This is a genomic window from Pseudomonas synxantha (genome assembly GCF_900105675.1).
In the GTDB taxonomy this organism is placed as follows: domain Bacteria; phylum Pseudomonadota; class Gammaproteobacteria; order Pseudomonadales; family Pseudomonadaceae; genus Aquipseudomonas; species Aquipseudomonas synxantha.
Window position 1 is genome coordinate 6,450,957 of sequence record NZ_LT629786.1, and the last position, 109,980, is coordinate 6,560,936.

Here is a 109,980-nt window from a genome sequence, read left to right on the forward strand (position 1 = left end):
TGTCGCCACGGCCTTTGGCGCGTCGCTTCAAGAATACGTCGAATACCGGCGGCTGAAAGTAACGATAAGCGTCGTAGTCGCTTAGGTCGACCCCGAAATCCTGTTCCAGCGCCTCCATGAATTGCTTGGCCTCAACGCCATCGCAAGCAAGGTCGAAGTTGAGCGAGGTTTGCAGGCTGATGGTCTTGTGTTTCGGCAGACTGAATTCTTCATGCAGCAATTGCAGGAGTTGCTGCATGACAGGATCTTCGGGGAAGTTGGGGGCCAGGTTCATGGTGGGTACGTAGGAGTGGGTGAGGGGGCTGTCGCGTTCAGGTGGTCAGTGGCTTAGAAGTGAGTTTGTTATCGGGCAATAAACAGATAGTTTAATCGTTCGCGCTTCGATCAGACACTGAGAGGCTTACTGATACACCGCCCAAAAATCGCCTCCAGTCCCCGATAGTCACACGCCACCGCATCAATATTCGCCGGTATCCATGCCGCGTGTTTCACCAGCCACCAGTTCACCGAAAACCCCGCATTCACGATGATCTGCTCAAACAGGATCCGCTGTGCCCGTCCATTGCCTTCGCGGAAGGGATGGATGACATTCAGATCGCCATAAGCTTCAGCGATTTGGTGGACGAGATCGGCCTGGGATGCGCCGACATACCAATTGGCTTCCAGCATGCGTTGAATGATTTTTGCAGCTTCCGGTGGGATACGCTCCGGAGTGCAGAACAGCGTGTCACCTTTCTGGATGTTGACGCTGCGCAGTTCGCCAGCCCAGTCATAAATGTCGCCGAACAGGATGCGGTGAATGTGTTGCAGACGTTCGAGGTCGTAGGGCGGCGGAAAGAGCGGAAGGTTGCCTACTGCAATTTCGGATAACTCTCGCTCGGCCTGATGCAGGCGTGCTTCATCGAGCAAATCGAGGCGGTTGCGCAGGACGCTGCTACCGGGGTAGCAGTACGGGTCCTGGCCCACCCCGTATTTGTCGAGCATCAGCGGGAGGTGTTGCGGTACTTGGCCAGGACGGCTTCGCGGGTCGGCAGGGGCTTGTCGACATCGGCCGGTTGGGTATCGAACCCTTCCAGGCGCAGGCTGGCCAGGTAATTGGAACGGCGGATCTTATGATAGTGATCCTGTTTTTGCTCAAACGTCAGTTCGCTCATTGCAGCGTACTCCTGGTTAGCAAGGCTTTGATTGTAGCGCAATGCATCAACGTACAGGCAGGTTAAAAAACCACCAACAACCTGACATGGGAACGCGGGCAAGGCCGCACCCTACATTCGATTCTGGCGCTTCCTGCTATTTCCTAGGAAAAGTCCCACTTCGGCCCTGGGCCATCCTTCGCCCTGTGTATCATTCTGTCTCTTTTTTCCTTGCGACCTTTCTCGATTCGCTGAGTTTCCCAGGCTATGTTTTTGAGCCAACCCAGCGGTCAATGGAGTGACAGCCTTATGCACGACACCCTCCGGCAGGTCTTCGGTTATCCACAGTTTCGCTTGGGCCAGGAAGAAACGGTCAGCGCCGTCCTGGCTGGGCGCTCCGCCGCGGCCATTTTCCCTACGGGGTCGGGCAAGTCCCTGTGTTATCAGCTGTCGGCGGTGTTGCTGCCGCACCTGACGCTAGTGGTGTCGCCCTTGCTGGCACTGATGCAGGACCAGTTAGGTTTCCTGCAGCGCCACGGTATTTCGGCGGGCAGTATCGATTCGGCCCAGAGCCGCGATGACGCCAATGATGTCATGGCTCGTGCGCGTTCGGGCGAGCTGAAAATCCTGATGATTTCCGTGGAGCGCTTGAAGAACGAGCGCTTCCGTAACTTTTTGCACAGCGTGCAGATCTCGCTGCTGGTGGTGGACGAGGCGCACTGCATCTCCGAGTGGGGCCACAACTTCCGCCCGGACTATTTGAAGCTGCCGGACTACCAGCGCCAGTTCAATATCCCGCAAGCGTTGCTGCTGACGGCCACGGCGACGCCTAAGGTAATCGCCGACATGCAGGCCAAGTTCGCGATTGCCCCCGGGGATGTGGTGACCACCGGCTTCTATCGGCCCAACCTCAACCTGCTGGTGGAACCGGTCAGCGGCCAGCACAAGCGCCGCAGGTTGGTTGAGTGGATGACGGAACGGGCCAACCAACCGAGCATCGTCTATGTCACTTTGCAAAAAACCGCCGAGCAGATTGCCGAGCATCTGAACCGCCACGGCATTCAGGCCGAGGCTTACCACGCGGGGCTGCCCCACGATAAACGCGAGGGCATCCAGCAGCGTTTCATGGGTGGGCGTTCCAATTGCATCGTCGCAACCATCGCGTTCGGCATGGGCATCGATAAAAGCGATATCCGCAATGTGGTGCACTTCGACCTGCCAAAGTCCATCGAGAACTACAGCCAGGAAATCGGCCGTGCAGGGCGCGACGGGCAGCCGTCGGATTGCCTGGTGTTGGCCAATCGCGACAGCCTCAATGTGCTGGAAAATTTCGTCTACGGCGACACGCCGGAGCAAGAGGGCATTGGCCGTGTCCTCGAGGAGTTGCAGGCCGCACGCAGCGAAGGGCAGTGGGAGTTCCTGCTCAGGTCGCTGTCCGATCACAGCAATATTCGCGAGCTGCCGCTCAAGACGCTGCTGGTGCAATTGGAGCTCAAGGGCGTGATCGCACCGCGCTATGCGTTTTATGCCGAATACCGTTTCAAGTACCTGATCGAGCCCGACGCCTTGCTCGCACGGTTTTCCGGTGAGCGTCAGCAGTTTGTCGCTGCGATCATCCAGGTGTGCAAGCGTGCGAAAACCTGGGCAACGGTGGATTTCGAGGCGCTTTATCAACAGCACAATGCCGAGCGCAGCAGGGTGGTAAAGGCGCTGGATTACTTCCAGGAGCAGGGCTTGATCGAGCTGGAAAGCAAACAGATGACCGAGGTCTACAGCCTGCTCGACACCGATTTCGATCCACGGGTATTGAGCGCCGAGTTATACACAGGCTTCAAGCAGCATGAAGTGACGGAGGTAGCGCGGATTCACGCCATGCTCGACCTGTTCGCCACCGAACACTGCCTGGGGCAACGCCTGGCGCAGTACTTCGGTGATGAAAACGCTCCCCAGCGTTGTGGGCATTGTTCGGTGTGCCACGGCCATGTCGCGTATCTGCCGTCTCCGCCAAGCCTGCCGCCACTTGTGGATAAAAGCTTCATGGGGCTGTGCGGCGATTTTATCCACAGGCATCATGAGCACACTGGCGAGCTACCCGGTGCCGAGCGGCTGACGCGGTTTCTCGGCGGTATCAGCGTGCCGTTGTTTACCAAGTTGAAGGCGCGGGGCATTCCCGGTTTTGCCGCGCTGGAGGACTACCCCTACGCCGAAGTGCGCGACTGGGCCCACGCTCAATTAGACCTACTCTGACGAGACTTGCCGATGCCTGACTCAACGCTCCTGCGCGCCGATTACCGCTACTTCCAGCCAATCACCACGCGCTGGCATGACAACGATGCCTATGGGCATGTGAACAACGTCACCTACTACAGCTTTTTCGATACGGCGGTGAATACCTACCTGATCGAACAGGGCGGGCTGGATATTCACGACGGTGAGGTGGTGGGGTTCGTGGTGAGTTCGGCGTGCGATTATTTTGCGTCGATTGCATTTCCCGAGCGCATTGAAATCGGCATGCGAGTGGGCAAGCTGGGTAATAGTTCGGTGCAGTATGAGCTGGCGGTGTTCAAGGCCGGCGAAGAAGAGGCCTGCGCTGCGGGGCGCTTTGTGCATGTGTTTGTGGATCGGGCGTCGAACCAGCCGGTGCCGATTCCGGCCGTGTTGCGTGAGGTGTTGCAGCGACTGGTGGTTTGACGCTATTTGGCAAACGCCGCTGAAGCAAATGTGGGAGGGGCGTACCGCCACTCCCACACAGGTGCTGTGTTCGTCAGGTCACGTATTTATCAGTCGCGATAACGGTGCTTGTTCTTGCGATGCCCATAGGCATGGCCGCGGCCTGGGTGGCCATCGCGGTAGTAACGACGGTCGTCACGGTCGCGATCGCGATAACGGCGGTCGTCACGATCACTGTCGTTACCCATGTAGTTGCCCAATGCGCCACCTGCACCACCGCCGGCCGCAGAGCCGATCAGTGCGCCGGTGCTGCCGCCGACACTGCGGCCCACGACGTTGCCACCGGCTGCGCCCAATGCGCCGCCAATGGCGGCTTCGCCTCGGCTACGCTTGTCGGCACCGACCGCACTGCCGCCCGCGCCGCCCAGGGCTGCGCCAATGGTCGAGCCGGTGTTGCCGCCCAACTGTTGGCCGACAACAGAACCTAGAACCCCGCCCAATGCGCCGCCTACACCGGCTTCGGTGGTGCCACCGGCCATGGCTGCGCCACTGACCAGGCCAAGGGACAACAAGAGAATCGAGGAAAACTTCATTCAGGGAAACCTCAAGGGGATGACGGCGCGATCCTGAGGTTGTATCGAGACGCTGACAATCGAAATCCGACCGGCGGCAGAGGTTGTATACAATTTGCTAAGTTACTGTTTTTTATCGGGAACTTAAGTTGTTTTTACAGGTCTTTAGTTACTTCGGAACGGCCGCTTTTATGCAAAAGCGGCCTTTTTTGTGCCCGCAGAATCTGTCGTGACTGTGCTGGCCTCAAGTCCCCCTCCCATATTTGAAATGCATTCCAAGTGTGGGAGGGGGCTTGCCCGCGACAGCGGTGGTTCAAGCAACGAATAGTTCGGATCAAGTCAGGCCGAGCGTGCCATGATCAGCCCGCTGTCACTTGCGGCTTCTAGACGGATCGCGACGAACTTCGACGTCGGCGTGTGGCTACCCTCGCCAGTGCTTTCCAGCGGCACCAGTGGATTCACCTCCGGGTAGTACGCCGCTGCCTGCCCCGCCGGAATATCAAACGCCAGCAAGGTAAAGCCCTTCACACGGCGCTCACGGCCATCCTCCCACAACGACACGATGTCAGCCTTCTGCCCTGGCTTGAAGCCCAGGCGGATGATGTCGGCTTCATTGACGAACAGCACGTCACGCTGGCCCTTGACCCCGCGGTAACGGTCGTCCAGGCCATAGATGGTGGTGTTGTACTGATCGTGGGAGCGCATCGACTGCATGATCAGGTCCGGCACCCGGCCCGTGGCATGGGTTCGTTCGTGGATCAGGTCCTTGGGCAGGATGTTCGGGCGGAAGTTGGCGCGGCCCGATGGTGTGTTCCAGCGGCGTGCACCGGCCGAGTTGCCAAGGTAGAACCCCCCTGGGTGCTTGATGCGCTCGTTGAAGTCCTTGAAGCCCGGGATGGTGTCGGCAATCAGGTCGCGAATGCGCCCGTAATCGGCCACCAGCCAATTCCAGTCCACCGGTTTGCTGCCCAAGGTGGCGGCGGCAATCCCGGCCAGGATCGCAGGTTCAGACTTCATCTGCGCCGACAGCGGTTGCAGTTGGCCGTTGGAGCCATGGACCATGCTGAACGAGTCCTCCACCGTCACCGCTTGCGGGCCGTCGGCCTGGATGTCGATATCGGTACGTCCCAGGCACGGCAGGATCAGCGCGTCTTTACCGTGCATCAGGTGGCTGCGGTTGAGCTTGGTGCTGATCTGTACGGTCAGGTCGCAATTGCGCAACGCTTCGAAGGTGCGCAGGCTGTCTGGTGTGGCTTGGGCAAAGTTGCCGCCCAGGCCGATAAACACTTTGGAGCGGCCTTCGAGCATGGCGTGAATCGCCTCCACCACGTTGTGGCCGCTGTCGCGTGGCACCTGGAACTGGAAGCGACGCTCCAGCGCGTCAAGGAAGGCTACCGGTGGGCGTTCATTGATGCCCATGGTGCGATCGCCCTGCACGTTACTGTGGCCCCGCACAGGGCACAGGCCGGCGCCGGGGCGGCCGATATTGCCGCGCAGCAGCATCAGGTTGGCGATTTCCTGGATGGTCGGTACCGAGTGGCGGTGCTGGGTAATCCCCATCGCCCAGCACATGATCACGTTCTTGCCTGTGGCGTACATGCGCGCCGCTTGCTCGATTTCAACCAAGGTCAGGCCGGATTGCTCGACGATTTCTTCCCATGACGTGTCGTCAATCTGGCCCAGGTACTCCAGTACGTTGGTGGTGTGCTCGTTGAGGAAATCATGGTCGAACACCGCTTCCGTGCCTTCGGCCAGGGCCTGGCGTTCCCACAGCAGCAGAAACTTGGCCATGCCACGCAGGATGGCCATGTCGCCGCCCAACGCGGGGCGGAAGTAGGCTGTATTGGTTGGCTTGTCACCGTTGGTGAGCATTTCCAGCGGATGTTGCGGATGCTGGAAGCGTTCCAGACCGCGCTCTTTCAGTGGGTTGATACACACCACCTGGGCGCCGCGTTTCACCGCCTCGCGTAGCGGTTCAAGCATGCGCGGGTGGTTGGTGCCGGGGTTCTGGCCCCAGACGAAAATAGCGTCGGCATGTTCGAAGTCGTCAAAGGTCACGGTGCCTTTGCCCACGCCCACACTCTGGGCCAGGGCTACGCCGCTGGCCTCGTGGCACATGTTCGAGCAGTCCGGGAAGTTGTTGGTGCCGTAGGCGCGTACAAACAACTGGTACAGGTAGGCGGCTTCGTTGCTGGCGCGGCCCGAGGTGTAGAACTCGGCCATGTTCGGGCTGGGCAGTGCGTTGAGGTGCTTGCCGATCAGGTCGAAGGCCGCTTCCCAACTGATGGGCATGTAGCGGTCGGTCGCGGTGTCATAGCGCATCGGCTCGGTCAGGCGGCCCTGGTATTCCAGCCAGTAGTCGCTTTGCTCCAGCAAGGCTGTGACGCTGTGCTTGGCGAAAAACGCCGCATCGACGCGGCGCTTGGTGGCTTCCCAGTTGACCGCTTTTGCGCCGTTTTCGCAGAACTTGACCATGCCGCTTTCCGGCGAGTCGCCCCAGGCGCAGCCCGGGCAATCGAAACCGCCGTTCTGGTTGGTCTTGAGCATCATGCGGATGTTTTTCAGCGCATTGTCACTGGTCAACCAGGCTTGCGCTACGCTGATCAGCGCGCCCCAGCCGCCAGCCGGGCCTTTATAAGGCTTGTAGCGCGGGGTTGGGGTTTGGTCGGCTTGGTGGTGAAGGCTCATGGCTGGTACTCCATCGCTGGGCTGTAAACCCGCGGCGCGCTTTTCTGCGGCAGGTGGATGAGATTGAGGTTGTGCCGACGTGCCCATTGAAGGGCCAAGCCGGTGGGCGAGGACAGGCTGACCAGCGTCTGGATGCCGGCGCGCAGGACTTTCTGGATCAATTCGAGGCTGCAGCGACTGGTGACAATCGCCAGGCCGCCGTTGGTCGGGATGTTTGCGCGGACCAAGGCGCCGATCAATTTATCCAGGGCGTTGTGCCGGCCGATGTCTTCGCGACCCACCAGCAATTCGCCCTGATTGTTCATAAACACCGCCGCATGCACCGCGCCGCTGTACTGGCCCAGAGGCTGGAATGCACTGATGCGCTGGCGCAGGCCATCGAGCCATTCGGCGGGCGGCAAGGGCGCGCCGGGCAGCACTTGCAGGTCGGGCAGTGCCTGTTCAACCGCTTCTACTCCGCACAGGCCGCAACCGCTGGTGCCCGCCAATTGGCGGCGCTGCTGCTTGAGGTTCCAGAATGCACGGCTGGAAATCTGCACCTGAGCATATTGGGCAGAGCCGCAGCCGCTGATCTTCAGGTCATAGATGTCGCTGACGTCGGTGATAATGCCGCTGCCGAGGCTGAAGCCGACAATGAAGTCTTCCAGGTCCGTGGGCGTCACCAGCATCACCGCCTGGCTGATATCGTTATAGGCAATCGCCAACGCCACCTCTTCGGCCAGTGCAGTACTGGCGATTTCTGTGTGTCCAAGATTGCAATATTGATAGCTCTGGCTGGCGACGGGCGCGGTCGTTTCGAGTGCGGGCGCCGCGCAGGTTGGGCGCTTGGCGTTCATGGGGCAGTACCACCGGCGGATGGGTCAGTGTTTAGACTAGGCGCGACAAAGGGTCGCGTCTAATTGCCAGTATTGATCTGTTGATAGATGGCGTCGATCACGGTGGAATCGCCGCTTCACTGCGGGCTTATTCCAAGGGTGAGTGAATTCAATACTTTTGAGTCTTTGGTGGCTCTGGAACCCAAGTCTGTAGGACTGGTCTAGTCTTGGGCATCTGGAAATTAAATCCCAAGGAGAGCGCACCATGAGTATTTTCAGTTTTATCAAAGAAGCCGGCGAAAAGATTGTCGACCTGTTGACGCCGGGTAATGCGAATGCGAGTGAGCAGTTGAAGGAGCATGTGAGCAAGGTGGGCCTGGGTAATCCAAACGTGCAGACCACGGTGGATGGCGACAAGGTCACGGTGACTGGTGAAGTTGCTACGCAGGAAGAGAAAGAGAAGATTCTGTTGGCGTTGGGCAACATTGCTGGTGTGGCGAGCGTGGATGATCAGATCACTGTATCGGGCCCTGCGGTTGCCGCTGCTCGTTTCGTCGTGGTGAAAAAGGGCGACACCCTCAGCGCGATTTCCCTGGCGGTGTACGGTAACGCCAACCAGTACAACAAGATCTTCGAGGCCAACAAACCACTGTTGTCGCACCCGGACAAGATCTACCCAGGCCAGACACTGCGTATTCCTGAGTAATAGGCAGAACAAAATGTGGGAGGGGGCTTGCTCCCGATGGCGGTGGTTCAGTCACCTGATACTTGGCTGATACACCGCCATCGGGAGCAAGCCCCCTCCCACATGGGTTTAGAGCCCGGCAATGAGATCGCGGTAATCCTCCACTGCCGCGAACTCTGCGGTGTCCTTTTGTCCTTTTTTGCTATCGGGCTCTTTCACCGCCAGCAGGTGCCCCACGCCGAAATCCCGGGCGCTGCGCAGGATCGGCAAGGTGTCATCGATAAACAGGCTACGGGCCGGATCGAAACGGATGTCGGCTTGCAAGGCTTCCCAGAATTGCGGGTTTTCCTTGGGGAAACCGTAGTCATGGGAGCTGATCAAGCGCTCGAAATAGGGCGCCAGTTCAATGCGTTCCAACTTCAATGACAGCGAATCACGATGAGCATTGGTGATCAGGATCACGCGCTTGCCGGCCTGTTTGATCGCCGCCAGGAACGTATCGGCATCCGGGCGCAGGGCGATCAGGTGGGCGGTCTCCAGCTTGAGTTCGCGCACCGGGATCGCCAGCTCAGTGCTCCAGAAATCCAGGCAGTACCATTGCAACTGTCCGGCGTTACGCTCGAACAGTGGTTGCAACTCCATCTCGGCCATGGCGCGGCTCACGCCGTGCAGTTCGGCGTAACGCTGGGGCAAGTGCTCCATCCAGAAATGGTTGTCGTAATGCAGGTCGAGCAAGGTGCCGTCCATGTCCAGCAGGACGGTGTCGATGGCGTGCCAGGGCAAAGAGGGCATGGTGCGTTCTCATGTAAGTAAAGATATCCGACACAGACAATCGGAAAAGCCACGGTATAGTAACCCGATCACGCCAAGGAGCCGCTTATGCGCCAGAAACCCACTGTCCTCGCCCGCGAAATAGTCGCCAGTAGCCGTTTGTTCCGCGTGGAGGAAGTGCAATTGCGCTTTTCCAATGGCGTTGAACGGACCTACGAGCGTCTGGTGGGGCGAGGCACGGGCTACGGCGCGGTGATGATCGTGGCGATGATCGACGAGGATCATGCGCTGCTGGTGGAAGAGTACTGCGGTGGCACCGACGAGTATGAATTGTCCTTGCCCAAAGGTTTGATCGAGCCGGGCGAGGATGTGTTGGCGGCGGCGGATCGCGAACTCAAGGAAGAAGCCGGCTACGGCGCAAGGCAGCTGGAGCACATCACCGAACTGTCGTTGTCGCCTGGTTATATGAGCCAGAAAATCCAGGTGGTGCTGGCCACCGATCTGTACGAAGAACGCCTTGAAGGCGATGAGCCTGAACCGATGCGCGTGGAGCGGGTCAACCTGCGTGAGTTGTCGGCGCTTGCGCAAAACGAGCAATTCAGCGAAGGCCGCGCCCTGGCCGCGCTGTACTTGGTAAGAGACCTGTTGACCCAGCGTGGAGCGTTCAACGCATGAGCGAACTGTTTTTAGGCCACCCATTTATCGCCCCTGTCATTGAACTGGCGCGCCAGGCCGGTGAAGCCATCCTGCCGTACTGGCGTGCCGATGTCGCCGTGACTTCAAAAGCGGATGATTCGCCGGTAACGGCTGCCGATCTGGCCGCCCATCATCTGATTCTCGCTGGCCTTACTGCTTTGGATCCGAGCATTCCGGTACTGTCCGAAGAGGATGCCGATATCGATCAAAGCGTGCGAGCCGGCTGGCAGCGTTGGTGGTTGGTGGATCCGCTGGATGGCACCAAGGAATTCATTTCTGGCAGCGAAGAATTCACCGTCAATATTGCCCTGATCGAACAGGGTCGCGTGGTATTCGGCGTGGTATCAATGCCTACCACTGGCCGTTGCTATTTCGGCGGCGCGGGCCTTGGGGCTTGGCGTTCGGATGTAAATGCCGCGCCCAAGCAGATTCAAGTACGCCAGACCCCGGCTGCGGGCGAAGCGTTTACCGTGGTGGCCAGCCGTCGCCATACCAGCGCCGAGCAAGAGCGCCTGCTGGATGGTTTGAGCGAAGGTTTGGGCGAGCTGAAACTGGCGAATATCGGCAGCTCGTTGAAGTTCTGCCTGTTGGCCGAAGGCAGCGCCGATTGCTATCCACGCCTGGCGCCGACGTCACAGTGGGATACTGCCGCGGCCCAGGGGGTGCTGGAAGGGGCAGGGGGCGAGGTGTTGGAGTTGAATGGTCAGCCGTTCAGCTACCCGGCGCGGGAATCATTGTTGAACCCATTCTTTTTGGCGCTGCCCGCGAAGGCTGCATGGCGCGAACGCCTATTGACCCTGGCCAGATCTTAAGATCACAACAGGGCAAAGTGTGGGAGGGGGCAAGCCCCCTCCCACATTTTTTAGCGGTGCAGGACGTATTGGCCGGTAAAGGTTACTGCCCTCTCTGCGCTGCCTGCATTCACAATCCATGTCTCCAGTGCCAACCGCGCCCGCCCATAACGCTTGTACGTCGCCAAAAAACGCTTCCACACCTTCTCTTCCGGCGCTGCGCAAATGGCTGTCGCATCCCGCGTCACTGGCAGTGGATAACTGATCTGCCCTTCCTGAATCACGATATGCCCGTCTTCAATCCCTTCTTCGCGCAATTTCAGGTGCAGCCAACCCCAACCCGCGAGCACGGCGCCGCAATAAAGGCTGCCGCCAAACATGGTGCTCTTATGGTTGATGTTGGCTTGCAAAGGTAAATGCAGATGCAGTTGGTCGTGCTGCCAGTCGAGCACCTTCAGACCCATCTCCCGGGTAAGGGGGATATCGTGGTGCAAAATGGATTCCAGATAACGGCTGTCGCGGCTCATGTAGGCCTCTTGGCAGGTTGCGGTTGTCACTCGTCGTCAGCGCTGTGGTTGGCGCTGTCAGCGAAGTTCAGGCCGTGCTTGCGCAGTTTGTCGTGCAACGTTTTGCGCGGCACGCCCAGGGCTTCGGCGAGGCTGCGCAGGGAACTGTGGGGGCGGGTCAGTTCGGCGGCGATCAGGCTCTTCTCGAACTGCTCGACCTGCTCGCTCAGGCCGCCAGGGGTGGAGGTCAGCACGCCAGCTGCCGGGTTGTCCTGAGTGTTATCCAGCGCCAACTCCAGGCCCAGGGCGAAACGCTCCGCAGCGTTTTGCAGTTCGCGCACATTGCCCGGCCAGCTGTGGCGCAGCAATAGCGCGCGCTGGCCCGGTTGCAGCTCATGCAGGGGCAGGCCATGGCGGCTGCTGGCCTCGTCGGCGAAATGCTGGAACAGCATCAATGCATCTTCGCCCCGCTCGCGCAGGGGTGGAATGCGCAGCGGCGCGACATTGAGGCGGTAATACAAGTCAGCCCGGAAACGGCCCTGGTCGGCGGCCTGGCGCAGGTCTTCCTTGGTGGCGGCGATAATGCGGATATCCAGCGGGATCAACTGATTGCCCCCCAGGCGCTCCACCACGCGCTCCTGCAACAGGCGGAGCAACTTGACCTGTACATCCAGGCTCATGCTTTCGATTTCATCGAGGAACAGCGTGCCGCCATTGGCGAACTCGAACTTGCCGATGCGGCGTTTCTGCGCACCGGTAAACGCGCCCGGCTCATGGCCGAACAGTTCGCTTTCCACCACCGATTCGGCCAGCGCCCCGGCATTGATCGCCACAAACGGGCCGCTGCGGCGGCTCGACAGATCATGCAATGCACGGGCGACGACCTCCTTGCCCGCCCCGGTTTCGCCCAGGATCAGCACATCGGCCTTGGTCGCGGCCAGCGCCCCAATTTGCTCGCGCAGGCGCAACATTTGCGGCGAGTGCCCCACCAGGCGTGTGCTCAGTTGCTGGCGATCACTGAGGGCCAGACGCAGGCTGCGGTTATCCAGCACCAGGCGACGCAGGGCCAAGGCGCGGCGTACGCTGTCGAGCAGGGCGTCGCTGGCGAAGGGTTTTTCCAGGAAGTCATAGGCGCCGGCCCGCATGGCTTGCACTGCCAGCGGCACGTCGCCATGGCCGGTGATCAGCAGCACCGGCAGATCCGGGTCCTGGCCGTGCAGTTCGGCCAATAGTTCCAGGCCGTCCATACCGGGCATGCGGATATCGCTGACCACCACTCCCGGCCAATCGCGGGACAGGCGTGCGGTGAGGCCGCTGGCTTCGCCCAGGGGCAGGACTTTCAACCCGGCCAGGTCCAGGGTCTGGCACAAGGCCTGACGCAGGTGGGGATCGTCGTCGATCAACACCACCTGAATCTGGTTATCGATACTCATACACTGCGGTCCTCGGACGGTTGCAGACTGACGCCCGGCGAGCCGGCACGCAATTTCAAGGTTAACAGCGCGCCGCCTTCCTTGTGGTTGGCGAACAGCAGTTCACCGCCAAAGGCACGCATCAGGGTGTCGCAGATCGCCAGGCCCAAGCCCAGGCCCTGGGTGCGCGTCTTGGTGGTATAGAACGGCTCGCTGGCGCGGCCCAGGGCTTCCAAGCAAAAGCCCGGGCCATTGTCGCGAATGTACAGGTTGACGCCCTGTGCAGTGGTTTCGGCACTCAGCCAGAGTTTGCGCGGCGGACCTTTTTCGGTGAGGGCGTCGAGGGCATTGGCCAACAGGTTGCCCAGCACTTGGCGCAGGCGGGTTTCACCGGCCTGTACCCACAGGGTTGCCTCCGGCAGGTCGCGGATCAGCTCCACTTCCATCGAGCGCCGCCGCTTGGCCAGCAACGCCAGGGCGTCGTCCAGCGCCGGTTGCAGGGCCACGCTCTCCGGTGCGTGGCGGTCGCGACGGGCGAAGGCGCGCAGGTGGGCGATGATCGAAGCCATGCGCCCGGTCAATTCGCTGATCAGCTTGAGGTTGCCGCGGGCATCGTTGGTGCGTTCGTGGTCGAGCAGGATTTCGGCGTTTTCCGCATAACTGCGAATCGCCGCCAGCGGTTGGTTCAGTTCATGGCTGATGCTTGCTGACATGGTCCCCAGTGCCGAAAGTTTGCCGGCCTGCACCAGGTCATCCTGGGCGCGCACCAGTTCCTGCTGGGCGTGCTCACGTTCCAGCACTTCCTGTTTCAGGCGCCGGTTGAGGCCCTCCAGGTCGCTGGTACGCTCGGCCACGCGCATTTCCAACTCGCGGCGGGCCTTGGCTTCGAAGGCGATACGTTCCAGGTAATGCCGGCGGCGCTGCATGATCAAGCCCAGCAACAGCATCAGCACCAACAGCGCGGCACCACCGACGGCCATCACTGTGCGCACCGGGCGATTGATCAGCGAGCGCGGTGCGAGGATTTCCACGTTCCAACCGGTCTCGGCGATGGCCGTGGATTGGCGCAGCCAGGCGCTGCTGCTCAGGCTCAGCGGTTGCGGGTCGCGGGTCGGGTAGGGCTGGATGGCAATGATGGCCTGGCGTTCTTCGGTGGTCAGTGGCCGCGTGGCGCGGAATCGCCATTGTGGGCGTGAGGTGAGGATCACCACGCCGTTGTGGTCGGTGACCAGCAGTTGTTCCGGGGTATTACCCCAGAGGCTCTCGGTGTGGTCCAGGTCGACCTTCACCACCAGCACACCGATGATCGTGTCGCCATCACGTACCGCGGCGGCAAAAAAGTAGCCGCGCTTGGCCGAGGTGGTGCCCAGGCCGAAAAAGCGCCCCAGGCGCCCGGCCATGGCCTCGCTGAAATACGGACGAAAGGAAAAATTACGTCCGACAAAACTGTCTTGTTTGTCCCAGTTGGACGCGGCCAGGGTCTTGCCGGTGGTGTCCATCAAATACATCACTTCCACCCCGGCCTGGGCGGCGACGTCCTTGAGCAGCAGGTTGGCGTTGGCCAGGTTGGTGCTGACCTGGGGCGCGTCCAGCGCGGTGCGCAGCGCCGGCAGGTCACCGAGGATCTGCGGCAGCACTTCGTAGCGGTGCAGGGTGCCCAGCAGGTTGGCGACATAGAGATCGAGGGTCTGGCGATTCTGCCCGGCCAGTTCGCTGCGGTAATAGCGCTCGGCCAGGTGCTCCAGTGGCCACAACAGCGGTGCCAGGCATAATGCCAGCAGGGCAAGGCTGCGCCAGCGGGGTCTTCGCGCAAGGGGTGGAGTCATGGGGATCGCGCCTGTGGGTACAGGCGCATTATGCCTAGTGCTGCTGTGCAAGACACTCTTGCAATGCGTCCTGCCACTGCGGCTGGCTGACCTGCCATTGCTGCTGCAGCCGCTTGCAGTCCAGGCGCGAGTTCAGCGGGCGCTTGGCGGGGGTCGGGTAGGCGCTGGAAGGGATCGGCTCCAGTTCGGCGCAGGCTTTCCCGTCGGCCCGCAGCTGCGCGCCAATGGCCTCGGCGAAGCCGAACCACGAGGTTTCGCCTTGGGCGGTCAGGTGATAGACGCCCCATTCCCCGGCCTTGCCGGCTTGCCACTGCTCAATCAGCAAACGGGTGCTGTTGGCGATGGTCCCCGCCCAGGTCGGCGCACCGATCTGGTCGGCCACGATGCGCATCTGCGGTTTTTCCTGCAGCAGGCGTTGCATGGTCAGCAGGAAGTTCTTGCCGTGGCTGGAATACACCCAGCTGGTGCGCAGAATCAGGTATTGGCCACCCACGGCAGCAATCGCCCGCTCGCCTGCCAGCTTGCTCTGGCCGTAGACACCCAATGGGTTTGGCGTGTCGTTTTCGGTGTACGGGGCAGGTTTGCTGCCGTCGAACACGTAGTCGGTCGAGTAGTGGATCAGCGGGATGCCCAATGCCTTGGCTTCCTCGGCTAGGATGCCGGGGGCGACAGCGTTGATGGCAAAGGCTGCGTCCGGTTCGCTCTCGGCCAGATCAACGGCGGTGTGCGCGGCCGCGTTGATGATCAGGCCGGGGCGATGGGCGCGTACCTGTTGGCGGATCAGGTCGGCGTTGGCAAGGTCCAGCTGATCGCGGCCCAGGACGATGAGCTCGCCCAGGCCCTGGAGCCGCTGTTGCAGCTCTTGGGAGACTTGGCCGTGTTGGCCGGTGATGAGGATTTTCAGGGAAGCCGTCACAGGAATAAGTCCGCGTCTTTCAGGTTTGCACCGTTTTGATCCTTGGCGGACAGCGTCGGTGTGCCGTTGAGCTGCCAATCGATGTTGAGATCCGCGTCGTTCCAACGAATGCAACGCTCCGCAGAGGGCGTGTAGTAATCCGTGGTCTTGTAGAGGAATTCGGCGTAATCGCTCAGCACCACGAAACCGTGGGCAAAACCCGGTGGGATCCACAACTGGCGATTATTTTCGGCAGACAGTCGCACGCTGGTCCATTTGCCGAAGTGCGGGGAGCTGCGGCGGATATCCACCGCCACGTCCAGGACTTCGCCAGCCGTCACACGCACCAGTTTTCCCTGGGCGTGTTCTACCTGATAGTGCAAGCCCCTGAGCACGCCCTTTTGCGAGCGTGAGTGGTTGTCCTGCACAAATTGCAGTTGCAGCCCGCTGGCTTTTTCAAACTCACGAGCATTGAAACTCTCATAGAAAAAGCCGCGCTCATCGCCAAAAACCTTGGGTTGGATGATCAATACATCGGGCAACTCAGTGGCGGTTACATTCATTTAGTGTTCCCGGCGAGCATGTACAAGTACTGGCCATAGCCGGTTTTGCCGAAGTATTTGGCGCGCTCCAGCAGATAGTCTCGGTCGATCCAGCCGTTCTCGTAGGCGATCTCTTCCAGGCAGGCTACTTTCAAGCCTTGGCGGTGTTCGATGGTCTGTACGTAGGTAGAGGCTTCCAACAGACTGTCGTGGGTGCCGGTATCCAGCCAGGCGAACCCGCGGCCGAATCGCTCTACGTGCAGATCACCGCGCTGGAGGTAGGCATTGTTGATGTCAGTGATTTCCAGCTCGCCGCGTGGCGATGGCTTGACCGCCTTGGCGATCTTGATCACGTCGTTGTCGTAGAAATACAGGCCAGTCACGGCGTAGTGGGACTTTGGCTTCAACGGTTTTTCTTCGATGGACAGGGCACGGCCTTCTTGGTCGAAGTCGATTACACCGAAACGCTCTGGGTCTTTGACCCAGTAACCGAAGACGGTAGCGCCCGAAGGGCGTTCGGCTGCGCCGCGCAATTGATCGCTGAAATGCTGGCCGTGGAAGATGTTATCCCCCAGGATCAAGCACACAGGATCATCGCCAATGAACTCTTCACCAATGATGAATGCCTGCGCCAGGCCATCCGGCGAAGGCTGCTCCGCATAGCTGAAGCGCACACCGAACTGGCTGCCGTCGCCCAGCAGGTTACGGTACTGCGGCAGATCCACTGGGGTAGAGATCACCAGGATGTCCTTGATCCCCGCCAGCATCAGCACCGAGATCGGGTAGTAGATCATTGGCTTGTCATACACCGGCAACAGCTGCTTGGACACGCCCAGGGTAATGGGGTGCAAGCGGGTGCCGGAACCGCCGGCCAATACAATGCCCTTCATCATGCGATCAAATCCTTTGCGTCAGTGTTGCCCAATCGTTCACCTTGATAACTGCCATCCTGGACCCTGCGGCACCATTCCAGATTATCGAGGTACCACTGCACGGTCTTGCGCAGTCCGGTCTCGAAGGTTTCTTCCGGGACCCAGCCCAGCTCGCGCTCGATCTTGCTGGCATCGATGGCGTAGCGTTGGTCGTGGCCCGGGCGATCCTTGACGAAGGTGATCAGGTCGGTGAATTTTTCTACGCCGGCTGGGCGTTGTGGCGCCAGCTCTTCCAACAGGGCGCAAATGCCACGTACCACGTCGATGTTCTTCTGCTCGTTATGGCCGCCGATGTTGTAGGTTTCGCCCACAACCCCAGTGGTTACCACTTTAAGCAGCGCGCGGGCATGGTCCTCGACGAACAGCCAGTCACGCACCTGCAAGCCATCGCCGTACACCGGCAGCGGCTTGCCCGCGAGGGCGTTGAGGATGACCAGTGGGATCAACTTTTCGGGGAAGTGGAACGGCCCGTAGTTGTTCGAGCAGTTGGTCAGCAGCACCGGCAGGCCATAGGTGCGCTGCCAGGCGCGTACCAGGTGGTCTGAGGCCGCCTTGCTCGCGGAATACGGCGAGCTGGGGGCGTAAGGCGTGGTCTCGGTGAAGAGATCGTCCACGCCGTGCAGGTCGCCGTAGACCTCGTCAGTGGAGATGTGGTGGAAACGAAACGCGCTCTTCGCCGGTTCTGCCAGCTTCTGCCAGTAGGCCCGGGTGGCCTCCAACAGGCTATAGGTGCCAACGATATTGGTCTGGATAAAATCCGACGGGCCGTCAATGGAACGGTCGACGTGGGATTCAGCCGCCAAATGCATGATGGCGTCAGGCTGGAAGCGAGCAAGTATGGCGCTCACGGTGGCCTGGTCGATGATATCGGCCTGGACGAACTCATAGCGGCTGTTGGACGCGATACTGGCTAGCGACTCGAGGTTGCCGGCGTAGGTCAGCTTATCCAGGTTGAGCACTTCATGCTCGGTGTGTTGAATCAAGTGCCGGATCAGGGCCGAGCCAATAAATCCGGCGCCGCCGGTGATGAGAATGCGCATGTCGAGGGCCTTTTCCTTAGACGGACATTAAGCGAAAGAAGCATAGCTTGAGTTGTGAATCGGGCCGGCGCAAGCGCCGCGAGCATAAGGGGTTGATTAAAACCCCTGAACAATGGCGATATAGACGTCTGAAAAAACAAACGCCGTCACAATGTTGTTGTCCCTGTTGACCCATCGTGCCTGTTCGAACGGCACTATGGACAGCACGCGCGGCGGCTTTGTTCTGTAAATCTGTCGTGATGACCACGCCACAATCGCTTGTCGATAGTTATCGACTACTTCACGTTTTTATCGATGTTAACCCTGATTAACCGCTTTTAAAGCCGATTTTTATCCGTTATAAAGTCGACCTTCACCCCATTCGGAGCCCTGATCGCCATGACCACCCTGCACAGCACCCCTCGCGCCGATGGCTTCCACATGCCTGCCGAATGGGCGCCACAGACCCAAACCTGGATGATCTGGCCTGAGCGCCCTGACAACTGGCGCTTGGGCGGCAAGCCGGCGCAGGCAGCCCATGTGGCCGTGGCCAAGGCCATTGCCCGCTTTGAACCGGTGACCGTTGCAGTTTCCGCCGGCCAGTACGAGAACGCCCGTGCGCGCCTGGATGTGCCCAATATCCGCTTGGTGGAGATGTCCAGCGACGATGCCTGGGTGCGGGACACCGGCCCGACGTTCGTGATCAACGACAGCGGCGAAGTGCGTGGCGTGAACTGGGATTTCAACGCCTGGGGTGGTTTCGACGGCGGCCTTTATTCGCCGTGGAACCGTGATTCCCAAGTGGGTGGCAAGATCCTCGAGATCGAACGGGCGCCGCGCTACCGTACTGAAGGCTTTGTGCTTGAAGGCGGTTCGATCCATGTGGACGGCGAGGGCACCCTGATCACCACCGAAGAATGCCTGTTAAACCGCAATCGCAACCCGCACCTTGATCGAGCAGCGATCGAAGCAGTGCTCAGCGATCACCTGGCGGTGGATAAGATCATCTGGCTGCCGGACGGCCTGTTCAACGATGAAACCGACGGCCATGTGGATAACTTCTGCTGCTACGTGCGTCCGGGTGAAGTGTTGCTGGCCTGGACCGATGACCCACAAGATCCGAACTATGCACGCTGCCATGCGGCCATGGATGTGCTGCAAAACAGCACCGATGCCCAAGGCCGCTCGTTCATCGTGCATAAAATGCCGATCCCGGGGCCGCTGTACGCCACTGAGGAGGAGTGCGCCGGTGTCGACCCGGTGGACGGCAGCCAAGAGCGTAATCCGACCGTGCGGTTGGCCGGTTCCTACGTCAACTTCCTGATCGTCAACGGCGGCATCATCGCGCCGAGTTTCGACGACCCGCTGGACAGCCAAGCCAAGCAGATCCTGCAGAACCTGTTCCCCCAGCACGAGGTGGTGATGGTGCCGGGGCGTGAACTGTTACTGGGAGGCGGCAATATCCATTGCCTGACTCAACAACAGCCAGCCCCGCAGAGAAATTGAGTGCAGTTGTAACAACGCCTTGATGGCAACCGGGGCACGGTGTGATTGCAGTGTTCCCGGCAAGCCCGCGGCCCAGCCAGGTTGCGGGCTTTTTTATACCTGAACGCCAATGAACACTGGGAATTGGCATAGCTCTTGTATCGCTGTCGTAACAATGGCCCAGGGTGATGACTGCACAGATCTGTCACAAACCTTGAGTAAGTTAGCCGCTCACGCAGCAGGAGAGAGCGCTGAAATGAATGCCGATATCAACCCTATCTACATGCGCCCATTCCACCCGACGCGAGTTAACGGCGACGCGATCCATGCGCTGGCGCTCTGGTTGAAGGCAAACGGCTCGAGACAGATCAGGCAAGCGCCTGACTGGCGCAGCGTGATGCGTGAACGCTACCCGGTGGGGTTGTTCACGGAGGATGAAGTGCGCGAGCTGTGTGACCTGATGTGTAACTCTAAGGCGCGCTGAGACCTTATGTGGGAGGGAGCAAGCCCCACCCACAGGTTTCATTTATTCGGCCTTAGAAACTGTAGGTACCGGTGACGACCAGGCTACGCGGCTCTCCCGGTTGAATCTGCGCCGCGCTGGTCGCCGAGGCATAGTAGTTTTTGTCGGCGATATTGTTGAGCGCCGCCCTTATGTCCCATTCCTTCTGACGGAACCCGGCCAGTGCGTCCCAGCGCCCATAGCCCGGCAGCACCACGGTATTGAGGTTGTCGGCGTAACGATCACCTACCAGGGTCAAGCCGGTTTCCGCGTACCAACCCATTTCGGGCTTCCAGGTGATGAACAGGCTGGCATTACGCTTGGCTACGTCGCTGATGCGTTTGCCTTCAAAGCCATTGTTGTCCTTCTCCACCTTGGCGTCCTGCAGCCCCACGCCGCCGCGTACGTACCAATTGTCGACGATCTTGCCGGTGGCGGTCAGCTCCACGCCGCGTGAGCGTTGCAAGCCTGTGAGCAGGGTAATGGTGCGGTCCAGCGGGTCGCTGGTGCGGCGGTTGTAGAGTTCCAGCTCGTACACGGCCAGGGTGGTGCTCAGGCGGTCGTCGAGCCAGTCGCTTTTCACGCCGATTTCTTTTTGCTTGGTCAGCTCGGGGCTCAGGTCATTGGCGCCGCCGGCCGCATTCGGCGTGATACCGATCAGGCCGCCGCCTGCGGGTGTGAAGGTCTTGCTCCACGAGGCATAGAACGAATGATGCTCCAGCGGCGTCCACACCAGGCCGACGCGTGGGCTGGTGCTATGGCTCTTCACGTTTTGCTGGGTATTGAGCAGCTTGCTGGTGGTGTCCACTTCAAAGCGGTCGTAACGCAGCCCGCCCAGGAGCTGCCACTGGTCATTCAGGCGCAGTTGGTCCTGCACGTACAGGGCGCGGCTTTCGACTTCGGTGTGGTTGTTGCTCGAAACGCTCATGCTCCCGGTGTGGCTCAGGTGGCGATTGGGTTGGTTGAGGTCCAGGCCCGGCACGGCCTGGCCGCCTCGATTGACGGCGGTGGCGGAGTACAGCTTCGGATCGCGGCGCTGGCTGCCCAGCTCAATACCGGTGAGCAGGCGGTGCTCCAGGCCGAAGGTGTCGAAACCACCTTCCAGCTCAAGGTTGTTGAACACATTGCGGGTGGTCAGGTCCTGCTGCCAGTGCTGGCGGGTGACGGTGTTGGTTTTCGGGTCGTAGCCGGTCTGGTAGGTGTTGTCGAAATCGCTGTCGAGCTTGAACACTCCGAGGGTGTGGCGCAGTTGCCAGTTGGCGTTGAGCTCATAGGCGAGCTTGGAACGCAGGGACTGGGATGTATCGTCGATGTAATCGCCGCTATCGAAATAAGTGGTGCTGCGGCTTACATCGGCCGGGCGCCCGTTGACCCCGGGTATGCCGCGGTCCGGCGTGCGGTTGTAGCGGCTGTATTCGTATTGCACCAGCCAGTTCAGCTCAGGGGTGAGCTGCCAGCTCATCGACGGTGCGAACAACTGGCGGTTGCCACTGACCCCATCGCGAAAGCTGTTGTTGTCCTGGTTGCCCATGTTCAGGCGCAGGCTGATGGTGTCAGTCGGATCGGTGCTCAGGTCGGCATACAGGCTGCGCAAATCATTGCTGCCGCCTTGGGCTTCGATGCTGGATTTCAGCCCCTGGGTAGGCAGTTTGCTGACGCGGTTGACGATCCCACCCTGGCCGCCGCGCCCGTACAGCACCGCAGCCGGGCCCTTGAGCACTTCGATGCGCTCGATGTTATGCAGGTCGCGCACGTACTGGCTGTCGTCGCGGATGCCGTCCAGATAGAAATCGTTGCTCGCGTCAAAACCGCGTATGCGCAAGCTGTCGAAGCGCGTGTCGGCGCCGCTGCTGACGTTAGGGATGCCGCTCAACGCCTGGCCCAGGTCGTTGGTGCCGTAGGAGCGCAGGCTTTCGGTCTTCACGGAATCGATGGCCTGGGGCACGTAGCGCACAGAAGTGGCGGTGCGAGTGGCGGTGCTGGTTTCCTTGACGCGTGGGTCGTCTTCGTCAGCCTCGGCGTTGATCGAGGTTGCAGGCAATACCGTGGTCGCATTGGCAAAACCGACAGACAGCAAAACAGAGAGCCCTAGGGAAATGGGCGTCAGGCGCGGGACAAGCATGGGGGTGAGTATCCAAATGGTCTGGCAGAGAAATAGTGCGCGAATGGTAATGCTTTGCATTTGCGCGTGTTATCTATTCCCTAAGGTGCTGACTGTTAGAATTGTTACTTGATGTGTTTTCAAGGGATATGGAAGAGAATTGCGGGCGTTTCCAGCGGCGCTTTGGCCCAGTGCTTAGACGAATATCGCCTAAATACAGACGATTCACGAAATTGACACATAGTTCAACGCGCGCATAGGATTGCCCCCAACGCCTGTGGCTAACCACCATGACTCATCCAATAAAAAAAGGCCCGCGGCAGTTCAGTCGTCCGCGGGCCTTCTTTTTGCGGAAGAAAGTCGACACCAGAAAAAAGCAACACGGGGCCTGGTGTCACAGCGCGTACTCAACTCGTACTAAGGAATATAAGAAAATGTTGAAGCAACGGATGAGTCTGATCGCTCTGGGGATTTTGAGCGCATCGACAGCAATGGCAAACGACCAGGAGCAATCCAAGGGTTTCGTTGAAGATAGCCACCTGAACATCGCCGCACGTAACGCCTACATCAGCCGTGACTACAAAAACGGCAAGCAGGACAAAGCCGAATGGGGCCAAGGTTTCATCGGCAAGTTCGAGTCCGGCTTCACCCAAGGCACCGTGGGTGTGGGTGTGGATGTGATCGGTCAATACGCTATTCGTCTGGACGGTGGTAAAGGTCGCAGCGGTGCTGGCGGCATCGACTTCTTCAAGCAAGGTGACAGCGGTGAAGCCGCCAGCGACCTGGCCAAAGGCGGCGCAGCCGTCAAGGCGCGTATCTCCAACACCGTGATCAAGTACGGTCAGCAGATGCCAGCCGTGCCGGTCCTGCAATACGACAACTCGCGCCTGCTGTCGGAAACCTACGAGGGTACCTCGATCGTTTCCAAAGAGATCGCCGGCCTGCAACTGGACGCCGGTCACTTCACCAAGGAAGCTCGCAAGAGCGCCGAGGGCAGCGACAGCGGCCGCTTGAAGAGCATCAACTACATTGGTGGTAGCTACAAATTCACCGAAAGCCTGTCGGCTGCGCTGTACGCCTCCGACATGCAGGACGTGCTGAAGAAGCAATACGTCAACGTCAACTACGTGCTGGCGCTGCCAGAGAAACAATCGCTGACGTTTGACTTCAACGGCTACAAAACCAAGCTCGACCGCAGCTTCGCCCTGGAAAACCAAGGTGATGCCGACGCCCGCGACAACAAGATCTGGAGCCTGGGCGCCACCTGGGCTGTTGGCCCGCACAGCTTCACCATCGCTCACCAGCGCAGCACCGGCGACACCGGCTACCTGTACGGCGGGTACCGTAATGCGGGCGGCATCGGCGATGGCGGCAATACCATCTTGCTGGCCAACTCCTACTGGTCCGACTTCAATGGCAAGGATGAGCGCTCCTGGCAAGCAGGTTACGGCATCGACTTCGCCACCTTCGGCGTACCGGGCCTGACCTACAACATTGCCTACGTGCGCGGCACCAACATCGACGACGGCACCGGCCGTGGCGATGGCACCGAGCGTGAGATCTGGAACCAGTTCAAATACGTCGTACAGAGCGGCCCAGCCAAAGACCTGAGCCTGCGTGCTCGTGCCTCGTGGTTGCGCGTTTCCAACAACGCCAGCAACTACAACGTTGGCGGTAACGAACTGCGCCTGTTCGCCGACTACCCGATCAACGTTTTCTAATTGATCGAGCGTCGCGCCTGATTCCAGGCAATAAGAAACCCCGACTGGTTCGGGGTTTTTTATTGCCTGGCGGCGAGTGTTTTCGCCTGGGTGGAGTGTCCTGAATGTCAGGCCTTGATCGGCGCAAGCTTCTTGCAGTTTTCCTTGCGTGCGGGGTATTGCTCGCACTTGCGCAGCACGGTTTGTACCTGCTGCGTATTCTGCAGTTGCTGGTTGGCCAACAGCTTTTCAGTGATGAACAGTTCTTCCGAGCCCAGATTGCGTTCGGCCTTGTCGATCATAGCCAGCGCCGCTTGCCCATCACCCCGCTTGAGGTGGTAGCTGATCATCAAGTCATAGGTAGAAGGGCCAGCCAGGGACCAGTCCTTGATCGCCTGCAACTCTTTCAGCGCTTCGCTGTTTTTACCCTGGGCCAGGCGCACGGTATAGGCGGTGCGCCGAATACTCGGCTGGTCCCTGACCGGCGAAGCCAGTGCCTGGCGGATAAACCTTTCGGCATCCGGCACTTTGTTTTTCTCCAAGGCATCGATGGCGAAGTACGCATCTTTATAACCCTGCAAGGCCTTCGCCACTTGGGGCGTGTTCTTCATCTTCGACCAGCTTTGCGGGTTGACCCGGGCGCGGCGTTCCTGGCGATATTCGCGTTGCAAGTACTGGCGCAGCTCGGTGTCGCGGTCCATGGCCGACATATGCGAGCGGTTGAAGTACTGGGTGGTTGCGGTGATGCCGGTGGTCAGGCCGTCCTTGACCAGCACGTCCAGCTCTTTGGTGAACTGGTTGAGATTGAACTGCTGCAGCGAATCCTGCATGGCATTCTTGCGCGCCGTGAGAAAGCCCGTGAGCAATGGCTTCTGCTTGCCCTGGAAGTCGTTGAGACGCTCCAGGCTATGGGTGGCGGCGCGCGGGGCGTAACCGGCGCGGATCATCAAGTCGGTGCCGAGCAGGTCGGCCTGGTCTTCCTGGCTGCGGCCCCAGGCGGTGCTCCACACCTGGTCGGAAAAGGTATTGGCCAGGGCGGTGTACAGCACTGTGTTACCGATGGTCTTCTGGGTGCCGGCCGGGTCTTTGCTGAACAGCTTCATCGTTCCGGAGCTGCGGTCGACGCCCGTATCGGCAGCCATGGTGGCCAAGGCGACCGTGGAGGCGACGGTGGTGAACATGTCTTTCTGCTGCTGGAAGGCGGCCATGCGGTCATGGTGATGCAGCAGCACATGGCTCATTTCATGACCAAGCATTGCCGCGATTTCGTCTTCGCTGGCAACGTTGTCGAGCATCCCCAGCGGCACGAACAGGTTGCCGTAAGGGTCCGCCGATGGCCCGAAACCATAACTGTCGGTGATCTTCACCTGTAGCGGCGGCAACTCCCCCGGCCAGCCCTTGGACAAGCGCGTGACAATGCCCTGCAAGTAGCCTTGCAGCATCGGGATATCCACCAGGTTCTGCTGGCGCGCCTCGGCGGCCGGCACCGCCCGCCCGTCATAGCTCAGGCGCTGCTGGCTCTGGCGCTGTGGGTCGAGCTTGTAATACTGGCGCACGTCGGTGTTGTCCACATAGTGGCCCTGGACCCGGGACTGGGTCGAAGGCCCCACCAGGTTCAGAAACGCCTGGTCTGCGCCCTTCAAGGTCGCGCAACCACTGAGCACGGAACAGGCCAACAGGCTGGCTGCCACTCGATATCCCTTCACCGCAACGCTCCTTTTATTGATTGCAACCGGCACCAAAGCCAATGGTGGAATTATTGCGGCTGTCCTTGGCCTGGCTTTTGGTCAGGCCCTGGCAAGGCAGGTCGACGACGTTCAGCGGCGGTTCGATGCGCAGGTCCATGGTGTCCAGCCAGACCTTCTGGCCGGCCAGCTCTACCTGCACCAGGTCCAGCGCCTGGTTGTACTGCAACACCGGCACGGGCTGGGTGGGCGCATCCTTTTTCGCCAGCTCACGCTGTTGCTTGCCCTGTTCGTCGAGCACCGTCACCGGGTCGGCCAGGAACGCTTTGATACTGTGAGTTTCCGCCCAGGCACCTGGGGTGAAGAGGGCGGCGAGCAAGACGATGAGGCTTCTGTTCATCCTTGGGTTCCTTGAGTCAAATAGCAAAGCGGCACACTCAGCGATCGCGGTCGAAGAAGGCTTCGATCCGCTCGCTGAACAACACCAACGACAGCAATACAATGCCCAGCACGTTGACCGGGGTGATGTCATTGAGGCTCAGCAGCACACTGACCGCCGCCAACATCGACATCACCAACAGCCACGACGGGCACGGCGAGGTAAAAAACCAGATTTCCTGGCGCCGCCAACGGCTCCAGGCGCGATGGCCCGCCAGGCGCCGTGCGTGCAGCGCCTTGAGCACAGCAATCAACGCCAGCAGCCCGAGCTCCAGCAGGTCCAGCCAATTGAAGGGCAGGGCGGGGAAATTGGCCGGTTCATGGTCGTAGTTCATGCCTGAATTGATCAGGTTATCCAGGGCCATGGCGTGCAGGTAAACGCCGGGGAGCTGGCCATGTACCGGTGACTCCACCCAGTCCCCGGTGGAGGCGATATTGGCGCCGACCAGCACCAGGCGGTCGTGGAGTAACTCGGCGATCAGGGCTTGGTCGTCCGGCTCGGTGACCTCCAGGTCACTGGCCGACAACGTCAGCGTATAAGGGCACCGCGCCTGGGCCGAGTCATCCAGCTTCCAGAACACGGCCTGGAACAACTGCGCCACCCCGTCCAGCAAGAAATGCCGCGCCGCTGCGCAGTGGCGGATATCAGCAATACGCGCTTGTTCCGGCGCCAGCTTCAGGCCCCATTGCACCGCGATGGGCTGGCGCTGCGCAGCGGTTTGCGCATCCACCGGCGGTGGCTTGCACTCGTGCGTGGCACAGAACTCCCGGTACAGCGCCAAAGCGGGGGTTTCCATCAGCCCGGCCTGGGTGTGCTTGGCCAGTGGATACTTGTCATCCACCCCTTCCCACACCACCAGGGCTGGGCGGCTGACCTGCATAAAAGGCGCCAGCGTATTGGCCTGGCCCGCCTCCGCACGCTTCAGCCCGGTATTGGCCAACCACAGCGGGATGCCCTGGCGTTGATAACGCTCAAACACATTCGCCAGCAACTGACTGCCCCGCGCCGGATCGCCCAACGAGTGGTCGTGGCTATACAGCAAATCCACAAACACCGCCCCAGGCTTGTACGCCAACAAACGCTTAAACAACTTGCTCTGCTCGCCATAGGGCATGGGCCATGAGCTGTCATTGCGCATCAGGTAGGCATCATCAATCAACACCACCGCCACCCGCTGCTGCCCAAGGCTCGGGTAGTGGCTGGCGAACATACGATTGAGCCACTGCGCCGACGCCTTGTCGCTGGAACTGGCCAAGCCGAAAGGATCAAGAATCGCCAGCAACACGATGATGACCGCCAGCCAATAGCGGCGGTATTTGAACAGCGGAGGGTTGGACAACATCCATGTCTCGATAAAAGCGCAAGCAAGGCGGGGTTTTTAAAGGAGTGGGGAGGGGGTGTCAATCGAATAAGTGGCTAAGTGCCATATTGCCTTTGGCTCGCCTTTCGCAAAAAGCCCCGACCTATTCAGGTCAGGGCTTTCCTTTGTGGGAGCTGGGCTTGCCCGCGATGACGTCAGCCCGCGCACCACACGACTTCTTTATTGCTCAACATTCCCAGGCGACTCCAACACCTTCACCACATCATCAATCACCGCCTTGCTCATCTCCTGCAAATAATGCGACGCCCAGGCATAACGGTCCGTGTCCTGCGTCATCGCCGCGTCTTCCGCGAGCAGCTTGGCGAGGTGGAGCAAGTCGGAAACGTGATGCAAGGCTTCATGCAGGGAAACACCGCTGTTGACGCGGAACAAAGGTTGGTCGGAGTGAAAGGAAAAGGGGGTGACGCCGAGGGTGGTTAACGCAGACGCATTTGTAACGTCATTGGTAGAACTCCCGTATCAAAGTGAGAGCTACCACGTTCGTCATTTGAACGAATGCGTGGCGCTAAGGCGCCTGCATCAAGTCGGGTTCTCAGGCCCGGTCGCCAAATCGCAGCGACGGGAACGAGATTAGCGTGGTGGGGCGTGGGGAGCAATCGGGAAAATAGATCTGTTGTGTTTCGAGTCCTACCTGAGCGGTGGGTACTGGTTGCTGATGCTAAGTAGGCGGCTCATGCAATTACCCTGTTTTACAATCTTGGCGCCGGTTACGGTAAAGCACGCCTGATATCAGAGTATGAGGCAAGACCTACCAGTAGGCTGGTTTTACGGCCGGTTTTTTTCGTGTAGGTACTCGGGAGGGGAGCTGATGATCCGCGAGTTCAACTTCGGTTACCACATGACGCATCCAATTCGCATACTGCTTAAGAGAGCCCGGTACCGTGCGCTGTACGCCTTCGCGGTGTGGAAGGATGACTCCTATGCGCAGATCCGCAAAGTCTTCCCGGATCGCTTTTAAGGCTGGCGTCATATCGGTATCGCCCGATACCAAGACGATTTGCTGCGTTCGCTGTTCAGGCGGTAGGAATGATTCACGAGCTGCGAGACGGTACATGCTTATAGCAATATGAACATCCGTTTCCTTCTCCTCTAATTTCCAAACCTCGACTTGATCGGCTCTGGAGGCAGGCGTGTCCTTGTTGACAAAGCGTGGGGCTTTGCCGGATTCAAGCTGATGGCGTCCGTAGAATACCTTTACGTCACGCGCTATCAGGGCACGTAAATACGCGTCCTGGGCTTCTTTGGATTTGATGCCGCGACTGGCAAGGGATGGCTTGACGCCGGAGGTGAAGAAGCTGATGGCGCTGACGAAGCTGTCTGGACATTCGACGCGAACGATATGGGATAGGAGGGACGGGAGGTCAAGCCATTTGTACGGAGTGCCAGCCAGCAGGCCGTAAAACAGGTTGTAACCGTCTACAAAGCAGGCTGTACGCAAAACTCAGTCCCCAGAAACGAAAAAACCGGCACAGGGCCGGTTTCTTCACCCCAACTGCCAGAGAACTTAATCGCTGCGTACGGGGCTGAGTAGTGAGCCCATATTCCACTATTTGTTGAATAGATTCAATCGGGTTGATCATTTTTTTGATCGCCCGGAGTCACTGCATGCTACCTGCGTCATCTGCTGAAAATGCAGAGCAGATCGTCTTCACAGCGTCACAGGTCTCCAACAGAAATCACGAACTACGATGACATTGTTGCCATAAATGATGTGCAGATCGTTTCTCTTAAGCTGTTTCTGGATATTTTCCATCACGACTTCGGCCAGGCGTTCTCGTTCGCAAACCTGGTAGAACTGATCCCATTTCAGAGTCATGCACTCATTCCCATTTTTTCGCATAATCTCGTTGAGTTCTGCTGCAATGCTCTGGGCTGTCTTCGCCATGATAATCCTACAGGTCTTAGTTTCTGAGAGTTGCAGGATTCTTATGCGGGTCTTGCGATATGTCAATGTGAATCTTAAAAAGTCCTTAAAATTGTCTTAGGGCGGACTAAAAAACTTGCTTGAAACCTGTAAAAAACCTCATTAACGAGGCCTTGGAAAGGTGCCAAGGGCATGGTCCTGGTGATGGCACTACCGCGGGACTGGCGGCTCTTTACGGCCGAGAGCCTGGGCATCTCATGATCTGGTCTCCTGAGCACTTCCGAGAAAGTGGACGGGTGGTGCCTGCACTGGCTGACGAGATCAACGCCGCGAGATCCTGAGTCGAGTGAAGGCAGCTATGCGATGACCGGGGGCATGCCTGACTGTCAGTCAGGTGCAGTCCATTCCGTGGACTGCGGCACCATCATCTGCATCGCTGTTGCTGGTGACTTCGGTGTTTGTCACGCCGATTGTCACGAGGGGAAATGCCGCAAAGCCTTGTACGAGTTGGGCTGCAGCAACGGTAGGAGCGCCCGTCTCTTTCCGGAAGAAAGAGACGGGCGCAGGTTGGCGCAAGGAAATGGCCAAGCGGATAGGTTGCTGCAGGGCAGCTATGAAAGGGAATGAGTTGCCGCAGTGGGCACGCAGGGAAAAGTAGGCATCCATCACATCGCTGTGACTGTGCGAGCCGCCGGACGCTAATCGCACTTTGGGTGAACCACCATGGTGTGGCGTAGCCTTAAAGGTTCTGGCTACCTGGGTTGCTGTCAACGACAGCGCTTTGCCCGATCTTTTCTACGCCTGTGGTTAATTCGGGTCAAGGCTCGAATTTTCGGCAGTTCTGCGGCTGTGGATGAAATTATCCACCGGTGGAAATCAGTGGTTTTCCACAGACAGTTGCGCGGGCTTTAGACTTTTTAAGTGAGGTCCATCCAAGCAGGGCGGCTTTGCAGCCCTGTTTGGATGGACCCGCGTGGCAGAGCAGATTGCGAGAGTCTTACGGATGTACGCTTACTTTACTGCGGCACTTTAAAAGCCAAAGCAGTGTTAGCACCGTCGGCCAAAATAACGTGTTGAGAATGTCGTGAGCGCTTGCCTGCCAGCGCCAGTATCCGAAGCTTCCAATATCGTCTCGCCGATCTACCCACTCGCCTGCACACGCAATGATGAAAACAACCAGCCAGCCAAGGTATGGCCTGAATCGTCGGGTGCCAACGCTCAACGTCAAATAGACCACCATGCCCAAATAGATATGCAGCGCGTCTTTTGACAGTCCGGTTGCCGCCACAATGGCGAGCTTGATGCTTTGTGCGGTTGAGATATCCATATCAATTCCCCCTCTCTGCGCCAATGCCAGGCTTCGCCTTTATCCGAGTAACGTTATCTCCGATCTGGTTGGCAAATTCGTGTGGAGTAACATGCTCCTGCCGGTTGGCCTCCAGATACCGGCTCCACCAGTTTATGATCAGTCTGCGCTCCTCAATGAACTCGGCCTTGTGGAAACAGGGGTCAGACCACCATTATTGAAAACATGCTCTGACCCCTATTTTCCCTGACCCCTATTTTCCAGTCCATTCCTTGGGCTGCGGCACCATCATCTGCATCGCTGTTGCTGGCGACTTCGGTGTTTGTCACGCCGATTGTCACGAGGGGAAATGCCGCAAAGCCTTGTACGAGGTGGGCTGCAGCAGTGGTAGGAGCGCCCGTCTCTTTCCGGGAGAAAGAGACGGGCGCAGGTTGGCGCAATGAAATGGCCAAGCGAATAGGTTGCTGCAGGGCAGCTATGAAAGGGAATAAGTTGCCGCAGTGGGCACACTGGTAAAAGTAGGCATTCATCACATCGCTGTGACCGTGCGAGCCGCCGGACGCTAATCGCGCTTTGGGTGAACCACCATGGTGTGGCGTAGCCTTAAAGGTTCTGGCTACCAGGGTTGCTCTCAACGACAGCGCTTTGCCCTATCTTTTCTACGCCGGTCTGATCACTCAACCCCGCAGTTTCAGCTCCCTCACCCGTTTGATCACAAACTGTTCAAACAGAGGGTGCGCGGTCACCACATCGTACATTTCATATTTTGTGAATGCTCGGATAACGGCTCCGCAAATTTCCGCCTCGTCGAGCGCTTTGTTTTTGCCGTAAGCAGCAGCAAGAATGCCGTTCATGTTCTGCAAATATCCCTGCGTGTCAGTGTCATGCAGGATTTGGTTGAAGACTTCCCGCCACGGCCTTTTGTCTACTTCCCGTATGTCGCGGCCGATGAAGGTCCAGCTCATATAAAACTGGCCGTCTATTTCAAAGCTTTCGAAACGACAGTCTGTCTGAAAGGTTTCGCTGCTGACTTCGGCGTTTCGTTCTGGCGGGTACGGCGCCGTTTGGGATCTTCGCGTGCTGAGAACTCTGGATGTGCTGTCCACTTGTACGCAAATCACGGGCTGCGGGAGCGGGCGTAATATTTTATTGAATGTTGCTTCTTTGGATGCCCCAGCCTGGGTAAGGACCGAGCGGAAATAGTGCTCCACACTGGGTGCGGCTTTGTAGGCTTCAAGCAACCAGTCAGATGGCATCAACAGCTCTGCGGCAAAGCGATTGGCTTCGGTCTCCATTTGGCTGTAGGCAGCATCCACTTCCCGGTTCTCCAGGTGGGAGACGATTGTGCCTGTGTGCCATGGGATAACTACGTGCCCGATTTCATGGGCCAGCGTAAATTTTCGACGGGTAGCAGGTGCGCTTGAGTTGATCAGGATGCGGGGCTTGGTTGCAGCACCAATACCAATGGTGATTCCGTCCACGCCGAACGGCAGTTCAAGGTATTCAAGCTCTCCATAGGCAGAGGCTAGCTGTTCTAGATCGTAAGGCGGTGTCAGCTTGCGGATGGCCAGGACGCGACTGGCCATTTTTTCTTCTGGGGTCACTAGATCTTGCCCACGCTGCGTAGCCAGGCTTCGACTTTGGTCGCTTCAGCGACCGATCGTGCGCGTGCAGCAATCGCAAATTTGTCTTGATCGAGTTGGTCCTTAAGAGAGGTGCCGTACTTGTGGGCAGTCAATACAAAAGGTAAGACAGACGGGGTGGTTGACCACAGTTGGTACTCTTCCCACTTCATGCCCAGGTATTCATGCAGTTGCATGTCGGCACCTTGACGGCCCTCGTGCCAGTCCTCGACGAATCGGTCGATCTCTTCTTCCAGCACATCGCCTTTAAGGCAAAGCTCTACAAAATTCATATGAACCTCTCAGTTCGGTTTGATCCTTCGTCCGCGGACGGCAGGTTTCAAAGCAAGCCCGGTTTCAGGGCAGACCGAACCCAGGTGAAAGCCACGTCGGTCGAAGACTTCAAACTCGCCGTGAAGCGAATCCCATGAGTAGTATCGTTGCTCTACGGCATCAAAGTAATACTTACGGCCACCCTCTACATACGCGACTCTGAAACCGCTGACAATAGAAGGATCAGGCCTAGGTTTGCCGCCCATCCAAGGTTCCCTTAATCCTGAAAACTGGTCCCGGCGTTTTCGCCAAGGAGGGGCCGGACTATACCGTAGCTGGATTGGCATGGGCCGCAGGCTGGAGTGCGGATTCGTTTCAAGAAATCGCAAACTGCATATGAGGGAGCCTGGGATCTCCAGAACGAAAAAACCCGCCAGAAGGCGGGTTTTTCGGGGGTTCCAGAGATTTTGAAAGCCTTCTCTGGAACCTTGTATGGTGCCGGCACCAGGAGTCGAACCCGGGACCTACTGATTACAAGTCAGCTACCTTAGTGAGGATCGGTCTAGCGTGTAGCGGATCTTTTGTACGCTAGGTGCGCCGCTTTCGCCCTTATTTTGCTGCTACCTGCTCCATTGATGTACGCGAAAAATACTGAGGTTCTGTCCAGCATTCTCTACCACTTGGCTGTGGATAAATCTGTGGGCATCTTTCGGTTTAATCAGTTGCTCAATCGCCAGACGGGTTCACGGTTGGAATGCTGAGGTCGTACACATCCATCATGGATTCGTCCTTGTGGCCAGAGGCTTGTTGCTTGTCTGCCCGGGTGCCCACCGTGTCGGTGATGCCCTTGCGCTTGAAGTCGTGCATCCCGAATCGCTGCTCTTCAGTTAGAACGCCTTTCTCGATCGCCTGCACGATCAGCCGCTGGAAGGCTGTATCAAGACCCGACTTCGACAACTGTCTGCCGGTGGCGGCAATAATCAGGAAGCGCTGGTCTGCCCGGATTGGTACAGGCACACGTTTTCGCTCCCACGTCTCCGACCTGACGGCCTTGGCCGCATCCCATGCGGCGCGTAGCCGAGGCGTCCAGCGAACGATATTGTCCCGGCTACCCTTCCGGCGGTTGGTCAGCACGCCCTCGGCGAGCTCGTTCTCGTCGGTTAGGGTGATTGTCTCGATACCGCGCAGACGGCAGAGATAGCCGATCTCCATCACATACCACAGGTAAGGTGAGCACGCCCCGGGCTGCCCGCTCTTGAGCTGGCCTTGCTGCTGCGCGAACCTGATCAGGTTGATCATCACCGTGTCGTCGGGCAGCCTCCGCTGCTTGCGCTCTTTGGGCGACTCGATGCCTTTTGCGGGGTTATCCTTCACGAACCCCCGGTTACGGCCCCACTGCATCACGCGGCGCAGGTAGCGCAGGGCGTGTGCGGCCTTCGATGGTTTCCCTTCCTGGGCGATCTTGTCGATTACCCGCTGGATCAGTGCCGGCGTGAACTTGAGTACGGCCAGCTCGCCCAATGGCTTGCCCAGTTTTGTCGGGAACGCCAGTAGCACGTCGCGGGAATAGACGTAGTCGTCGTGGGTTTTCTCGCTGAGCACCTTGTATTGGTCGCTCTTGTGGAATTCGTCGCACAGATACTGGAGGCTGTCGCGGTCTACGCCATTGCGCTCCTCGATGAGGCGGTGGAGCTCTGAAAGCGTCACATTGCCCGCGCACAGGTTCTGCCGCTGGCGCCGGCCGGCCTCGTTGAAATACAGGATGTACCAGCACCCCGCCCCGCGGTGGTCGAAATACACCGAGCGTGGCAGGGCCGCCTGGTCAATATGTCCAGGGATGTTCGGGTTGTGCTGGCGCTTCCTTCCTCGCTTCATACAATGTCCGCATCATACTTTTCTTGATCGATTGGCTTGAGGCCGCCCGCCTGGTTGACCAGGTCGACGGTGGTCCAGGGCCCCTTTCTTCCGAGGAATATCCGTATTCCTTCCCCGCGCAACGCCTTCTCCACGTCAGCACGCCGCGTATATCCGGTGATCCGCTGCAACTCCTCAAACTCTATGACTCTAGCTGCGCTCATGTCTGCCCGCCTTCGTGTCGCGACACGTTTTCGTTATCTGCGGATTGTGTCGCGATCTCTTTCGGCCCGGCGCCAAGGATCGGCGTCTTACGATAGCACTCAGCCGGAAAGCCATACTCCCGGCAGGCGCAACCCTCGCCACATTCATCTTCGCGCTGCTCGATCCGCAACAGGCCGTGCTTCACCGCAATGTCTTGAATGTCGCCGCCGTCAAAGCTGCCGCCCTCGAAGCTGGCGTTGATCATCTCGACGGCGAATGCTTTGAGCTGGCCGCGCTCCGCAACTGCCGCCTTTACACGGGATGGTAGGTCGCTGAATCCGTGGCGCTTAAGTGGTTCTTCCGGACCGCGAACTTCGATTGCGGTGTTGCGGAGCAGATCGGAGAGCCGGTCACACAGGTCCGCTGCTTCCTGTTCGTCAGCTGAGAGCTTCTGGATCTGCTCGCGCTGCGTTCTCAGGGCTTCGTCCGGCACCAGGGTGTGGCCCGGCAGATCGCCGCCCAGGTACGCCAGCAAGGTCTGCGCCTCGTCGTGGTACATGTGGCGCTCGGCCTGGTTCTCGTCCTGGTCGTGCTCGCCATCCACGAAACGCTTGAGCAGGAAGGCCAGAGCTTGACGCTCGGTCTCCAGATCCTTGAAGGCAGATGCGGATGGCAGTTCGCCCCGGCAAAAGGCCAGGCGCTGTGCGGCGTCGAGTGACCCGTAGTCGATTTTTTTATTCATGACTCGCCCCTCGCTGAAAGTGGTCAGCCAGCACCCGGCGGGCGTCGATACCGCACGATGCCGACATGGCGTAGATCTGGCCGAAGGTGGTCTCCCGGCGCTGCAGGGCGTTGAATAGATCGATCAGGCGCTGGCCCTTGGTACCGTTGCGACGAGTCATAGCTGGAACCCTTTTCCCGGTGGGCGTGGAGTGGTGTGCAATTGCTCGCTTTGGCACATGGAAGTTGCCAGGGAAGCCCGTGCCGCCTGGCTTTCGTCGGCGGCAGTGCCGGTGGGCGTCTGTAGGAGCGAGCTGTCCGGCAGGCAGCTGATACCGGTGTTGTTCAAAATCCAGCAGGTGACGCCGCGCACGCTGTCGTGCTGGACATCGATCAGTTGCTCGCCGGCCGTGGCCTGACCATCGATCAGCAGCAGGATCATGGTGATGATGGTTTTCATGGCTGTTCCTCCCAGTCCCAGTTCAGTTTCGGATTTACCGGCGGGTAGCATTGCAGGGTTACCAGGTCGATCAATGTGAAGTGGCCACCCATCCAGGCGCCGGTGTCGATGTGGTAGACGTTGCCGAGGATTGCCGGCTGGCGCACTGGTGTGTGCCCGACGATGACCGCGCGCACGCCACTGACTCCTTCATGGTTTTCGTCCGTGATACGGCTGCGCGACCACTGGCAAATAGCGTCCACGTTCAGCAGACCAGGCATCTTGCCGTTGAGCGCATCTCGCAGCGTCGACCACACAGGGAAAGGGCAATCGGCGTGCACGATCCCGACCAAACCTTCAGCGGTCACAACCTCAATCGCCACGGGTAGGTCAGCCAGCAAGGCGGCATAGCAGCCACGCTCTACAGAGGGCAGGCCCAGCATCCAGGCGCCACCGTTCTCGACGTGCAGGTTGCCCGCGCGGCCATCAGGGTCGAAGTGATAGGCGTCGTACACCATCGCCTCATGGTTGCCCTGGACGGCGAAGAACCACGGCTTGGCCAGCCATGTATCCACATCCGCAGATTCAGGCCCGCGGTCGACCAGATCCCCCACGCTGAACAGACGGTCAGCGGCAGGGTTGAAATCGATAGCGTCCAGCGCGGCCTGCAGCTTAGTGAAGTGCCCGTGCACGTCGCCGACGGCGAAGTCTCGGCCGGCGGTGTTGAGTTCGAATCGCTGGAACTTGTTCATGGGCGAGCCTCCCCGGCGATCATTGCCAGTTGGGCCAGCAGGTCATCGGTACGCCCGTAGAAGCGGCCGGTGTCCTCGTTGATGAATTGGCCCAGCACCTCGGCCACCGCCGGGCTGGCGGTCAATCCGCCCAGGTCGCAAACTGCTACGTTTGTAGCAATATCGCTCGATGGTTCATGCACGAATGCATCAGCCTTGATCTGCAGCACCTTCACCGGGCGGATGCCTTTTTTCTGGCTGACCCAGTTGCTGTCGGGATAGCTCCAGGGAAGCATGTGCATGCACCATGCCGTGGCCGATCCTTCCTTCTGTGTGCTGGACCAGTAGGTGTGCGTGCAGGCGAAGGCGTTGGGCGCATCCGTGTCGTTTCCGAATCCACTTTGACGGCCCCAGTCCTTGATCTGGAGAAGGTTGGAGCGCAGCAGGTTCAGCTCCTCAATGGCCGGAATGTGCCAGCCCCAGGAACCGCGCACGTTCATGGCCAGCACCTGGCGCGCGATGGCGCTGCCTTCCTCGGCCATTGCCTTGGTGTTGGCCATGCCGTCGTAGCGGCTTTGGGTGCCACGGATTCGAGGCTTGGGGCCATCTTGGTCCCACCAATGGGCGGTGGTCTCAAAATCTCGGCCGGCGTCGATCAGCGCGAACTCGGCACCGTCGAAGAATATCCGGCCAGCGTAGAAGCCGCCGGCGAATGGTTGGCCGATCGCGGGCAGGGCGGCGGGGGATATCTGGCGGCGTTTCATTCGGTACCCTCCATCAAATTGCCCGTGGTCATGCCGAACACCACCGCTTCTGTACCCAGGGCTTTCTGCCCATAGGGAAGCTGTGCGATCAGTGGCTGCGCATCGTTCAGGCTTGGCAGTTTGAACACCACGGTCAGATAGGCGGGCTCGGCGCCGATCATTCGCAGGCGGTCGTCGATGTGCATTGGGTCGGCAGGTTCAGGAATAATTTGTGGAATATTTTGTAGTGCGTTTTGTTGTTCAGCGGTGCTCATTTCACTTTCTCCGGGCAAGCCGAGGGCGTGCCGATTAACTTGGCTATCAACGGAAGTTGATGTATTACTTGGTGGAGCTAGTGTTGCGTGCTGGAACTACCGATAAGTAGCGATCCGGCGTACTTGACGAACTCTACTGTTGCGTCCCTTGCCTTCTTGGCTGCCTCCTTGTGGCCCTCGCCAGCATCGAGACTGGCCTTGAGCTGATTACGGAACACTGCCTGCAAAGTTGTCAGCAGTAGCTGCTGGTCCAGGGTCAGAGTTTCACGCTGACCCGCAGCAATACCCATTGCCGAATTGATCGCTTTGTTGGCGTTGATATGGAAAATCTTTTCTGGCGTGGTGCTACCGCGCTCTTCTGCGCGAAGTGCCAGGGCTTTAACTTCGTCGTGCATTTCTTTGTAAAGCGGCAGGTACTGCAAGTTGCTGACAGTTTCCTTGTTGCGCGCCTCACGAAAGGCCATGACCAAATCGGCCTTGAGGTCGACAACTACTTCTGTGTTGCGGGAAAGTGCCAACAGGTAGTACGACTGATCTTCGTTGAGTAGCGCGAATTTCTCTGGTCGACCACCAGCAGAACCAGCTTTAGGTTTATCCGTTTGAAACGGAAGAACCCCGAACCGCTGAAACTTCGGTTCGTACTTCTCGATCAGCTCAATCGTGCTCTTGTGATTGTTGCCCAGGTCCATGGCGATCAGGCGGCTATCAATCCGTGGCTCGCCTCGAAATGTGGTCACTTGAAGATTAATGCTGCCTCCGACTGTGAGCATGGTTAGCAGTAACCGTCTGCCGTTCTGGCCTTGACGATCTGGCGTACTTGATCAGGGGTGAACACCAGCGCTGACTGAAAGCCGCTGGAGGCCGTGCGTGCGCGCTTCGGCTCGAAGCCCAGGCGCATCACATAGCGACGGGCTGCGCTGCGATCCATTTTGATGAGGTCCGCCAACTCCCGGAGGGTGGTCAGCTTTGCCGGAGCGCACCCGCCAGCATCCTCGACAAGCTTGAGGTCCGATTTCTGGACCTCAACACGAACATGCGGAGCGGACACCTGAGCGGCCTCGGATTCAATCGCAATGGTTACGTTGATCATGGGCCGTTCCTGCCTCAGAGATTCAGGTTGGTTAAGCAGCATGGAAAGCCTCGATGCGGCGGACGGCCACGCGAGTTTCAATGCGGCGTTCGCCTGGGCGGCGGATGCGGTTCATGGAGTTATCGTTTGTGGCGGACTGCCCAACGAGGACTGCACAGATGGTCAGGATCATTGGGCTGATCAAGCCCCGGCGGAAGGCCTCGGCGACCAGTGCCGGTCGTTTATAGACGCCAAGCTTGTGCATGCAGGACTCGATTCGACCCTTGATTGAGCGCGGCGAGAGCCCGTCATGCTTGGCGATCTCTTTGTCAGTCTGGCCGGCAGCAACGGCCAGCAGGCAAGACAGCTCGCGTTCGGCTAGGCCGAGCCCGAGGTTTCCTTTCCATGTACCGTTGCTGATGAATTGCATGATGGGCCACCCGTGACCAAAGTTGGTTTCAGGTGGCTATAGTGCTGGCGGGATTTATTCGTGTCAATCCTTGCGGGATTATTTTTTACAGTCCGGGTATTTTTGCATCGACAACGCGACCAATGATCTCCCAGTCGTCATCAATCTCTACTGGCTTGTAAGCTGGGTTGAGTGGGATGAGATACTCCGTGCCCGCGTCATACAGGTATTGCTTGAAGGTTTTTTCTCCATCGCGGTGCCGTGCTATGTAAAACTTTCCACTGATCAGATCGAAGCCTTCAGGCTTGACCAGGATTTTCGTACCCTCGGGAAAGCTGGGGTTGGTCTGGGAAGTCATCGATGGGCCTCTCACGTCGAGCCAATAGCCGGTATCGCCAGCATTTTCGGTTGAGTCAAGATGCTCGTCCGCGTGGCCTGCGCGATAATTGTCTGGCGACTCCGCCCGATCACCCGCTGCAATCCAACTAATCAATGGATAGCTCCTTGCTGCCTTCCATGGTTGCTGAGTAGGCGCTACGTTCGACTCAGAAATCTCGGCGAAGAACCTCACGTGCTCTAGAGCCTTTTCTGACAGAGAGGCGTTCGCCTCCCCCATTACAGCAATAGCCTTGGCCAAGCGCGGGCTGAAGCTCGAAACAGGGACCCCAAGAAGCCTGGCCACCTTTGCGGCGAACTCAACGTTCAGGGCATTCCTGCCGTTCAGGTAATGGCTGAATGACCCCTGGTTCATACCAAGCGCCTCTGCTGCCGTCTCCTGAGTCAGGCCAAGCTCTTTTCGCTTTTCCCAGAATATTGATTTGAGTGTCGCGCACTCTTCAAGTCGCTCTGGTGACAGGGTTTTCTTTTTCATGAGGAGAACCTTATGTCTGGCGGCATTGAAATTCAAATCCCGCAAGCATTGACTTTAAAAAATCCCGCCAGCACTATTTAAAAAGAACCGAAATAGTGGAGTCACTCCGGTGCAGCGAATTCCTCTTGCTGAATACGCAGCAAAGCGACATGCCGGGACAGCCGAGAAGCTCGGAATGAGCCAAGGCTCTTTGAGCAAGGCTATCCGTGAAGGGCGGTCCATCTTCGTGATCGTGTCCGAAGACGGAAACCTATCCGCCCTCGAAGAAAAACCATTTCCTGGACAGAGGCGGCATAGCTCGCCCAACCAACACCCACAGAATAGTCCCCTAGGGTCTGGAGTGTCAGGTTCAGAAGTCCCTGTGAATTCATCCAGTACACAGCAGGAAATTCCATGAACAACCGCAACCCATCCCGGTTTTTGCTGTCTGGCTGACTTTTCTCCAGGCAACAAAAAGCCCGCTTCGCAGGCGGGCTTTAAGTCGCTACCAGTTCGCAGCTGGTGGCTTTGTATCTCATCGCTTGAAGGAGCGAGAAAATGTCACACCCAAAAAATACCACCGGCTCGCCTTTAGCGCAAGACTCCCTCACAGCTGAGGTTGAGTTTTGCGAAACTCCAATCAGCAACCAAGGGACAGAAATGCTCAAGGTTGCAGCGGGCATCGAATGCCGAGACGCAGTTGAAAAGGCTAGGGCGCTTTCCTCTGGCCTTGGCCAGATCTGTAAGCATATGCACGATGCAGTGAATTACGGCGACCTGGTTTGCTGCGATGGGCTGGAGACGCTGTCTTTTGTTGCAGAAGCTATCAGCGCCCTGCTCTGGTCCGTACAGAAAGGTCTTCCCTCGGAACTCGCAGAGAGGGAGCAAGCATGAATATCCAGGCGAATGAAATTAAGGAACTGGCTGACGAAGCGGAATTCCAGGTGCTGGCGACCATTGATATTTGCAACTGGGTTGCTGCCATCGCTCGCGCCATCGCTCGCGACGTTGAAACTGGCGGCGGCGTAGATGTTCCTGTGCTGGCTGACTTGGCCAAGTACTTTGATGACTCCGGCGCGACCAGTCTTGAAGCGGCTTTTGAGCAGTTCAAGAAGATCGCGGCCCTTGTTCCTGCGCCACGTTCCGCGCAACTCGAAAACGTGGCGCAGGAATCGGAGGTGCAGCCATGACCCGGTCCCGCGAGCTCTGTAACAACATTGATGCCCGCCTTCGTGTAATTCGCGGCCTTGCAGTCATCCTCATGGATAACGATTGCTTCAAGATTGAGGCAACAGGTAATGCGCCCGCCCAGCTTGATGCTGAAAACGAAATGAGCCTCCATGAGGCGGTCCACCTCCTTTCTGATCAAGCCCAGCATGAGCTGATTGAGCTGGTCGACTTGTTGGGAGGTACACCGGCATGAAGACCTCTATCCCTAAATCCAAACGCCCTTTGCCTAAAAGTAAGCAGATTGGCTTGCGAGCTAAGCCTGACGAGAAGAGTGCGTGGGAGCGCCTGCCATTTGTAGGCAAGGATCACAGCAAGCACTTCTCAAGCTGGGACGTTCCACTCACTGGCGGTTTCTTCGGAGGCATCGAAGTGGGGCGCGTGGCTGGACGCATGTTCCTTAAATACCTGCGCGATGAGCGTCAAAACCCTTGCAGGCTGGGCAGCATCAGCCTGAAAAGCGTGCTCGCTTCAATGGACGCCAAAGTAGCTTCTACTGACGAGGAAAAGTGGTCTCTGGAAGGTCACCGTGCCGGCTTTATGGGTGAGATCAGCTACTGGCTTGAATCCGCAGCCGAAAGACTGGGGGAAAGCTTTGACGCCATCCCCATGCGCTCCTTTGTCCAGATGGCGAATGAAGACCTGGAGCGTACAGACGAAGCTTTTAATGCAGCTATCAACTCGAAGGTGAGCCAATGACCATCGCCAAATTCCAAGGCGGCGATGCCGTCATCACCATCCACAATACCCAGCTGCCCATCGTTGAGTATCGCGGCCAGCGTGTTGTCACGCTCGCCATGATTGATCAGGTGCATGAGCGCCCGGAGGGGACTGCCGGCCGAACCTTCACGGCCCACAGGGAAAGACTGATCGAGGGGGAGGATTATTTCTTTGCCGACACCAGCCAAAAAGACGTTTTGCGTTGTTTTGGCATTGAGGTGCCAAACCGGGGGCTGACCCTGCTGGCAGAGCAGGGCTATCTGATGCTGGTCAAGCCTTTCACTGACGACCTGTCTTGGGCCGTCCAACGGCAGTTGGTAAACAGCTACTTCAGAGTCGCACCCGCGCTGGCGCCGCCGCTTCCTGCGGACTATATCGGCGCGCTGGAACATCTGCTGGCTTCGAAGCGTGCAGAGCAGTTGGCGATCGAGCAGCGTGACAAGGCCATCGAAACCAAGGCCGAGATCGGTTCGCGCCGTGAAGCGACAGCGATGGCCACGGCTTCGGCGGCTGTTCGCCAGGCCAACCAATTGAAGGAAGAGCTCGGACGCGGGCTGCGGCAGGCCACGGTCGCCGCCGTGGAGAAGGTCTGCAAGCGCAAGTTCGGCAAGCAGGGTTTCCGCCCACTGAAGAACTGGTGCGCTGAGAACGGCGTGCAAGCCCCGAAAGTCCACGATCCGCGTTATGGCTGGGTTCGCTCCTGGCCCGCAGCTGCCTGGGCAGACGTTTACCGAATTGACCTGGCTGACCTGTTTGGCGCCGACGGAGATTCCCAATGATCAAAAACAGCCCTGTTGTCGCCTGTCTCACCATGGAGATCGCGGCGATCATCCGACAGCACCTCAGCGTGCCAGAACCAACCGCAAAGGGCGGCGACCTGGTATCGCTCGTCCAATCCTACTGGCGCATCCATAACCTGATTGATGCCCCGGAAGACAAGCCTCGCACAAAGCGTCACCCGTTGAACCAAGGGCAATTGATCGACTTGGAGCGCGTCTCTCTGACCATCTACCGACAAATCATGGCGTTGACCGGGCTGAGCTTCTATCCGTCATGGCAAGTCTGTGTGGCTGCCGTCCGCATTGAGGCGGCAGGGGGGCTACTCGATTCCGAGATTGGCCTGGCCGAGGTAGATCGGCTCAAGAAATGGGTGGATGAACTTGGCTTCAAAGCCCAGATCATTGCCGAGCGCTGGATGGTGGAAGAGGGGGCAACGGCATGAACAACGTTATCGATTTTCCTCTGGTGCAGGCCGTGGAGATTATCAACGAGGCCCACTTCGAAAAGTTTGAAGACGCGGCACTCATGCTCATGTCCTTCGAAAAGCTGGCAGATGCAGTCGAGGTTGTTTCTGAGGGTGGCGAGATCCACGAACGTGACGACACCCACGTCGGCCTGATGGAGGCTTGCATGGCGCTCGCGGTGATGTTTCGCCGTAGAACCGGGCATGACGTACAGACGGTATCTGCTGACCACCTGGACCAAGAGAGGCGGGGCTTGATGGAAGGCGTTGAGGTTAATTCGCTACCTATTCCAGTCAGGCCTTCTGCGCTTAAACCGCTTCCAACAGAGGCTTTCAGGGGGGTGCCGACCGCGGATCTGGCTAGGGTTGGATTCAACTACATCAGCCGATCGCATGAGCACATCAAGGGTAACTGCCCGAAACTCATTGAGCTGGATCTCGCCCGCGCGCACTCGCTTGACGCCATGGGGGCGCTTGTTGTCCTGATCGAGAGGCTGTCGGGCGGCGTGGCTTCGATTGCCTGCGGCGAGACGCCAATTGCCAATGCTCCAGGCTCGGAGACGCTGCAATGACCACCCCTATGGAATCAACTACCGGGATTCCGGTAGTTACCCCCACCACCGCCGAAGTGGTCGCCGGCCCCTGGCCCAACTACTCCAATTGCCGCCACCTGCCTGAGCGTGACCGCTGGGAGGTCTACGGCATGGCCAAGGCTGCCCGCGGCGCCCTGCAAGACCGTGGTGTCGTCATGACCGAGACCTATGACGCGTTCATCGCCCGGATCACGCGGGAGTTGAACCTATGAGCATTCAATCCATGGTGTGGGCGCTGGAGCAGCAAGAGATCAAAGACTCTACCTGCCGTCATGTGTTGCTGTGCCTGGCCAACTACGCAGGCAGCGATGGGCGCGGGGCTTTCCCTTCAGCATTGACTCTGGCGGTCGACACCGGTCTTTCCGAGCGCACGGTGCGTTACAAGCTGGACGCCCTTGAGGCTGCTGGCCTGATTCGCCGCGGTAATCAGTCGATCGCGGCCGCTTACATTGACCGTCACGATCGTCGCCCGGTGGTGTATGACCTTATCGAAAAACGGGGTGCACCAGATGCACCCCGCTCCGAACGGGGTGCAAATGAAGACGCTACGGGGTGCAGCTCAGAACAGAACGGGGTGCAGATGAAGACAGAACGGGGTGCAGCAGCTGCACCCAATACGTCATCTACCCGTCATCTATCCGTTAATAAACCAAAAGAAGGCGCAGACAAGTCTGCTGGCCCACGAGGGAAGTCGGGCAAGTTCGATCCGTTGACTGCCAAGCCGGCAAACGCATCGGAACAAGCCTGGGCTGACTTCTGTGAAATGCGGAAGGCCAAGCGCGCACCACTGACCCTGCGAGCCTGTGAGTTGATTGCCAAGAAGCTGGCCAACCATCCAGAGCCCGACGCGGTGCTGGATAAGTCCACCACCAGCAGCTGGTCGGACATCTACCCAGAATCGGTGCTGGCTGGTGCTGGTGCCAAGAACGGTAAACCGTCGGCGTTCAACAACCTGCCCACCCACACCCCGGATATGTACCAAGGAGGCGAAGATGGCCCAGCGTTCTAATTTCCGCCGCCAGCCTGAGCAGCGCACCTTCGCCGGCGAGTGCCCGGTCCACGGCGCGGTTGATCGCTCCGAGGTTGAGCAGTTCGACGGCTCTCTGGCAGTACGCCCGTGCAAACAATGCCAGTTCCACGGCCTGCGCGTAGCGCCACGGGGGAGCGACGAACATTCGCAGGCGCTGGCCAACCTGCAAGCCGAAAGCGTCAACAGCGCGCTTGTAGGCTCGGGCATCACGCCGCGGTTTGCCGATAGCACTCTCGCCACCTACCGCGTCACCACCCCATCCATGACCCTGGCGCTGGAAACTTGCCAGGGCTATGCCGACAACTTCGGTGAGCACTTCCAGGCGGGGCGCAACCTGCTTTTGTGCGGGAACGTCGGTAACGGCAAGACGCACCTGGCCAGCGGCATCGTCCAGCATGTGATTCGTCAGCACCGTGCCGTGGCAGTGATCACCACCGCAGCCGAAATCATCCGCGTGTTCAAGCGCTCGATGGATCGAACCGCCGGCTACACCGAGGGCGATGTGATCAATGAGTTGGCGAGTTTCGACTTGTTGGTGATCGACGAGATTGGCGCCCAGGCCGGCACTCACTACGAGCTGTCGGTTCTGCATGAGGTGCTGGATCGCCGTTACAACCTGGTTCGCCCGACAGTGGTGGTGTCCAACCTCAACGCCCAAGGTCTGAGCCAGTACATTGGCGAGCGAGCCCTTGACCGGCTGCGCGAGAACAAAGCGCTGCTGGTCGGTTTCACCTGGGAATCGGCGCGGGGGCGTAAATGAACCACGAGGACAAGTATTACCGTCTCGAGGCCGAGCAGGGCGTGCTGGGCGCGATCATGATCGCCTCGCTCAACGAAAGCGCCGGAATGCTGGACGAGATCATCTCGCAGATGAAGTCTGGCGACTTCTGGCACCAGGACAACGCTGCGCTGTTCGATGTGATCTGCGACTGTCATGCGCAGCGTATGCCTGTTGACGCGGTGACGCTGGGCTCGATTCAGCACTATCTGCCCAGCGGGACATCCACTCTCCAATACACCATCGACCTATGCCGAGGCGTCCCATCGGCGGCTAATTGGAAGAGCTATGCCCAGCAGGTTAGGAAGTGGGCGCTGGTGCGTCAGTTTCGCGACCTTGGGCGAATCGTGGACAGCGGCGTTTATGACGATCTGCCAGCAGATGAAATCCTTGATCAGTGTGATTTGGCGCTGGCCGACCTGCGTGACCTGAAGGCATCTGGAAAAGCAGGTTACAAGCGGATGAGCGATGTTTTGCCGATTGTGCTGGATCACATGGATGACGTGCTCAACGATAAGGCGCCTCCGAAGCTCTCTACCGGCCTGGCGGATCTGGACAAGCTGATTGGCTTTCTGCGCCAAAAATCAATGGTGGTGATTGGAGGTCGACCGGGCGGCGGCAAGACAATGCTGGGGCTGCAGATCATGAATCACGTTGCTACTCGCGGCCACGGCGTAGGGCTGGTGGTAAGTCTTGAGATGCCTGGTGAACAACTGACACTGAGGACCATTGCGAGCCTGGGCGGCGTAGACCTGCGTCGGATGGATGAGGTCAAGTGCCTGGAGCAAGAAGAGTGGAACCGGATAGGCGTCGCGGCCGGAAAAATCAAGGAGGCAGAGCTCTACCTGCTCGACACTCCAGGCCTGACGATGCCAGCCATCCGAGCCGAGGCGTTGAAGCTCCAGCGCGAGGTTGGGCTCGATATCCTGATGATCGACTACGTGCAGATCGTTGGCACTGACGGCAAATCACAGAACCGGGCGGACGCGGTAGCCAAGGTTTCGATCGCGATCATGAATCTCAGCCGAGAGCTCGCGATTCCGATCCTGGTGCTGGCGCAGCTCAATCGAGGCCCGGCCAATCGGCCAGGCAAGAAACCACAGGCCAGCGACCTCAAGGAAAGCGGCCAGATTGAGCAAGACGCGGACGCGGTGATCCTGGTGCATTACGACCGGGACTCTGAGATGGGCCAGCAGGGCGTCACCGAGTTGATTCTGGATAAGGGGAGGCAAGCCGAAGCCGGCTCATGCCTGGTACAGCGTCAAGGCCAGTTCGGGCGGTTCGTCAACTTTGCGGGCCGTGAGCCCACCCAGGAAGAGGTGGAGATCAGCCGCCCCTTCTCCAGCCAGTACAAGGGGAAGAAGAACAATGAGAAGTTTTAAGCTGCTGGACCGCCTGCTGGGGCGCAACGCCGAGCCGTTCGTGCCTGGTGCGCACTTGAGCGCGCTTAGCTCAAAGATGGAGGCTGGACAGTGCTGGATCGTCCCGGAGGGCGCCGTTGTTGTCCCGTCACCTCCAGAGCCGAAGTACCCGGAAGCCGAGCGAATCGCCGCGTCGATCCGAGATTTCCCCGAGGACTGGGGCTGGGAGCGCAAGGGGTACGACCTGGTCCACATCCCCAGCGGGTTCAGGCTGTGGGTGGCCAATGAAGACTATGGCTTGGCCGAGGTCCACCCAAATAACGGAAAGACGGACTTCACGAAGCCTGAGCAGGCAATCATCTGGCCGGCTGTGGCCGATTGGCTTGGACACCGAAAGGTCGGGTTCACTGGGAGACTTCCGAAGGCGACCATCACCGGGCGCAGAGGGACTTACTGGTGCTTTGCTCAAGAGCATCCGTGGGCTGGCGTAGGAAGCTCGCCCGCGGAGGCTTATCGAATCTGGAAGTTCGCCATTTCGGTGGAAGCGCGCGTCGACATAAGCCCTGGGGAATACCTTCAACTGCGGAGTGTGAAGCTATGACTCGCTCCAAAACGTTAGACGGGATCGTCAGAGGTGCTGAGGCCGAGCAGACAGGCGTTAGATTCCAATATTCACGTTTTCCGCTACAAGCCACGGATTGCGGGACCTGCGCCCTGCATCCACAAATTGTGATTGTGGAGGTTTGTAAAAGCCTCGGGAGTGCCGCAAATGAGTAACGTAACGGCGGCATTGCCGCGTAAAAGCCTGACCTCTGACGAGCGGGATTTTCTGAAACAAGGTAACCGGCTGCTGCTCGACAAGCCCAACGGCCGTATCGGCGCCGCCGCACTGATGGACCTGGTCGCAGACTGGGGAAACCACCGCGGCAGCCTCGGATTCCAAGACTACGCCCGCCGGTGGATCACCGAAGGGCACGCCAAGAACAAAATCGCCGACAAGATGCTCCGTGAGCTGTTTGGCCTGAACGAACCGACACCGAGGAAAGCGGCATGAATACAAGAAAACCTTCGCGTCTGCCGCTGGGCGATACCGAGTACATGCTTGAGCAATGGGGCTTCTGGCGCATGGATGGCATGGGCGTACCGAGCTATGTGTCACCGTCCTGGGCGATCATGCGGGACATGGTCCCGTCGACGAGCAAGTCATACGTCATCACGGACGAACTGGCCAGCGTCGTTGATGGTGCGGTCGCCAGGCTTTGCAAGCGTGCGCCAGAAATGGGCGACTTCATTTGGCTCTACTATGGAGCCAAGTGGCCAGCCAAGCGTATTGGCAACAAGTACGACATGAGCGAGGCAAAGGCCAGGGAGATCATCAAAACGGGAGTCGGATGGATAGACTGCTCACTGGAAAAATTCATCGAAGCCGCATAAAAAACTTGCACACGCGGAATAGCCCTGTTTTCATGGCACCGTGTTCAGCTTTTCAAGCGCGACACCACATCGAAAGCCCGGCCACTGCGCCGGGTTTTTTATTGCCTCGAGTTCAACCTTCTGGAGATGCGCATGAAGCTAAAAGCCAAAAGCAATCTGCTGGAGCGCGCCAGAACGGCATGGGAGGCGGTCGCACGCCAAGTTGGCGAGAACGACTTCTCGCGCCATCCGCGCACCGGCGAGTATTTGCATCCCGGTGTCGCCATGGGTTGGCGGATCCACAAAAAGAATCTGTAGTTTCACCTGTAGCCAGGACAGCCCTCGGGAAGGCCTGGACGTCGATAGCCGGATAGTGCGACGTACGGAAATAACACCGGCAGCATGAGCAGCTCATTCCTGTGCTATTGGGGCTGGCTCAAGCAGACCGAGGGGAAAGACCCTCACACCTATTTCAAGGCTCTCCATGTCGGCGGGCCTTCGTCGTTTCTGGAGCACGGTAATGACCGATCAAGCGAAGAATGATGCTCAACCAGTGATTGATGCGGTCGTCGTTGGTGACGCCCAACGTCTGCTCCGCGCACTGCGTGGACTTGCCAAGGCGCTGCCCGAGGTGTTTATCCGTGTTACTGGTCAGTTGTTGAGTACCAAGCAGTGTGAAAGCGTAAGCGCCGTATGTTTCGGCTTCGGCGCCATCAGCGACTTCTATCACGTTGATGGCAAGGTATTTGGTGCGGTGTACACCGACACCTTCCTGCTGATTCGCCAGGCTGGCCCAATGGGTGTTGGCATGGCTTACGAAGAGGTCAGGAAGCTGGTACTTGAGGTGCGTGCCGAGTACGACGAAACGGTTCTGAAGAAGGCGATGCAGCTCAAGGAATCACTGGAAGAGCTGGACCGGCTACTGAGCGGCCACTCTTTCGCTGATAGCAAGCTGACCAGTATGGCTCACGCCGACCTGTTCAAAGGTCAAGCCCTGCTGGTAGCGGCCCTGAACCCGATCAAGCGTGAATGATCCTGATCGGGTAGCGGAGAATGAATTTATGGCTGGACCAAGATTTTTTGCAGGAAAGCGGTTTGGCGGGTTAACTCCTCACGCATTTGTGCTTCATCCGGAGCTTGAATGTAAATCTGAATGTCTGCCGTGTACGCCCAGACACTCTCTTCCTTCAGCCAGTGCCTACGCAGCCGCACTTCAAACGGAAGGGCGTTATCTGGGAACTCATCACTGTGAGCCAGAGCAATCACGATGCTCCGGGATAGCACTAGATAAGGATCCGGCGTCTCTGCCCACTGGCGGTTCCTAAAAATAACCGCCACATACATCGATCGCGTGATGCCAGCTTCAGTTTTCGTCGTTGTGTGCGCGCATCGGAAGGTTTCGAAGTCTTGGCCAGGGCCATTGATGGCGCGAATCAATTTCTCGAGTTCTGGCTCACCTTTGAGTTCTGGTATCTCGTTGATCCGTTCAGGCTCCTTCGACAACCAGATCATTGGGTGGTGGCCTGTCTCGATATCTGTCGCATACGGCAGGTTCCGATGCCCTGTGGTGTACGTGATTTGAACACTTGCTGTTTTTTCGTTTTCCATGAGTTGCGTGCGTCCTTTCTGTGTGGAAGCCGAACGATAGCACGGAGCCATATGCCTGCCATTGAGCGGGCTTTTTTATTCCCTCACTCCCTAACCGGGAGGATATCGAGATGAACATGCCAGACAAACCAGACACATGGGCGTTCGCGTTCGCATGGTTTAGCCAGCACTTCCCTTTGATCGGCGCCGCCTTGCTGTCTGCCGCGATGGCGGTGTTGCGGATCACTTACGGTGGCGGCACTCGACGCCAGATGCTGGTCGAGGGTGCCATCTGCGGTGGTTTGACCCTGACCATCATTAGCGGACTGGAGTTCTTCGGCCTGCCTCAGACCATGTCCACCTTTGTCGGCGGCTGGGTTGGCTTCCTGGGTGTGGAGAAGATCCGCGCCATTGCTGACCGGGTTACCGACTTCAAGCTTCCTGGCCGCAAGGTCGAATAATCCGCGCCACGTTTTCGAATGCGCCAAATCGTGGCGCGCAACAAGGACCACACCATGAGCACAGTCAGCGCCGAGTACTACCAGATCAAAGGCATGGTCAGTGATATGCCAGCTGAAGAGCAGGCTGAGGTCGTCCGCGTAGAATCCCTGGTGGTGGAGCTGGCCAATACCTCTCAGTCAGCAGCGCTTGGTGTGATGCTGGCCTCGATCAAGCTTTCGCTGGAGGCGTGATGGCTTGCAGTGGATGCGCCGCCCGGCGCGAATGGCTCAACAAGATGAAGAGGCTGGCATATGAGCGAGCAAGTGAGCTGCTTACTGGTCGAGTTGCTGACCGAGCAGAAGAAGCAGACCTCCCTGCTCGAACAGATAGCGAGCCAGCAGATTCTGATGATCGAAGTGCTGGCGGACGAGCAGGGTGAGCAAGACCCGGACGCCATGCCGTTGACCTACATGGATGGGAGCAAGGTGACCTGATGGCTCGCCTCCAGACCCTGGGTAATAGGGTCGCCACCCAAGGCAACAGACTGGCAACCGCGGCACCTGGTTCGTGGAGGACTGGCAAGACCACCTCTAGCCAGCGCGGGTACAACTACGAATGGCAGAAGGCCCGACTGGTGCACCTCAACGAGAACCCGCTCTGTGTGTACTGCCAGCGCGAGGACAAGGTGACGGCAGCGAACACCGTCGACCACGTCATACCTCACCGAGGAGACATGACACTGTTCTGGGATCGAGCCAACTGGATGAGCCTGTGCGGACCTTGCCACTCATCGAAGAAGCAACGAGAGGAGGCGCAGGGTGCCTGAGTCGATCTGTAGCACGTCACTCGCACCTTGAGGCACGCCAACTCCCCGATCTGAGACCCGGGGGCGGTCAAATTATGGAGACCGACTTTTCTCCAGACCACTCCCCCTCTCACGCGCAGATTTTCTCCCCCTTTTGAAAAAGGAATTCAGCAAATGGCAGGCGTCAAAGGCAAGAGCGGGGGCGCTCGCCCCAACTCTGGCGGCGCTCGGCCGGGTGCTGGCCGGAAAAAGAAGGTTGATCCTGAATCAGCAAACTCCTCGGCGGTGTCCGTGGAGTTCGAGCCGCAGCCACACGGCGGTGCGCTGAAGCGCGAGAAGGCGGTTCCAGTTCCGGCTCCTGAGATGGACATGCTGTCCCTACTGACCAAGATTGCACTTGGCCAGCTGGATGCCAGCCCAATACAGGTTCGGGCAGCTATTGCCGCCGTTCAATACACCCATGTCAAAAAGGCAGATGGCGGTAAGAAGGACGAGCAGCAGAAGGCAGCCGAGCAGGCCGCTGGGAAATTCTCCCGGCAGGCACCACCCAAATTAGTAGCAACGAACGGTAAGCAGGTTTAGCTATGGAGTGGTCGACAGCGTGCCCCGACTGGGAGCGGCGGTTGGTCGCCCGCGAATCGATTATCCCGCCGCCGATCTTCGTGGAGGAGGCCGAGCGCGCCCTGCAGATCTTCAAGGAACTACGCGTCCCTGATCTGCCAGGTAAGCCACGGATGGCGGATTGCTGTGATGAGTGGGTGTTCAATTTCGTTCGCTGTATCTTCGGGGCCTACGATGCTGAGACTGGCAAGCAGCTGATCCGAGAGTTCGGCCTACTGATCAGCAAGAAAAACACGAAGAGCACCATCGCAGCCGGCATCATGCTCACCGCACTGATCCTGTGCTGGCGAGAGGAAGAAGAGCATCTGATCCTGGCTCCAACCCGCGAGGTCGCTGACAACGCATTCAAGCCGGCGGCGGCCATGGTCAGGGCTGACGCAGAGCTGTCAGCAATGTTCCATATCCAGGATCACATCAGGACCATCACGGACCGCACCACGCGGAACTCGTTGAAGGTCGTTGCCGCTGATACCGATACCGTGTCAGGCAAGAAGTCGGGCAAAGTTTTGGTCGATGAGCTTTGGGTCTTCGGCAAGCGCTCCAATGCTGAATCCATGTTTATGGAAGCGCTCGGTGGTCAGATCTCTCGCGAAGAGGGGTGGGTCATCTTTCTGACAACCCAGAGCGATGACCCTCCCGCCGGCGTGTTCAAGGAGAAGCTGAGCTACTGGCGGAATGTGCGGGACGGCAAAATCCTCGATCGCAAAACACTGGGCATCTTGTACGAATTCCCCTTGCAGATGATTGAGGACAAGGCGTACCTCAGGTCAGAAAACTTCTACATCACCAACCCCAACATAGGCCGCTCGGTTAGCGCTGAGTGGTTGGGTGACGAGCTCAAAAAGAAACAGGGCGCCTCTGATGGCACCCTTCAACAGTTTCTGGCTAAGCATCTCAACATCGAGATAGGGCTGAACCTGCGCTCGGATCGTTGGGCTGGCGCAGAGTTCTGGGAGGTTCAGGCCGCTCCGGAGGGGCTGACGTTCGAGCAGTTGATTGACCGGTCTGAGGTCGTCGACGTTGGGATTGACGGAGGCGGCCTCGATGACTTGCTTGGTTTTGCTGTTGCTGGCCGCGACAAGCTCACCCGTCAGTGGCTGCTCTGGACGCACGCCTGGGCTCACCCATCCGTGCTGGAACGGCGCAAGAGCGAAGCTCCGCGCTTTCGCGACTTCTCCGTAGAAGGTGATTTGACTCTGGTTGAGACAATCGGCGAGGACGTGCAGGAGGTCGCTGAGTTGGTCGCTCGGGTCGAAGCTGCCGGCTTACTCGACAAGGTCGGGGTCGACCCGTCAGGCATCGGCGCCATTCTCGACGCGCTCGCCGAGGCCGGGATTCCGGAAGACAAAATTATCGGCATTAGCCAAGGCTGGAAGTTGAACGGCGCAATCAAGACCACTGAGCGAAAGCTCGCCGAGGGCGGCCTGGTCCATGGCGGCCAACCAATGATGGCCTGGTGCTGTGGCAATGCGCGGGTGGTACCAGCCGGTAACGCAATTTTGATCACCAAGCAGGCGTCGGGCCTGGCGAAGATCGACCCCTTGATGGCGGCCTTTAACGCTATCTCGCTGCTCTCGCTTAACCCCCAGGCCCAGAGCGGCCTCGACAATTACCTGGCTGATGGGTTCTTCGGACTTATCGGCTCGAACTCATAGGCTGAATATGGCATCTCGTTGGTACAACCCGCTGTCATGGCGCATGTTCGGCTACACCGATCCGGCCACCGGCAACTATGTTGAGGTTGACATGGTTGCCGGTGGGAAACGCACGAAATCAGGCGTGAAAATCACGGCGCAGACAGCCATAACAATCCCGATCGTATGGGCGTGCGTGAAGATCCTGAGCGAGTCTGCCGCCGGGCTGCCACTGAAGCTATTTGAGGACACCCCCGCGGGCCGTGTACTGGTCGACTCCAAATCAAGGTCGGCACGGGTGCTCAGAAAGCCCAATCCGTACATGACCAAACTCAACTTCCTGAAGTGCGCCGTGGTGAACATGGCGCTGCGGGGGAATGCATACAGCATTATTGAGCGCGCTGATAACGGTGACTGGATCGGCTTCATCCCGGTGAGCGCGGACAACGTTCAGGTCGACACCTCTGACGACTTGATCTACTGGGTCACGATAGGCGGCAAGCGTTTCCCTGTATCGCCGGAGAACATGCTGCACTTCAAGCTGTTCAGCATGGACGGCATCAACGGACTGTCCCCTGTTGAGTACCAGGCGGAAACAATGGGACTGGCCAAGACGGCGCAAAACTGGTCGGCGATGTTCATGCGCAAGGGCGGTTTTACCGGCGGCTACGTCATCTACGACCAGTTCCTGACGAAAGTACAGCAAGCACAGATCATGGAGAAGTTCCCTGACGTGCGGAAAGGCGACATCAACGACATCGGCTCGATGGGCATTTTGCAGGGCGGCCCGAAGATCGTGCCCGCCGGCCTGAGTCAGAAGGACAGCCAGTTCATTGAGTCCCAGCAGTTCCAGGAAGAGGCCATTGCCGGTTGCTATGGCGTGCCCCTGTACCTGGCCAACCGCGCTGGTAAGACCTCGATCATGGGCTCGAACCTGGAGCAGCAAACCAGCGGGTACGTGACCTTCGGCCTTAAGCCCTACCTCGACGCGATCGAGGATGAGATCAACGACAAGCTCTTCCGCGATAAACCCCAGTTTGTGGAGTTCATTGTGGAGGGTCTGCTGCGCGCTGATAGCGCTGGCCGGGCCGCTTACTACCAGGCCGCGCTTGGCGGATCTGGGGGATCTGGGTGGCTGACGATTAACGAAGTCCGCGAGAAGGAAAACGAATCCCGGATGACTGGCGCCGAATACGACCGGGTCACCCGGTGGGAGATGCAGACCAATGCTAAGCAAGATTGAAGTCCCCTTTGAAGTTAAGGCCAGTGATGACCTGGGCAACTTCGAAGGTTATGCGGCAGTGTTCAATAACGTTGACTTGGGCGATGACGTGATTCTCCCTGGAGCATTCACCAAGGTGAAGACCACGCGCGCCGGGCGTCTGAAGTTGGCGCTATTCCATGACCTTACCCGCCTCGTAGGTTCGGCAGACTTCACCCAGGACAGTCATGGCCTTTACATCAAGGGCAAGGTGAACCTGGCGGTGAGCTATGCCCGTGACGCATACGAGCTGATGAAAGAGGGCACGCTCGACAGTATGTCGATCGGCTTCAACACCATCCTGGCTGCGTACGAAGAGCGTGAAGGTCGGAGCATCCGCATTATCAAGCAGGCGGAGCTCTGGGAGGCATCGCTGGTGCCTTTCGGCATGAACCCAGAGGCACAAGTCACCGACGTGAAGTCGGACATAAGAATTTTTGAGAAGGCTCTGCGCGATCGCATGGGCCTTTCCCAAAAGGAGGCGGCAGCAGTCGCCTCGCTCGGCTACTCCGCAGTGCACCGCGATGGTGGTACTGAGGCCACGGCGATCGTGGAAGGGCTGAAATCACTCTCCACCACTTTTGACAATTTTTTTAAGGTGTCGCCATGACCGATCCAATCCAAGAAGTAAAAGCCACGCTCGAAACCCAGCTGAAGGAAGGTTTCACTGGCTTGCAAAAGAAATACGACGCTGTTGCCGATGAGATGCAAAAAGGCAACACCGTCACCACCGAGATGAAATCGCAGATCGAAAAGCAGAAGGGCGAAATCGAGCGTGTGATCGAGCAGGTTCAGAAGCTGGAAGAGAAGGGCATCAAACTGCGCAGCCAGCCGGGCGAGGCCAAGAGCTTTATCGATCTGGTGAAAAATGACGACGCCTACAAGTCTTTGCAGGCGAAGAGCGTTTCCCTGGCCGATATCGAAGTGACCAAGTCCGACATGGCCAGCATGAAGGAAATGAAGGTCACCAGCGCCGGCATCGTTGCTCCTAACTACGATCCGGTCATCCAGCCCGGCATCCGCCAGGAACTGCGCATCCGCGATCTGTTGACCACGGTGCCGGTGTCTGGACAGAACTACACCTATTTCAAAGAAAACCTGCACACCCGCGGTGCGGCGCCGGTTGCCGAAGGGGGTTTGAAGCCCACCAGCAACGTGACTTTCACAACCCAAACCGACCGAGTCAAGAAGATCGCCGTCTGGATGCCAGTGACCGACGAGGCACTGGACGACGTTCCTCAACTGATGGCCTACCTGCAGGAACTGCTGCGTTACGACCTCAAGCTCGAGGAAGAGCGCCAGATCCTGAAGGGTGATGGCACCGGTGAGAACCTGAATGGCCTGATGACCCAGGCCACCGTGTACGACGCGACGTTGACCAAGGCTGGCGATACCGCCATCGATCTGGTGCGCCGCGCGATCTACCAGGTTCGCAAGCAGTCGATGCTTTCCGCCGACGGCATTGTGATGACCGAGCTCGACTGGATGAACATCGAGCTTCAGAAGGACGGCGAGAACCGCTACCTGTTCGCGAACCTGCAAGGATTGGTTACACCCGTCCTCTGGGGTCGCCCGGTTGTAACCTCCGACAGTGTCGATGAGGGTGATGTCGATACTGGCGGTGAGTTCCTGGTGGCGAACTTCGCGCGATCTTCCGTGCTGTTCGACCGCATGTCGTTCCTGTTCAAGATGGGCCTGATCAACGATCAATTCATCAAGAACGAACGTGCCCTGCTGGTTGAAGAGCGCCTCGGTCTTGGTGTACGCCGCCGTGAAGGCCTGGTCAAAGGTCGCTTCGCTGCCGCGGCGTAATCCCCTCAGCTTGCAATGGCCGGCCCTGTGCCGGCCTTTTCGTTTCAGGAGGCAACATGAAAATCAAAGCAGTTTGGGGGTTCGTCGGTAACGCGACCCTGCTGGGTGCCGAATCGACCACAGTGAAAGCTGGGCAGGTGTTTGGCGAAGTCGACGACGAATATGCCCATACCCTGATTGGCAAGGGGCTGGCGGAAGAAGTTGACGATGACGGAAAGACTAAGTCGACAGCGCCCAAGCAATCGAAGTCGGCGGCCCCGAAAGAGAACAAGTAAATGATCGACCTGGCGCGCGTGAAGCTTCACCTACGAGTGGACGGTGATCAGGAAGATGCCCTCATCACCGGTTACATCGAGGGCGCCAAGTCCCATGTTGCCATGCACTGTGATCGTGAGCTTGTCGAGGGTTCCCCAGTCGAGCCTGATCAGATGGGAATCACCGCCGACGTTGAGCAGGCCATTCTGCTGTTGGTGGGGCATTGGTACGAAAATCGCGAAGACGCCGCAGCCGGCGTGACTCCGACAGCGGTGGAGCGTTTGCTCTGGTACAGGAAGCGTTTCTAATGGAAGCCGGAAAACTGTGCCACCGTGTCGAAATCCAGAACAAAATCACGCCGCGAGACCCGGTTACTGGCGACTTCCTTGCTCCGGCCTGGGTGGAATTTGCCAAGGTTTGGGCGGCGGTTGAGGATTTATCGGCCCGTGACATGATCGCCGCCAAGGCAGGCCAGTCCCAAGTGACTGGGCGGATGGTGATTCGCTACCGGGCCGGTGTGCTGCCGACAATGCGTGTGATCCATCGAGGCGAGACCTACAGCATTGAGGGCCCGCCGCTTGCCGACAAGAAGTCCGGGCTTGAGTACCTGACATTGCTGGTTTCGAAGGGGGTGAAGGATGGCTAGCTCAATTTCTGCCCAGCTCCAAGGTGTGGCGTCGACGATCGACAAGATGCGGAGCCTGGCGCCGCGACTTCAGAAAAAAGGCCTTCGTCGGGCTGCCCGTGAAGCGATGAACATCATCCGCGACGACGTGAAAGCCCGCGCTAAGGCCCTGGATGATCCTGATACCAAGGAAAAAATCTGGCGCAACGTGATCACCCAGGAAGCGACCAAGCAATCCAGGCGCGAGGGAGGCGTGGTGATGCGCGTCGGCATTCGAGGCGGTGCCGGTTCTAACCAGCACAGCAAGGACGCAAGCGGAAACCCTGGCGGCGACACGCGGCACTGGCGCTACATCGAGTTTGGCACCCAGTTCACGCCGCCGGCGCCATTCATGCGCCCGGCCTTCTCTTCAAATGTCGGCGCGGTAACAGAACAGTTTGTCGCAAGCCTTGGCCGAGAAATTGATGCAGCGCTCAGGGGGAATTGATGGACCCACCTATTTTTCTGGTTTGCTCCACCGATCCGGTCGTGAATGCGCTCATCGGTTCGGGCGTTGACTGCCGAATTTACTCATTCGGCGAGGCGCCCGAAGGCGTCGTGAAGCCTTACGTGGTGTGGAACCTGATTGATGGCAATCCAGAAAACTACCTCGCAGGCCGACCGGACGCCGACGGCTTCACGTTGCAGGTCGACGTGTACGCCGCCAGCGCGGGGTCGGCAACACAGGTCACGGCAGCTTTGCGGGGTGCGCTGGAACTGAAGGCAAACATCACCCGCTGGGGCGCGTCAGGGCGAGACCCGACGACGAAGGACTACCACCGCAGCTTTGATATCGACTGGATCACCCTTCGATAGAGCATCACCCCAATCAACCCGCCGAGTGCGGGTTTTTTTATGCCCGACATTTGGAGAAAGCCATGTCGATTCTTACCCAAGGCACCCAGGTTTACGCGTTGGTGCCGAGTGCGGCTGATCCCGCAGTTTTTGTGGTGCTTGAGATTGAGTGCGCAACCGCTTTCAGTCCAGGCGGTAACCCAGCTGATCAGATCGAGGTCACTTGCCTGAGCGACAAGGTTCGTCGTTACCTGCGCGGACTGCGCACTCCAGGGCAAGCGTCTTTGACGCTCAATGCGGACCCGCGTAACGCGTCCCACGTTCGCCTTCACCAGCTTTCGGAAGATGACAGCATCGAGAGCGTCGCATGGGCTGTGGGCTGGTCGGACGGCACCGATATTCCACCAACGCTCAATGCCGGCGGCGATGACTTTGTGCTTCCGCCATCGCGAACCTGGTTCGTCTTCGACGGCTATGTCTCGGACTTCCCGTTCGACTTCGCAGCCAACACTGTGGTGAGTACCGCCGCAACCATTCAGCGTTCCGGCGGCTCCGCCTGGATTCGCAAGACCGCTTAAGGGGATCGCATGAACCTGGCTCAACTTAAAAAGAAAGGGGGCGTCATCGCTGACGCCCTGGTGGCGCGGGAAGTGGAGTGGAAACACTTCGACGCCAAAGGCAAGGAGGTGACCGACAAGTTCAAAGTGCATGTTCGCCGGCATGCTTTCGGTGTCATGGAGGCGATGTTCGCCGGTGGCGAGGCCGAGCGCTTCAAAAACGCCCGGTACCTGTCGGCGAGCATCATGCTGGGCGACACCGGTGAGGAGGAATTGCCTTTTGAGGATGCGGTAAACCTCGATTCTGGCCTCGGCGTGGTGCTTCTGCAGGCTGTGAACGAGGTCAACAACCCGGTAAAAAACTGACGCCCGCCGATGAGTTGTTGCACGAACTGGTGCTCAACGGAGTCGGCGGGTGCTCAATCGCCGAGGCAAAGGCCAATCTCTCATACGCTGAGGTTTTGGCCTGGTCTGCCTACCGCGACAAGCATGGAACGCTCAACCTTGGTCGCCGCATGGAGCTGTCTACGGCGATCATCGCCTTGCAGGTTAACCGAGGGGCGGGCGGTAAGGCCGAGATTGCTGATTTCATGCCGCACGCTGATCACCAAGCGCTTGCGCTAGAAAAGGCAATGGCGGAGTGGGCGTGATCACCGCCATGGATGGTGGTAGATTGCCTTCTTCTTACAGGGAGGGTTCTTGATGGCCAAGTTTAAATTTTCAGTGATTTTTTTGGCTTTGTTTGCGTCTTCATCTTTTGTTCAGGCGGATGACGAGAGCTGCAACGCCATGGCCTTTTTAGCAAAGCAAATAATGGCTGGAAGGCAGGCCGGTGTGCCCATGACAAAGGCTATCGAACTAAGCAAGAACGAGAATCAGACAATTGAAAAAATATCTCGTCTATTTGTCATTGCTGCGTATGAAGAACCTGCTTACAGCACAAAGGCCATGCAAGAAAAAGCGATCAATGAGTTTGAGAACAAAATGTATCTTCCTTGTATTAAGGAAGGCTAAATAATCAAGGCTGTAAACCCGCCCTAAGCGGGTTTTTTAATGCCTGGAGAAAAGTAAATGGCATCTCGATCTCTTGGCACGCTGACTCTGGATCTGATAGCCCGTATTGGCGGCTTCCAGCAAGGAATGGATCGCGCATCCCGGTCTGTTGCCAGCACTGGGGCCGCTGCTGATGCCGCATCGGCACGAATCAATGCGCTACAGGGTCAATTCCTGTCGCTATCGAGCGTCGCGTCAAAGATTGCTGGCCCTTTGGCGGCGGCATTCAGCCTAAACAGCGTATATCAGGCCACCGAGGCCTATAGCTCCTTAACGAATCGTCTCAAGCTCGTAACGAATGGGTCGGACGAACTGGTTGCGGCTCAGAAAGCTGTTTTCGACATTGCCCAAAGCTCTCGGCAGCCATTGTCGGCAACTGCTGAGTTATATCAGCGAATTGCCACCAATCAGACAGCTCTCAAGTTGTCTGGAGAGGGTGTTGCTGGGGTCGTTGGGACGATCAGCAAGACTCTGGCGATCTCGGGTGCTTCAGCGGAGAGCGCTAACGCGGCGCTTATCCAATTAGGGCAGGCTTTTGCGTCCGGCGTGCTGCGCGGTGAAGAACTGAACTCCGTGATGGAGCAGGCCCCGGCGTTGTCCCAGGCAATTGCGGCAGGCATGGGCAAAACCGTTGGGCAGTTGCGCACGATGGGGGCTGCCGGTGAGCTTACTGCGCAGGCAGTGGTCAAGGCGCTACAAAGCCAAGCGGGCGCGGTGGACACCCTATTTGCCAAGACCGCCACGACAATCGGCAACAGCTTTACCGCGATCAGCAACTCAATGACTCGGCTTATCGGCGAATTGGATCAGGCCACCGGTGCGAGTGCGAAGGTGGCCGCTGAGTTTGTCGGATTGTCAAAAGCGATAGACGGAAGTTTGCCGGGCGCGCTGACCTCGTTGCGAAACAATTCCGACGCGCTCGCGCAAGCTATGACAACTGGGCTATACGTGGCGCTGGGGCGAGTCGCCGGTGGATTTGCTCAGCAAGGGGCTCAAGCTCTTTACGCTGCCGCTTCAAACCAAACGCTGTTGACCGCTACTGCCGCAACAGCGAAGGGCGACTTGTACGCAGCGCAGGCAAAGCAAATTGATGCGAAGGCTTTACTTCAACGTGCCAATCTTGAAATCGCCTCGGCACAAGGAAAGGTAGCTTCAGATCGTGTCAGGCAGGCATCTGAGCTCGCAAGCATCACGACCGTTCAGGCGTCCCTGGCAGCAGAGCGCTTGCTGGAGCAGCAGCGGCTGGCGGCACAAATAAATGATACCGGCCGGGCCGCGTCGATCTCCCGCATTGCGGAACTTCGACTCGCTGAAGTTGCAGTCACAAAGAAAGTTGAGCAGGCCGAGCGTTCTCTTGCCTCGACTACCGTTGCGACCTCGCTGGAGATACAGGCGGCATATGCGAAAAGAACAGCGGCTGCATTAGCGTACGGAGAAACCACTGCGGTCGTTAATGCTGCTGCGGTTGCATCCGACAGAGCTGCCGCTGCAGCCAGTATCGCCGGTCGTGCATTTGGTGTGATGGCCGCAGCAGGCCGCGGATTACTGGCTTTGATGGGCGGCCCGGTTGGTCTGCTTTTCGTTGCTGGCGCCCTAGCACTCTCGTTCGCCGACTTCCGCTCCAGCACCGAGAAGGCGGCTCAGGGCCTTGAGGGCTTGAAAGGTCCGCTCGACGAGGTTATTGCCAAATTCCAACAGCTGACACGCGACCAAAAAGCTGCAGCCATGATTCGCTGGGGGGAAGCTGAGGCAGAGGGTATAAAGGCGGCTGGCGAGGAGTACGACAAACTCCAGAAAATGCTTAAAACAGGTTTGGTGGGCCCCCGATCGAGTGCGAGCGGAACCGCCATTTTTCTTGAGTACAAGAAAAAAATTGAGGAAGCATCCGCAGCTGGCAAGGATCTTTCGCCGATCCTGGAAGAGCTGAGATCTAACAGCCAGGTCGACCCCAAGTTCGTCGATTCGCTAGTAAAAAGAGCCGGCGCCTATTCCTTGGTTAAAACCGCGCAAGCCGAAGCGCGGGATCGTCTCAATGCCCTGAACAGCGAGATGAACAAAGGAGTGGCTGTCACGACTGGCGCTACCCAGGCGACCACGGGTATGACCGCTGCTGGTGAGAAGTACCTGAAAGCCCTGCAAACCCAACTCGGAAAACTCCAAGACAATAACGATGAGGTAAAGGAGGCAAACCGTTATATCGCTGAGCACAAAGAGCTATCCGAGGCGGACAAGACTGCAATCATGTCAGCCGCCTACGCGTCCAAGGCCCAGGCAGACGCGAATAAGGCTGCCACGAAAGAAACCCAGAGCCATACCTCCGCGCTCAAGGCAAACCTCAAAACCTTTGAGGATGCCGAGGAAAACTACAAGCGCCAGATTGCCTTGATCGACGAAACATCGGGGAAAAAGCAGAAAGCGACCGAGGTTGAGAAGCTGGCGTTTGAAATCGCCAGCGGCAACTACGCCAAGCTCAGTGAGGCCAGGCAGAAAGAACTGCAAGGGCTGGCCGCTGATCTCGATGCGAAGAAAGCGTTGGTAAAGGCCAATCAGGACGCCGCGAAGCTCGCCGCCCTGGGCTACAACCTCAAAGAAAGTAATCAGTCAGCCAAGGATGGGTTTGACCGGGAGCTCGCTGGTGCTGGTGAGGGTGACAAGTACAAGGCTCGGCTAAAAGAGTTTCTGTCGATTGACCAGGACTTCAACAAACAGCGCCGGGAAATGTACAAGGAGTACAAGGACGCAACGCTGGCTGGCGATCCTGATGCACAGGAGAACTACGACAAGGAAACCGCTCTCTTGGAGGAGGCTCTGGCCGAGAGAATCGTCATTCAGCAGGACTACTACAACCAACTCGACGAAGCTCAATCGAACTGGATGGATGGTGTCAGCAGCGCATGGCAGAACTACGTCGACGCGGCAACGGATTATTCAGCGATGGCGGCCGATGCGACTTCTTCCGTCCTGGGTGGAGCAAAGAGCAGCCTCAGCACTTTCCTCTCTGATGTTGCAAGTGGGGCAGAAGACGCTGGCGATGCTCTGGGTGACTTGGTAGCCAACTTCGCCAAGTCAACCTTGCAGGCTCTTTCCGATATGGCTGCGCAGTGGCTGGTCTATCAGGCGGTGCAGATGCTGGTGGGCAAGACCACCCAGGCGAGTGCGGTGCCGACACTGGTGGCCAATGCCCAGGCAACGGCCTTCCAGGCAAGCCTCGCAGCGTTCGCCTCGACAGCGGCGATTCCTATCGTGGGGCCGGCCGCTGCACCTGCAGCTGCCGCAGCAGCCGCTGCTGCCACCGCACCAATGGTTGCCGGCGTTGCAAGTGCAGCGCTTGCGGGTATGGCGCATGACGGTATGGGAAATATCCCCAAAGAAGGCACCTGGCTTCTCGATGGCGGTGAGCGGGTCGTGGCGCCGGCGCAGAACAAGGACCTTACCAACTTCCTAGCGCGGCAAACCTCGGCAACGGAAAGCGTCGGCAGCGAACGTGCTGGCGGTGGGGGTGGGATTCACATCAGTGCTCCCGTCACGGTCCAGGCTCAGCCGGGAATGAGTGGAGATGATGCACGGAAACAGGGGGAGGCGGCTGGCCAGGGGCTGGTGGCTGAGATTCGCCGTGTGCTTCAGGCTGAAATGGGGCAGGGCGGTTTGCTCTGGAGGCGAATCTGATGGTTGAAACATTCAGCTACTGCGTTCAATTGGGTGGCGATGGGGAGATTGACCAGCGTACCTGGGAGAACGATTTCGGTGACGGCTACACCCAGGCGGGCGGTATTGGCATCAACACCAAAAGCGAGACCTGGAACTTGACGCACTCTGGTGTCATGGCCGTAGGTGAGGAGTTGCCCTTGGTTAGGGATTTCATCGATCGGCATGAGGGATACAAGGCGTTCATCTGGACGCCTCCCGGTGGAGTTCAGGGTCGATACCGCTGCAAGGGATACAAGTCCAAGCCGCTCGGCGCCGGCTTGTGGACGCTCTCGTTCACGTTCAAACAGACCTACACGCCGTAACCGTAAACTTCACCAGACCCCGCCAAATGCGGGGTTTCTTGTTTCTGAGGTCCCATGAATTACAACGCCGACATTCAAAAGCTCGAGCCGGGCAACCAGATCAGGCTTTACGAGTTGGACGCTACGCGCCTGGGCGGCATGCTCTGGCGGTTCCACGGCCATGCCCATGAGGGCGACATCATCTGGCAGGGGCAGCTCTACTCGCCGCTCCAGATCGAGGCCAAGGGCTTCGACATACGCGGTGATGGGCGCCCGGCCACACCAACGCTGCAGGTGGATGACGAGCTCGGCGGCGTGCGCGGCGCGATTACTGCTCTGTGTTTTCAGTTCCGCGACCTGGCCGGCGCCCGGGTAAAGGTGATCGAGACGTTCCGCCACTTCCTGGACGCGGCCAACTTCCCCGACGGCAACCCGGAAGCCAGCGACCAATCGAAAACGAACCTCTGGTTTATCGAGCAGAAGACTGAGGCGCTGCCCAGCATCTCGGTCACGTTCTCGCTGTCCAGCCCCACGGATATGGAAGGGCATATGCTGCCCTCCCAGCAGATCACCAAGCTCTGCCGCTGGGCCTGCCGGGGCGGTTACCGGCAAGAGGCCTGTGCTTATACCGGCACCGCGATGTTCGACAAAAAGAACCAGCCCACGGATAACCCCGCCCTCGATCGCTGCGGCGGTTGGTGGAGCAGCTGCAAACTTCGCGGCAACACGCGGCGCTTCGGTGGGTCCATGGGCGCAAGCCTTATTGCAAGTTCGAGGTAGCCATGCGAATCAACCAAAAATTACAGGATGAGATCCGCGCGCACGCCGAGCGGAACTATCCGGCCGAGGCTTGCGGGGTGGTCATCAAGTCCGCCGCCGGCCGTGAGTACGTGCCTTGCGTAAACTTGGCCACCACGCCGCGCGAACACTTCCAGATCGACCATAAGGACATGGCCCGGGCGGAAGATAGAGGCGAGGTTCTGGCGATCATCCATAGCCACCCCGACAAGGCGCCGGCGCCGAGCATGGCCGACCGCGTCAGTTGCGAGTTGCACGAATTGCCCTGGGGTATTGTCGGCTGGCCCGGCGGTGACTTCGAGTGGTTCAAGCCTTCGGGCTTCCAGGCACCGCTGCTGGGTCGTGACTTCTCCCATGGGCTGCTTGACTGTTGGGCGGCCTGCCGCGACTGGTACGCGCGCGAGGCGGGCCTGGAGTTGCCAAACTTCGAACGCTCCGACCTGTGGTGGGAGGATAAGGATGGCCCAAGCCTCTACGAGGACAACTTCGCGGCGACTGGTTTCTACCAGGTCAACGAGGCGCGCCGCGGCGACATGCTGGTGTTGCAGATCCCCACGCCAGGCCGGGAGTGCTATTTCCCGAATCACGCAGTGATTTACCTGGGTGATGAGCCGTCGCTGATCAGTGAATCGGGACCGAAACTTGGTGGCTCCGGCCCGTTCATTTACCACCACATGCCTGGCCGCCTGGCTGCCCGTGAAATCTACGGTTGGTCGATGGCGAACCGCGTCAAATTGATCCTCAGGCACAAGGACTACCACCCATGACCATGCGTACCATCAAGCTCGGCGGCGTGCTGGGCAAGAAGTTTGGCAAGCAGTACACCCTGGACGTTCACAGCTTCCGTGATGCCATGGCGGCGCTGTGCATGATGAAGCCGGGCTTTGAGAAGTACCTGCGCACCGCCGAAGAGCGCGGCCTTGTGTTCGCCGTGTTCGTCGATGAGCGCAATCTGGGCGAGCAGGAGCTTGACCTTGTGGGCCGAGGTGAGGGCGACATCCGCATTCAGCCGATTATCCAGGGCAGCAAACAGGCGGGCATGTTTCAGACGCTTCTCGGCGTGGTGCTGATCGTGGCCGGCCTATTTACTGGCGGCACCACCTCAACTCTGGGGATGGGCCTTCTCGCCGCCGGCGCCGCTGTCGGCCTGGGTGGCGTTGTTCAAATGCTGTCGCCGACCACCAAGGCCACTGCCGATGGCCAGAACGATGACGGCAACAACCCGAGCTACGGCTTCGGCGGGGCGGTTACGACTATTGCCCAGGGCAACCCATACCCACTGCTTTACGGCGAGCGCGAGATCGGCGGCGCGGTCGAGTCTGGCGGGATCTACACCCAAGACAACATCTGATTCAGTTACCACAACCAACCCGCTTCGGCGGGTTTTTGCATTCTGGAGGGCGCATGAGCGCAGTAGCAAAGAAGGCGCGCCGCGCAGCACCTCGTAAGCGCCGGGCCGTAATTGGCGGAAAGGGCGGACAGGCCAAGCAGAAGCAGCCGAGCATCGCCTCCAATAGCGTGCCATCGATCTCCACCGCGCGAATCACCTACCTGTGGAGCTGGGGTCCTATTGTTGGTCCGGTCGACGACTTGCGCTCAGTCAAGCTCAACGGAACGCCCGTGAAGGCCGCTGACGGCACGATCAACTATCCCAGTGTGAAGTGGCAGTTCCGTTCTGGAGAGCTGAATCAGGAGCGCCTGGAGGGAATACAGGAATCCAGTAACGAGATCGACGTCAAGAAGGAATTGATCTACGGAACGCCATGGCTGTACACCATCACCAACTCGATGAGCGATGCCGCGCGCATCCGCCTGAGCTGGCCAACGCTTCGCAGTCAGGACGCCGCCGGTAACATCAATGGCGTGCGTATCGATTATGCCGTGGACATATCCACCGACAACGGCCCCTACGTTGAAGTGCTGGTATCGGCCGTAGATCGCAAGAACATCACGGAGTACGAGCGAGCGCACCGCCTGGAGTTGCCCGCCGGAACCCGCTGGACTATTCGCGTCCGCCGCCTGACCCCAAATGCAAACTCCGACCTGGTTGTCGATCAGATGATCGTCAAGGCAATTGCCGAGGTGGTCGACAGCGATCAGGAATACCCGCTCACCGCCGTCAGCTGTCTTGAGTACGACGCCCAGACTTTCGGCGGCGATATCGCCAAGATCGCCGTCCTCATGCGTGGCCGCATTATTCGTGTGCCCAGCAACTACGACGCGACAACCCGCACCTACGCAACGTCGGGCACCGGCACAAGCAACGGTATTTGGGACGGCACCTTCAAGGAGGTCTACACCAACAACCCGGCGTGGATCTTCTACGACCTGGTGCTGCACCCGTACTACGGGCTCGGCGACCGGATCGACGCGACAATGGTTGATCGCTGGTCGCTCTATCGCATCGCGCAGTACTGCGACCAGATGGTGCCGGATGGGAAGGGGGGCATGGAGCCGCGCTTCACCTGCAACCTCTATTTCCAGAAGCAGGCCGAAGCCTACGCCGTGCTTCAGGACCTGGCGTCAATATTCCATGGCCTGGCCTACTGGGACGGCAGCCAGATCGTGGTCAATGCCGATATGCCAGGCGATCCGGTGTACACGTACAACCAGACGCAGATCCTGAACAATGGCGCTATCAAGTACGAAGGCACCCGCGCGCGCGATCGGCACACGCTCTACATGGTGTCCTGGGATAATCCGGACCAGGGTTTTGAAACCGACAAGGAGCCGGTGTTTGATGATGAGGCGATGGTCGAGCTTGGCGGAATCGTGCGCGACACCACCATCGACGCCATCGCCTGCACATCCCTGGGTCAGGCGCAGCGCGCCGGGCAGTGGGCGGCGCTGACCGAAAAGCTGCAGACCCAGGGCGGTGTGTTTCGGGTCGGGCTCGACGGTGATATTCCAAAGCCTGGTCAGGTGATCGCCGTGGCCGACCCGATGCTGGTTGGCCGGAACAACGGCGGCCGGATCGCTGCGGCCGCCGGACGTGTGGTTACGCTCGATCGCGATACCGTGGTGCCGGTCGGCGCGCGCCTGATGGTCAACCTGCCAAGCGGCAAGTCCGAAGGGCGGGTGGTGAAGTCGGTTGCTGGGCGCGACGTCACCGTGATGGCCGATTTCAGCGAGCAGCCCCAGGCCGAGTGTGGCTGGATATTGGACTACGAAGACCTGAAGCTGATGCAGTTCTACGTCCGCAACGTCACGCGGCCGGAGTGGCACCAGTTCCAGTTTGAAGTTATTCAGCACGACCCGAGCAAGTTTGAAGCAATCGACAACGGGGCCGTGGTGGACCCTCGGCCAATAACCGGTATTCCCGTGGGTAGTCAGGACGCTCCGGCCCGGGTGATGCTCAGCCAGCACGTTGTCATCGAGCAGGGGATTGCGGTCACCGTCATGTCCATCGCGTGGGACGCGGCGCCGAACGCTGTGGCTTATGACGTTGAATGGAAGTGGGGCGCGCGCGAATGGGTCACTGTGCCGCGCACCGCCGAGCAGATGGTCGACGTGCGCGGCATTTACTCCGGTCAATACATGGCCAGGGTGCGGGCGGTGAGCGCGCTCAATGTGTCCTCGATCCCGACCACGTCGGCACTGACCAGCCTGGAAGGGAAGGTCGGCCTGCCGCCGGCGGTGGCGTTCCTGACCACCACCAGCGAGCTGTTCGGCATCGGCATCAAGTGGGGATTCCCCGCCGGCGCCGAGGACACCCAGCGCACCGAGCTGTGGTATGGCCCGGCCAATGATTTGTCGGTGGCTACCAAGCTGACGGACCTGGCCTATCCGCAGGCCGATTACCGCATGCAGCAACTGTTGGCGGGCGCCACGTTGTTTTTCTGGGCGCGCCTGGTGGACCGTACCGGCAACATCGGGCCGTTCTATCCGGTGGTGAATGGGGTGATGGGGCAGGCCAGTTCGGATGCCGGGCCGATTCTTGAGCAGATCAAGGGGCAGATAGACGAGACCGCCCTGGGTCAGCATTTGAAGGACCGGATCGACCTCATCGACGGGACGGGGCCTGGCTCTGTCAATGGCCGCATCGAAGCAGCCAAGGACGAACTGGAAGGGCTGATTGACCAGATCGTCGACGCGCTTGAGTACGACCCTGCGAAGGCGTACGCGCTTAACGATATCGTGCGCATGGGGCAGCACCTGTATCAGGCCAACGGCCCGGTTCCGGCGAACAGCCCGCCGCCGAACGCTACTTACTGGACCGACATCGGCACGGTAACGCAGACGGTCAACGCCCTGGTGACTCAGGTTCAGCAGAACTCGGCGACGATCAACCAGCACGGCCAGGACATCACCGCCCAGGCGCAACAGCTCAATGCGGTGAAGGTCACGGTCAACGACCCAGTCACCGGCGTGAACGCCACGGCCAGCGGGCTAAGTACCCTCAAAGCCACGGTTACCACGCTCGACGGCAAGGTCACCACCACGGCGCAGCGAGTAGACGGCATCTACCTGCAGGTCAACCCGCCGCTTCAGGGTGATGACAGTGCCTTGATGGGGTCGGAGGCCAGTTATGTAGGCGTCTGGTCCGTTCAATCCGCCCTGATCGAGGGCGACCTGGTGCAGGGGCAGCGAACCGACACAGTGGAAGTGAAGGTGGCCAACAACGCCGCCGCAGTCGTTGCTGAGCAAACCGCCAGAATCAATGCCGTCGGAGCGCTGTCGTCCAGCATCGAAACGGTCAAGAACTCGGTCAACGGCAACACCCTGGCCATCCAGACCAACACCACGGCCATTCAAACGGTCGACGGTAAGGTCACGGCGAATTGGTCGGTGCGGATGCAGTACGAAACCGCCACCGGGCTGTACAAGATCGCCGGCATTGGGCTTGGGCTGGAGAACGGCCCAGGGGGGTTGCAGTCGCAATTCATCGTGGACGCTGACAGGTTTGCCATCGGCCAGGCGGAGACGGTGCCCTTTGCGGTCACAGGTGGGCAGACCTTTATCAAGGCTGCGTTTATCCAGGACGGCACTATCACCAACGCCAAGATCGGGTCTTACATCAGTTCGACCAACTACATCGCAGGCCAGCAAGGATGGATCCTCAACAAGGACGGAACCTTCGAGATTAACGGCGTAGTGCCAGGGCAAGGTCGCTCGATTATGACGAATCGATCTTTGCGATTCTGGGATGTTAATAACGTGAAGCGGGTTCAGATCGGAGACTTGAGCGAATGAGTTCCGGTCTGAGGATATGGTCATCGGCTGGTGTGCTGGAATTCGATACGGGTACCTCAACTTATAGGGTTGTTCTGTCCGTACTTGTTTCATATGCGGGCGAGGGTAGATCCACGAAAACGTTTTCAGTGCCTGGATGCAGCCCTAGCAATTCAGTATGTTTCATGCTGCCGATCAACAATAATAATGATGACAGCTTGGCAACTAATAGGCAGTTGGAGTGCGAGATGGGGAATGGAGTAGTCTCTGTAAGAAACTTTCTAGGTCAGAGGCCGAATGATTCTATTTCCCAGGCGACGATGCGCTTAATAGTTATGAGGTGGATTTAATGAGTTATGGTTTAGAGGTGGCTAATGACGCTGGCGCCGTCTCTCTTGATTCCGAATATGCGAGGCTGTGTGTTTTTCACAAAGGCACGTATACAGCGGGCGTTTCCATCGTTTTTGCTTCGGTTATTGACACGCAGGAGCCTCCACTTGTCTTCGTTCGGCCTCAAAGTAACGGATCGCTCATTCAGCTTGGCGTTCTCCTAGTAGGAACGCCAGGCGCCTGGACGGGGTGTAGTGTCACATCAGGTCAAGCCCACTCAGGCGCTATTTTTGTCGCGGCATTTTCATCGAAACCTACTGCCTCATATGGATTGAGATTGTGGGATGCGACTGGAAAGCAAATATTTGATTCTGGAACCCAAGCAGCAGTATTTACCAGGGCCTTACAAAACTGGACCTACACACATACGACCTATAGCGGACAGGGGCTGCCTACTAATTGGTACTCTGTTCCGATGAGTTATGAGCTTGGCGATTATTTGATGGTAAATAATTCCAGAATGCCGATGATGGGCGGGAATAATGAATCCCGCGGGATTGGGCTTAGGTATGATTTTGCAGCCTCGCTTTTGAGATTTAGCGTTACGACTGTATCAAATCCAATCTACTTTTTGCTTCCTGCGATATTTGGAAAAATAACCGCTTAAATGTAATTTACAAGGAACATCTAAATGGCTAGGCAAGAAATTAATGTCGGCACGGCCCCAACAGGCGCCGGCGGCGACACTACCCGAAGCGCCGCTGTAAAAATCAATTCGATGACGGCAGAGCTATATGCGAAGACTAATAGCCTGGGTAGTGCGGCAACTCGGAATGTTGGCATCGCTTCGGGAAACGTCATGGAGATTTCACCAGCGCAACTGGTCGACGGGAACTCAGCGTTTATTGTTGAGGGTAGTCGGTTCCTATCCTACGGGGAAGGGACCACGGGTGGCCCACCTGGCGTTACCTATGCATCCGGCATCCGTTCAAGATTCTACGATGGTTCTTTTTTTGCTGTTGATATTGTCGGGAATATTCTGAACGGCAATCTTTACTGGCGAACAGTTAACTCGGTCGGGGTGCAGAACGGCTGGCGAACTATCTACGACACTTCCAATACCACCCGTGCCCAAGACGGCACCTTAAAGGCGATCTGAACATGGCAAGAGCAGCAATCAACATCGTGGGCGAAACCGGCGCCCTGTTTGACATCACATCGCTCGGAGGCAAGGACGTAGATAGTTACCGCTCTGGTGTCGGCGTGTACTGCGTCACGGGCACCCTGGGCATGGTTCCTTTTCCGCCATTAGATCAGGGCTGGGGCTACTCGCTGCATCCTTCGGAGGACACCGCGAAGGTCGATATCGCTTTCGCTGAAGGCCTGCTGACCGTGACCGTCACTATGGATGGCGAACCCTACGATCTGAAAACGATGATCACGCTTCACATAATGGTTCCGGACTTGCCGGTTCCGAAAATGCCCGAGGCGCCGCCGGTTGTTACTGACCCTTTGAAAGAGGCGCAGGCCGAGATTACCCGTCTACGAGCCATAGCAGACTACGCCGTCGCGCCGCTGCAGGATGCGGTCGATGTGGACGAAGCCACTGACGCCGAGATTGCTTTGCTCAAGGTCTGGAAGAAGTACCGCGTTGCGCTGAGCCGAGTGCCCGAGCAAGAGCATTACCCGGACGCTATCGAGTGGCCCGTGGTTCCGGCCTGACCGCCGACCTGGAAACCATCACCGCCTTGTGCGGTTTTTTTTCGTCTGGAGAAAAGCATGAACGCAATCGAGAGAGACCGAGACATCCTGGCGCGCACGCTGTGGGGCGAAGCCCGCGGTGAGGGGCTGGACGGGCAGATCGCCGTGGCCTGGACCATCCGCAACCGTGTGTTCGATGGCAAGGCCAAGTCATGGTGGGGCGAGGGCTATGCCGGTGTGTGCCTGAAGCCATGGCAGTTCAGCTGCTGGAACCAGAACGACCCGAACTACGCCTACCTGAGTGGCGCCAAGCAGATCCCGGCCGCGCAGTTCGCCCAGGCCCAGCGTGCGGCTGATCAGGTGATGTCGGGTGCGGTATCGGATCCAACCGGTGGCGCCACGCACTACTACGCAAACACGATGCCGGAGGCCCCGGCCTGGGCGGCGAAGGCTAAGCAGACCCTGCGCCTCGGGCACCACGTTTTCTTCAAGGATGTGCCGTGATGACGCCTGCACAGAACCTGATCGGCCTGGGGCTGGCAATCCTGCTGGCGCTGGCCATCGGCTTTGGCGGGGCATGGAAGGTTCAGGACTGGCGCCTGGGCAAGAAGATGGCCGAGCGTATCGCGGAGCAGGGCGCCCACCACCAGAAGGAACTGGATGCAATCACTGGCGAGGCCTGGCTTCAGCAGTCGGCCGAGCTGGATAAGCGCCTGGCCACCGAGGAAAAGCTCGCTCTCCAGGACCAACAACACACCAAGGAATTATCCGATGCCCAGCGCAACCAGGCTGTTCTGCGCGATCGTCTTGCCACTTCTGATGTCAGGCTGTCAGTCCTTATCGACTCAGCGGATACAGCCAGTGGCTGCAACGTGCCTACATCCACCAGCGCCGTCGGCGTGGTTCATGCAGCCCGTCGAGCCCAACTTGACCCAGCGCATGCTCAACGAATTCTCGCCATCACCGGTGACGGGGACCAAGGACTGATTGCGCTGCGGGCGTGCCAGGCTTATGTCAAAACGGTTGCAGGGCAAGGTGCGGGGAAATGATGTTTCAGATGGGCGGCTCTGTGGATAACTCGCGAGCCTCAGAAAACAATGTACGTCTATTTGTACGTATTGCAGAAAAACAAAGGGCCTGCATCGCTGCAAGCCCTTGTTTTAAATGGTGCCGGCACCAGGAGTCGAACCCGGGACCTACTGATTACAAGTCAGTTGCTCTACCAACTGAGCTATACCGGCGTGTTAGGGCGACGATTATAGCGATTGGAAAGCTTCTGTAAACCCCTGAATTCTGACTATTTTTGCAGAAGGAGAGGTTTTCTTCGAATGGCGGGTTTTCCTCGTCCCTCAAGCGTCAATTCCCATCCCCGCAATCCACGGTGAATTTCATCTATTCCATCACCCTGCCTCTGCTCTTTGGAACCGAGGTAGGTCATATATGCGTGCATTCACCACGCCGCAGCCTGGCTGTCTCGCGCAGCTTTGCGGCTGCTGAAAGGCCCAAAAAAAACCGCATAAATTACGCTTTATACGTTTACCCCAAATGCTTATGCACAATCGGCAGGTAGATAACGTGATGAAGCAGCCGTTTTGTGACAGCGTTCTATACGCGCCGCAACTGCCTGTTTTGCGTGCGTTTTATTTTGTGAACAAAAAATGACCAGGGTCGATTTTGGCCTGTAACGCAGATAGATACTGGCTCGGTAAAGATTTAATCAACAGAGTTATCCACAGGGGCGTGTGGGAAATTTCGCCCCTTAATCGCGCTCGGCCAGCACCATCAAGTTGCGCGGCGTCAGCGCTGTTTCACAGAAGCTGCCGACCTCGACGTTGTAACCTCGCTCTTGCAGGAACAATGCTCGATCGAGCACCAGCCACATTTCCAGCGGGCGTCGAAACAGGCCTCTTACCAGCTCCAGGTTTCGCACCTCGGCCAGGCGGTGCCAGCCGTGTGCCTCCAGCGCCGTCCAATCCTGTTCGCCTGTGGATAAACCCTTTAGGTTCGCCAGTTCCTGGCAGTAGTCAGCGTAAGGTTTGTCCAGCCAACTGGCGGGCAGGGACGGCGTTGGCAGGTATTCGTCGCAACCGCGCAGCTGGCGTTGCAGTCGGTCGAAGCCCAGGCGTCGGGCCATGGACGTATCCCGTTGCTGGCGCACGCGGTTGCCGGCGGTGACGGTTTCGCTCAGGGGCAGGCCTAGATCTTCTATGGATAGTTGCAGTCGGGATGCGCGCCCGGCAGCGGACAATGCCTGGTAGCGGTCGGCGGTGATGCGGTTGTAGCAGCAGGGCGCCAGTGCCAGTTGTTTGCAGCCGGCGGCGCTGGCCAGTTGTAGCAGGCGCACGTGCAAATCGCCGCAGGCATGCAGGGCGACTGGTGTGTGTTGGGGGTTGATCGCCATATCCGCCATGACGTTCTGCAGGCGATGGGCTGCGGGTAGGTTATGGCGGTCACTCAGGGCTTGGCCGGATGCGACCAGGGCAGGGTCGTATTCCAGGCAGGTCAACTGTTGGCCGGGTTGCAGCAGGCGGCGGCTTAGATGGCCCTTGCCGGCGCACCAGTCCAGCCAATGGGTGGGCGTTTCGGCAAAATTCAGCGCGGCACCGAAGGCTTCGATCTGTTGCCACTTGCGTCCGGGTACGTCGACATTCAGGCGGTGGCGAGCAGGTTCAAGCATGTGCGTGGGTAGTTTATCCACAGCACTGAGGTGTAGCGCTTGAGCGGCCAGCTGTGGAAAAGGTGCAGGCGCAGGCAGATCGTGGGGGGAGTTGTGACTGGCTTCGGCTTCGGCCAACGAGCGCTGGCGCAGCCATCGGGACAGCGCCGGGTGGTTGGTTTCCCAGGGTAAGTGCAGATGGGTGAAGGGCCGTGGTCGCCACAGCCCTTGGTGCTCGATCAGGAACCCATCCAGCGCCTTGAAGCGTGCCTCAGCGTCCTTGGCACGCATCGACGCGCAGCCATTTTTCCAGCAGTTTGAAGCCACGCACGAGGATGTAGGCCATCAGCAGGTAGAACAGCCCGGCCGCGAAGAAGATCTCTACCGGCAGGTAAGTGCGGGCGATGATGGTCCGCGCCATGCCGGTCAGTTCCAGCAGGGTCACGGTACTGGCCAGGGCGCTGGCCTTGAGCATCAGGATCACTTCGTTGCTGTAGGCCGGCAGGCCGATGCGCGAGGCGCGGGGCAGGATGATGTAAAACAGCGTCTTGGGCTTGGACATGCCCAGGGCGCGCGCCGCTTCGATTTCACCTGGCGGGATGGCCTGGATAGCACCGCGCAGGATCTCGGCGATATAGGCGGCGGTGTGCAGGGTCATGGTGACAGTGGCGCACCAGAACGGATCTCGCAGGTACGGCCACATGAAGCTGTTGCGCACCGCATCGAACTGCGCCAGGCCGTAGTAGACCAGGAACAATTGCACCAGCAACGGCGTGCCACGGAAGAAGAAGATGTAGCCGTAGGGCAGGGCGCTCACGTACCAGCGGCGCGACGAGCGAGCGATGCCGAGCGGGATCGCCAGCAGCAGGCCGGCGATCACCGCGATTGCCACCAGCTCCAGGGTCAGGGTTGCGCCCTGGGCCAGTTTGGGCAGCCACTTGATGATCACGGCCCAGTTCAGGCCCAGGTCGAAGTGCGATAGCCAGCTGTAGTCGCCGCTCATTGGGTGCTCCTTGCAAAGCCGCGGGCGGCGCGTTTTTCCAGGAAGTGCATGCTGATCATCGCCAGCACGGTCAGGCCCAGGTACATGAACGCTGCGACCATGAAGAAGGTGAACGGTTGCTTGGTGACGGTCACGCCGATCTGCGCGTGGCGCATGATTTCTTCAAGGCCGATCACCGACACCAGTGCAGTGTCTTTCATCAGGATCATGAACAGGTTGCCCAGGCCCGGCAGGGCGATGCGCCACATCTGCGGCATGATCAAGCGCGTGAAAATCCGCAGTTTCGACAAGCCCAACGCCACACCGGCTTCGCGGTGGCCCTTGGGAATGGCGAGGATCGCGCCGCGGAACACTTCGGTGGCGTAGGCGCCAAAGCATAGGCCCAGGGCAATCACCCCGGCGGCAAAGGCACTCAGGGACAGGTCGGGGTTACCGAAGAACTCCCCCAGGGCACGCATCAGGTTGACCGTGCCGAAGTAAATCAGCAGCACCCACAACAGCTCGGGAATACCGCGAACGATGGTCGAATAAGCACCGCCCAGCCATTGCAGCGGCTTGTACGGCGAAGTCTTGGCCAAGGCGCCGGCAAGGCCGAGCACCAGCCCCAGGCACAGGGCCGTGAGCGCCAGTTTGACGGTCATCAGCGCGCCAGCGGCAAGCGCCGGGCCGAATCCGTAGAGATCGAAATTCATGGTGTTTTCATATCGCGGCAGGCATTGCTGAAAGCCGACGCGCTCACAGGAGCGCGCCGGGCAGGCCGTTCAGGTCATTCGATGCTGAACGGGAAGTACTTGTCGTTGATTTTCTTGTAGGTGCCGTCTGCCTTGATCTCTGCCAGGGCTTTGTTCAGGCGCTCGCGCAGCGGGTCGCCCTTGCGTACGGCGATACCGATCTTGTCGCTTTCTACCACCGGGTCGCCTTTGAATTCATAGGCCGAACCGTCTTTGCTCTTGAGCCACTCGTACTGCACGTACTTGTCGGCGAGGATGCCGTCCAGGCGCCCGGAGGTCAGGTCGAGGTAAGCGTTTTCCTGGGTGTCGTAGAGCTTGGCTTCGGTGTCCGGCAGCTTGTCTTCCAGGTAGGTACCGGCCAGCGTTGCACGCTGTGCACCGATCACCTTGCCCTTCAGATAGGCGGCGTCTGTCTTGAAGTCCGCTGTGGCTTTGGGTGCGATGAATTGCAGCTTGTTGGAGTAGTACGGGTCGGTGAAATCGACAGCCTGCTTGCGTTCATCGGTGATCGACAGCGAGGACACCAGGAAGTCGAACTTCTTGGCGTTCAGGGCCGGGATGATGCCGTCCCAGTCGGACACGTACACTTCGCACTTCTCGACTTTCATCTTGGCGCACAGGGCGTCGCCGATGTCTTTGTCAAAGCCCACCACATTGCCGCTGGCGTCTTTATTGTTGAACGGCGGGTAGGCCGCTTCGATCCCCATTTTCAAGGTTTCTGCCATGGCCGTGGCGCTGAACGCCATCGAGACGGCCGCAGCCAGAAGGAATTTTTTATAGTTCTGCATGCATGTTGCTCCGTTAGCGGTTGCTGGACATGAATTGTTTGCAGCGCGCCGAAAGCGGGTTTTCAAATACCTGCTGTGGCGATCCTTGCTCTTCTACCAGACCCTGGTGCAGGAACACCACTTCGCTGGACACCTGGCGGGCAAAGCCCATTTCATGGGTGACCAGCAGCATGGTGCGGCCTTCTTCGGCCAGTGCGCGGATCACATTAAGTACTTCCTGAACCATTTCCGGGTCAAGGGCCGAGGTGGGCTCATCGAACAGGATGACTTTAGGCTGCATGGCCAGGGTGCGTGCAATCGCCGCCCGCTGCTGCTGGCCGCCGGAGAGTTGGGCTGGGTAGGCGTGGCGCTTATCGCCGATGCCGACCTTGGCCAGCAGGGCCTCGGCCACTTCTATCGCTTCGGCCTTGCTTTGGCCGAGCACGCGGCGTGGCGCCTCGATGATGTTGTCGAGGATGCTCATGTGCGGCCACAGGTTAAAGTTTTGAAACACAAAACCGATTTCGCTGCGCAGGCGGTTGATCTGCTTGCCGTCGGCGGCCATCAGCTCGCCGTTTTTCGCGGCCTTGAGCTTGAGCTCTTCACCGGCCACCAGGATCTGGCCCTGATGCGGGTTCTCCAGCAGGTTGATACAACGCAGGAAGGTGGACTTGCCGGAACCGGAAGAACCCAGGATCGAGATCACGTCGCCGTCGCGTGCGGTCAGCGAGATACCCTTGAGTACCTCCAGCTCACCATAGCGTTTATGCAAGTTGCGGATTTCAAGCGCGGGCGTGGCCTCGGCCATGTGCGGTCCTCATTGTGTTCGGTGCGTGCTTCGCTGTTGGGCCGCCTTCCTGGCGAGGCGCCAAGCTAGCATAGCGTTTGGATGACAGCCAACAGCGCTGCGGACGGTTAACCGGTGGTCTGCGGCAAGGTGTCGCATCGGCACAGTAGCGTGTCGCGCCATCAACAACCGAACAGCCGTTTGAACCGGAAAAGCCACAGGCTTCGCGTAAAAAAGGGCGCGATGGTGCCAGCTTTGGCCGGGGGTTGGAAGGGTTAACCGGGCAAACGGTCCATATCAGCCCTTATATGGAGCGTCACGTACTTTTTGTGTGTGTTTTTGGTGCGCCTGTTCGTCTTGGATGTGGGTCGCACGGTAACGCTATAGCGGAATGCCATTGTTCTCAAAGACTTGCGATGACTGTTGAATTGTCCTACAGCCCGCGTCAATCGTGGTTTCGTAACATTTTGGCGCAAATCTTGCGTAAAAAATAAAGAACGCCCTGTTGGTTTCTTTTCACGAAAGAGGCAGCAACTGGGCGAACCGTTTTCGCAATTCCTCGCAAAGGTGTGTCAATGAGTAGTACGCAAAGCTCCAATGACCTCGAACAGGGGCTCAAACCGCGTCACGTCACCATGCTGTCAATTGCCGGCGTGATCGGTGCCGGTTTGTTTGTCGGCTCCGGCCATGCGATTGCTGCCGCTGGCCCGGCTGTGCTGTTGGCCTACGCGGCCGCCGGCACGCTGGTGGTGTTAGTGATGCGGATGCTGGCCGAGATGGCCGTTGCGTCACCGGACACGGGTTCTTTCTCAACTTATGCCGACCGCGCAATCGGCCACTGGGCCGGTTTTACCATCGGTTGGTTGTACTGGTGGTTCTGGGTACTGGTGATACCGTTGGAGGCCAACGCGGCGGCGACCATCCTGCATGCCTGGTTCCCCGATGTGGCGATCTGGGCCTTTACCCTGATCATTACGCTGCTGTTGACTGCGACCAATTTGTTCAGCGTGAAGAACTACGGTGAGTTCGAGTTCTGGTTTGCGTTGATCAAAGTCGTGGCGATCGTAGGCTTTGTGATCCTCGGCCTGGCGGCGATTTTCGGCTTCTTGCCCACCAGTCAGGTCAGCGGTGTGTCGCACCTGTTCGACACCCAGGGCTTTATGCCCAACGGCATGCGCGCGGTCTTGGCGGCGATCCTGACCACCATGTTCTCCTTCATGGGCACCGAGATCGTCACCATCGCCGCAGCGGAATCGAAGAACCCCGGCCAGCAGATCACCAAGGCCACCAACTCGGTGATCTGGCGGATTGGTTTGTTCTACCTGCTGTCGATCTTCATCGTGGTGTCCCTGGTGCCATGGAACGATCCGACCTTGGCTGCCGTAGGTTCCTATCAGACCGTGCTGGAACGCATGGGCATCCCGAATGCCAAGCTGATCGTCGATCTGGTGGTACTGGTTGCTGTAACCAGCTGCTTGAACTCGGCGCTGTATACCGCTTCGCGCATGCTGTTTTCCCTGGGGCGTCGCGGTGATGCGCCGGCTGTAGCCAAGCGCACCAACAAGAGCGGCACGCCTTACTGGGCGGTGCTGCTGTCCACCGGTGCGGCATTCCTGGCGGTGTTTGCCAACTATGTGGCGCCGGCTGCCGTGTTCGAGTTCCTGCTGGCCAGCTCCGGCGCCATCGCCTTGCTGGTGTACCTGGTGATTGCTGTGTCGCAACTGCGCATGCGTCAGAAACGTGCGGCGGCGGGCGAGAAGATCGTGTTCAAGATGTGGCTGTTCCCTGGACTGACCTACGCGGTGATGGTGTTTATCGTCGGCACCTTGACCATCATGCTGTTCCAGGAAGCGCACCGGGTCGAGATCATCGCCACCGGGATCCTGAGCTTGCTGGTAGTGCTGGCGGGGTTGTTCGTGGCGAGCCGCCGCAAGGCCCAGAAGCTAGGCGCAGCAGTGCTCAACTGACGGAATGTGATGCAAATGTGGGAGGGGGCTTGCTCCCGATACAGTGTGTCAGTCGCTGAGATGTCGACTGACACTCTGCATCGGGGGCAAGCCCCCTCCCACATTTTGATACGTGTCAGTCTGCTGGAGTTGTCAGCGACTGAGATGCTGAGCTTGCAGGTGGTATTGGGAGTGGCGAGCCGCCGCAAGGCCCAGAAGCTAGGCGCAGCAGTGCTCAACTGACGGAATGTGATGCAAATGTGGGAGGGGGCTTGCCCCCGATGGTGGTGTGTCAGTCACTTGGATGTTGACTGAGACTCTGCTATCGGGAGCAAGCCCCCTCCCACATTTCGATATGTGTCAGTCTGTTGAGGCTGTCAGTGCCTGGGATGCTGCCACGTAGTCTGCCTGGAACTGCGGCGATTCGATCCAAGCCAGCGCAGCGGCCTCGTCATCGCTGTCCGTCGCCCACTGCCGATATTCAATCAGCGCCGCCAGGATAAAGTCGGTCGCTTCCTCTTCGCCTTCCTGCTCCAGCACCAGCGCCAGCAGCGGGTGTGCCAGGAATACCGCGCACAGTGCTTGCTGGCTGGTCTCCCCTGCGGTGCGCATCTCGACGAACAGTTCGGTCAAGTCCACAGACTCAAGATCGATACGGCTGTCGTCGCCTGCGAACGCATCCGGCTTGGCCGCGACGGCGCGCTGGGTGCGGTTTTGCTTGGCCTTGGTCTTTGCCCGCTGGGCGCGTTTTTGCTGCTTGTTCGGCGAGGCCATGGGCTCAACGTCCTTGGGTTCTGGATCTGGGTGGGGTATTGAAGCGCAGGTTGAGGTAAATCCCAAGGAAATCCGGGCGGGTTTGGTCGTTCGTCGCGCTCGACCGTCAGGCCATAGATCAATAGGCTACGCCTTTGTCATCTGCCAGAGCGTCCTCATGACCCGCGATGCCCTTGAGCATAACCAGATCCCTCTCTATTTTGTCGCCATCCTGCTGGCCGCTGCCTGTGGTGTATACACGCCGCTACTGGCTCACGGTTTGAGCGTATTGATCACGCCCGCCATCGCGGTATTGATGTACGCGATGTTCCTGCAAATTCCCTTCCTCGATCTGCGCCAGGGTTTGGGCAATATCCGCTTTGTCTCGGCGTTGTTATTGGCCAACTTTGTTCTGGTGCCATTGCTGGTGTGGGCGCTGACCCGTGGCCTGCTGGGGCATCCCGCGTTGTTGGTGGGGGCATTACTGGTGTTGTTGACGCCCTGTATTGATTACGTGGTGGTGTTCACCCACATCGGCAAGGGTGACTCGCGGTCGATGCTGGCGGCCACGCCGTTGTTGTTGCTGTTGCAGTTGGCACTGCTGCCGGTGTACTTGGGTTTTATGCTGGGCGCACACTCGGGTGTGGTGGTTGAGATCGGCCCGTTTATCGAGGCATTCCTGTTGTTGATCGTGGTGCCGATGCTGCTGGCTGTGCTGACGGCCTACCTGGCGCGACGATCAACGCTTGTCGACAAATGGAGCAGTGCGTGGGCGTGGTTGCCGGTGCCGGCGATGGCCCTGGTGCTGTTCGTGGTGATCGGGTCGCAAATCACATCGGTGATGCGCGACATCGACCTGTTGCTGCCAGTGCTTGCGATCTACCTGGGCTTCGTCCTGCTGGCGCCGTTGATGGGGATCCTGGCTGCGCGACTGTTTGCGCTGCCTGCGCCAAGTGCACGGGCGGTGACGTTCAGTGCGTCAACGCGCAACTCGCTGGTGGTATTGCCGTTGGCGCTGGCGTTGCCGGAGGACGTGCGCGGGTTGGCTGCCGCGGCGGTGATCCTGCAAACCCTGGTCGAGTTGGTGGCCGAGTTGGTCTATGTTCGCCTGATCCCGGCAGTGGTGTGGCCCGCAAGTCGGTAAAAACGTGAATGTTCAGGTTCGTTCAGGCGCTATTCAGGGCTGCGGTCGGCACCATACGCCAGCGCTTCCCACCTGACAGGTCACCCGATGGATCATCGCAACCGTATTCGCCTGGAGTCCCTGGGCCTCTTTCTGATTGCCCTGTTGTTGTTCACGTTGGGAATCTGGGATCAGCAGCCCCAGGGCTTTGATGGGCGCTGGGCGTTGTTTATGCAGGAAATGTTTCGCCACGGCGCAAGCTTTTTTCCCACCACCTACGGTCAGCCTTACGCGGACTACCCAGGCACTGCGACTTTCTTCAGTTTTGTATTCGCCCGCTGGTTTGATGCACCGAATCATTTGGCGAATGTATTGCCCACCGCGCTTGCGTCGGCCGGTGTGATCGCGCTGGTGTACCGCTTGCTGGCGCCGTCCAGTCGCCCATGGGCGTGTTTGACAGTGCTGCTGACGCTGCTCACCACCCAGTTGCTCGAAAAATCGCGCTCGGTCTGCCTCGACCAGATGACCGCGCTACTGTGTGTCGGCAGTTTCTATCTGCTGCACAGTGGCGAGCGCCTGGGGTCGCGGCTGCGGCAACTGGCGGTGTTCCCGTTGTTCGTCCTGGCCTTTGCAATCCGTGGCCCCCTGGGGTTGATTGAGGTCTGTGGGGTGGTGTGCGTGTATTGGGCGCTGGGCAGGCCGGGCGAACGCGTCCGGCAAGTCCTGATCCACGGCGTTATCGGCCTGGTGCTGCTAGCAGTGTGCTGGTGGCTGCTGATGAAGCTTGCGCGATTGAGCGGCGGGGACGCCTTTGCCGATGAAGTGTTCAAGATGCAAGTCGGCGGGCGCCTGGATGAGTCCGGTGAGCCGTTCTATTTCTATTTCCAGCTGAGTTTGTACCGTTACTTCCCGGTGGTGCCGCTGGCGTTGGCCACCCTGGTCGCGCTCCGCCATCGCTGGCCGGAGCGCTGGGTCGACGGGCAGCTGCAAGTGCTGGTGCGCCTCGGGGCGTGTGGCTTGATGATTCTGCTCGGGTTGTCGGTGCCGCACTTCAAGCGCGCTTATTACATCTTGCCGATGGTGCCGATGTTTGCGGCTGTTGCGGCCTATGGGCTGCTCCAGGCGCAAGGTTGGCTGTTGGGCGTGCGCCGTTGTTACGAAGGGCTTGTCGCAGCGTTACCGGCGTTGTGCGTGGTTGTGTTGTTTGTGTGTCGGAACGCCTGGCACAAGCAGGGCTATTGGCCGGATATTTCCCTGCCGCTGATGATTGGTGCGTTGGTGGTGTTGCAACTCGCGGCGTTGATTGCCTGGCGCCGGCCGTTGCGTTTGGTATGGCTCAGCGTGATCGCACTGGCGGCGCAATGGTTGTTGTTGGTCGCGGTGATAGAACCGGCCAAGGACCTGCAATTCGACACCCGACGGTTTGTCAGCCAGGTGGAGGCACTGCGTGAGTCGCAGCCTGGCCCTTTGGTGTTTGTCGACCTGGCCCGGGACACCTGGGCGGTGCGCTACATGATGAACCTGGATCACGATGAGCAGCCACTGTTTGTCGGGCGTCACCAGCTTGAGAAACTGAGTGAGCTGCCCCGGCCATCCTGGGTGATTGTGCCGCGCAAGGAGACTGCGCTGTTGAAGGGCTCGCCGGTGGAGCAATTGGCGCCAAGCTTTGCGGGGCGGTTGAATGACAATCCGTTGATGGTGTTTTTGCTGAAGTGAGGGGGCAACTTGGCGGGCCTCCTCATGGATAAGGTTTATCCAGCTGCTCAGGGATAAAGCCTTCTTCGCGCAGGGATTTGATAACCCCTCTGATCAAATAATTATTTGAGAACCCGATTGTGTACTGCCGAGCACCTGGACTGATGGGAAGCAGCATCCCTTGGTCGACCATTTTTTTTATTTGATAGGTTCTTTGGGCGGCGGACAGTGTCGGTAGAGCGTCAGCGATATCGCCCGACTTGACCACCTTCAGTTGGATCGCTGTGCTCAGAATTTTCTCTTCAAGAGGCGTTATCCATGCGCGGTCTTTCGCCAATGCAATGGTGGGGGCAAGAATGTGCCTGGTCAGGTAGCCGTAGTCCGTCAGCCTGCTGACTTTCTCTAATTCATCTCTAATGCCTGCCAGCACATACGTACACCAAGCCTCAAGGCCTTCCTTGGTGCCTGTGTCAGCGGTGGAAAGCATCGAGTAATACTTTTCGCGGTCGATACAGAAGACTGCCGTCGGATTCAGGACTCGGCCGCCAGCGCTGACGTTGAAGCCGTACTTCATCAACATTGCGTACGTCAGAAGGCGCACGACGCGGCCATTGCCGTTGCCAAATGGGTGGATCCAGCCAAACCGGTGGTGGGCCAGCGCGACTTTCATCAGATCGTACTTGGGGGCATCCTGCTTATTCACAAAGGCGACGAGTTCTTGCATGTAGCCTGGCACCATCACCGCCTCGGGCGGGAGGTGATCGGACTGGGCAATGCTGACCCCGGACTCGCGGTAAGCACCTGGCGTACGATCACCTTCGCGTTGCAGTCCCTGGACGGTGATTGAGTGAAGCTCTCGAATCGCAAACTCCGTGAGATCAGCGCCGGTCTGCATGATGCTTTCGACGTAGTCCATGGGCCTTTTCGATATTCGCAATTTCCCGCAACGGATCTGAAGCCTCGGCGGCCCCTTCAACTTTGCTTTCGATGTAGTCGGCCAGTGTCGTGTGGTTGCCCTCGATACGTGCAGAGCCCAGGCTTTCCAGCGTATGAAACAGGGCTTTCAACTGGAAAAAAACAGCAGGCGGTGTATCGCCACCCAGTTGCAGGCGGCGCAGGTGTTCCAGCTCGCTCAGAACATCAACCAGGCCCGAGTCGAACGAGGGGTTCAATAGCTCCAGATCGTGATGAGCAAACTCGGGCATATGGAAAGTATCTCCAATTGATATTTTGATTATCTCGAAAGCAGGCTGATTTGATGCCCGTAGGGAAGGCGTTAGGGGCTGATGAGGCCCTACACCATCTCAAAAAAACAGTTCGGATAAGTGAAAAACATCCCAAATGAAACTAGGTCCGGTTGGCTTTGGTCAGGGTGCCCAAGCTGTATCCGGACGGGAGCAAGCTATTTGCAGCGATACCCCTCAGGCATCGTCACCGTGTAATTGCGCTGCACGCGGTCCTGGAAGTTCAGGTTCTGCAGGCCCTGCTGCACCAGGAAGGCTTCGACTTTGGCCGCCTGGCAATCGTCGTTATAGGACGATACTCGAAGCACGTACACGGCGCGCCTGCTCGCCTCGTCCCGAGCGGTAGCCCGGAAGGTGGTGAGGGTGGTGTAGCCGGTGCGTTCCGATGTGCCTACCGGGCCATAGGAGGTGTTCGGGGTGCTGGTGCAGGTCAGTTGATCGGTCTTTTTCTTGTTCTTCTTGCACTGTGTGGTGGTGCTGTTTGCCACCTGGCCATACTCGGTAGCGGTGTAGCGGTAAGTGACCTGCTTGCTTTCGACGTCAAGGGTGATGGTCATTTTGATCGGTGCATGGTTCTTGGGCAGGGTGGTGTCGGTAAAGACATTGCGAAAGCCCTGGTCCTTCATGGCGCTGACCATGTCGCGCAGGTAGTAGCGGGCATTGAGTGCGTTTTCGTCGCTGCCCCCGACGGACGTCACCAGTACGGTTGCCTGGCGGTCGAAGTGATAGTCCGGATCGGGTGTCGCGTTGATCGCTACGTCCATTTGCGTGGCGCATCCACTGAGTAGTGCAGTCAGCAGTAATAGCGAGCAGAGCAAGAGGCGTGTCATGAAAGAAACCTTACAACTGAGAATTTGGTAAAGGCTGAACGATTGAGTCCAGCGAAAAATAACCCTCAATCGTCCTGCTGCGACATTGTGTCCAGAAGTACTCCGGGCGCATTAAATCGCAGGCAATAAAAAACCCCAAGGAACATATTGTTCCTTGGGGTTTCTCAATATTTTGGTGCCCAGAGACGGAATCGAACCGCCGACACGGGGATTTTCAATCCCCTGCTCTACCGACTGAGCTATCTGGGCAACGGGGCGCATTAAACGGGTTTTTCAGGGGGTCGTCAAGCAAGTTTTCAAAAAATATTTAATTATTACCGTCGCTTACGTGCAGACCCCGGTTTTTGATCAATTATTGAGCAGGCGGCACGTAGCCGTCGGCCTTGGCGTATTCCTCGCCGGAAAAGAACTTGTCCATTTCGCCGGCCAGGTATTTGCGGTCTTCGGCGTTCATCATGTTCAGGCGTTTTTCGTTGATCAGCAGGGTCTGGTGTTTCAACCAGTCACCCCAGGCCTTGGCGGAAACGTTGTCGTATATGTCCTGGCCCTTGGCGCCCGGGTACGGAGGGCGTTCCAGTCCTTCCAGTTCTTCTTTGTACTTGCGGCACATTACGGTGCGGGTCATGACGAAACTCCTGCGTTCAATACGTCGGCCGCGCGCTTGAGCAATGTTTTCACCGGGGCGGCAAGGCCCAGGCGCGGCGGGGTGGCGAGGTTATACCAGAGCCAGTCGGCCTCGGCCACGTGATGGGCGGATTCCTCGACCTGGACCAGCCAGGGTTCGATGGCCAACTGGAAGTGGCTGAAGGTGTGGACCAATCCGGGGAGCTCCTGATGCTTGCCCAGTTGCAGCGCGTGCTGGTTGGCCAGGTGATCGAGGTCTTCCAGGTCGTCCAGTTCCGGCAAGCTCCACAAGCCGCCCCACAAGCCCGTGGAAGGGCGACGGTAGAGCAGAATCGCGCCCTCGCTGTTCGCCAGCATCGGCATCAGCGTGCGCTTTTGCGGGATGGTCTTGCGCGGCTTGGGGATCGGGTAGCGTGTCTCCAGGCCAAGCATATGGGCTTCGCAGCCTTTTTCCAGCGGGCACAGCAGGCAGCTGGGTTTGCTGCGGGTGCAAAGGGTGGCACCCATGTCCATCATCGCCTGGGTGTAGGCGTTGACGCGCTCAAAGGGTGTGAAGCGCTCTGCGGTGGCCCACAGTTGTTTGGCCACCTTGGGCTCGCCCGGGTAGCCCTCCTGCGCGGTAAAGCGTGCCAGCACGCGCTTGACGTTGCCGTCGAGGATCGGCGCGCGCAGGCCCATGCTCAGGCTGGCAATCGCGCCAGCGGTGGACAGGCCGATACCGGGCAGCTCGGTGAGTTTTTCCACGTCGCGGGGAAACTCGCCGCCGTACTCGTTCACCACGATCTTGGCGGTCTTCTGCAGGTTGCGCGCCCGGGTGTAGTAGCCCAGGCCGGTCCACAGGTGCAGCACTTCGTCTTCCGGCGCGGCCGCCAGGGCTTCGACTGTCGGCAGAGACGCCATGAACCGGTCGAAGTAATTGAGCACGGTGCTGACCTGGGTCTGTTGCAGCATGATCTCCGACACCCACACCCGGTAAGGCGTGATGCCCTGCTGCCAGGGCAGGTCATGACGGCCGTGGCGGTCGTACCAATCGAGTACCGCCGCTGAAAACTGCTCGTCTCTCATCGGTTGAACAGACCTTTCAAGGCGTCCTTGATTTTTGGATTGACCTTGTCGAGCTTCTCTTCCAATTTCTCGTTAAGGCGATTGCCGGCAGCCTTGAGGGCGACCTGGCCAAGGCCATCCTTGTCCAGGCGGCAGGCCTTGGCACCCAGTTCCAGTGGGCCGCGGCAGCGTAACGGCACTTCGATACCCTGGAAGTTGGTGCCGACCTGGCAGGCCGGGTCTGGCACCTCGCGCTGGTCGCCTTCGACGATGATGCCGAGGCGGTAGTCCATGCCCAGCACGCGCAAGTCGACATCGCCGTTGCCGTTGACTGTCAGCCCCGGGATGCGCACTTTCAGGTCGGGGTTGCTGGCCACGCCGTTACGGAACGTCAGGTTACCGCGCAGTTCCTGGAACGGAGTGTCTTTGCCTGGCGGCGTGCTGCTCAAGGTCTTGCGGTTGAGCAGGGCGATACCGGTGCAGACCTGTTGCTCGATGTTGGCGTTGAGCAGCACGCCATTATTGATCACGAAGCTGGCGGTACCGTTGAGGCTGTCGATCAATGCCTTCTGGCTGTTGCCACGCCCGGTCAGGTTGCTGTCCAGGGTGACCTGGCCTTTCACTGGCGGGTTTTTCCCCTGGGCTTGCAGGATCTTTTCCACCGGCACTTGCTTGATTTGGGTTTGCAGTGCGAGCAGTGGGAGGTCCTGGCGCACATCGAGCGTGCCGTTGGCCTGGAAGGTGCCGTTGTAGAGCCCGCCACTCAGGCTGTCGAGCTTGAGCTGACCGTCGATACCCGAAGCTTTCAGCGCTGCGTTCTGGATCGGCAACTGGCTCAGGGTGAGTTGGCCGAACGCCAGGTCGGCGTTGATATCCAGGCTGCGCAGGCGGGTCAGTGGCAGCAGTTTGTCCGTGCTCCAGGCGCCTTTGGTCGGTGCGTCCGGCAATGGCGTGCTGCCCCCGGCTGCCATGGCGCCGGCTTCGCTGCTTTGCACTTCGGCCTGGCGTGCGGCGGTTGCGCCTTTGGCCGCTTCGGATTTGGCCGGCAGGTAATTGTCGGCGTTGAAGGTATCGGCCTTGAGCTGTACACGCAGGGACTGCTGGGCGAAATCGTCCACAGCGACGCGGCCAGTGAAAGTGCTTTCGTCAAGTTTCAGGTTCAGGTTTTCCAGGGCCACGCTGGTGGGCGTGCCCTTCAGACGGCTGACCAGCTCGACCTTGCTCAGGCTGCCTGGAGCCATGGCCGGCAGCGGGTGGCCAATGCTGTCGAGAAACTTGGCCAGGTCAAACTGGGCCACAGACAGGGCGCCGCTGATTTGCGGGGTCTTGTCCAGGTCGTTGGCCTTGAGCTCGCCCAAGGCGCGCAACTGGTTGGCCGAGAGTTTCAGGTTGGTCCATTCGGCGACGTTGGCCGCCAGGTCCACCAGCAGTTGGCCCTGGGTGGAGAAGCTCACGGTCTTGCCTTGCAACGGTTCGCCAGTGGCTTCGCCGCTAAAGCGCATGTCTTCGAACTGGTAGCGCTTGAGGGCACGCTGAATGCGCAAGTTGCCGTTCAGCTCGGTCTTGACGCGCATCAGCGGCTGGTTGCTGCCCAGGAACGCGGTGAGTTTCAGTGGAATGCTGGCGCCTTCGTGGATCGCACCGGCACTGAGCTGGATGCTTTCGGCACTGAATTGCTTGCCGGTCTGTTCATCGTTATATTCGACGCGGGCGTTGTTGATGGTCAGGCTGTCGATATCCAGGCGGATCGGTTGTGGCGGTTTCTCCGGCTTGGTTTCAGCCACCGGTTCCACTGGCGCAGGGACGGCTGCGGGGGCTTCGGCAGTCGCATCGGGTACGTTCTTGCCGATGTCTTCCCAGTTGCCATGGCCTTGCTTGTCGCGGTTCAGGCGCAGGTTCAGGCCCTCGACACGCACATCGCTCATTTGTACTTCGCGGCGCAGCAGCGGCAGCACGCGCACCGACAGGCCAAGCATCTGCAAATCGGCGAATGGTTGAGTCGGTGCGGTCAGGGTCGCGACGCTGGCCTCGTGCAATTCCAGGCCCAGCCAGGGGAACAGGCTCCAGCCGATATCGCCATTGAGCGTCAGCTCGATGTGGGCCTTGTCGCGGGCTATCTGGCGAATTTCTTCTTTGTAGTCGTTGGGATCGAAGAGGTGGGTCAGGGCAAAGCCGAGCGCCACAATGATCAGCAACAGCCCGAGAAGTACCAGACCCAGGATTTTGCCGAACGCTTTCATGGGCGAGTCCTTGTATGTCGATTTCAAAATTTAGCCGCAGAGTATAACGCCCGACGGCCTGCGTCAGTTCACGGATCGTTACATTGTATCCAGTGACGCGGAAATAGGATTTTGACGTCAGAAAAATGCAGATAATCCAAAAAGGTAGTGGCAGTTTGATTTTTCTGTCATCCACTGGTGCTAATCTCTGCACGTTCGTCCGCCTTCTGCGACTTAACGTCGCGCCTAAAAGGGAGCTTCACTCAACAAAACGGCCACGCTTTGCGTGCAAGGCCGAGGGAGAGAGCGCCTGACGGACGCATATTAATAACTGGGGGAAACACCAATGAGCACTAGCACTGTGGCCGGCGCCGTCGCCGCACAGCCCGCGTTCCTGTCCAAGGAACGCATCATCGCCAAGCCGGGGTTCAACCGCTGGCTGGTTCCACCGGCCGCCCTGGCCATCCACTTGTGTATCGGCATGGCCTACGGCTTCTCGGTATTCTGGCTGCCATTGTCCAAGGCGCTGGGGATCACCGCACCGGTGGCCTGCGCGCCGCACATGAGCTTCATCGCCCAAGTCTTCTCGTCTCAATGCGACTGGCCCATCTCCATGCTGGGCTGGATCTACACCCTGTTCTTCATCTTCCTGGGCTGCTCGGCAGCGATCTGGGGCGGTTGGCTGGAACATGCCGGGCCGCGCAAGGCCGGGGTTGTCTCGGCACTGTGCTGGTGCGGTGGCTTGCTGATTTCTGCGCTGGGTATCTATACCCACCAGATCTGGCTGATGTGGATCGGCTCCGGGGTCATTGGTGGTATCGGCCTGGGCCTGGGCTATATCTCGCCCGTATCGACCCTGATCAAGTGGTTCCCGGACAAGCGCGGCATGGCGACCGGCATGGCGATCATGGGCTTCGGCGGTGGCGCGATGGTGGGCGCACCCCTGGCCGCAGCGCTGATGGGCCACTTCTCTTCGCCGACCAGCGTGGGCGTATGGCAGAGCTTCGTGGTCATGGCGGCGATTTACTTCGTGTTCATGATCGGTGGCGCATTGCTGTACCGCGTGCCGCCGACCGGCTGGAAGCCTGAGGGCTGGACCGCGCCGGCGAAAAAAGCCAGTAACGCGATGATCACTCATCGCCACGTGCATGTGAATGTCGCGTGGAAAACCCCGCAATTCCGCCTGGTATGGCTGGTGTTGTGCCTGAACGTATCGGCCGGTATCGGCATCCTCGGCATGGCCTCGCCACTGTTGCAGGAAGTGTTCGGCGGCAAGCTGCTGGGTGTTGACGTGCCATTTGGCCAGTTGGATGCTGGTCAGCTTGCCTCCATTGCGGCCATTGCTGCTGGCTTTACTGGCCTGCTGAGCCTGTTCAACATCGGGGGCCGGTTCTTCTGGGCGTCGTTCTCCGATTATCTGGGGCGTAAAAACACCTACTTCGTGTTCTTTGCACTGGGCTTTGCCCTGTACGCGCTGATCCCGAACCTGGGGCACCTGGGTAACGTCGCGCTGTTCGTGGCCGCGTTCTGCATCGTGCTGTCGATGTACGGCGGTGGTTTTGCCACCGTCCCGGCTTACCTGGCTGACCTGTTCGGTACCCAGATGGTGGGTGCCATCCACGGTCGCCTGCTGACCGCTTGGGCGGCTGCGGGCGTGTTGGGGCCGGTACTGGTGAACTACCTGCGTGAATACCAGCTGAGCATCGGCGTTGAACGCGCTGCGGCTTACGACATCACCTTGTATATCCTCGCCGGCCTGCTGGTGCTGGGCTTTATCTGCAACATGCTGGTGCGCCCGGTGGCCGACAAGTACTTCATGACCGATGCGGAACTGGCCGCCGAACAGGCGCTGGGGCATGACAAAGGTGCCGATGCGACCACCGTGCTGGAGTGGAAAGCGTCCGCCGGCAGCAAGCCGTTGGCGGTTGCCGCCTGGCTGGTGGTAGGTATTCCGTTGGCGTGGGGTGTGTGGGTGACCCTGCAGAAGACCGCGGTACTGTTCCACTAACACTGCAAAACCCTTGTGGGAGGGGGCTTGCTCCCGATGGCGGCGCATCAGTCAGTGCATTGTTGACTGATCTACCGCTATCGGGAGCAAGCCCCCTCCCACATTGGTTATGCATGTATGCACATGTCTATCCCCGACACTCCATCAGTCTTATCCCCTCCGATGTTTCTGTTTAGCGCCCGCGCCCCTATAATGGCTGCCTTTTTCGCCCAATGATTTTGCGGAGCTGGTGATGGCCGAACGTAAGGCGTCTGTCGAGCGCGACACTCTGGAAACCCAGATCAAAGCCTCGATCAACCTGGATGGCACCGGAAAGGCCCGATTTGATATCGGTGTACCTTTTCTTGAGCACATGCTGGACCAGATCGCCCGTCATGGGCTGATCGACCTGGATATCGTCGGCAAGGGCGACCTGCACATCGACGACCACCACATGGTGGAAGACGTGGGCATCACCCTCGGCCAGGCCTTTGCCAAGGCCATCGGCGACAAGAAAGGCATCCGTCGCTACGGCCATGCCTATGTCCCGTTGGACGAAGCGCTGTCGCGTGTGGTCATCGACTTCTCCGGCCGTCCAGGCCTGCAGATGCACGTGCCCTACACCCGCGCCAACGTGGGCCGCGGCTTTGACGTCGACCTGTTCCAGGAATTCTTCCAGGGCTTCGTCAACCATGCACTGGTCAGCCTGCACATCGACAACCTGCGCGGCACCAACACCCACCACCAGATCGAAACCGTGTTCAAGGCTTTCGGCCGCGCGTTGCGCATGGCTGTGGAAGTCGATGAGCGCATGGGCGGGCAAATGCCGTCGACCAAGGGCGTCCTGTAATGCAGACGGTCGCGGTTATCGATTACGGCATGGGTAACCTGCACTCGGTGGCCAAGGCCCTCGAGCACGTAGGGGCCGGCAAGGTGCTGATCACCAGCGATGCCAATGTGATTCGCGAAGCCGACCGCGTGGTGTTCCCCGGTGTTGGCGCGATTCGCGATTGCATGGCCGAGATCCGCCGCCTGGGCTTTGACAGCCTGGTACGCGAGGTCAGCCAGGATCGCCCCTTCCTCGGTATCTGCGTGGGCATGCAAGCCTTGCTCGACAGCAGCGAAGAGAACGACGGCGTCGACTGCATCGGCCTGTTTCCGGGCCAGGTGAAGTTCTTCGGCAAAGGCCTGCATGAAGACGGCGAACATTTGAAAGTCCCGCACATGGGCTGGAACGAAGTGCGCCGCACCGTCGACCACCCGCTGTGGCATGAGATCCCGGACATGGCGCGCTTCTACTTCGTGCACAGCTATTACATCGCCGCCGGTGACCCGCGCCAGGTGGTGGGGGGTGGACACTACGGCGTTGATTTCGCCGCAGCCCTGGCCGACGGTTCGCGCTTTGCCGTGCAATTCCACCCGGAGAAGAGCCATACCCATGGCCTGCAATTGCTGCAGAACTTCGCCGCGTGGGACGGTCGCTGGTAAATGGCCAAGAAACCGAAACCGCCGATCTTGAACCTCACGCCCGAACAGGAGCGTGAGGCCACCGACAAGATCAAGCGGTTCATGGAGGACCGCTTCGAGCTCAAGCTGGGTTCGTTCGAGGTCGCCGAAATTCTTGAGTTGTTCACCACCGAAGTGGCACCGCATTATTACAACAGGGCGATTTTCGATACGCAGACGCTCCTCAAAGAAAGGTTCGAAAGCATCGAAAGCGACTTGTGGTCGCTTGAGAAACCCTGATTTCCCAAGCATTGCTGAATATCGAATAAGGTTTGCCAGATGCTGATTATCCCCGCTATCGATCTCAAGGACGGCGCATGTGTACGTCTGCGCCAGGGCCGCATGGAAGATTCCACGGTGTTCTCCGATGACCCGGTGAGCATGGCCGCCAAATGGGTGGAAGGGGGCTGCCGTCGCCTGCACCTGGTGGACTTGAACGGTGCCTTCGAAGGCCAGCCGGTCAATGGCGAGGTGGTCACCGCGATCGCCAAGCGCTACCCGAACCTGCCAATCCAGATCGGCGGCGGTATCCGTTCCCTGGAGACCATCGAGCACTACGTGAAAGCCGGCGTGAGCTACGTGATCATCGGCACCAAGGCGGTGAAAGACCCAGCCTTCGTCGCCCAAGCCTGCCGTGCATTCCCGGGCAAGGTTATCGTCGGCCTGGATGCTAAAGACGGTTTCGTCGCCACCGACGGTTGGGCAGAAATCAGCACCGTGCAGGTGATCGACCTGGCCAAGCAGTTCGAAGCCGACGGCGTGTCCGCCATCGTTTATACCGATATCGCCAAAGACGGCATGATGCAGGGTTGCAACGTGCCGTTCACCGCTGCCCTGGCGGCGGCGACGAAAATCCCGGTGATCGCCTCCGGCGGCATTCACAACCTGGGCGACATCAAGTCGCTGCTGGACGCCAAGGCCCCCGGCATTATCGGCGCCATCACTGGCCGTGCGATTTACGAAGGCACCCTGGACGTCGCCGAAGCTCAGGCTTACTGCGACGCCTACAACGGCTGAGGACTGACCATGGCGCTGGCCAAACGCATCATCCCTTGCCTGGACGTCGACAACGGTCGCGTGGTCAAGGGCGTCAAGTTCGAGAACATCCGCGATGCCGGCGACCCGGTGGAAATCGCCCGTCGCTACGATGAGCAAGGTGCCGACGAAATTACCTTTCTCGACATTACCGCCAGCGTCGACGGTCGTGATACCACCTTGCATACCGTCGAGCGCATGGCCAGCCAGGTGTTTATCCCGCTGACCGTGGGCGGTGGCGTGCGCACCGTGCAAGACATCCGCAACCTGCTCAATGCTGGCGCGGACAAGGTCTCGATTAACACCGCCGCCGTGTTCAACCCCGAGTTCGTCGGCGAAGCCGCGCAGCATTTCGGCTCGCAATGCATCGTCGTCGCCATCGATGCCAAGAAAGTTTCCGGCCCGGGCGAAACTCCGCGCTGGGAGATCTTCACCCACGGCGGGCGCAAGCCTACCGGGCTGGACGCAGTGGAGTGGGCGATGAAGATGGAAGGCCTGGGCGCTGGTGAAATCCTGCTGACCAGCATGGACCAGGACGGCATGAAAAATGGCTTCGACCTAGGCGTCACCCGCGCCATCAGCGATGCCCTGGGCATCCCGGTAATCGCCTCCGGCGGTGTCGGCAACCTACAGCACCTGGCCGATGGCGTGATCGAAGGGCATGCCAGCGCGGTACTGGCGGCGAGTATCTTCCACTTCGGCGAATACACCGTCCCCGAGGCAAAGGCCTACATGGCCGCGCGCGGTATCGTCGTCCGCTAAACGCTGCTGGACACCATGGCAGGCTCGCGGCACTCTCTGCGCTTGCCATGGATCCCGGTAGCCTTCATGTTCAAACACCTGCTGCTCGCCCTCGCCAGTTCCTCCATGCTCATGGTGGCTACGGCACACGCCGATGAATCGTCTGACACTTCCCTGGTGCTGCTGACGGAAAATTTCCCGCCCTACAACATGGCGAAAAACGGCAAGAACTTCGCCAAGGACGAGAACATCGAAGGCATCGGCGTGGACATCGTGCGCGAGACCTTCAAGCGCGCCGGCATTTCCTACAACCTCACCCTGCGTTTTCCTTGGGAGCGAATCTACAAGCTCGCCCTGGAAAAGCCCGGCTACGGTGTATTTGTCATGGCGCGGCTGCCGGACCGTGAAGCCTTGTTCAAATGGGTCGGCCCCATCGGCCCGGATGATTGGGTGTTACTGGCCAAGGCCGACAGCAAGATCCAGCTCAACGACCTTGAGCACGCCCGTGCCTACAAGATCGGCGCCTATAAGGGTGATGCCATTGCCGACACGCTCGATAAGCAGGGTCTCAAACCTATCGTCGTGTTGCGTGATCAAGACAATGCGCAAAAGCTCATGGACGGCCAGATCGATCTTTGGGCGACCGGCGATCCCGCAGGCCGTTACCTGGCGCGTCAGGTTGGTGTGACAGGGCTCAAGACCGTGCTGCGGTTCAACAGCGCGCAGCTCTATCTTGCGTTGAACAAGGACGTGCCTGATGAGGTGGTCGCCAAGCTCCAGGCGGCGCTGGATGAATTACGCAAGAGCGGTCGTGTAGACGAAATCATGGCGCGTTACCTCTAAAGCTGGCAGTTCCCTTGCAGCGCAGGGGAATCAGCAGAATAAACGCGGTCAAAAATGTGGGAGGGGGCTTGCTCCCGATGGCGGAGTGTCAGTCAATACATTCGGGGCTGGCCCACCGCATCGGGAGCAAGTCGAATCGTCGCACCGCCCCTCCCACATTGGATCTTCGCAACCTTCATTTAGCGGTAAATGCCGTTTTTGCCGTGCCCGGCCATAGCCCGATTACTGCGCACACTGATCATCAACTTGATATCGATCCACTCCACGCCCTGGGCCTTGAGCTTGGGCAGTTCGCGCTCCAGCACCGCCAGGGTCTGTGGGTAAGGGTGCCCGATCATCACCGCCGACCCCTGCTTATGCGCCAGCTTGATTGCGGTTTGCAGTTGGGTGGTAATCGCCGCCTCGGTGCGTTCGTCATCGAGGAATACATCCCGCGAAACATGGGCCAGGCCGATCTTCTGCGCCTCGGCGGCGGCGACGGTTTGCGCGCTGGTACGGCTGTCTACGAAGAACTTGTGACGTCGCTGCAGCTCAGCCATCAACCATGCCATCGCCTGCGGCTGCGCGGTCATGCGGCTGCCCATATGGTTGTTGATGCCGGCTGTATAGGGCACGGCCTGGAACGCGGCGTCCAGGCGCTTGCCGAGTTCTTCCACCGGCAGTTCGGGGTGCCAGGCGAAGGGCCCGGTGGCCGGGTCCATGGGCATGTGCAGGATCACGATCTTGCCGGCCTTGTGGGCCTCGCGGGCGAATTCGGCGGCGTGGGGCGTGTCGGGCATGATCGCGGTGGTTACCGGCCCAGGCAGGGCCAGCACACGACGATCCCGGGTCAGGTTTTGCCCGAGGTCGTCGATGATGAGGGTCAGGTAGGCTTCGTGTGGCTCGCTGGCCGAGGTCGCTTGAGCGACCCCGGCCAGGCTGCACAGCACAGCGATGATCAGGAAAAAACGCATGATCAACGGCTGCGGGTGATGCTCAGGCCCTTGAGCAGGCTCAGCGCCTGGGCCAACTGATAGTCATCGTCCTGCGGCATCGGCTTGGCTTTGGCGCCGCTGCCGGTCGGCTGGTCGGCGCCGCCGTTGCCATTGCCCAGGTGACCTTGCAGGTCGGCCTCTTTGTAGTACTCGCTGTCGATCTCGTTGGTGATCTTGGCCTTGCGCACTTCGATGTCCGGCACGATGCCCTGGGCCTGGATCGAGCGGCCGTTCGGCGTGTAGTACAGCGCCGTGGTGATCTTCAGCGCCCGCTCGTTGTTCAGCGGCAACACGGTTTGCACCGAGCCCTTGCCGAAGGTGGTGGTGCCCATCAGGACGCCGCGCTTCTGATCCTGCAAGGCGCCGGCGACGATTTCCGAGGCCGATGCGCTGCCGCCGTTGATCAGTACCGCCAGCGGCACGTTCTCGCTCAGGTCGTTGCCGGTGGCCGAGAAGCGCAGTTCGGAGTTGGCGATACGACCCTTGGTGTAGACAATCAGGCCCTTGGTAATGAAGTGGTCGACCACTTCCACCGCCGATTGCAACACGCCGCCTGGGTTGTTACGCAGGTCGAGCACGATGCCGTTGAGTTTCTTGCCGTTGTCCTTGCGCAGCTTGGCCAGGGCCTTGGCCACTTCATCGCCGGTCTTGACCTGGAACTGGGTGATGCGGATATAGCCGTAGCCAGACTCCAGCAATTGGCTCTTGACGCTCTTGACCGTGATGGTCGCACGGGCCAGGGTCACGTCAAACGGGTTGCCGCCGTCTCGTACCAGGGTCAGGGTGATTTTCTGGCCGAGCTTGCCGCGCATCTTGTCGACGGCCTCGGTCATGCTCTGGCCGCGGGTCGGCTGGCCGTTGATCTTCACGATCAGGTCGCCGGCCTGGATGCCGGCCTTGGACGCCGGAGTGTCGTCGATGGGCGAGACCACTTTGATCTGGCCGTCCTCGGAGCCCACTTCGATGCCCAGGCCGCCGAACTCACCGCTGGTGCTTTCCTGCAGTTCGGCAAAATCTTCCGGGCCCAGGTAGGCAGAGTGCGGGTCGAGGTTGCTGAGCATGCCCTTGATGGCATTTTCCAGCAGGGTCTTGTCGTCTACGGGTTCGACATAAGCTGCCTTGATCCGGTCCATGACCTCGGCAAAGGTGCGCAACTCGTCCAGCGGCAACGGTGCCTTGGTAGTCGCGGCCATGGCGGCGGGCGCAGCCGGTGCGGCCTGGTCGGCAAAAGCCAGAGGCGCGCCGATCACCAGGGCGATCGTCAGTGCCAACGAAGTGAGGCGGGACAAATGCAGCATGTCGAACGAACTCCTAATGTAGATGCGACCCTATCCTTGGGATCTGCACCATTGTGCAGGATCGCTCGGGCGACCCTGCTGACGAATAGCGAAGTACAGCGCCGGGGTGTCCTGGCCGCCACTGGTACCGACAGTGGAGATGGATTCACCGGCTTTTACAACATCACCTGCCGACTTGAGTAATGTCTGATTGTGGCCGTAAAGGCTCAAATAGCCATTGCCGTGGTCGAGAATCACCAGCAAGCCGGCGCCCCGCAGCCAATCGGCAAACACCACGCGCCCACCGTGGACGGCATGGACCTGGCTGCCGGCGGAGGCGCTGATCATCACCCCATCCCACTTGGCGCGGGTGTCATCGCCACGGGTTTCACCGAAGCGTGCCAGTAGTCGACCATCAACTGGCCATGGAAGTTTGCCCCGGGCTGATGCAAAAGGGCCGCCGAAGGACTCGCCGCTGCTGGACACCAGCGGGCCAGGGGCTGCGCGTGCCGGTTTGCGCGGTGCTGGCGCGTCGCTGCTGGCGGCCAGTTCGGCCTCACGCTGGCGCTTTTTTTCCGCTTCCTGCTGGGCGATCAGCGCTTTTTGCCGCGCCTCTTCGGCCTCGCGTGCCTGGCGGGCCAGGGTTTCTTCGATGGTCTTGAGCACTTTGGCCAGGTCGGCCTGGTCCTGCTCGCGGGCCTGGAGCTTGGCGTCGCGGGCTTTCACGTCGTTGTTGAGCTTGGCCAGCGCTTGCTGGCGTTCCTTGCGTACCTTGTCCAACTGGTCGCGCTGGGTATCCAGGGCGCTTTTCTGGTCGAGCAGTTGTGACTGCTGGTCGGCAATTTCCTGTTCGACATTGGCCAACTGGCGCAGGGTTTCGTTAAAACCCTTCAATTGCGCCAGGCGCGCCTGGCTCAGGTAATCGTAATACGTGAGGGTGCGGGCGAATTTTTCCGGGTTCTGCTGGTTGAGCAGCAGCTTGAGGTATTCCTGGCGGCCGCTCTGGTACGCGGCACGGGCCTGGATCGCGATCAGGCGTTGCTGTTCAACGCGTGCGCTCTGGAGTTTTTTTTTCTCAGCGTCGAGTCGCTCCAGTTCCGACTCGCTCTTCTTTAATTCTTTTTGCAACTCCTGGACCTGCTTCTCGAGCTTGCCCATTTCGGTTTCCGTGCCGCGCAGGTCTTTCTGCACGCCGGATTTTTCTTCCTGGAGCTTGCCCAGCAGCTTTTTCAGCTCGGCAATGTCCTGACGCGTAGCGTCCAGTTGTTGTTGGGTTTGTGCACGCTCATCGGCAAAGGCCGGTTGGAGCAGGCAGACAAGAGCGAGGGTTATCAAGGCGCGAAGCATAGAGGCGGGCGACACCAGGGAAAGGGACGGCCTAGTATGCCCGCCAAGCGCTGCAAAAAAAACGCCCAATTGGGGCTTGCGGGCAAGATAGGTGCCGAGTGGCAGTGGTATGGCAAAAAGATATCTACCAAACGCTGCAAAGCTAATGTGGGAGGGGGCTTGCTCCCGATTGCGGTGGGTCAGCTACTTATAAGCTGACTGATACACCGCTATCGGGAGCAAGCCCCCTCCCACACTGTTTTGTGGTGATGTCGAAATCAGACCAGGATTGAGGTCCCGGTCATCTCCTTCGGCTTCTCCAGCCCCATCAGCATCAGCATGGTCGGCGCCACATCCGCCAGCACGCCGCCATCACGCACCTTGAAGTTGCGTTTGCCAACGTAGATGAACGGCACCGGCTCGGTCGTATGGGCGGTATGCGCCTGGCCGGTGGACTCGTCGGACATCTGCTCGCAGTTGCCATGGTCGGCGGTGATCAACGCTTCGCCGCCGACTTTTTCCAGGGCGTCGACAATGCGGCCAACGCACAGGTCCAGGCATTCAACGGCCTTGACCGCCGCTTCCAGGTTTCCACTATGGCCGACCATGTCGCCGTTGGCGTAGTTGACCACGATCACGTCGTAACGCTGGTTGTCGATGGCATCGACGATCTTGTCGGTAACTTCCGGCGCGCTCATTTCCGGCTGCAGGTCGTAGGTGGCGACTTTTGGTGACGGGATCAGGATGCGCTCTTCGCCCGGGAACGGTTCTTCACGGCCGCCGGAGAAGAAAAAGGTCACGTGGGCGTATTTCTCGGTTTCGGCGATGCGCAGCTGGGTTTTGCCGTTCTTCGCCAGATAGTCGCCCAGCACGTTTTCCAGGCTGCCCGGGGCGAAAGCCGATGGGGCCGGGATGTTGGCGGCGTATTGGGTAAGCATGACGAACTCGACTTTCGGCTGGCGTGCGCGCTCGAAGTCCTTGAAACCCTCATCGACAAACACATGGCTCAACTCGCGGGCACGGTCGGCGCGGAAGTTCATGAACACCACGGCGTCGCCATCTTCGACCTTTACCGGCTCGCCGATGGTAGTGGCCTTGACGAACTCGTCGCTTTCGCCGCGGGCGTAGGCGGCTTCCAGGCCTTCCTGGGCGGTGGCGGCATGGAATTCGGCCTGGCCGTCGACGATCAGGTTATAGGCCTGGGACACGCGGTCCCAGCGGTTGTCGCGATCCATGGCGAAGTAACGGCCAACCAGGCTGGCGATACGGCCCTTGCCGAGGGCGGCGAAGGTGGTGTCTAGCAGTTCGATGGACGATTGCGCGCTTTTCGGCGGGGTGTCGCGACCGTCGAGGAAGGCGTGCAGGTAGATCTTGTCAGCCCCGCGCTTGAAGGCCAGTTCAGCCATGGCCACCAAGTGGTCCTGATGGCTGTGTACGCCGCCGTCGGAGAGCAGGCCCATGAAGTGCACGGCCTTGCCGGCGGCGACGGCTTTATCGACCGCAGCGCAGATGGTCGGGTTCTCGAAGAACTCGCCATCGCGGATCGCTTTGGTGACACGGGTGAAGTCCTGGTATACCACTCGTCCGGCGCCGAGGTTCATGTGGCCGACTTCCGAGTTGCCCATCTGGCCGTCCGGCAGGCCCACGTCCATGCCGGAACCTGAGATCAAACCGTTGGGTACGGTGGCGGCCAGGCGATCCAGTACCGGCTTGTTGGCCGAGTACACGGCGTTGTCGTGGTGGCTTTCACTGTGTCCGAAGCCATCGAGAATTATCAGGACCAAAGGTTTAGGCGTAGTAGTCATAGATCCTCTCGCGGCGGTAATAAAGGAAGACAATTGAAAAGGGAGTGGCAGTTTAAAGCGAAGTTCCAACCACGTCACCGCTTTACGGGGGTTGGCCGCCCCTGGCGCCTGTGTATACTTACCGCCATTTTAACGCCCTGGAACCTCCTTGATGGTTGATCACCTGATTGCATTTGCCACTGCCCACTACCTGCTCGTGGGTGCCTTCGTCATCCTGCTGGCGCTGCTGATCGCTCATGAACTGAGCCGCGGTGGTCGCAGCCTGAGCACGTCGGAGCTGACCGCGCTGGTCAACAAGGATGAGGCCGTTGTCGTCGATATTCGCCCGGCCAAGGATTTTGCCGCCGGTCATATCGTCGGTGCCCTTAACATCCCGCAGGACAAGCTGATCGCACGCTTGGCCGAGCTGGAAAAATACAAGGCCAAGACCATCATCCTGGTCGACGCCCAAGGCCAGCACTCCGGCACCCACGCCCGCGAGATGCTCAAGTCCGGCTTTACCGCCGCCAAGCTGTCGGGTGGTATCAGCAGCTGGCGTGGCGATAACCTGCCGCTGGTGAAGTGATATGAGCCAGGTTGTCGTGTATTCCAGCGATTATTGCCCTTATTGCATTCGAGCCAAGCAGTTGCTCCAAAGCAAGAAGGTGGCCTTCGAAGAGATCAAGGTCGATGGCAAGCCCCAGGTGCGCGCTGAAATGGCCCAGAAGGCCGGCCGCACGTCGGTCCCGCAGATCTGGATCGGCGCCAGGCATATCGGTGGCTGCGATGACCTGTTCGCCCTGGAGCGCGCCGGTAAACTCGACGCGCTGCTGCTCGTCTGACTCCTAACCCCTTAAAGACCCCAAGATAGAGAAGGATCTGCGATGACTGACCAACAGAACACCGAAGCAGCAGAAACCCAAGGCCCACAGTTTTCTCTGCAGCGCATCTACGTGCGTGACCTGTCGTTCGAAGCGCCGAAAAGCCCGGCCATCTTCCGTCAGGAATGGACCCCAAGCGTTGCGCTGGACCTGAACACCCGTCAGAAAGCCTTGGAAGGCGACTTCCACGAAGTCGTGCTGACCCTGTCGGTTACCGTCAAGAACGGCGAAGAAGTAGCCTTCATCGCTGAAGTGCAACAGGCCGGTATCTTCCTGATCCAGGGCCTGGACGAAGCGTCCATGAGCCACACCCTGGGTGCGTTCTGCCCGAATATCCTGTTCCCGTATGCCCGCGAAACCCTGGACAGCCTGGTCACCCGTGGCTCGTTCCCGGCGCTGATGCTGGCTCCGGTGAACTTCGATGCTTTGTACGCCCAAGAGCTGCAGCGCATGCAACAGGAAGGCGCGCCGACGGTTCAGTAATCTCGAACCCGACGCAGCACCCAATGTGGGAGGGGGCTTGCTCCCGATAGCGGTGGAACAGTCACTTAGATGTCGACTGACACTCCGCCATCGGGGGCAAGCCCCCTCCCACATTTGTTTTGTGTGTTACTTGAAACCGAGCTGACGCCAGCCTTCGTAGACGGCGACGGCCACGGTGTTGGACAGGTTCAGGCTGCGGCAGCCCTCGCGCATCGGCAAGCGCAGGCGGTGGCCGTCGGGCAGGGCGTCGAGCACGTCGGCCGGCAGGCCACGGCTTTCCGGGCCGAACAGGAAGGCGTCGCCTTCGGCAAAGCTGGCATCATGAAACGGCCGTGAGCCCTTGGTGGTGAACGCAAACAGCCGTGGATGGCCCAGGCTTTCCAGGCAGCTGGCCAGGTCGGCATGGCGCTGGAGGGTGGCGTACTCGTGATAGTCCAACCCGGCGCGGCGTAGGCGCTTGTCGTCCATGTCAAAGCCCAGCGGCTCGATCAAATGCAGGTGGCAGCCACTGTTGGCGCACAGCCTGATAACGTTGCCGGTATTCGGCGGAATTTCTGGTTGAAAAAGGATGACGTGAAACATGCACGGCTCCGAAGGCAAAGATGCGCTGCATTCTACCCCTGAAGACGACCCCAGGCCGAAGCTATTGCCGAGGGTCTTGGGTTCGTTGGCGATTGTCGGCTTGATGATTGGCCTGATGATTGGTCGCCTGACCACCCCAGACCCGGTTGAGCTGCAGCAAATAGAGACGGCGACGGACGGCATCGTGGTGTGGTTCAACAGCGAGCCCAAGCTGCATGGCGAACATATTGATGGCACCGTGGCGCTGCTGTTCGACGCACTGGGCAAACCTGCCGGCGGGCAACTTAAGGTCAATGACAAGGATGTGAACTGGCGCGTGCGCAAGACCGATGGCGGTTTGCTGCTGAACCTGGTGGCGGCGCGGCCATTGCGAGGGGAATGGAAAGGCGAGCAGGTCGATGACCGCTGGCGGCTGGAGGTCCATCTCCAAGAGCAATAAAAGAGGGAGTTCCCGGCCTGCCTGTACCAGGGCTCCCAAAAGCGTGAAGCCCAAGGGCTCCGTATAAAAGAGGGGATTCTCGGCCTGCCTGTACCAAGGTCCCCGAAACTGGGTCGTACCAGGGTTATTGCAGGGGGCGTGCCAGAGTCGTCGATTTGTGCCAAATAATGTCTTCAGAAAGCCCAAAGCGCCGGATTACGGGGCTTTGGTGTTTTTGCAGCTCAATATTTTCCGGGCTGTTCGGTTGTTTCATCTTTGAAAGGTCTGCCCGATGCCGGTTCATGGTGCATCGAAGCGGTGCACAATCCTGCGGCCTTGTAGAGATCCAAATGTGGGAGGGGGCTTGCTCCCGATAGCGGTGTATCAGTCAGCAACTCTGTAGCTGACCCACCGCCATCGGGAGCAAGCCCCCTCCCACATTAGACTTTCCAGTGGATCTGAGAGGTGTGATCAGGCGTCATCGCTTTCGTCGTCATCCCCCCCATCCACCTTCATCCCCAGCTCCTTGATCTTGCGCGTCAGGGTATTGCGTCCCCAACCGAGCAACACTGCCGCATCGCGACGACGACCGGCGGTGTGCTTGAGGGCAGTCTCGATCATGATCCGCTCGAACGCCGGAACGGCGCTGTCCAGCAGGTTCGACTGGCCGCGGGCCAGGGCCTGGTCGGCCCATTGGCGCAAGGCCTGTTCCCAGTTGGTCACCGGGGCCGAATCCTGCGGCAGGCTGAGCAGCTCAGGCGGCAGGTCGCTGATATGCACTTCGCGCCCGGACGCCATCACGGTGATCCAGCGGCAGGTGTTTTCCAGCTGGCGCACATTGCCGGGCCACGGCAGGTTCTTGAGGTATTCCTCGGTCTCGCTTTTGAGCAGCTTCGGCTCTACGGCCAGCTCCAGGGCGGCGCGGCTGAGGAAATGGCGGGCGAGGGTGGGAATGTCTTCGCGGCGGTCCGACATGCGTGGGATATGGATGCGGATCACATTGAGGCGATGGAACAAGTCCTCACGGAATTTGCCCGCGTGTACCAAAGTTTCCAGGTTCTGGTGGGTGGCCGCAATGATGCGCACATCGACCTTGACCGGCGTATGCCCGCCGACGCGGTAGAACTCACCGTCTGCCAATACCCGCAGCAAGCGCGTTTGGGTATCGGCCGGCATATCACCGATTTCATCGAGGAATAGCGTACCGCCGTCGGCCTGTTCAAAACGCCCGCGCCGCAGGTTGGCGGCGCCGGTGAATGCACCTTTCTCATGACCGAACAGCTCTGACTCCATCAAGTCCTTCGGGATCGCCGCCATGTTCAGCGCGATAAACGGCGAGGCCGCCCGTGGGCTGTGGCGGTGCAGTGCATGAGCCACCAGCTCTTTGCCGGTACCTGACTCGCCGTTGATCAGCACGGTGATGTTGGAGTGGCTCAAGCGCCCGATGGCGCGAAACACTTCCTGCATCGCCGGCGCTTCACCGATGATTTCCGGGGTGCGGGTCAGGGTGGGCGGGGCTTCCTGGTTCTGTTGTTCCTGGGCGTGCTGGTTGGCACGCTTGACCAGCGCCACTGCCTCATCCACGTCAAACGGCTTGGGCAGGTACTCAAAGGCGCCGCCCTGGTAGGACGCGACAGCGCTGTCCAGGTCCGAGTGCGCAGTCATGATGATCACTGGCAGGCGCGGGTGCTGCTCGCGGATGCGTGCGAGCAAGTCCAGGCCACTGGCGCCGGGCATGCGGATGTCGGAGATGATCACGTCTGGCTGCTGGCGCGCCAGGCGGCTCATCACGCCGTCGGCGCTGTCGAAGCTCTGGGTGGTCATGCCTTCCTGTTGCAAGGCTTTCTCCAGGACCCAGCGGATAGAACGGTCGTCATCGACGATCCAGACAGTTTCACTACGGCTCATGTCGTGGGGGCTCCTTGTTCCAATGGCAGGAAGATCGAGAACGTGGTGTGGCCAGGATGGCTTTCACATTCGATCAGGCCCTGGTGCTGGCTGATGATGTTCTGGGTAATGGCCAGGCCCAGCCCGGTACCGTCCGGGCGGCCGCTGACCATGGGAAAGAAGATGGTTTCCTGCAATTCGGTCGGGATGCCCGGGCCGTTGTCGATTATCTCGACCTTGGTTACCAGGCGATGGCGCACATGGCCGATGGTGAACTGGCGCAGGGCGCGGGTGCGCAGGCTGATGCGGCCCAGGCGCAGCTCGTTCTGGCTGCTGATGGCCTGCATGGCGTTGCGCACGATATTGAGCACCGCCTGGATCATCTGCTCGCGGTCGATCAATACGTCGGGAATGCTTGGGTCGTAGTCGCGTACCAGGGTGATGCAGCCCTGGCTCTCGGCCTCGACCAGATGGCACACGCGCTCCAGCACCTCATGCACGTTGGTCAATGCCAGGGACGGCAGCTTGTTGGAGCCGAGCATGCGGTCCACCAGGTTGCGCAGGCGGTCGGCCTCTTCAATGATGACGTTGGTGTAGTCCTTGAGATGCTCCTCCGGCAGCTCGCGGGCCAGCAACTGCGCGGCGCCGCGAATGCCGCCCAGGGGGTTCTTGATCTCATGGGCCAGGCCGCGTACCAGCATCTTGCTGGTTTCCTGCTTGGACAGTTGCGCCTCTTCCTTGGTGATGCGCAGCAATCGGTCGCGAGGATGCACTTCGAGCAACAGCAGGGTGGCGCCGTTGCTCAGGATCGGGGTCACGGCGTAATCGACGGTCAGGGTCTGGCCGGTGAGAGCAGTGAGCATTGCTTCGCGCTTGGTGAACGGGTGCGCCTGCTCCACCGCCTGGCGCAACGAGCTCAAGGCCTCGGCCGACTCGGTGAACAACTCGCTGATGAACTGCCCATGGCTGCGCTGGCCGCTGATGGCCAGAAGCATCTCGGCCGCCGGGTTCATGTACTCAAGGCGCAGGTCGGCATTGAGCAGGATGGTCGCGGTGGTCAGGTTGTCGAGTAACAAACGGTGCAGTGCATCGCTGATGGTCATCGGGACCTCTTTTGGAGCAAGGCGCGGGCTTGAGGCACACGCTGATACGAGGAAAATGCAAAAACCAAACCAAGGCTCCGAAAAGAAGCGTTAAAGCCCTGAAATAGGCGTTTGTGGCGCGAAACTGTGGCGTTCTGCCAGCTTATACGGGAAGTTTCGAACCAAAATGGGCTGTGGCTGGAGTGAGGGTGCAACCTATCGCACCAATATAGTGCGGTTTCGTGAAGGTTGTTCAGGAAGCTGCCAGAGATGGCCCTGAATGCATACAGCCCAAATGTGGGAGGGGGCTTGCTCACGATAACGGTGGGTCAGTCAAACCAATGTCGACTGACACACCGCTATCGGGAGCAAGCCCCCTCCCACATTTTTACCGGGTTTGCAGTCATTAACCTTTATAGATGCAGAGTTCGGCGGTGGCGCGGATCATTGCCAGTTGGCGCAGCGGATCGTTCAAAGGCTCATGCACCGCCTCGGCCAGCCACTGCGGGCACTGCGGGTCGGTGCGTTGTGGGGTGAAGTCGGCCAGTTGTTGCAGCAGACGTTTTTGAAGCTCATCCAACTGCGGGCGAATCTGCTTGACCAGGTCCGGGCGCGGATCGTCCGGTGCCTTGCCCTGGAACTGCCAGTCGGACAGGTGGGTGTATTGCACCAGTTTGTTCGCTTCGATCTGTGCCGAGAAAAACTGCTCGGCGGCGGCGGGGTCAAGCTTGTAGCTCGGGGCTTGGGCGACGACGCTGGCGATCACTTCCTGCTCGCGTTTTTGGTCTTCGACGGGCTTGTGGCTGTCCCATTTGCTCAAGGCCACCTGGTCGGCAATCTCCAGGCGTTCGGCGATGCTGTTGAGCAGTGGCTCCAAGGTAGGTGGGGCGGCGTAAACACCGGCGCTGACGACCAGCAGGGCGAACACGAATTTATGTTTCAACGCAGATCTCCTTGTGGGAGGGAGCAAGCCCCCTCCCACCTTTTTGATTGGGTTTGCAGATTTGAAGCTGCATAACTCCCAGGCAAAAAAAGACCTCCCGGAGGAGGTCTTTTTCATCACGCCACGTTAAGCAGCGCTACCGGATCAGCAGCTGTAGTACAGCTCGTATTCCAGTGGGTGTACGAAGGTGCGAACCTTGATTTCTTCTTCGCTTTTCAGCTCGATGTAGGCATCGATGAAGTCGTCGCTGAATACGCCGCCCTTGGTCAGGAACGCACGGCCCTTGTCCAGCTCTTCCAGGGCTTCTTTCAGGCTGCCGCACACTTGTGGGATCTCTTTGGCCTCTTCAGGCGGCAGGTCGTACAAGTTCTTGTCGGCGGCATCGCCTGGGTGGATCTTGTTCTGGATGCCGTCCAGGCCGGCCATGACCAGGGCAGCGAAGGCCAGGTATGGGTTGGCCGCTGGGTCCGGGAAACGCGCTTCGATACGGCGAGCGCGAGGGCTGGACACGTAAGGAATACGGATCGAGGCGGAACGGTTGCGGGCCGAGTAGGCCAGCATTACCGGCGCTTCGAAACCTGGCACCAGACGCTTGTAGGAGTTGGTCGACGGGTTGGTGAAGCCGTTCAGGGCCTTACCGTGCTTGATGATGCCGCCGATGAAGTACAGGGCGGTGTCGGACAGGCCGGCATAACCTTCGCCAGCGAAGGTGTTCTTGCCTTCTTTGGCGATGGACAGGTGAACGTGCATACCCGAACCGTTATCGCCGTACAGTGGCTTAGGCATGAAGGTCGCGGTACGGCCGTACGCATCGGCCACGTTATGTACGCAGTACTTCAGGGTTTGTACTTCGTCAGCCTTGGCGACCAGGGTGTTGAACTTCACACCGATTTCGTTTTGGCCGGCAGTGGCCACTTCGTGGTGGTGAACTTCGATGACCAGGCCCATTTCTTCCATGGCGTTGCACATGGAGGTACGGATTTCGTGGTCGTGGTCGAACGGCGGAACTGGGAAGTAGCCACCTTTGATGCCCGGACGGTGGCCCTTGTTGCCGCCTTCGATGTCTTGGTCGGACATCCACGAACCCTGTTCGGAGAAGATCTTGAACATGGAACCGGAGATATCGGACTTGAACTTGACCGAGTCAAAGATGAAGAACTCTGGCTCAGGACCAACGAATACGGTGTCACCGATACCGGTGGACTTCAGGTATTCCTCGGCACGCTTGGCGATCGCACGTGGGTCGCGGTCGTAGCCTTGCATGGTCGAAGGCTCGATCACGTCGCAGACGATGATCAGGGTTGGGTCTTCGGTGAACGGGTCGAGCACGGCAGTGCTGTCGTCCGGCATCAGGATCATGTCGGAAGCTTCGATGCCTTTCCAGCCAGCAATGGAGGAGCCGTCGAACATTTTGCCTTCTTCGAAGAAAGCGTCATCCAGCGCGTCGCGAGCCGGCATGGTCACGTGGTGCTGAGTGCCTTTGGTGTCCGTGAAGCGCAGATCAATCCATTTAACGTCATGATCTTTGATGAGTTGAACCGACTTCGACATGGTGTCCTCCGGGTGGCTTCGGGCTGGGTAGTGGAGTTAGCCCTTAGAATGTGGGTGATGCCGGCGCGGATACTCCGCCATGGCAACCTGCCTCACAAGAGAGCAAATTGCATGCCAGTGCGCCAACATGGCCGTTTTGCCTCAAAATGGCCCCTATAAAGGTGCAATCCGTCAAAACGCAATAAATAGCGCACTGCAATGTAGCGTTTATTTGTGCAAATGACCCGTTTTGGTGCGTTGCACAAGCGGTGCATATTAACTGGTTAAACCTTGAGCGATTTCCGCTATAATCCGCGCCCCCCTTTTTCAGCAGGCCCGGCGCGCGCTGTTTCCATGAAATTAATCGTTAAAGTCTTCCCCGAGATCACCATCAAGAGCCGACCGGTACGGACGCGTTTCATCCGTCAGTTGGCCAAGAACATCCGTGCCGTGCTCCGTGACCTGGACCCGGCTGTGGTGGTGAACGGCGTGTGGGACAATCTCGAGCTGGAAACCCGTATTACCGACGCCAAAGCCTTGAAGGACATGACCGAGCGCCTGAGCTGCATGCCGGGCATCGCGCATTTCCTGCAGGTGGATGAGTACCCGCTGGGTGACTTCGACGACATCACCGACAAGTGCAAGCAGCACTACGGCAGCTCGCTGGAAGGCAAGGTTTTTTCGGTGCGTTGCAAGCGTGCCGGCAAGCACCCGTTCAGCTCCATGGACGTCGAGAAATACGTCGGCAGCAAGCTGCGTCGCGAGTGCGGCGCCGCTGGAATTTCCCTCAAGGCGCCGCAAATTGAAGTGCGCATGGAAATTCGCGACCAACGGTTGTTTGTGATTCACAGCCAGCACGACAGCATCGGCGGCTACCCGTTGGGCGCCCTGGAACAGACCCTGGTATTGATGTCCGGCGGTTTCGATTCCACGGTGGCGGCCTACCAGATCATGCGCCGCGGCCTGATGAGCCACTTCTGCTTCTTCAACCTGGGCGGGCGTGCACATGAATTGGGCGTGATGGAAGTCGCGCACTACATCTGGAAGAAGTACGGCAGCTCCCAGCGTGTGCTATTTGTGAGCGTGCCGTTCGAGGAAGTGCTGGGGGAAATTCTCGGCAAAGTCGATAACAGTCATATGGGCGTGGTATTGAAGCGTATGATGTTGCGCGCTGCCTCGCGAATTGCCGATCAACTGCAGATCGACGCGCTGGTGACCGGCGAAGCGATTTCCCAGGTATCCAGCCAGACGCTGCCGAACCTGTCGATCATCGACTGTGTTACCGAGAAGCTGGTGCTGCGCCCGCTGATCGCCAGCCACAAGCAGGACATCATCGACCTGGCAGAACAGATCGGCACCGCCGATTTTGCCAAGCATATGCCTGAGTACTGCGGGGTCATCTCGGTGAACCCCAAGACCCACGCCAAGCGGCATCGCGTGGAGCATGAAGAGAAAGAATTCGACATGGCGATTCTGGAGCGTGCGCTCGAGAATGCCAAGCTGGTGCCAATCGATCGCGTCATCGACGAGTTGGGCCAGGATGTGCAAATCGAAGAAGTCAGTGAGGCCCTGGCCGGCCAGATCGTCATCGACATCCGTCACCCGGACGCCGCTGAAGACGAGCCGCTGGAAATTACTGGCATCGACGTGCAAACGCTGCCGTTCTACGCACTGAACGCGCGTTTCAAGGAACTGGATAACAGCCGTCAGTACCTGCTGTATTGCGACAAAGGCGTGATGAGTCGCCTGCATGCCCACCATTTGCTCAGTGAGGGGCATGCCAATGTGCGCGTTTATCGACCGAGCTAAGAGCCCGGGGCTGTTTGCCTGTGGC

125 protein-coding genes, 2 tRNA genes and 3 pseudogenes (1 of these 130 cut by a window edge) are annotated in these 109,980 nt (G+C 59.0%); 69 read left to right on the forward strand and 61 right to left on the reverse strand.

What is annotated here, in order from left to right:
- From BLU48_RS29735 to BLU48_RS29745, 3 genes are all read right to left on the reverse strand, one after another.
- A protein-coding gene (locus BLU48_RS29735) for a DUF1493 family protein (RefSeq protein ID WP_057024758.1) crosses the window boundary here: on the reverse strand, positions 1–274 show its 5' portion. The gene continues 83 nt to the left of window position 1, outside the view; 274 of the gene's 357 nt are visible here — the first part of the coding sequence; its start codon is at positions 272–274; the stop codon falls past the left edge of the window.
- A 110-nt stretch (positions 275–384) separates the two neighbouring features.
- Positions 385–984: a putative adenosine monophosphate-protein transferase Fic gene (locus tag BLU48_RS29740; protein WP_057024757.1), complete on the reverse strand. Its 600-nt coding sequence runs from the start codon at positions 982–984 to the stop codon at positions 385–387.
- Positions 984–1,154 carry a YhfG family protein gene (locus tag BLU48_RS29745; protein WP_005783831.1) on the reverse strand — a complete coding sequence of 57 codons (171 nt, stop codon included), beginning with the start codon at positions 1,152–1,154 and terminating at the stop codon, positions 984–986. Before BLU48_RS29745 ends, BLU48_RS29740 begins: the two co-directional genes overlap by 1 nt.
- A gap of 288 nt (positions 1,155–1,442) precedes the next feature.
- On the opposite strand from BLU48_RS29745, the gene BLU48_RS29750 reads away from it, so the two are divergent.
- On the forward strand, positions 1,443–3,380 hold the full coding sequence (locus BLU48_RS29750; RefSeq protein ID WP_057024756.1) for a RecQ family ATP-dependent DNA helicase: 1,938 nt from the start codon (positions 1,443–1,445) through the stop codon (positions 3,378–3,380).
- 12 nt (positions 3,381–3,392) lie between these two features.
- Positions 3,393–3,824 carry an acyl-CoA thioesterase gene (locus BLU48_RS29755; protein ID WP_057024755.1) on the forward strand — a complete coding sequence of 144 codons (432 nt, stop codon included), beginning with the start codon at positions 3,393–3,395 and terminating at the stop codon, positions 3,822–3,824.
- Positions 3,825–3,913: 89 nt separating this feature from the next.
- Here the strand turns inward: BLU48_RS29755 and BLU48_RS29760 are convergent, their stop codons facing one another.
- The 3 genes from BLU48_RS29760 to fdhD form a co-directional block, all read right to left on the reverse strand.
- A complete protein-coding gene (locus BLU48_RS29760) occupies positions 3,914–4,396 on the reverse strand; it encodes a glycine zipper domain-containing protein (protein ID WP_057024754.1) in 483 nt (160 codons plus the stop codon).
- A gap of 318 nt (positions 4,397–4,714) precedes the next feature.
- Positions 4,715–7,063 (reverse strand): FdhF/YdeP family oxidoreductase, encoded by a 2,349-nt coding sequence (locus tag BLU48_RS29765; protein WP_057024753.1) that lies wholly within the window; start codon positions 7,061–7,063, stop codon positions 4,715–4,717.
- Positions 7,060–7,899, reverse strand: coding sequence for a formate dehydrogenase accessory sulfurtransferase FdhD (gene fdhD / locus BLU48_RS29770; RefSeq protein ID WP_057024752.1), 840 nt, complete (start codon positions 7,897–7,899; stop codon positions 7,060–7,062). The genes BLU48_RS29765 and fdhD overlap by 4 nt, the downstream gene beginning before the upstream one ends.
- A gap of 244 nt (positions 7,900–8,143) precedes the next feature.
- On the opposite strand from fdhD, the gene lysM reads away from it, so the two are divergent.
- Positions 8,144–8,584 carry a peptidoglycan-binding protein LysM gene (lysM, locus tag BLU48_RS29775; RefSeq protein ID WP_043047371.1) on the forward strand — a complete coding sequence of 147 codons (441 nt, stop codon included), beginning with the start codon at positions 8,144–8,146 and terminating at the stop codon, positions 8,582–8,584.
- Positions 8,585–8,692: 108 nt separating this feature from the next.
- On the opposite strand, the gene yrfG is transcribed toward lysM, so the two are convergent.
- Positions 8,693–9,355, reverse strand: a complete 663-nt coding sequence (yrfG, locus tag BLU48_RS29780; RefSeq protein WP_057024751.1) for a GMP/IMP nucleotidase — start codon at positions 9,353–9,355, stop codon at positions 8,693–8,695.
- 87 nt (positions 9,356–9,442) lie between these two features.
- Here yrfG and nudE point away from each other — a divergent pair, with 87 nt between their 5' ends.
- Both nudE and cysQ read left to right on the forward strand, forming a co-directional pair.
- Positions 9,443–10,009, forward strand: coding sequence for an ADP compounds hydrolase NudE (nudE, locus tag BLU48_RS29785; protein ID WP_043047369.1), 567 nt, complete (start codon positions 9,443–9,445; stop codon positions 10,007–10,009).
- Positions 10,006–10,842: a 3'(2'),5'-bisphosphate nucleotidase CysQ gene (cysQ, locus tag BLU48_RS29790; RefSeq protein WP_043047368.1), complete on the forward strand. Its 837-nt coding sequence runs from the start codon at positions 10,006–10,008 to the stop codon at positions 10,840–10,842. Before nudE ends, cysQ begins: the two co-directional genes overlap by 4 nt.
- A 50-nt stretch (positions 10,843–10,892) precedes the next feature.
- Here the strand turns inward: cysQ and BLU48_RS29795 are convergent, their stop codons facing one another.
- From BLU48_RS29795 to rfbB, 7 genes are read right to left on the reverse strand one after another with little or no spacing between them, the layout of a single operon-like run.
- A complete protein-coding gene (locus BLU48_RS29795; protein WP_057024750.1) occupies positions 10,893–11,348 on the reverse strand; it encodes a thioesterase domain-containing protein in 456 nt (151 codons plus the stop codon).
- Positions 11,349–11,374: 26 nt separating this feature from the next.
- Positions 11,375–12,760: a sigma-54-dependent transcriptional regulator gene (locus tag BLU48_RS29800; RefSeq protein WP_057024749.1), complete on the reverse strand. Its 1,386-nt coding sequence runs from the start codon at positions 12,758–12,760 to the stop codon at positions 11,375–11,377.
- On the reverse strand, positions 12,757–14,565 hold the full coding sequence (locus BLU48_RS29805; protein ID WP_057024748.1) for a sensor histidine kinase: 1,809 nt from the start codon (positions 14,563–14,565) through the stop codon (positions 12,757–12,759). Before BLU48_RS29805 ends, BLU48_RS29800 begins: the two co-directional genes overlap by 4 nt.
- A gap of 34 nt (positions 14,566–14,599) precedes the next feature.
- The gene (rfbD, locus tag BLU48_RS29810; protein ID WP_057024747.1) at positions 14,600–15,481 is read right to left on the reverse strand and encodes a dTDP-4-dehydrorhamnose reductase; all 882 of its coding nucleotides are present in this window, start codon (positions 15,479–15,481) and stop codon (positions 14,600–14,602) included.
- Positions 15,478–16,023, reverse strand: coding sequence for a dTDP-4-dehydrorhamnose 3,5-epimerase (gene rfbC, locus BLU48_RS29815; protein ID WP_057024746.1), 546 nt, complete (start codon positions 16,021–16,023; stop codon positions 15,478–15,480). The genes rfbD and rfbC overlap by 4 nt, the downstream gene beginning before the upstream one ends.
- Positions 16,020–16,895 carry a glucose-1-phosphate thymidylyltransferase RfbA gene (rfbA, locus tag BLU48_RS29820; protein ID WP_057024745.1) on the reverse strand — a complete coding sequence of 292 codons (876 nt, stop codon included), beginning with the start codon at positions 16,893–16,895 and terminating at the stop codon, positions 16,020–16,022. Before rfbA ends, rfbC begins: the two co-directional genes overlap by 4 nt.
- Positions 16,892–17,974, reverse strand: coding sequence for a dTDP-glucose 4,6-dehydratase (rfbB, locus tag BLU48_RS29825; RefSeq protein ID WP_056847202.1), 1,083 nt, complete (start codon positions 17,972–17,974; stop codon positions 16,892–16,894). Before rfbB ends, rfbA begins: the two co-directional genes overlap by 4 nt.
- Before the next feature lie 378 nt (positions 17,975–18,352).
- On the opposite strand from rfbB, the gene aguA reads away from it, so the two are divergent.
- Positions 18,353–19,459, forward strand: coding sequence for an agmatine deiminase (aguA, locus tag BLU48_RS29830; protein WP_057024744.1), 1,107 nt, complete (start codon positions 18,353–18,355; stop codon positions 19,457–19,459).
- Positions 19,460–19,694: 235 nt separating this feature from the next.
- On the forward strand, positions 19,695–19,922 hold the full coding sequence (locus BLU48_RS29835) for a hypothetical protein (protein ID WP_057024743.1): 228 nt from the start codon (positions 19,695–19,697) through the stop codon (positions 19,920–19,922).
- Positions 19,923–19,974: 52 nt separating this feature from the next.
- Here the strand turns inward: BLU48_RS29835 and BLU48_RS29840 are convergent, their stop codons facing one another.
- Entirely contained in the window at positions 19,975–22,062 is a 2,088-nt protein-coding gene (locus tag BLU48_RS29840; protein ID WP_057024742.1) for a TonB-dependent receptor, read from the reverse strand.
- Between the two features lie 413 nt (positions 22,063–22,475).
- On the opposite strand from BLU48_RS29840, the gene BLU48_RS29845 reads away from it, so the two are divergent.
- Positions 22,476–23,762, forward strand: coding sequence for an OprD family porin (locus BLU48_RS29845; protein ID WP_057024741.1), 1,287 nt, complete (start codon positions 22,476–22,478; stop codon positions 23,760–23,762).
- A gap of 107 nt (positions 23,763–23,869) precedes the next feature.
- On the opposite strand, the gene BLU48_RS29850 is transcribed toward BLU48_RS29845, so the two are convergent.
- The 23 genes and pseudogenes from BLU48_RS29850 to BLU48_RS29965 all read right to left on the reverse strand — a co-directional run bounded on the left by BLU48_RS29850 (position 23,870) and on the right by BLU48_RS29965 (position 39,626).
- On the reverse strand, positions 23,870–25,447 hold the full coding sequence (locus BLU48_RS29850) for a M48 family metallopeptidase (protein ID WP_057024740.1): 1,578 nt from the start codon (positions 25,445–25,447) through the stop codon (positions 23,870–23,872).
- Between the two features lie 13 nt (positions 25,448–25,460).
- Entirely contained in the window at positions 25,461–25,826 is a 366-nt protein-coding gene (locus tag BLU48_RS29855) for a hypothetical protein (protein WP_057024739.1), read from the reverse strand.
- Positions 25,827–25,863: 37 nt separating this feature from the next.
- Positions 25,864–27,207, reverse strand: a complete 1,344-nt coding sequence (locus tag BLU48_RS29860) for a CHASE2 domain-containing protein (protein WP_057024738.1) — start codon at positions 27,205–27,207, stop codon at positions 25,864–25,866.
- Positions 27,208–27,405: 198 nt separating this feature from the next.
- Positions 27,406–27,681: pseudogene (locus tag BLU48_RS29865) on the reverse strand (DUF3077 domain-containing protein); the annotation flags it as partial.
- A 313-nt stretch (positions 27,682–27,994) separates the two neighbouring features.
- Positions 27,995–28,684 (reverse strand): NYN domain-containing protein, encoded by a 690-nt coding sequence (locus tag BLU48_RS29870; protein WP_057024737.1) that lies wholly within the window; start codon positions 28,682–28,684, stop codon positions 27,995–27,997.
- Positions 28,685–28,894: 210 nt separating this feature from the next.
- Complete coding sequence (locus BLU48_RS29875; protein WP_057024736.1) at positions 28,895–29,131, reverse strand: hypothetical protein; 237 nt, start codon at positions 29,129–29,131, stop codon at positions 28,895–28,897.
- Between the two features lie 976 nt (positions 29,132–30,107).
- A complete protein-coding gene (locus tag BLU48_RS29885; protein WP_057024734.1) occupies positions 30,108–30,437 on the reverse strand; it encodes a hypothetical protein in 330 nt (109 codons plus the stop codon).
- Between the two features lies 1 nt (position 30,438).
- Positions 30,439–30,609: pseudogene (locus BLU48_RS32460) on the reverse strand (tyrosine-type recombinase/integrase); the annotation flags it as partial.
- A 484-nt stretch (positions 30,610–31,093) separates the two neighbouring features.
- Positions 31,094–32,002: an ImmA/IrrE family metallo-endopeptidase gene (locus BLU48_RS29895; RefSeq protein ID WP_057024732.1), complete on the reverse strand. Its 909-nt coding sequence runs from the start codon at positions 32,000–32,002 to the stop codon at positions 31,094–31,096.
- Between the two features lie 17 nt (positions 32,003–32,019).
- A complete protein-coding gene (locus tag BLU48_RS29900) occupies positions 32,020–32,331 on the reverse strand; it encodes a hypothetical protein (protein ID WP_018606359.1) in 312 nt (103 codons plus the stop codon).
- Between the two features lie 9 nt (positions 32,332–32,340).
- Positions 32,341–32,658 (reverse strand): colicin E3/pyocin S6 family cytotoxin, encoded by a 318-nt coding sequence (locus BLU48_RS29905; RefSeq protein ID WP_307718379.1) that lies wholly within the window; start codon positions 32,656–32,658, stop codon positions 32,341–32,343.
- A 379-nt stretch (positions 32,659–33,037) separates the two neighbouring features.
- Entirely contained in the window at positions 33,038–34,186 is a 1,149-nt protein-coding gene (locus tag BLU48_RS29915; protein ID WP_057024731.1) for a site-specific integrase, read from the reverse strand.
- Complete coding sequence (locus BLU48_RS29920; RefSeq protein ID WP_025858917.1) at positions 34,183–34,389, reverse strand: hypothetical protein; 207 nt, start codon at positions 34,387–34,389, stop codon at positions 34,183–34,185. Before BLU48_RS29920 ends, BLU48_RS29915 begins: the two co-directional genes overlap by 4 nt.
- Entirely contained in the window at positions 34,386–35,111 is a 726-nt protein-coding gene (locus tag BLU48_RS29925) for a hypothetical protein (RefSeq protein WP_057024730.1), read from the reverse strand. The genes BLU48_RS29920 and BLU48_RS29925 overlap by 4 nt, the downstream gene beginning before the upstream one ends.
- Complete coding sequence (locus BLU48_RS32110) at positions 35,104–35,271, reverse strand: hypothetical protein (RefSeq protein WP_167659865.1); 168 nt, start codon at positions 35,269–35,271, stop codon at positions 35,104–35,106. Before BLU48_RS32110 ends, BLU48_RS29925 begins: the two co-directional genes overlap by 8 nt.
- Positions 35,268–35,549: a hypothetical protein gene (locus BLU48_RS29930; protein ID WP_057024729.1), complete on the reverse strand. Its 282-nt coding sequence runs from the start codon at positions 35,547–35,549 to the stop codon at positions 35,268–35,270. Before BLU48_RS29930 ends, BLU48_RS32110 begins: the two co-directional genes overlap by 4 nt.
- Entirely contained in the window at positions 35,546–36,280 is a 735-nt protein-coding gene (locus tag BLU48_RS29935) for a metallophosphoesterase (protein WP_057024728.1), read from the reverse strand. The genes BLU48_RS29930 and BLU48_RS29935 overlap by 4 nt, the downstream gene beginning before the upstream one ends.
- Positions 36,277–37,023, reverse strand: a complete 747-nt coding sequence (locus BLU48_RS29940) for a hypothetical protein (protein WP_057024727.1) — start codon at positions 37,021–37,023, stop codon at positions 36,277–36,279. The genes BLU48_RS29935 and BLU48_RS29940 overlap by 4 nt, the downstream gene beginning before the upstream one ends.
- Entirely contained in the window at positions 37,020–37,277 is a 258-nt protein-coding gene (locus BLU48_RS29945) for a hypothetical protein (protein WP_057024726.1), read from the reverse strand. Before BLU48_RS29945 ends, BLU48_RS29940 begins: the two co-directional genes overlap by 4 nt.
- 77 nt (positions 37,278–37,354) lie before the next feature.
- A complete protein-coding gene (locus tag BLU48_RS29950; RefSeq protein WP_057024725.1) occupies positions 37,355–38,047 on the reverse strand; it encodes a Rha family transcriptional regulator in 693 nt (230 codons plus the stop codon).
- A 2-nt stretch (positions 38,048–38,049) separates the two neighbouring features.
- The gene (locus BLU48_RS29955) at positions 38,050–38,367 is read right to left on the reverse strand and encodes a hypothetical protein (protein ID WP_057024724.1); all 318 of its coding nucleotides are present in this window, start codon (positions 38,365–38,367) and stop codon (positions 38,050–38,052) included.
- Between the two features lie 31 nt (positions 38,368–38,398).
- Positions 38,399–38,776 carry a LuxR C-terminal-related transcriptional regulator gene (locus BLU48_RS29960; protein WP_057024723.1) on the reverse strand — a complete coding sequence of 126 codons (378 nt, stop codon included), beginning with the start codon at positions 38,774–38,776 and terminating at the stop codon, positions 38,399–38,401.
- An 85-nt stretch (positions 38,777–38,861) separates the two neighbouring features.
- Positions 38,862–39,626: a LexA family protein gene (locus tag BLU48_RS29965; protein ID WP_057024722.1), complete on the reverse strand. Its 765-nt coding sequence runs from the start codon at positions 39,624–39,626 to the stop codon at positions 38,862–38,864.
- Positions 39,627–39,735: 109 nt separating this feature from the next.
- On the opposite strand from BLU48_RS29965, the gene BLU48_RS29970 reads away from it, so the two are divergent.
- The 17 genes from BLU48_RS29970 to BLU48_RS30045 all read left to right on the forward strand — a co-directional run bounded on the left by BLU48_RS29970 (position 39,736) and on the right by BLU48_RS30045 (position 49,003).
- A complete protein-coding gene (locus BLU48_RS29970; RefSeq protein ID WP_082636717.1) occupies positions 39,736–40,023 on the forward strand; it encodes a Cro/CI family transcriptional regulator in 288 nt (95 codons plus the stop codon).
- Positions 40,024–40,163: 140 nt separating this feature from the next.
- On the forward strand, positions 40,164–40,499 hold the full coding sequence (locus BLU48_RS29975) for a hypothetical protein (protein WP_057024721.1): 336 nt from the start codon (positions 40,164–40,166) through the stop codon (positions 40,497–40,499).
- Positions 40,496–40,795 (forward strand): hypothetical protein, encoded by a 300-nt coding sequence (locus BLU48_RS29980; protein ID WP_057024720.1) that lies wholly within the window; start codon positions 40,496–40,498, stop codon positions 40,793–40,795. Before BLU48_RS29975 ends, BLU48_RS29980 begins: the two co-directional genes overlap by 4 nt.
- Complete coding sequence (locus tag BLU48_RS29985) at positions 40,792–41,028, forward strand: hypothetical protein (RefSeq protein WP_057024719.1); 237 nt, start codon at positions 40,792–40,794, stop codon at positions 41,026–41,028. Before BLU48_RS29980 ends, BLU48_RS29985 begins: the two co-directional genes overlap by 4 nt.
- Positions 41,025–41,531, forward strand: coding sequence for a hypothetical protein (locus BLU48_RS29990; protein WP_057024718.1), 507 nt, complete (start codon positions 41,025–41,027; stop codon positions 41,529–41,531). Before BLU48_RS29985 ends, BLU48_RS29990 begins: the two co-directional genes overlap by 4 nt.
- The gene (locus tag BLU48_RS29995) at positions 41,528–42,331 is read left to right on the forward strand and encodes an ORF6N domain-containing protein (RefSeq protein WP_057024717.1); all 804 of its coding nucleotides are present in this window, start codon (positions 41,528–41,530) and stop codon (positions 42,329–42,331) included. Before BLU48_RS29990 ends, BLU48_RS29995 begins: the two co-directional genes overlap by 4 nt.
- Positions 42,328–42,774, forward strand: coding sequence for a hypothetical protein (locus tag BLU48_RS30000; RefSeq protein WP_057024716.1), 447 nt, complete (start codon positions 42,328–42,330; stop codon positions 42,772–42,774). Before BLU48_RS29995 ends, BLU48_RS30000 begins: the two co-directional genes overlap by 4 nt.
- Positions 42,771–43,367: a hypothetical protein gene (locus BLU48_RS30005; RefSeq protein ID WP_057024715.1), complete on the forward strand. Its 597-nt coding sequence runs from the start codon at positions 42,771–42,773 to the stop codon at positions 43,365–43,367. Before BLU48_RS30000 ends, BLU48_RS30005 begins: the two co-directional genes overlap by 4 nt.
- A complete protein-coding gene (locus tag BLU48_RS30010) occupies positions 43,364–43,600 on the forward strand; it encodes a hypothetical protein (RefSeq protein ID WP_034111997.1) in 237 nt (78 codons plus the stop codon). The genes BLU48_RS30005 and BLU48_RS30010 overlap by 4 nt, the downstream gene beginning before the upstream one ends.
- Entirely contained in the window at positions 43,597–44,397 is an 801-nt protein-coding gene (locus tag BLU48_RS30015; RefSeq protein WP_034111999.1) for a helix-turn-helix domain-containing protein, read from the forward strand. The genes BLU48_RS30010 and BLU48_RS30015 overlap by 4 nt, the downstream gene beginning before the upstream one ends.
- A complete protein-coding gene (locus BLU48_RS30020) occupies positions 44,381–45,178 on the forward strand; it encodes an ATP-binding protein (protein WP_057024714.1) in 798 nt (265 codons plus the stop codon). The genes BLU48_RS30015 and BLU48_RS30020 overlap by 17 nt, the downstream gene beginning before the upstream one ends.
- Entirely contained in the window at positions 45,175–46,578 is a 1,404-nt protein-coding gene (locus BLU48_RS30025) for a replicative DNA helicase (RefSeq protein WP_057024713.1), read from the forward strand. The genes BLU48_RS30020 and BLU48_RS30025 overlap by 4 nt, the downstream gene beginning before the upstream one ends.
- On the forward strand, positions 46,565–47,158 hold the full coding sequence (locus BLU48_RS30030) for a hypothetical protein (RefSeq protein ID WP_057024712.1): 594 nt from the start codon (positions 46,565–46,567) through the stop codon (positions 47,156–47,158). Before BLU48_RS30025 ends, BLU48_RS30030 begins: the two co-directional genes overlap by 14 nt.
- Positions 47,159–47,326: 168 nt before the next feature.
- Positions 47,327–47,611, forward strand: coding sequence for a hypothetical protein (locus BLU48_RS30035; protein ID WP_034112007.1), 285 nt, complete (start codon positions 47,327–47,329; stop codon positions 47,609–47,611).
- Positions 47,608–47,991 (forward strand): antiterminator Q family protein, encoded by a 384-nt coding sequence (locus BLU48_RS30040; protein ID WP_034112008.1) that lies wholly within the window; start codon positions 47,608–47,610, stop codon positions 47,989–47,991. The genes BLU48_RS30035 and BLU48_RS30040 overlap by 4 nt, the downstream gene beginning before the upstream one ends.
- A gap of 132 nt (positions 47,992–48,123) precedes the next feature.
- Positions 48,124–48,288: a hypothetical protein gene (locus BLU48_RS31940; protein WP_156422421.1), complete on the forward strand. Its 165-nt coding sequence runs from the start codon at positions 48,124–48,126 to the stop codon at positions 48,286–48,288.
- Positions 48,289–48,490: 202 nt separating this feature from the next.
- Positions 48,491–49,003, forward strand: coding sequence for a hypothetical protein (locus BLU48_RS30045; RefSeq protein WP_057024711.1), 513 nt, complete (start codon positions 48,491–48,493; stop codon positions 49,001–49,003).
- A 26-nt stretch (positions 49,004–49,029) separates the two neighbouring features.
- Here BLU48_RS30045 and BLU48_RS30050 read toward each other — a convergent pair whose 3' ends face one another.
- A complete protein-coding gene (locus BLU48_RS30050; RefSeq protein WP_057024710.1) occupies positions 49,030–49,578 on the reverse strand; it encodes a hypothetical protein in 549 nt (182 codons plus the stop codon).
- Positions 49,579–49,688: 110 nt separating this feature from the next.
- Here BLU48_RS30050 and BLU48_RS30055 point away from each other — a divergent pair, with 110 nt between their 5' ends.
- From BLU48_RS30055 to BLU48_RS30190, 29 genes are all read left to right on the forward strand, one after another.
- On the forward strand, positions 49,689–50,018 hold the full coding sequence (locus BLU48_RS30055; protein ID WP_057024709.1) for a phage holin, lambda family: 330 nt from the start codon (positions 49,689–49,691) through the stop codon (positions 50,016–50,018).
- Between the two features lie 54 nt (positions 50,019–50,072).
- Positions 50,073–50,249 carry a hypothetical protein gene (locus BLU48_RS30060; protein ID WP_167659866.1) on the forward strand — a complete coding sequence of 59 codons (177 nt, stop codon included), beginning with the start codon at positions 50,073–50,075 and terminating at the stop codon, positions 50,247–50,249.
- 60 nt (positions 50,250–50,309) lie between these two features.
- Entirely contained in the window at positions 50,310–50,492 is a 183-nt protein-coding gene (locus tag BLU48_RS30065; protein ID WP_057024707.1) for a hypothetical protein, read from the forward strand.
- Entirely contained in the window at positions 50,492–50,824 is a 333-nt protein-coding gene (locus BLU48_RS30070; protein ID WP_057024706.1) for an HNH endonuclease, read from the forward strand. Before BLU48_RS30065 ends, BLU48_RS30070 begins: the two co-directional genes overlap by 1 nt.
- A 153-nt stretch (positions 50,825–50,977) precedes the next feature.
- The gene (locus tag BLU48_RS32140; protein ID WP_197678341.1) at positions 50,978–51,385 is read left to right on the forward strand and encodes a hypothetical protein; all 408 of its coding nucleotides are present in this window, start codon (positions 50,978–50,980) and stop codon (positions 51,383–51,385) included.
- Positions 51,386–51,387: 2 nt separating this feature from the next.
- Entirely contained in the window at positions 51,388–53,079 is a 1,692-nt protein-coding gene (locus BLU48_RS30080) for a terminase large subunit (RefSeq protein ID WP_052224552.1), read from the forward strand.
- A gap of 7 nt (positions 53,080–53,086) precedes the next feature.
- Complete coding sequence (locus BLU48_RS30085; RefSeq protein WP_057024705.1) at positions 53,087–54,301, forward strand: phage portal protein; 1,215 nt, start codon at positions 53,087–53,089, stop codon at positions 54,299–54,301.
- Entirely contained in the window at positions 54,285–54,929 is a 645-nt protein-coding gene (locus BLU48_RS30090; RefSeq protein ID WP_057024704.1) for an HK97 family phage prohead protease, read from the forward strand. The genes BLU48_RS30085 and BLU48_RS30090 overlap by 17 nt, the downstream gene beginning before the upstream one ends.
- Positions 54,926–56,131: a phage major capsid protein gene (locus tag BLU48_RS30095; protein WP_057024703.1), complete on the forward strand. Its 1,206-nt coding sequence runs from the start codon at positions 54,926–54,928 to the stop codon at positions 56,129–56,131. The genes BLU48_RS30090 and BLU48_RS30095 overlap by 4 nt, the downstream gene beginning before the upstream one ends.
- Positions 56,132–56,187: 56 nt before the next feature.
- Positions 56,188–56,406: a DUF7302 family protein gene (locus BLU48_RS30100; RefSeq protein ID WP_057024702.1), complete on the forward strand. Its 219-nt coding sequence runs from the start codon at positions 56,188–56,190 to the stop codon at positions 56,404–56,406.
- Positions 56,407–56,694 (forward strand): head-tail connector protein, encoded by a 288-nt coding sequence (locus BLU48_RS30105; protein ID WP_057024701.1) that lies wholly within the window; start codon positions 56,407–56,409, stop codon positions 56,692–56,694.
- A complete protein-coding gene (locus tag BLU48_RS30110) occupies positions 56,694–57,032 on the forward strand; it encodes a phage head closure protein (protein ID WP_057024700.1) in 339 nt (112 codons plus the stop codon). The genes BLU48_RS30105 and BLU48_RS30110 overlap by 1 nt, the downstream gene beginning before the upstream one ends.
- A complete protein-coding gene (locus BLU48_RS30115; RefSeq protein WP_057024699.1) occupies positions 57,025–57,498 on the forward strand; it encodes an HK97-gp10 family putative phage morphogenesis protein in 474 nt (157 codons plus the stop codon). The genes BLU48_RS30110 and BLU48_RS30115 overlap by 8 nt, the downstream gene beginning before the upstream one ends.
- Positions 57,498–57,866 (forward strand): DUF3168 domain-containing protein, encoded by a 369-nt coding sequence (locus tag BLU48_RS30120; protein WP_057024698.1) that lies wholly within the window; start codon positions 57,498–57,500, stop codon positions 57,864–57,866. The genes BLU48_RS30115 and BLU48_RS30120 overlap by 1 nt, the downstream gene beginning before the upstream one ends.
- A 62-nt stretch (positions 57,867–57,928) precedes the next feature.
- Positions 57,929–58,423: a phage tail tube protein gene (locus BLU48_RS30125; protein ID WP_057024697.1), complete on the forward strand. Its 495-nt coding sequence runs from the start codon at positions 57,929–57,931 to the stop codon at positions 58,421–58,423.
- Positions 58,424–58,432: 9 nt separating this feature from the next.
- Positions 58,433–58,768: a phage tail assembly chaperone family protein, TAC gene (locus tag BLU48_RS30130; RefSeq protein ID WP_057024696.1), complete on the forward strand. Its 336-nt coding sequence runs from the start codon at positions 58,433–58,435 to the stop codon at positions 58,766–58,768.
- Positions 58,769–58,785: 17 nt separating this feature from the next.
- Positions 58,786–59,052 (forward strand): phage tail assembly protein T, encoded by a 267-nt coding sequence (locus tag BLU48_RS30135; RefSeq protein ID WP_082636716.1) that lies wholly within the window; start codon positions 58,786–58,788, stop codon positions 59,050–59,052.
- 52 nt (positions 59,053–59,104) lie between these two features.
- Complete coding sequence (locus BLU48_RS30140) at positions 59,105–59,416, forward strand: hypothetical protein (RefSeq protein WP_057024695.1); 312 nt, start codon at positions 59,105–59,107, stop codon at positions 59,414–59,416.
- A gap of 57 nt (positions 59,417–59,473) precedes the next feature.
- The gene (locus tag BLU48_RS30145; protein WP_057024694.1) at positions 59,474–63,121 is read left to right on the forward strand and encodes a phage tail tape measure protein; all 3,648 of its coding nucleotides are present in this window, start codon (positions 59,474–59,476) and stop codon (positions 63,119–63,121) included.
- The gene (locus BLU48_RS30150) at positions 63,121–63,465 is read left to right on the forward strand and encodes a phage tail protein (protein ID WP_057024693.1); all 345 of its coding nucleotides are present in this window, start codon (positions 63,121–63,123) and stop codon (positions 63,463–63,465) included. Before BLU48_RS30145 ends, BLU48_RS30150 begins: the two co-directional genes overlap by 1 nt.
- A gap of 54 nt (positions 63,466–63,519) precedes the next feature.
- Positions 63,520–64,224 carry a phage minor tail protein L gene (locus BLU48_RS30155; RefSeq protein ID WP_057024692.1) on the forward strand — a complete coding sequence of 235 codons (705 nt, stop codon included), beginning with the start codon at positions 63,520–63,522 and terminating at the stop codon, positions 64,222–64,224.
- Positions 64,225–64,226: 2 nt separating this feature from the next.
- Entirely contained in the window at positions 64,227–65,009 is a 783-nt protein-coding gene (locus BLU48_RS30160; RefSeq protein WP_057024691.1) for a C40 family peptidase, read from the forward strand.
- Entirely contained in the window at positions 65,006–65,593 is a 588-nt protein-coding gene (locus tag BLU48_RS30165; RefSeq protein WP_057024690.1) for a tail assembly protein, read from the forward strand. Before BLU48_RS30160 ends, BLU48_RS30165 begins: the two co-directional genes overlap by 4 nt.
- A gap of 53 nt (positions 65,594–65,646) precedes the next feature.
- A complete protein-coding gene (locus BLU48_RS30170; RefSeq protein WP_083348209.1) occupies positions 65,647–69,435 on the forward strand; it encodes a TipJ family phage tail tip protein in 3,789 nt (1,262 codons plus the stop codon).
- 328 nt (positions 69,436–69,763) lie between these two features.
- Positions 69,764–70,411 carry a hypothetical protein gene (locus tag BLU48_RS31945; RefSeq protein WP_124356071.1) on the forward strand — a complete coding sequence of 216 codons (648 nt, stop codon included), beginning with the start codon at positions 69,764–69,766 and terminating at the stop codon, positions 70,409–70,411.
- A 24-nt stretch (positions 70,412–70,435) separates the two neighbouring features.
- On the forward strand, positions 70,436–70,903 hold the full coding sequence (locus BLU48_RS30175) for a hypothetical protein (RefSeq protein WP_057025738.1): 468 nt from the start codon (positions 70,436–70,438) through the stop codon (positions 70,901–70,903).
- A 2-nt stretch (positions 70,904–70,905) separates the two neighbouring features.
- The gene (locus BLU48_RS30180; protein ID WP_057025737.1) at positions 70,906–71,466 is read left to right on the forward strand and encodes a tail fiber assembly protein; all 561 of its coding nucleotides are present in this window, start codon (positions 70,906–70,908) and stop codon (positions 71,464–71,466) included.
- 57 nt (positions 71,467–71,523) lie between these two features.
- The gene (locus tag BLU48_RS30185) at positions 71,524–71,949 is read left to right on the forward strand and encodes a cell wall hydrolase (RefSeq protein WP_057025736.1); all 426 of its coding nucleotides are present in this window, start codon (positions 71,524–71,526) and stop codon (positions 71,947–71,949) included.
- Complete coding sequence (locus BLU48_RS30190; RefSeq protein WP_083348210.1) at positions 71,949–72,494, forward strand: lysis system i-spanin subunit Rz; 546 nt, start codon at positions 71,949–71,951, stop codon at positions 72,492–72,494. Before BLU48_RS30185 ends, BLU48_RS30190 begins: the two co-directional genes overlap by 1 nt.
- Positions 72,495–72,610: 116 nt before the next feature.
- On the opposite strand, the gene BLU48_RS30195 is transcribed toward BLU48_RS30190, so the two are convergent.
- The 6 genes from BLU48_RS30195 to BLU48_RS30220 form a co-directional block, all read right to left on the reverse strand.
- Positions 72,611–72,686: transfer RNA gene (locus tag BLU48_RS30195), tRNA-Thr, on the reverse strand.
- A 518-nt stretch (positions 72,687–73,204) separates the two neighbouring features.
- On the reverse strand, positions 73,205–74,392 hold the full coding sequence (locus BLU48_RS30200; RefSeq protein ID WP_057025445.1) for a methyltransferase: 1,188 nt from the start codon (positions 74,390–74,392) through the stop codon (positions 73,205–73,207).
- Positions 74,373–75,062, reverse strand: coding sequence for an ABC transporter permease (locus BLU48_RS30205; protein ID WP_046072631.1), 690 nt, complete (start codon positions 75,060–75,062; stop codon positions 74,373–74,375). The genes BLU48_RS30200 and BLU48_RS30205 overlap by 20 nt, the downstream gene beginning before the upstream one ends.
- Before the next feature lie 38 nt (positions 75,063–75,100).
- Complete coding sequence (locus BLU48_RS30210) at positions 75,101–75,796, reverse strand: ABC transporter permease (protein ID WP_043047309.1); 696 nt, start codon at positions 75,794–75,796, stop codon at positions 75,101–75,103.
- A 74-nt stretch (positions 75,797–75,870) separates the two neighbouring features.
- On the reverse strand, positions 75,871–76,623 hold the full coding sequence (locus BLU48_RS30215; RefSeq protein WP_003187758.1) for an ABC transporter substrate-binding protein: 753 nt from the start codon (positions 76,621–76,623) through the stop codon (positions 75,871–75,873).
- Positions 76,624–76,636: 13 nt separating this feature from the next.
- On the reverse strand, positions 76,637–77,410 hold the full coding sequence (locus BLU48_RS30220) for an ABC transporter ATP-binding protein (RefSeq protein WP_025859203.1): 774 nt from the start codon (positions 77,408–77,410) through the stop codon (positions 76,637–76,639).
- 554 nt (positions 77,411–77,964) lie between these two features.
- Here BLU48_RS30220 and gabP point away from each other — a divergent pair.
- The gene (gabP, locus tag BLU48_RS30225) at positions 77,965–79,356 is read left to right on the forward strand and encodes a GABA permease (protein ID WP_057025446.1); all 1,392 of its coding nucleotides are present in this window, start codon (positions 77,965–77,967) and stop codon (positions 79,354–79,356) included.
- 339 nt (positions 79,357–79,695) lie between these two features.
- Here gabP and BLU48_RS30235 read toward each other — a convergent pair whose 3' ends face one another.
- On the reverse strand, positions 79,696–80,109 hold the full coding sequence (locus BLU48_RS30235) for a hypothetical protein (protein WP_046070494.1): 414 nt from the start codon (positions 80,107–80,109) through the stop codon (positions 79,696–79,698).
- A gap of 157 nt (positions 80,110–80,266) precedes the next feature.
- On the opposite strand from BLU48_RS30235, the gene BLU48_RS30240 reads away from it, so the two are divergent.
- Together BLU48_RS30240 and BLU48_RS30245 are read left to right on the forward strand one after the other, a co-directional pair.
- Positions 80,267–81,232, forward strand: coding sequence for an arsenic resistance protein (locus BLU48_RS30240; protein WP_057025448.1), 966 nt, complete (start codon positions 80,267–80,269; stop codon positions 81,230–81,232).
- Positions 81,233–81,319: 87 nt separating this feature from the next.
- A complete protein-coding gene (locus tag BLU48_RS30245; protein ID WP_057025449.1) occupies positions 81,320–82,927 on the forward strand; it encodes a hypothetical protein in 1,608 nt (535 codons plus the stop codon).
- Between the two features lie 22 nt (positions 82,928–82,949).
- Here the strand turns inward: BLU48_RS30245 and BLU48_RS30250 are convergent.
- From BLU48_RS30250 to BLU48_RS30275, 6 genes and pseudogenes are all read right to left on the reverse strand, one after another.
- Positions 82,950–84,111 (reverse strand): annotated as a pseudogene (locus tag BLU48_RS30250) (Fic family protein).
- Positions 84,112–84,308: 197 nt separating this feature from the next.
- Positions 84,309–84,980, reverse strand: coding sequence for a hypothetical protein (locus BLU48_RS30255; protein WP_005783902.1), 672 nt, complete (start codon positions 84,978–84,980; stop codon positions 84,309–84,311).
- Between the two features lie 173 nt (positions 84,981–85,153).
- Positions 85,154–85,229 (reverse strand) — tRNA-Phe (locus tag BLU48_RS30260).
- Between the two features lie 103 nt (positions 85,230–85,332).
- Complete coding sequence (locus BLU48_RS30265) at positions 85,333–85,605, reverse strand: oxidative damage protection protein (RefSeq protein ID WP_043047303.1); 273 nt, start codon at positions 85,603–85,605, stop codon at positions 85,333–85,335.
- On the reverse strand, positions 85,602–86,669 hold the full coding sequence (gene mutY / locus BLU48_RS30270) for an A/G-specific adenine glycosylase (protein ID WP_057025450.1): 1,068 nt from the start codon (positions 86,667–86,669) through the stop codon (positions 85,602–85,604). Before mutY ends, BLU48_RS30265 begins: the two co-directional genes overlap by 4 nt.
- Positions 86,666–88,888, reverse strand: coding sequence for an AsmA family protein (locus BLU48_RS30275; RefSeq protein ID WP_057025451.1), 2,223 nt, complete (start codon positions 88,886–88,888; stop codon positions 86,666–86,668). Before BLU48_RS30275 ends, mutY begins: the two co-directional genes overlap by 4 nt.
- A 325-nt stretch (positions 88,889–89,213) precedes the next feature.
- On the opposite strand from BLU48_RS30275, the gene BLU48_RS30280 reads away from it, so the two are divergent.
- From BLU48_RS30280 to BLU48_RS30310, 7 genes are all read left to right on the forward strand, one after another.
- A complete protein-coding gene (locus BLU48_RS30280; protein ID WP_057025452.1) occupies positions 89,214–90,875 on the forward strand; it encodes an OFA family MFS transporter in 1,662 nt (553 codons plus the stop codon).
- 232 nt (positions 90,876–91,107) lie between these two features.
- A complete protein-coding gene (hisB, locus tag BLU48_RS30285; protein ID WP_003187781.1) occupies positions 91,108–91,704 on the forward strand; it encodes an imidazoleglycerol-phosphate dehydratase HisB in 597 nt (198 codons plus the stop codon).
- Positions 91,704–92,342: an imidazole glycerol phosphate synthase subunit HisH gene (hisH, locus tag BLU48_RS30290; protein ID WP_043047298.1), complete on the forward strand. Its 639-nt coding sequence runs from the start codon at positions 91,704–91,706 to the stop codon at positions 92,340–92,342. Before hisB ends, hisH begins: the two co-directional genes overlap by 1 nt.
- The gene (locus BLU48_RS30295) at positions 92,343–92,600 is read left to right on the forward strand and encodes a DUF2164 domain-containing protein (RefSeq protein WP_005783916.1); all 258 of its coding nucleotides are present in this window, start codon (positions 92,343–92,345) and stop codon (positions 92,598–92,600) included. It begins immediately after the preceding gene.
- A gap of 39 nt (positions 92,601–92,639) precedes the next feature.
- The gene (gene hisA / locus BLU48_RS30300; protein ID WP_057025453.1) at positions 92,640–93,377 is read left to right on the forward strand and encodes a 1-(5-phosphoribosyl)-5-[(5-phosphoribosylamino)methylideneamino]imidazole-4-carboxamide isomerase; all 738 of its coding nucleotides are present in this window, start codon (positions 92,640–92,642) and stop codon (positions 93,375–93,377) included.
- Between the two features lie 9 nt (positions 93,378–93,386).
- On the forward strand, positions 93,387–94,157 hold the full coding sequence (hisF, locus tag BLU48_RS30305) for an imidazole glycerol phosphate synthase subunit HisF (RefSeq protein ID WP_003171107.1): 771 nt from the start codon (positions 93,387–93,389) through the stop codon (positions 94,155–94,157).
- Positions 94,158–94,223: 66 nt separating this feature from the next.
- Positions 94,224–94,979: a substrate-binding periplasmic protein gene (locus BLU48_RS30310; RefSeq protein WP_057025454.1), complete on the forward strand. Its 756-nt coding sequence runs from the start codon at positions 94,224–94,226 to the stop codon at positions 94,977–94,979.
- Positions 94,980–95,158: 179 nt separating this feature from the next.
- Here BLU48_RS30310 and BLU48_RS30315 read toward each other — a convergent pair whose 3' ends face one another.
- The 4 genes from BLU48_RS30315 to gpmI all read right to left on the reverse strand — a co-directional run bounded on the left by BLU48_RS30315 (position 95,159) and on the right by gpmI (position 100,361).
- Complete coding sequence (locus tag BLU48_RS30315; RefSeq protein WP_057025455.1) at positions 95,159–95,932, reverse strand: divergent polysaccharide deacetylase family protein; 774 nt, start codon at positions 95,930–95,932, stop codon at positions 95,159–95,161.
- Between the two features lie 2 nt (positions 95,933–95,934).
- Positions 95,935–97,251 (reverse strand): S41 family peptidase, encoded by a 1,317-nt coding sequence (locus tag BLU48_RS30320; protein ID WP_057025456.1) that lies wholly within the window; start codon positions 97,249–97,251, stop codon positions 95,935–95,937.
- A gap of 30 nt (positions 97,252–97,281) precedes the next feature.
- Positions 97,282–98,577 (reverse strand): murein hydrolase activator EnvC family protein, encoded by a 1,296-nt coding sequence (locus BLU48_RS30325; RefSeq protein ID WP_046070507.1) that lies wholly within the window; start codon positions 98,575–98,577, stop codon positions 97,282–97,284.
- Between the two features lie 257 nt (positions 98,578–98,834).
- Complete coding sequence (gpmI, locus tag BLU48_RS30330; protein ID WP_057025457.1) at positions 98,835–100,361, reverse strand: 2,3-bisphosphoglycerate-independent phosphoglycerate mutase; 1,527 nt, start codon at positions 100,359–100,361, stop codon at positions 98,835–98,837.
- Positions 100,362–100,512: 151 nt separating this feature from the next.
- Here gpmI and BLU48_RS30335 point away from each other — a divergent pair, with 151 nt between their 5' ends.
- From BLU48_RS30335 to secB, 3 genes are read left to right on the forward strand one after another with little or no spacing between them, the layout of a single operon-like run.
- On the forward strand, positions 100,513–100,926 hold the full coding sequence (locus tag BLU48_RS30335; protein ID WP_057025458.1) for a rhodanese-like domain-containing protein: 414 nt from the start codon (positions 100,513–100,515) through the stop codon (positions 100,924–100,926).
- 1 nt (position 100,927) lies between these two features.
- Entirely contained in the window at positions 100,928–101,182 is a 255-nt protein-coding gene (grxC, locus tag BLU48_RS30340) for a glutaredoxin 3 (RefSeq protein ID WP_057025459.1), read from the forward strand.
- Between the two features lie 42 nt (positions 101,183–101,224).
- Positions 101,225–101,704 (forward strand): protein-export chaperone SecB, encoded by a 480-nt coding sequence (gene secB / locus BLU48_RS30345; protein WP_043047290.1) that lies wholly within the window; start codon positions 101,225–101,227, stop codon positions 101,702–101,704.
- Between the two features lie 126 nt (positions 101,705–101,830).
- On the opposite strand, the gene BLU48_RS30350 is transcribed toward secB, so the two are convergent.
- Complete coding sequence (locus BLU48_RS30350) at positions 101,831–102,286, reverse strand: tRNA (cytidine(34)-2'-O)-methyltransferase (RefSeq protein ID WP_046070509.1); 456 nt, start codon at positions 102,284–102,286, stop codon at positions 101,831–101,833.
- On the opposite strand from BLU48_RS30350, the gene BLU48_RS30355 reads away from it, so the two are divergent.
- On the forward strand, positions 102,285–102,725 hold the full coding sequence (locus tag BLU48_RS30355) for a hypothetical protein (protein ID WP_057025460.1): 441 nt from the start codon (positions 102,285–102,287) through the stop codon (positions 102,723–102,725). The genes BLU48_RS30350 and BLU48_RS30355 overlap by 2 nt on opposite strands.
- 450 nt (positions 102,726–103,175) lie before the next feature.
- On the opposite strand, the gene ntrC is transcribed toward BLU48_RS30355, so the two are convergent.
- From ntrC to glnA, 4 genes are all read right to left on the reverse strand, one after another.
- Positions 103,176–104,612, reverse strand: coding sequence for a nitrogen regulation protein NR(I) (gene ntrC / locus BLU48_RS30365; protein WP_046070511.1), 1,437 nt, complete (start codon positions 104,610–104,612; stop codon positions 103,176–103,178).
- A complete protein-coding gene (gene glnL, locus BLU48_RS30370; protein ID WP_057025461.1) occupies positions 104,609–105,694 on the reverse strand; it encodes a nitrogen regulation protein NR(II) in 1,086 nt (361 codons plus the stop codon). Before glnL ends, ntrC begins: the two co-directional genes overlap by 4 nt.
- 385 nt (positions 105,695–106,079) lie before the next feature.
- A complete protein-coding gene (locus tag BLU48_RS30375) occupies positions 106,080–106,616 on the reverse strand; it encodes a chorismate mutase (RefSeq protein ID WP_057025462.1) in 537 nt (178 codons plus the stop codon).
- Between the two features lie 144 nt (positions 106,617–106,760).
- Positions 106,761–108,167 (reverse strand): glutamate--ammonia ligase, encoded by a 1,407-nt coding sequence (gene glnA / locus BLU48_RS30380; RefSeq protein ID WP_034117297.1) that lies wholly within the window; start codon positions 108,165–108,167, stop codon positions 106,761–106,763.
- Between the two features lie 333 nt (positions 108,168–108,500).
- On the opposite strand from glnA, the gene thiI reads away from it, so the two are divergent.
- A complete protein-coding gene (gene thiI / locus BLU48_RS30390; protein ID WP_046070514.1) occupies positions 108,501–109,955 on the forward strand; it encodes a tRNA uracil 4-sulfurtransferase ThiI in 1,455 nt (484 codons plus the stop codon).
- Positions 109,956–109,980 lie beyond the last annotated feature (25 nt).

Coding starts and splice junctions, on each gene's coding strand:
- BLU48_RS29740 (WP_057024757.1), bottom strand. CDS start 984: ATGCTCGACAAATACGGGGTGGGCCAGGACCCGTACTGCTACCCCGGT.
- BLU48_RS29745 (WP_005783831.1), bottom strand. CDS start 1,154: ATGAGCGAACTGACGTTTGAGCAAAAACAGGATCACTATCATAAGATC.
- BLU48_RS29750 (WP_057024756.1), top strand. CDS start 1,443: ATGCACGACACCCTCCGGCAGGTCTTCGGTTATCCACAGTTTCGCTTG.
- BLU48_RS29755 (WP_057024755.1), top strand. CDS start 3,393: ATGCCTGACTCAACGCTCCTGCGCGCCGATTACCGCTACTTCCAGCCA.
- BLU48_RS29760 (WP_057024754.1), bottom strand. CDS start 4,396: ATGAAGTTTTCCTCGATTCTCTTGTTGTCCCTTGGCCTGGTCAGTGGC.
- BLU48_RS29765 (WP_057024753.1), bottom strand. CDS start 7,063: ATGAGCCTTCACCACCAAGCCGACCAAACCCCAACCCCGCGCTACAAG.
- fdhD (WP_057024752.1), bottom strand. CDS start 7,899: ATGAACGCCAAGCGCCCAACCTGCGCGGCGCCCGCACTCGAAACGACC.
- lysM (WP_043047371.1), top strand. CDS start 8,144: ATGAGTATTTTCAGTTTTATCAAAGAAGCCGGCGAAAAGATTGTCGAC.
- yrfG (WP_057024751.1), bottom strand. CDS start 9,355: ATGCCCTCTTTGCCCTGGCACGCCATCGACACCGTCCTGCTGGACATG.
- nudE (WP_043047369.1), top strand. CDS start 9,443: ATGCGCCAGAAACCCACTGTCCTCGCCCGCGAAATAGTCGCCAGTAGC.
- cysQ (WP_043047368.1), top strand. CDS start 10,006: ATGAGCGAACTGTTTTTAGGCCACCCATTTATCGCCCCTGTCATTGAA.
- BLU48_RS29795 (WP_057024750.1), bottom strand. CDS start 11,348: ATGAGCCGCGACAGCCGTTATCTGGAATCCATTTTGCACCACGATATC.
- BLU48_RS29800 (WP_057024749.1), bottom strand. CDS start 12,760: ATGAGTATCGATAACCAGATTCAGGTGGTGTTGATCGACGACGATCCC.
- BLU48_RS29805 (WP_057024748.1), bottom strand. CDS start 14,565: ATGACTCCACCCCTTGCGCGAAGACCCCGCTGGCGCAGCCTTGCCCTG.
- rfbC (WP_057024746.1), bottom strand. CDS start 16,023: ATGAATGTAACCGCCACTGAGTTGCCCGATGTATTGATCATCCAACCC.
- rfbA (WP_057024745.1), bottom strand. CDS start 16,895: ATGATGAAGGGCATTGTATTGGCCGGCGGTTCCGGCACCCGCTTGCAC.
- rfbB (WP_056847202.1), bottom strand. CDS start 17,974: ATGCGCATTCTCATCACCGGCGGCGCCGGATTTATTGGCTCGGCCCTG.
- aguA (WP_057024744.1), top strand. CDS start 18,353: ATGACCACCCTGCACAGCACCCCTCGCGCCGATGGCTTCCACATGCCT.
- BLU48_RS29835 (WP_057024743.1), top strand. CDS start 19,695: ATGAATGCCGATATCAACCCTATCTACATGCGCCCATTCCACCCGACG.
- BLU48_RS29840 (WP_057024742.1), bottom strand. CDS start 22,062: ATGCTTGTCCCGCGCCTGACGCCCATTTCCCTAGGGCTCTCTGTTTTG.
- BLU48_RS29845 (WP_057024741.1), top strand. CDS start 22,476: ATGTTGAAGCAACGGATGAGTCTGATCGCTCTGGGGATTTTGAGCGCA.
- BLU48_RS29855 (WP_057024739.1), bottom strand. CDS start 25,826: ATGAACAGAAGCCTCATCGTCTTGCTCGCCGCCCTCTTCACCCCAGGT.
- BLU48_RS29860 (WP_057024738.1), bottom strand. CDS start 27,207: ATGTTGTCCAACCCTCCGCTGTTCAAATACCGCCGCTATTGGCTGGCG.
- BLU48_RS29875 (WP_057024736.1), bottom strand. CDS start 29,131: ATGGCGAAGACAGCCCAGAGCATTGCAGCAGAACTCAACGAGATTATG.
- BLU48_RS29885 (WP_057024734.1), bottom strand. CDS start 30,437: ATGGATATCTCAACCGCACAAAGCATCAAGCTCGCCATTGTGGCGGCA.
- BLU48_RS29895 (WP_057024732.1), bottom strand. CDS start 32,002: ATGGCCAGTCGCGTCCTGGCCATCCGCAAGCTGACACCGCCTTACGAT.
- BLU48_RS29900 (WP_018606359.1), bottom strand. CDS start 32,331: ATGAATTTTGTAGAGCTTTGCCTTAAAGGCGATGTGCTGGAAGAAGAG.
- BLU48_RS29905 (WP_307718379.1), bottom strand. CDS start 32,658: ATGCCAATCCAGCTACGGTATAGTCCGGCCCCTCCTTGGCGAAAACGC.
- BLU48_RS29915 (WP_057024731.1), bottom strand. CDS start 34,186: ATGAAGCGAGGAAGGAAGCGCCAGCACAACCCGAACATCCCTGGACAT.
- BLU48_RS29920 (WP_025858917.1), bottom strand. CDS start 34,389: ATGAGCGCAGCTAGAGTCATAGAGTTTGAGGAGTTGCAGCGGATCACC.
- BLU48_RS29925 (WP_057024730.1), bottom strand. CDS start 35,111: ATGAATAAAAAAATCGACTACGGGTCACTCGACGCCGCACAGCGCCTG.
- BLU48_RS32110 (WP_167659865.1), bottom strand. CDS start 35,271: ATGACTCGTCGCAACGGTACCAAGGGCCAGCGCCTGATCGATCTATTC.
- BLU48_RS29930 (WP_057024729.1), bottom strand. CDS start 35,549: ATGAAAACCATCATCACCATGATCCTGCTGCTGATCGATGGTCAGGCC.
- BLU48_RS29935 (WP_057024728.1), bottom strand. CDS start 36,280: ATGAACAAGTTCCAGCGATTCGAACTCAACACCGCCGGCCGAGACTTC.
- BLU48_RS29940 (WP_057024727.1), bottom strand. CDS start 37,023: ATGAAACGCCGCCAGATATCCCCCGCCGCCCTGCCCGCGATCGGCCAA.
- BLU48_RS29945 (WP_057024726.1), bottom strand. CDS start 37,277: ATGAGCACCGCTGAACAACAAAACGCACTACAAAATATTCCACAAATT.
- BLU48_RS29950 (WP_057024725.1), bottom strand. CDS start 38,047: ATGCTCACAGTCGGAGGCAGCATTAATCTTCAAGTGACCACATTTCGA.
- BLU48_RS29955 (WP_057024724.1), bottom strand. CDS start 38,367: ATGATCAACGTAACCATTGCGATTGAATCCGAGGCCGCTCAGGTGTCC.
- BLU48_RS29960 (WP_057024723.1), bottom strand. CDS start 38,776: ATGCAATTCATCAGCAACGGTACATGGAAAGGAAACCTCGGGCTCGGC.
- BLU48_RS29965 (WP_057024722.1), bottom strand. CDS start 39,626: ATGAAAAAGAAAACCCTGTCACCAGAGCGACTTGAAGAGTGCGCGACA.
- BLU48_RS29975 (WP_057024721.1), top strand. CDS start 40,164: ATGTCACACCCAAAAAATACCACCGGCTCGCCTTTAGCGCAAGACTCC.
- BLU48_RS29980 (WP_057024720.1), top strand. CDS start 40,496: ATGAATATCCAGGCGAATGAAATTAAGGAACTGGCTGACGAAGCGGAA.
- BLU48_RS29985 (WP_057024719.1), top strand. CDS start 40,792: ATGACCCGGTCCCGCGAGCTCTGTAACAACATTGATGCCCGCCTTCGT.
- BLU48_RS29990 (WP_057024718.1), top strand. CDS start 41,025: ATGAAGACCTCTATCCCTAAATCCAAACGCCCTTTGCCTAAAAGTAAG.
- BLU48_RS29995 (WP_057024717.1), top strand. CDS start 41,528: ATGACCATCGCCAAATTCCAAGGCGGCGATGCCGTCATCACCATCCAC.
- BLU48_RS30000 (WP_057024716.1), top strand. CDS start 42,328: ATGATCAAAAACAGCCCTGTTGTCGCCTGTCTCACCATGGAGATCGCG.
- BLU48_RS30005 (WP_057024715.1), top strand. CDS start 42,771: ATGAACAACGTTATCGATTTTCCTCTGGTGCAGGCCGTGGAGATTATC.
- BLU48_RS30010 (WP_034111997.1), top strand. CDS start 43,364: ATGACCACCCCTATGGAATCAACTACCGGGATTCCGGTAGTTACCCCC.
- BLU48_RS30015 (WP_034111999.1), top strand. CDS start 43,597: ATGAGCATTCAATCCATGGTGTGGGCGCTGGAGCAGCAAGAGATCAAA.
- BLU48_RS30020 (WP_057024714.1), top strand. CDS start 44,381: ATGGCCCAGCGTTCTAATTTCCGCCGCCAGCCTGAGCAGCGCACCTTC.
- BLU48_RS30025 (WP_057024713.1), top strand. CDS start 45,175: ATGAACCACGAGGACAAGTATTACCGTCTCGAGGCCGAGCAGGGCGTG.
- BLU48_RS30030 (WP_057024712.1), top strand. CDS start 46,565: ATGAGAAGTTTTAAGCTGCTGGACCGCCTGCTGGGGCGCAACGCCGAG.
- BLU48_RS30035 (WP_034112007.1), top strand. CDS start 47,327: ATGAGTAACGTAACGGCGGCATTGCCGCGTAAAAGCCTGACCTCTGAC.
- BLU48_RS30040 (WP_034112008.1), top strand. CDS start 47,608: ATGAATACAAGAAAACCTTCGCGTCTGCCGCTGGGCGATACCGAGTAC.
- BLU48_RS31940 (WP_156422421.1), top strand. CDS start 48,124: ATGAAGCTAAAAGCCAAAAGCAATCTGCTGGAGCGCGCCAGAACGGCA.
- BLU48_RS30045 (WP_057024711.1), top strand. CDS start 48,491: ATGACCGATCAAGCGAAGAATGATGCTCAACCAGTGATTGATGCGGTC.
- BLU48_RS30050 (WP_057024710.1), bottom strand. CDS start 49,578: ATGGAAAACGAAAAAACAGCAAGTGTTCAAATCACGTACACCACAGGG.
- BLU48_RS30055 (WP_057024709.1), top strand. CDS start 49,689: ATGAACATGCCAGACAAACCAGACACATGGGCGTTCGCGTTCGCATGG.
- BLU48_RS30060 (WP_167659866.1), top strand. CDS start 50,073: ATGAGCACAGTCAGCGCCGAGTACTACCAGATCAAAGGCATGGTCAGT.
- BLU48_RS30065 (WP_057024707.1), top strand. CDS start 50,310: ATGAGCGAGCAAGTGAGCTGCTTACTGGTCGAGTTGCTGACCGAGCAG.
- BLU48_RS30070 (WP_057024706.1), top strand. CDS start 50,492: ATGGCTCGCCTCCAGACCCTGGGTAATAGGGTCGCCACCCAAGGCAAC.
- BLU48_RS32140 (WP_197678341.1), top strand. CDS start 50,978: ATGGCAGGCGTCAAAGGCAAGAGCGGGGGCGCTCGCCCCAACTCTGGC.
- BLU48_RS30080 (WP_052224552.1), top strand. CDS start 51,388: ATGGAGTGGTCGACAGCGTGCCCCGACTGGGAGCGGCGGTTGGTCGCC.
- BLU48_RS30085 (WP_057024705.1), top strand. CDS start 53,087: ATGGCATCTCGTTGGTACAACCCGCTGTCATGGCGCATGTTCGGCTAC.
- BLU48_RS30090 (WP_057024704.1), top strand. CDS start 54,285: ATGCTAAGCAAGATTGAAGTCCCCTTTGAAGTTAAGGCCAGTGATGAC.
- BLU48_RS30095 (WP_057024703.1), top strand. CDS start 54,926: ATGACCGATCCAATCCAAGAAGTAAAAGCCACGCTCGAAACCCAGCTG.
- BLU48_RS30100 (WP_057024702.1), top strand. CDS start 56,188: ATGAAAATCAAAGCAGTTTGGGGGTTCGTCGGTAACGCGACCCTGCTG.
- BLU48_RS30105 (WP_057024701.1), top strand. CDS start 56,407: ATGATCGACCTGGCGCGCGTGAAGCTTCACCTACGAGTGGACGGTGAT.
- BLU48_RS30110 (WP_057024700.1), top strand. CDS start 56,694: ATGGAAGCCGGAAAACTGTGCCACCGTGTCGAAATCCAGAACAAAATC.
- BLU48_RS30115 (WP_057024699.1), top strand. CDS start 57,025: ATGGCTAGCTCAATTTCTGCCCAGCTCCAAGGTGTGGCGTCGACGATC.
- BLU48_RS30120 (WP_057024698.1), top strand. CDS start 57,498: ATGGACCCACCTATTTTTCTGGTTTGCTCCACCGATCCGGTCGTGAAT.
- BLU48_RS30125 (WP_057024697.1), top strand. CDS start 57,929: ATGTCGATTCTTACCCAAGGCACCCAGGTTTACGCGTTGGTGCCGAGT.
- BLU48_RS30130 (WP_057024696.1), top strand. CDS start 58,433: ATGAACCTGGCTCAACTTAAAAAGAAAGGGGGCGTCATCGCTGACGCC.
- BLU48_RS30140 (WP_057024695.1), top strand. CDS start 59,105: ATGGCCAAGTTTAAATTTTCAGTGATTTTTTTGGCTTTGTTTGCGTCT.
- BLU48_RS30145 (WP_057024694.1), top strand. CDS start 59,474: ATGGCATCTCGATCTCTTGGCACGCTGACTCTGGATCTGATAGCCCGT.
- BLU48_RS30150 (WP_057024693.1), top strand. CDS start 63,121: ATGGTTGAAACATTCAGCTACTGCGTTCAATTGGGTGGCGATGGGGAG.
- BLU48_RS30155 (WP_057024692.1), top strand. CDS start 63,520: ATGAATTACAACGCCGACATTCAAAAGCTCGAGCCGGGCAACCAGATC.
- BLU48_RS30160 (WP_057024691.1), top strand. CDS start 64,227: ATGCGAATCAACCAAAAATTACAGGATGAGATCCGCGCGCACGCCGAG.
- BLU48_RS30165 (WP_057024690.1), top strand. CDS start 65,006: ATGACCATGCGTACCATCAAGCTCGGCGGCGTGCTGGGCAAGAAGTTT.
- BLU48_RS30170 (WP_083348209.1), top strand. CDS start 65,647: ATGAGCGCAGTAGCAAAGAAGGCGCGCCGCGCAGCACCTCGTAAGCGC.
- BLU48_RS31945 (WP_124356071.1), top strand. CDS start 69,764: ATGAGTTATGGTTTAGAGGTGGCTAATGACGCTGGCGCCGTCTCTCTT.
- BLU48_RS30175 (WP_057025738.1), top strand. CDS start 70,436: ATGGCTAGGCAAGAAATTAATGTCGGCACGGCCCCAACAGGCGCCGGC.
- BLU48_RS30180 (WP_057025737.1), top strand. CDS start 70,906: ATGGCAAGAGCAGCAATCAACATCGTGGGCGAAACCGGCGCCCTGTTT.
- BLU48_RS30185 (WP_057025736.1), top strand. CDS start 71,524: ATGAACGCAATCGAGAGAGACCGAGACATCCTGGCGCGCACGCTGTGG.
- BLU48_RS30190 (WP_083348210.1), top strand. CDS start 71,949: ATGACGCCTGCACAGAACCTGATCGGCCTGGGGCTGGCAATCCTGCTG.
- BLU48_RS30200 (WP_057025445.1), bottom strand. CDS start 74,392: ATGCGTGCCAAGGACGCTGAGGCACGCTTCAAGGCGCTGGATGGGTTC.
- BLU48_RS30210 (WP_043047309.1), bottom strand. CDS start 75,796: ATGAATTTCGATCTCTACGGATTCGGCCCGGCGCTTGCCGCTGGCGCG.
- BLU48_RS30215 (WP_003187758.1), bottom strand. CDS start 76,623: ATGCAGAACTATAAAAAATTCCTTCTGGCTGCGGCCGTCTCGATGGCG.
- BLU48_RS30220 (WP_025859203.1), bottom strand. CDS start 77,410: ATGGCCGAGGCCACGCCCGCGCTTGAAATCCGCAACTTGCATAAACGC.
- gabP (WP_057025446.1), top strand. CDS start 77,965: ATGAGTAGTACGCAAAGCTCCAATGACCTCGAACAGGGGCTCAAACCG.
- BLU48_RS30235 (WP_046070494.1), bottom strand. CDS start 80,109: ATGGCCTCGCCGAACAAGCAGCAAAAACGCGCCCAGCGGGCAAAGACC.
- BLU48_RS30240 (WP_057025448.1), top strand. CDS start 80,267: ATGACCCGCGATGCCCTTGAGCATAACCAGATCCCTCTCTATTTTGTC.
- BLU48_RS30245 (WP_057025449.1), top strand. CDS start 81,320: ATGGATCATCGCAACCGTATTCGCCTGGAGTCCCTGGGCCTCTTTCTG.
- BLU48_RS30255 (WP_005783902.1), bottom strand. CDS start 84,980: ATGACACGCCTCTTGCTCTGCTCGCTATTACTGCTGACTGCACTACTC.
- BLU48_RS30265 (WP_043047303.1), bottom strand. CDS start 85,605: ATGACCCGCACCGTAATGTGCCGCAAGTACAAAGAAGAACTGGAAGGA.
- mutY (WP_057025450.1), bottom strand. CDS start 86,669: ATGAGAGACGAGCAGTTTTCAGCGGCGGTACTCGATTGGTACGACCGC.
- BLU48_RS30275 (WP_057025451.1), bottom strand. CDS start 88,888: ATGAAAGCGTTCGGCAAAATCCTGGGTCTGGTACTTCTCGGGCTGTTG.
- BLU48_RS30280 (WP_057025452.1), top strand. CDS start 89,214: ATGAGCACTAGCACTGTGGCCGGCGCCGTCGCCGCACAGCCCGCGTTC.
- hisB (WP_003187781.1), top strand. CDS start 91,108: ATGGCCGAACGTAAGGCGTCTGTCGAGCGCGACACTCTGGAAACCCAG.
- hisH (WP_043047298.1), top strand. CDS start 91,704: ATGCAGACGGTCGCGGTTATCGATTACGGCATGGGTAACCTGCACTCG.
- BLU48_RS30295 (WP_005783916.1), top strand. CDS start 92,343: ATGGCCAAGAAACCGAAACCGCCGATCTTGAACCTCACGCCCGAACAG.
- hisA (WP_057025453.1), top strand. CDS start 92,640: ATGCTGATTATCCCCGCTATCGATCTCAAGGACGGCGCATGTGTACGT.
- hisF (WP_003171107.1), top strand. CDS start 93,387: ATGGCGCTGGCCAAACGCATCATCCCTTGCCTGGACGTCGACAACGGT.
- BLU48_RS30310 (WP_057025454.1), top strand. CDS start 94,224: ATGTTCAAACACCTGCTGCTCGCCCTCGCCAGTTCCTCCATGCTCATG.
- BLU48_RS30315 (WP_057025455.1), bottom strand. CDS start 95,932: ATGCGTTTTTTCCTGATCATCGCTGTGCTGTGCAGCCTGGCCGGGGTC.
- BLU48_RS30320 (WP_057025456.1), bottom strand. CDS start 97,251: ATGCTGCATTTGTCCCGCCTCACTTCGTTGGCACTGACGATCGCCCTG.
- BLU48_RS30325 (WP_046070507.1), bottom strand. CDS start 98,577: ATGCTTCGCGCCTTGATAACCCTCGCTCTTGTCTGCCTGCTCCAACCG.
- gpmI (WP_057025457.1), bottom strand. CDS start 100,361: ATGACTACTACGCCTAAACCTTTGGTCCTGATAATTCTCGATGGCTTC.
- BLU48_RS30335 (WP_057025458.1), top strand. CDS start 100,513: ATGGTTGATCACCTGATTGCATTTGCCACTGCCCACTACCTGCTCGTG.
- grxC (WP_057025459.1), top strand. CDS start 100,928: ATGAGCCAGGTTGTCGTGTATTCCAGCGATTATTGCCCTTATTGCATT.
- secB (WP_043047290.1), top strand. CDS start 101,225: ATGACTGACCAACAGAACACCGAAGCAGCAGAAACCCAAGGCCCACAG.
- BLU48_RS30355 (WP_057025460.1), top strand. CDS start 102,285: ATGCACGGCTCCGAAGGCAAAGATGCGCTGCATTCTACCCCTGAAGAC.
- BLU48_RS30350 (WP_046070509.1), bottom strand. CDS start 102,286: ATGTTTCACGTCATCCTTTTTCAACCAGAAATTCCGCCGAATACCGGC.
- ntrC (WP_046070511.1), bottom strand. CDS start 104,612: ATGAGCCGTAGTGAAACTGTCTGGATCGTCGATGACGACCGTTCTATC.
- glnL (WP_057025461.1), bottom strand. CDS start 105,694: ATGACCATCAGCGATGCACTGCACCGTTTGTTACTCGACAACCTGACC.
- glnA (WP_034117297.1), bottom strand. CDS start 108,167: ATGTCGAAGTCGGTTCAACTCATCAAAGATCATGACGTTAAATGGATT.
- thiI (WP_046070514.1), top strand. CDS start 108,501: ATGAAATTAATCGTTAAAGTCTTCCCCGAGATCACCATCAAGAGCCGA.